This is a genomic window from Streptomyces sp. F001 (assembly GCF_004187715.1).
GTDB classification, from domain to species: domain Bacteria; phylum Actinomycetota; class Actinomycetes; order Streptomycetales; family Streptomycetaceae; genus Streptomyces; species Streptomyces flavusporus.
On sequence record NZ_QZWF01000001.1, the window covers coordinates 797712 to 911377 of the forward strand.

Genomic DNA, 113666 nt, shown 5'->3' on the forward strand with positions numbered 1-113666 from the left:
GGGCGGAGGCGGTGGGAACGACACGGACGTCATGACCGGACTCCGTGAGTCTGCGCAGCAGCTCACAGGCCTTGTACGCGGCGATGCCGCCGCTGACCCCCAGAACGACCTTCGGCTTGTCCACCGTCTCTCTCCCCGGACTCGGCAACGTACGACTCCCGTACGACTCCACCCTGCATCATCACGGGGGACGACCCCGCACCCCCGAGCAGACCACAGGCCCGGCAGTCGCGCTGCCGGGCCTGTGGATAAGACTGCTGCGAGCAGAAAATACTACTGCGCCGGGCCCTCGACGGCCTCGGAGGTCAGCAGCCCCGCGTTGATCTCGCGCAGGGCGATCGAGAGCGGCTTCTCGTGGACGTGGGTGTCGACGAGCGGACCGACGTACTCGAGGAGGCCCTCGCCGAGCTGCGAGTAGTACGCGTTGATCTGGCGGGCCCGCTTGGCCGCGTAGATCACGAGGCTGTACTTCGAGTCGGTGGCCTCGAGGAGCTCGTCGATCGGCGGGTTGATGATGCCCTCGGGCGCGGAGATGGAAGAGGACACGCTCTACCTTCCGATGGATGGGAAAGAATCAGTCAGGGTGATCAGTCAGTCACGATCACACGACGTCCATCAAGGCTAGCAGCTCGCGCGCCACGTCCTCGACGGAGGTGTTGACCAGGGTCACGTCGAACTCCGGCTCGGCCGCCAGCTCGACCTTCGCGGCCCGAAGCCGGCGCTCGATCACCTCGGGCGGCTCGGTGCCCCGGCCGGTCAGTCTGCGCACCAGCTCCTCCCAGGAGGGCGGGGCCAGGAACACCAGCTGGGCCTCGGGCATGGACTCACGAACCTGACGGGCGCCCTGGAGGTCGATCTCCAGCAGGACGGGCTCGCCCGCCTCCAGCCGCTCCAGTACGGCCGCACGCGGCGTGCCGTAGCGGTTGCCGGCGAACTCGGCCCACTCCAGCAGCTCGCCGTTGGCGATCAGCTTGTCCATCTCCTCGTCGGTGACGAAGAAGTAGTGGACTCCATGCCGTTCGCCGGGGCGGGGCTTGCGGGTCGTCGCCGAGACCGAGAGCCAGACCTCGGGGTGTTCCTTGCGCAGATGGGCGACGACCGTGCTCTTGCCGACCCCGGAGGGTCCGGAGAGCACGGTCAGCCGCGGACGTTCGCTCATGCAGCGATTATTCCAGCAATCCGGGAGTGCCCGGGACCAGTCCCGGTGTCCCGGAGGAAGTCAGGAACCGGTGCTGCCGAACTCACGCTCGAGGGAGGCGATCTGGTTGGAACCGAGACCGCGCACGCGGCGGCTCTCGGAGATACCGAGTCGCTCCATGATCTGCTTGGCGCGGACCTTGCCCACGCCCGGCAGGGACTCGAGCAGGGCGGAGACCTTCATCTTGCCGATGACGTCGTTCTCCTGGCCCTGCTTGATGACCTCGTGAAGGGAGGCGCCGGAGTGCTTGAGTCGATTCTTGACCTCGGCCCGCTCCCGGCGAGCCGCGGCGGCCTTTTCGAGCGCGGCTGCGCGCTGTTCGGGGGTAAGGGGCGGAAGAGCCACGCCTACGTCACCTCGGATGTCGAACTGTCGGATACGGACCGGTGAGGAACCTAGTCGCCCCACACCTGGGGAGCCACGAGCAACACGCTTGCCCGTTCACTCTCGTCGGAGACTAGCGGTCAAGTCCGCCAGAGTCAGCGAGAACAGCGGAAAAGTCCTGGTCAGCCTCTGTCAGGACAGGATATTTCAGACATACTGCCCTGGATTTGAGGATGTATCCAGCCTCAGACCGGCTCGGAGACGCCGGTCGGAGGGCTCAGGCCGCCGTCACCGCGGCCCGGATCTCCTCCGCGAAGCGGTCCGCGGCTGCACGCAACGCCCCGACGTCGGGTCCGTGCCGCAGCACACCCCGGCTGACGTTGGGCACGACGTTGCGCACCGCGGCCCCGAAGACCCGGGGAAGATCGGCCGGAGTGGCGCCCTGAGCCCCGATGCCCGGGGCGAGCAGCGGACCGTTGATGTCGAGGTCGTACGACGAGAGGTCGCCCAGGGTGGCGCCGACGACCGCGCCGAAGGAGCCCAGGGGCTCCTCCCCTGCGTTCTCGGCAGCCAGGTGGGCCAGCATCGTCGCGCCGACCGTGCGGCCGTCGGCGCGGACGGCGTGCTGGACCTCGCCGCCCTCGGGGTTGGAGGTCAGCGCCAGCACGAACAGCCCGGTACCGCTCTCGCGTGCCAGCTCGACGGCCGGCTCGAGCGACCCGTAGCCGAGGTACGGAGAGACGGTCAGCGCGTCCGAGAACAGCGGGGCGTCCTTGTGCAGGAAGGACTCGGCGTACGCGGCCATGGTGGAGCCGATGTCGCCGCGCTTGGCGTCCATGACGACCAGCGCACCGGCCGCCCGCGCCTCCTCGACCGCCTTCTCCAGGACGGCCACGCCGCGCGATCCGAAGCGCTCGAAGAACGCGCTCTGCGGCTTGAGGACGGCGACCCGGTCGGCCATGGCCTCGACGACCGTGCGGCTGAACCGCTCCAGGCCGGCGATGTCGTCATTGAGGCCCCACTCGGCGAGCAGGGACGCGTGCGGGTCGATGCCGACGCACAGCGGACCCCGCTCGTCCATGGCGCGGCGCAGCCGGGCTCCGAAGGGTTCGAGAGGAGTCATCCCGTCTTCCTTACGTCGGCGCCGACCGCGTCGGCGAGGGTGGCGTACGGGCTCGTACGGAGGCGGGCGGCGAGGCCCTTGTGGATCGCGCGGGCCCAGAACGGGCCCACGTAGATGAAGGCGCTGTATCCCTGCACCAGCGTCGCGCCGGCCAGAATGCGCTGCCAGGCGTCCTCGGCGCTCTCGATGCCGCCCACGCCGACGAGCGTGATGCGGTCGCCCACGCGTGCGTACAGACGGCGCAGCACTTGAAGGGAGCGGGCCTTCAGGGGGGCGCCGGAGAGGCCGCCGACCTCCTTGACCAGGGATGGTTCGGATTTCAAACCGAGTTCGTCGCGCGCGATGGTGGTGTTCGTGGCGATGATCCCGTCGAGGCCGAGCTCGACGGCGAGGTCGGCGACGGCGTCGATGTCCTCATCCGCCAGGTCGGGCGCGATCTTCACCAGCAACGGAACGCGGCGGTCGGTCACGCGGCGGTCGGCGGCCTCGCGGACCGCGCTGAGCAGCGGGCGCAAGTGGTCCACTGCCTGGAGGTTGCGCAGCCCCGGCGTGTTCGGCGAGGAGACGTTCACGACCAGATAGTCGGCGTAGGGCGCGAGTCGCTCGGCGGACTTCACGTAGTCTCCGACGGCCTCGGCCTCCGGAACGACCTTGGTCTTGCCGATGTTGACGCCCACGACCGTCTTGAAAACGGGCGTACGCGAGGCGAGGCGGGCGGCGACGGTCAGGGAGCCGTCGTTGTTGAAGCCCATGCGGTTGATCAGGGCGCGGTCCGGCACCAGCCGGAACAGCCGCTTCCTGGGGTTGCCGGGCTGCGACTCCCCTGTCACCGTGCCGATCTCGACATGGTCGAAGCCGAGCATCGCCATGCCGTCGATCGCGACGGCGTTCTTGTCGAACCCGGCCGCGAGCCCGAAGGGGCCGTGCATGCGCAGGCCGAGGGCTTCCGTGCGCAGCTCCTTGTAGCGGGGCGCCAGCACGGCCGCGGCGAAGGTCCGCAGCACGGGGATGCGGACGGCGAGGCGGATCCACCGGAAGGCAAGGTGGTGAGCCTGCTCGGGATCCATCCGTCGGAAGACCAGACGGAAGAACAACTTGTACATCACTCAGTGTCCTCACGAAGAGGGGGACACCGTTTCCGGTGTCCCCCTCGGGCTGCTAGTCGCGGGCCGCGGTCAGGAGTTCCGCGTGTTCCTGGAGCGAACGGACGCCCACATCACCGTGGTTGAGGGCATCGATGCCCTGGACGGCGGCGGCGAGCGCCTGAACCGTCGTCAGGCACGGCACTGAACGCGCCACGGCTGCCGTACGGATGTCGTAGCCGTCGAGGCGGCCGCCGGTGCCGTACGGGGTGTTGACGATGAGGTCGACCTCGCCGTCGTGGATGAGCTGGACGATGGTCCGCTCGCCGTTCGGGCCGGTGCCCTCGGACTGCTTGCGCACGATGGTGGCGTGGATGCCATTGCGCTTGAGGACCTCGGCCGTGCCGGACGTGGCGAGCAACTCGAAGCCGTGGGCGACCAGTTCACGCGCCGGGAAGATCATCGACCGCTTGTCGCGGTTGGCGACCGAGATGAAGGCGCGGCCCTTGGTGGGCAGCGGGCCGTAGGCGCCGGCCTGCGACTTGGCGTACGCCGTGCCGAAGACGGAGTCGATGCCCATGACCTCACCGGTGGACCGCATCTCCGGGCCGAGGACGGTGTCGACGCCGCGTCCGTGGATGTCGCGGAAGCGCGACCACGGCATCACGGCCTCCTTGACGGAGATCGGCGCATCGAGCGGGAGCTCGCCGCCGTCGCTGTTCGCCGGGAGGAGTCCCTCTGCCCGCAGCTGGGCGATGGTCGCGCCCAGTGAGATCCGGGCGGCAGCCTTCGCCAGCGGCACGGCGGTCGCCTTCGAGGTGAAGGGGACCGTACGGGACGCGCGGGGGTTGGCCTCCAGCACGTAGAGGATGTCGCCCGCCAGCGCGAACTGGATGTTGATCAGGCCGCGCACGCCGACACCGCGCGCGATGGCCTCCGTGGAGGCCCGCAGGCGCTTGATGTCGAAGCCGCCCAGCGTGATCGGCGGCAGCGCGCACGCCGAGTCGCCGGAGTGGATGCCGGCCTCCTCGATGTGCTCCATGACGCCGCCGAGGTAGAGCTCCTCGCCGTCGTAGAGGGCGTCGACGTCGATCTCGATCGCGTCGTCGAGGAACCGGTCGACCAGGACCGGCCGGGAGGGGCTGATCTCGGTCGACTCGGCGATGTACGACTCCAGCCGCGCCTCGTCGTACACGATCTCCATGCCGCGCCCGCCGAGGACGTACGACGGCCGAACCAGGACCGGGTAGCCGATCTCGTCGGCGATGGCCTTGGCCTCGGCGAAGGTGGTGGCCGTGCCGTGCTTCGGGGCCGGGAGGCCGGCCTCCTTGAGCACCTGGCCGAAGGCGCCGCGGTCCTCGGCGGCATGGATGGCCTCGGGGGGCGTACCGACGATCGGCACGCCGTTGTCCTTCAGCGCCTGTGCCAGACCCAGCGGCGTCTGACCTCCGAGCTGGACCACGACTCCGGCGATCGGGCCGGCCTGCGCCTCGGCGTGGACGATCTCCAGGACGTCTTCCAGCGTCAGCGGCTCGAAGTACAGGCGGTCGGAGGTGTCGTAGTCCGTCGAGACCGTCTCCGGGTTGCAGTTGACCATCACGGTCTCGTACCCGGCGTCGGACAGCGCGAAGGAGGCGTGGACGCAGGAGTAGTCGAACTCGATGCCCTGGCCGATCCGGTTGGGACCCGAGCCCAGGATGATGACGGCCGGCTTCTCGCGAGAAGCCACCTCGGTCTCCTCGTCGTACGAGGAGTAGAAGTACGGCGTCTTGGCGGCGAACTCGGCGGCGCAGGTGTCGACCGTCTTGTACACCGGCCGGATACCGAGCGCGTGCCGCACCTCGCGCACGACGTCCTCGCGCAGGCCGCGGATCTCGCCGATCTGCTGGTCGGAGAAGCCGTGCCGCTTGGCCTCGGCCAGCAGGTCGGGGGTCAGCTCGGGGGCCTCGGCGATCTCGTCGGCGATCTCCTTGATGAGGAAGAGCTGGTCGACGAACCACGGGTCGATCTTCGTGGCCTCGAAGACCTCCTCGGGCGTGGCGCCCGCGCGGATGGCCTGCATGACCGCGTTGATCCGGCCGTCGGTGGGCCGTACGGCCGCACGCAGGAGCTCGTCCTTGTCCCCGGGCTCGCCCACGAACGTGAACTGGCTGCCCTTCTTCTCCAGCGAGCGCAGCGCCTTCTGGAACGCCTCGGTGAAGTTGCGGCCGATGGCCATGGCCTCGCCGACCGACTTCATGGTGGTGGTCAGCGTGGAGTCGGCCTGCGGGAACTTCTCGAAGGCGAAGCGGGGCGCCTTGACGACCACGTAGTCGAGGGTCGGCTCGAAGGAGGCCGGGGTCTCCTGCGTGATGTCGTTCGGAATCTCGTCGAGGGTGTACCCCACGGCCAGCTTCGCGGCGATCTTGGCGATCGGAAAACCGGTCGCCTTGGAGGCGAGCGCCGACGACCGCGACACGCGCGGGTTCATCTCGATGACGATGACACGGCCGTCGTCCGGGTTCACCGCGAACTGGATGTTGCAGCCGCCGGTGTCGACACCGACCTCGCGGATGACGGCGATGCCGATGTCCCGCAGGATCTGGTACTCGCGGTCGGTCAGCGTCATCGCCGGCGCGACGGTGATCGAGTCGCCGGTGTGCACGCCCATCGGGTCGAAGTTCTCGATGGAGCAGACGACCACGACGTTGTCGTGCTTGTCGCGCATCAGCTCCAGCTCGTACTCCTTCCAGCCGAGGATGGACTCCTCCAGGAGCACCTCGGTGGTGGGCGAGAGCGTGAGGCCCTGACCGGCGATGCGGCGCAGTTCCTCCTCGTCGTGCGCGAAGCCGGAGCCGGCGCCGCCCATGGTGAAGGACGGGCGGACGACGACCGGGTAGCCGCCGAGCTGCTCGACACCCCCCAGAACGTCGTCCATCGAGTGGCAGATCACGGACCGGGCGCTCTCACCATGGCCGATCTTGCGGTGCACGGCGTCGACGACCAGCTTGAACTGATCGCGGTCCTCACCCTTGTGGATCGCCTCGACGTTGGCGCCGATCAGCTCGACGCCGTACTTCTCCAGGGTTCCGTTCTCGTGCAGCGAGATGGCGGTGTTCAGCGCCGTCTGACCGCCCAGCGTCGGCAGCAGGGCGTCCGGCCGCTCCTTGGCGATGATCTTCTCGACGAACTCCGGGGTGATCGGCTCGACGTACGTCGCGTCGGCGATCTCCGGGTCGGTCATGATCGTCGCCGGGTTGGAGTTGACGAGGATGACCCTGAGGCCCTCGGACTTCAGGACGCGGCACGCCTGGGTGCCGGAGTAGTCGAACTCGGCGGCCTGGCCGATGACGATCGGGCCGGAGCCGATGACCAGGACGGACTGGATATCGGTGCGCTTAGGCACGCTGGCCCTCCATCAGGGAAACGAAGCGGTCGAACAGATAGGCGGCGTCGTGCGGGCCGGCTGCCGCTTCGGGGTGGTACTGGACGCTGAAGGCCGGGCGGTCGAGGAGCTGGAGACCTTCCACCACGTTGTCGTTGAGGCAGACGTGGGAGACCTCGGCGCGGCCGTAGGGGGTGTCGGACACCTTGTCGAGCGGGGCGTCGACGGCGAAGCCGTGGTTGTGCGCGGTGACCTCGACCTTGCCGGTCGTCCGGTCCTGCACCGGCTGGTTGATGCCGCGGTGGCCGTACTTCAGCTTGTAGGTGCCGAAGCCGAGCGCGCGACCCAGAATCTGGTTGCCGAAGCAGATGCCGAACAGCGGGGTTCCGCGCTCCAGGACCGCCTGCATCACGGAGACCGGGTGGTCGGCGGTGGCCGGGTCGCCCGGCCCGTTGGAGAAGAACACACCGTCCGGGTTCACGGCGTACACGTCGTCGGCGGTCGCCGTGGCGGGCAGCACGTGCACCTCGATGCCGCGCTCGGCCATGCGGTGCGGGGTCATGCCCTTGATGCCGAGGTCGACGGCGGCGACGGTGAATCGCTTCTCCCCGACGGCCGGGACGACGTACGGCTCGGTGGTGGCGACCTCGGCGGAGAGGTTCGCGCCCTTCATCTCGGGGGCCTGGCGCACCTCGGCGAGCATGGTGCCCTCGTCGGGCAGCGCGTTGCCGGAGAAGATGCCGACGCGCATGGCGCCGCGCTCACGCAGGTGCCGGGTCAACGCGCGCGTGTCGATGCCGGAGATGCCGACGACACCCTGGGCCCGCAGCTCCTCGTCCAGCGACCGCCGGGAGCGCCAGTTGGACGGTACGCGCGCGGGGTCCCGTACGACATAACCGGAGACCCAGATCCGCTTCGACTCCGGGTCCTCGTCGTTGACACCGGTGTTGCCGACGTGCGGGGCGGTCATCACGACGACCTGACGGTGGTACGACGGATCGGTCAGCGTCTCCTGGTAGCCGGTCATGCCGGTGGAGAACACGGCCTCGCCGAAGGTCACCCCCACGGCCCCGTAGGCACGGCCGCGGAAGATCCGGCCGTCCTCCAGGACGAGTACGGCAGGAACCTTCGCGGTTCCCCTGGTGGAGGTCGTCATCGTTCGGCGCCTTCCGTGGTGGTTGCTTTGATCATGGAGTTAATGACGTCGACCCATTCGTTGTGCTCGGCCGCGTGGTCGGAGCGGAAGCCGGAGTCGATCAGCCGGTCGCCGTGCGCCCAGGTCACCACCAGCAGACCGCCCTCGGTGAGGACCTTGCCGGCGATGCCCTTGTCGAGCCGCGCTTCGCGCAGGGCCGCCACGGGGACGAAGAAGTCGGTGGCCCCGGGGCGTACGACGTCCAGTCCCGCGTCGGTCAGCGTGAGCTCGACCCGGCTGCGGGTGCCCAGGCCGTGCGCCACGATGCGGTCCAGCCACTGACCGGCGGTGGTGGAGCCGTGGTAGCGGCCGCTGAGGCTCAGTTTCGCCTGGCCGGGGTCGTCCGGCGCGGTGGGGAGCTCCGGCAGGTCGCCCTGGAGGGTGCCGCGCCACTTCCAGCCCTCGCGCATCAGCCAGTAGACCAGCGCGACGAACAGGGCGAGGCCCACCACCCAGCCGAGGCGGGCGGCCCAGTCGGTCACTTCCGCCGATTCCTTCTCGGCGGCCAGCAGGATTACAGGTGTCACGTGAGCTTCCCGTCGACGAGCGTGGCCTTGCCCCGGAGCCACGTGTGCGTGACACGGCCCGGCAGCTCACGCCCCTCGTAGGGGGTGTTGCGGCTGCGCGAGGCGAAGCCCGCGGGGTCCACCAACCCACGGTATGCCGTGTCGACGAGGGTGAGGTTGGCGGGCTCACCTGCCGAGACGGGACGTCCGTGGCCCGTGGCCTGCCCGATCCGCGCCGGCGTGAAGGACATGCGGTCCGCGACGCCGGCCCAGTTGAGCAGCCCGGTGTCGACCATCGTCTCCTGGACCACTGACAATGCGGTCTCCAGGCCGACCATCCCCATGGCGGCGGCGGCCCACTCGCAGTCCTTGTCCTCGTGCGGGTGCGGGGCGTGGTCGGTGGCGACGATGTCGATCGTGCCGTCGGCGAGCGCCTCGCGCAGCGCCAGCACGTCGCGCTCGGTGCGCAGCGGCGGGTTCACCTTGTAGACCGGGTTGTACGTCCGGACCAGCTCGTCGGTGAGGAGCAGGTGGTGCGGGGTGACCTCGGCGGTCACGTCGATGCCGCGGGACTTGGCCCAGCGGACGATCTCGACCGAGCCTGCCGTCGACAGGTGGCAGATGTGGACGCGCGAGCCGACGTGGTCCGCGAGCAGCACGTCGCGGGCGATGATCGACTCCTCGGCGACGGCCGGCCATCCGCCCAGCCCCAGCTCCGCGGAGACCACGCCCTCGTTCATCTCGGCGCCCTCGGTCAGCCGCGGCTCCTGCGCGTGCTGGGCGACGACGCCGCCGAAGGCCTTCACGTACTCCAGCGCCCGGCGCATGATCACGGCGTCGTGCACACACTTGCCGTCGTCGGAGAAGACGGTGACACCGGCCGCGGACTCGTGCATGGCGCCCAGCTCGGCGAGCTTGCTGCCCTCCAGGCCGACGGTGACGGCCCCGATCGGCTGGACGTCGCAGTAGCCGTGCTGCTGTCCGAGCCGCCAGACCTGCTCGACGACACCGGCCGTGTCGGCCACCGGGAAGGTGTTGGCCATGGCGAACACAGCGGTGTAACCGCCACTCGCAGCCGCCCGCGTACCCGTCAGCACGGTCTCGGAGTCCTCGCGGCCGGGCTCGCGCAGATGGGTGTGCAGGTCGACGAGGCCGGGGAGCAGCACCTTGCCGTCGGCCTCGACGACCTCTGCGCCGTCGGCGCTCAGACCGGTACCCACCTCGGCGATGGTGTCGCCGTCGATCAGGACGTCCTGCGGCTCGCCACCGAGCACCTTCGCACCGCGGATCAGGATCTTGCTCATCTTTCTCACTTCTCCTCGGTACGGGTGTTGGTGACGGCGGGCTCGTTGCCGCCGAGCAGCAGGTACAGAACGGCCATCCGGATGGAGACTCCGTTGGCGACCTGCTCGATGGCGGTGCAGCGCCCGGAGTCGGCGACCTCGGCGGTGATCTCCATGCCGCGGACCATCGGTCCGGGGTGCATCACGATGGCGTGCTCGGGCATCCGCGCCATGCGGTCGCCGTCGAGGCCGTAGCGCCGCGAGTACTCCCGCTCGGTCGGGAAGTACGCGGCGTGCATGCGCTCGCGCTGCACGCGCAGCATCATCACCGCGTCGGACTTGGGCAGCGCGGCGTCGAGGTCGTAGGAGACCTCGCAGGGCCAGGAAGCGACGCCGACCGGCAACAGGGTCGGCGGGGCGACGAGGGTGACCTCGGCGCCGAGGGTGTGCAGCAGGTCGACGTTGGAGCGGGCGACCCGGCTGTGCAGGACGTCGCCGACGATGGTGACGCGGCGGCCGGCGAGGTCCTGACCGAGCCCGGCGTCCCGGCCGACGAGCCGGCGGCGCATGGTGAAGGCGTCGAGCAGGGCCTGGGTGGGGTGCTGGTGGGTGCCGTCGCCGGCGTTGATGACAGCGGCGTCGATCCAGCCGGAATTGGCCAGCCGGTACGGGGCTCCGGAGGCGCCGTGCCGAATGACGACGGCGTCGACGCCCATGGCTTCCAGGGTCTGGGCGGTGTCCTTGAGGGACTCGCCCTTGGACACGCTCGACCCCTTGGCGGAGAAGTTGATGACGTCCGCGGACAGCCGCTTCTCGGCGGCCTCGAAGGAGATCCGGGTCCGGGTGGAGTCCTCGAAGAAGAGGTTCACCACGGTGCGGCCGCGCAGGGTCGGCAGCTTCTTGATCGGCCGGTCGGCGACCCGGGACATCTCCTCGGCGGTGTCGAGGATCAGGACGGCGTCGTCGCGGGTGAGGTCGGCGGCCGAGATGAGATGGCGCTGCATCTTTCAGGCTCCGTAAGGCAGTTCATTCGGGAGATTTCGGGCGGGCAGGAGTACGCGGCGGCGTAGGACGGTGGGCGTACGCCCCCGCTTGCTAGTGCTGCGCGCCCTGGGCGGTCTGCTTCACACCGAGCAGCACGGTGTCGCGACCGTCCTCCTCGGCGAGCTGGACCTTGACCGTCTCCCGCAGCGACGTGGGGAGGTTCTTGCCGACGTAGTCGGCGCGGATGGGCAGTTCACGGTGGCCACGGTCGACCAGGACCGCGAGCTGCACGGCACGCGGGCGCCCGATGTCGTTCAGGGCGTCGAGGGCGGCGCGGATGGTGCGACCGGAGAAGAGGACGTCGTCGACCAGGACGACGAGCTTGCCGTCGATGCCGTCACCGGGAATGTCGGTGCGGGCCAGCGCACGCGGCGGGTGCATGCGCAGGTCGTCGCGGTACATCGTGATGTCCAGCGAACCGCACGGGACTTTGCGCTCGGCGATCTGTTCGAGCTTGGCGGCGAGCCGCTGGGCGAGGAAGACGCCTCGGGTCGGAATGCCGAGGAGCACCACGTCGTCGGCGCCCTTGGCGCGCTCGACGATCTCGTGGGCGATGCGGGTCAGTACCCGCGCGATGTCGGGCCCCTCGAGCACGGGCCGCGCATCGGATGCTTGCGTGTCCATACGAAACGGACCTCCTTCTCCGCCTCACGGGACGGACCTTAAAGGACGTCGGGATTGCGCCATCCACGGTAGCAGGCCGGGACGACCGGCCTGGTCACCCCCCTGACCGCCGAGGTTCACCCGCTCGGCGCAGTCGACCGCCGATACCACGGAAGAGTCGCTGCGGACCATTCGGCTTGACGCAGAAGAGTAACGCTGCGTAACCTCACAGTGAGTTACCAGCCGCGCGGCATGGAAAACAGCCGGCCGCGTCGACACAGTGTCCGGGGAGCTATATGTCCAGCGAATACGCCAAACAGCTCGGGGCCAAGCTCCGGGCCATCCGCACCCAGCAGGGCCTTTCCCTCCACGGTGTCGAGGAGAAGTCCCAGGGCCGCTGGAAGGCGGTCGTGGTCGGTTCGTACGAGCGCGGCGACCGCGCCGTCACCGTGCAGCGCCTTGCCGAGCTGGCGGACTTCTACGGCGTACCCGTGCAGGAACTCCTTCCGGGCACCACCCCCGGCGGCGCCGCCGAGCCGCCGCCGAAGCTGGTCCTGGACCTGGAGCGGCTGGCCACGGTGCCGGCCGAGAAGGCGGGCCCCCTGCAGCGGTACGCGGCAACGATCCAGTCGCAGCGCGGCGACTACAACGGCAAGGTGCTCTCCATCCGCCAGGACGACCTGCGCACACTCGCCGTCATCTACGACCAGTCGCCCTCGGTCCTCACCGAGCAGCTGATCAGCTGGGGCGTACTGGATGCGGACGCGCGTCGTGCGGTGTCCCACGAGGAGGGCTGAGCGCTCCGCGGGTTCAGCAGAAACGTGCCGCCGGGGTGGCCGGAACTTCATGGTTCCGGCCACCCCGGCGGCGTTCTGAGCGCTTCGGGGGCCTTCTGAGCACCCGAGGGACACGAAAAACGCCTCAGGGCCGCAGCGCGCGAGCTGCGGCCCTGAGGCGTTCAGGTGACTCAGTCCCCGGCGTCCTCGGCGGTGCGACGCAGCGAGGGCTTGAGGTCCTTCAGCCGGCCGAGCAGTCCGTTGACGAACGAGGGCGACTCGTCCGTCGAGAACTCCTTCGCCAGCTGCACCATCTCGTCCAGCACGACGGCGTCCGGGGTCTCGTCGACCCAGATCAGCTCGTACGCGCCCAGGCGCAGGATGTTGCGGTCGACGACCGGCATCCGGTCGAGCGTCCAGCCGACCGAGTACTGCGCGATGAGCTCGTCGATCCGCTTCGCGCGCTGCGCGTAGCCCTCGACCAGTTGCATCGTGTACTCGCTCACCGGCGGCTGCCGGGTGTCGGTCCGGGAGAGCCGGATCCAGTCCGCGAGGACCGTCAGGACGTCGGCGCCGCGCTGGTCACCCTCGAAGAGGATCTGAAAGGCACGCTTGCGGGCCGTGTTGCGGGCAGCCACGGTTAGCTGGTCACCCGGCCGAGGTAGTCGCTGCTGCGGGTGTCGACCTTGATCTTCTCACCGGTGGTGATGAAGAGCGGGACCTGGATCTGGTGGCCGGTCTCCAGGATGGCGGGCTTGGTGCCGCCGGTGGAGCGGTCGCCCTGGACGCCCGGCTCGGTCTCCTGGACGGTCAGCTCGACGGCGGCCGGGAGCTCGACGAAGAGCACCTCGCCCTCGTGCTGCGCGACGGTGGCCATGAAGCCCTCGATCAGGAAGTTCGCGGCGTCGCCGACGGCCTTCCGGTCGACCATGAGCTGGTCGTAGGTCTCCATGTCCATGAAGACGAAGTACTCGCCGTCCATGTACGAGAACTGCATGTCGCGCTTGTCGACGGTGGCCGTCTCGACCTTGACGCCGGCGTTGAAGGTCTTGTCGACGACCTTGCCGGAGAGCACGTTCTTGAGCTTGGTGCGCACGAAGGCCGGGCCCTTGCCGGGCTTGACGTGCTGGAACTCGACGACGGACCAGAGCTGGCCGCCTTCGAGCTTGAGCACCATGCCGTTCTTGAGGTCGTTCGTGGAAGCCACGGTTGCGGAATCTCCTGGACTGACGTGGACGACCCCGGGGCAGGCGCCGCGGTGGTGTGCCGCTAGAGCGCGAGCAGCTCCTTGGTCGTGATGGTGAGTAGCTCGGGTCCGCCGTCCGCCTCGGGGCGTACGACGAGCGTGTCATCGATCCGGACGCCGCCCCGGCCCGGGAGGTGGACCCCCGGTTCGACGGTGACCGGCACGCAAGCGTCCAGTTTACCCATGGCCGAGGGGGCCAGCTGAGGGTCCTCGTCGATTTCGAGTCCGACGCCATGGCCGGTGAGGGGCGGGAGGCCTTCTGCGTACCCCGCGGAATCCAGCACCTGGCGTGCGGCACGGTCGACATCGCGGTAGGCGGAGCCGGGCGCCAGCATCTCCCGGCCGGCGCGCTGGGCTGCGAAGACCAGGTCGTACAGCTCGATCTGCCAATCGGCGGGCGAGGTGCCGATGACGAAGGTACGGCCGATCTCGCAGCGGTAGCCGCGGTACGTCGCGCCCAGGCATACGGAGAGGAAATCGCCCTCCTCGACGCGGCGGTCGGTGGGGCGGTGACCGCGACGGCCGGAGTTGGGGCCGGTGGCGACGGAGGTCGGGAAGGCGGGGCCGTCGGCGCCGTGGTCGACGAGACGGCGCTCCAGTTCCAGGGCGAGGTGGCGTTCGGTGCGGCCCACGAGGATGGATTCCAGAAGCTCGCCGAGGGCCTGGTCGGCGATTTCGGCACCGATGCGCAGGCAGGAGATCTCCTCCTCGTCCTTGACGACCCTGAGCTGCTCGACCGCGCCGCCGAGATCGGCGAGGCGCAGTCGGGGGGCGACCGAGCGGATGGCACGGTGCCGGGCGACGGTGAGGTGGTGTTCCTCGACGGCGAGGGAGTCGGCGCCCTGGGATGCGGCGAGGCCGGCGGCCGCGACGGCGGGATCGCCGGCGGGGCCGGGGCCTGGCAGGGTGTGAACGGGCAGGGCCTCGTCGGGGCGGCCTTCCGTCGGTTTCTCGTCCGGGGGGCCGGTGCAGACCAGCAGGTCCTCGCGCTTGCCGATCAGCAGGGCAGCACGCTGGGGTGCCGCTCCGGCGAGGTAGCGGACGTTGGCGGGACGGGAGATCAGCGCCGCTGCGCTGCCGGCCGCGTTGCAGCGCTCCCGTAGCCGGGTTCGGCGGGCCGCGTACACCTCTGACATGAGCCGAGCGTACGAGGGGTGAGCGGTGATCGCCGGTCGGGAGGGCCGAGTGGGGGTGTCTCCGACGGTTGAGCGGCGGGCGCCTTGTGCCGGTGGGTGGGTCGGGGTCGTGGTGGTGCGGCGAGCCCGCGGGGTTGCGCGGCTGCCTCCGCCGGCGGGGCCAGACGCCTGGGGATGCGTCGTGGGCCGGGGTCGTGGTGGTGCGGCGAGCCCCCGCGGGTTGCGCGGCTGCCTCCGCCGGCGGGGCCAGACGCCTGGGGATGCGTCGTGGGCCGGGGTCGTGGTGGTGCGGCGAGCCCCCCCGCGGGTTGCGCCCCTCTGCCTGCTGCCACAGTGGGCCGGTACTGGGACCAGCTAAGCGGCGGGCTGCGCCGCACCCCACGACCCGCTCATGTGCGTCGGCGGCTGCGGGTGGGGATGGGGGTGGGGATGGGGTGGGGGTGGGGGTGGCGGGGCCCGTCAGCCTCGGGCGCCGCGGGCCGTGCGGGGTTTCTGGTTTTGCTACCACTGCGGTGGGCTTGCGATCGAGCGGGCCAGGACCTCGTCCAGGACGCGGGCCGTGCCGGGTACGTCGAGTTGGGAGTTGTCGATGATCGGGAGGCCCGAGCCGTACCAGCCCGCCATGCGGCCGTGGATGCGGGCGACCTCCTCGTCGGTGAGGCGGCGGTTGCCGGTGCGTTCGGCGTTGCGTTCCAGGACTATGTCGAGGCCGGGAAGGAGGACCACAGGGAGCAGGCCGGGGCCCACGTGCCGTTTCCAGCCGCCGAGGCCCACCACTGGGCGGTCCGGGAAGACGGCGTCGTCGAGGATGCAGGAGATGCCGTTGGCCAGGAAGTTGCGCGCGGCGAATCCGCAGGTGCGGCGGGCGAGGCGGTACTGCGCCTCGGAGTGGTCGTTCCATCCGGACTGCGGGTCCGCGAAGCCCGAGCGGACCCATTCGCGTACGTCGTCCAGGCTGATGTGGGCCGTGGGGACCCGGCGGTGGTCCGCCCAGAACTTGGCCACGCTGGTCTTGCCGGCGCCGGCGGGGCCGATGAGCAGCACCGCGAGTGTTGTGGTGCCGGGGTCGGGAGCGGTCGCGGCGGGCGGCGTGCTGGGCATGGCGACGGGGCCGCCGGGCGGTAGCGGCACATGGCCGGTGGTGTCGGGCGCCGTCGGAGCGGCTTGCGCAGCCATGGGGTGCGAGGCGGGCGGGACCGGGGCCGAGGGGCGCCGGTGAAGCCGGGGCCGGGCGGTGGGGCACGGGGACGGGTCCCTGCGGCCCGGGTGCGGAACCCTGGTGGTGCGGACCTGGGTGTTGTGCGGCCGGCGACCAGCCGGTGGCCGGTCCGTGCCCCGGCTGGTGGGGCGGCGGCAGCGGAGACCCCACTGCGTGCTGCATCCGGTGCCACTCCGTCTCGTACAGGCAATTGACGCTGACAGCGAGGCGGACCCCGCTCCCTACCGAACGGTACCGTCCCCGGCCGCCGATTGGTGAACGGCCGGGGACGGCCCGAAGTGCCCGGTGTGGAGAGGCCGAACGGGCGGAAGGGGCCTCTGGGACTTACTGGCCCACTTCGCCGTAGGCGGCGAGGAGCACGGCCGGGTCGGGTCCTTCCAGAACGGTGGGCTTGGCCAGGCCGTCCAGGACGATGAAGCGCAGCAGGTCCCCGCGGGACTTCTTGTCGACCTTCATGTTCTGCAGCAGCTTGGGCCACTGGTCGTAGCGGTAGTGCAGCGGCAGGCCGACCGATTCGAGGATCGTGCGGTGCCGGTCGGCGGTGGCGTCGTCCAACCGGCCCGCGAGACGGCCGAGTTCGGCGGCGAAGTGCATGCCGACGGCGACCGCGGCGCCGTGCCGCCACTTGTAGCGCTCGTTCTTCTCGATGGCGTGGCCGAGGGTGTGACCGTAGTTGAGGATCTCCCGCAGGCCCGATTCCTTCAGGTCGGAGGAGACGACCTCGGCCTTGACCCGGATGGACCGCTCGATGAGCTCGGCGGTGTGCGGGCCGGCCGGGGTGCGGGCGGCCTGCGGGTCGGCCTCGATGAGCTCGAGGATCGTCGGGTCGGCGATGAAGCCGGCCTTGATGATCTCGGCGAGCCCGGAGACGTAGTCGTTGACCGGGAGGGAGTCCAGCGCCGCCAGGTCGCACAGCACGCCGACGGGCGGATGGAAGGCGCCGACCAGGTTCTTGCCCTCGGCGGTGTTGATGCCGGTCTTGCCGCCCACCGCCGCGTCGACCATGGCCAGGACGGTGGTGGGGATCGCGATCCAGCGGACGCCGCGCAGCCAGGTCGCGGCGACGAAACCGGCGAGGTCGGTGGTCGCACCGCCGCCGACGCCCACGACGACGTCCGTGCGGGTGAAGCCGGACTGGCCGAGCGCCTTCCAGCAGTAGGCGGCAACCTCGGCGGTCTTGGCCTCCTCGGCGTTGGGCACCTGGATGGCGACCGCCTCGTAGCCCTGCTCGGCCAGATCGGCGCGCAGTGCCTCGCCGGTCTCGGCGAGCGCCTCGGGGTGGATGACGGCGACCCGCTTGGCCTTGTCGCCGACCAACCCGCCGAGCTCACCGAGCAGCTGACGGCCAACCAGGACCTCGTACGGCTCGCTGCCCGCGGTGCCGCCGACCTGGATCCTTGTCACCTGGCTTGCCATCATGTCCTCCGGCCGGGGGTCCGGGGGTTGTCCCCCGGAAAATGCAGTCAACTCCAGTGCGTCCAGAGCAGCTTGGGTGACCTCTTCGGGCGTACGGCCATCAGTGGCGACCACGGCCGTGGCGACCTCCTCGTACAGGTGCCGGCGGGCCTCCATCAGCTCGCGCCACTGCTTGCGCGGGTTGACGGCGAGAAGGGGGCGGGCCGCGTTCAGGCCGGTCCGCTTGACCGCTTCCTCGACGTCCATGGAGAGGTAGACGACCCGCTGCCCGGCGAGCACCGCGCGCGTGTCCGCGTCGAGGATCGCGCCGCCGCCCAGCGCCAGGACGCCGTCGTGCTCGGTCAGCGCCCGGTGCACCGCCTGCTTCTCGAGCGCCCGGAACGCGGGCTCGCCCTCGTCGACGAAGATCTCGGCGATGGACCGGCCCTGCTCGGCGACGATGTCGTCGTCGGTGTCCCGGTAGCCGACGCCCAGCCGCTCGGCCAGCAACTGCCCGACCGTGGACTTGCCCACCCCCATCGGACCGACCAGCACCACCTGCGGAGCGCTCATCGGATCGCCAGGTTGTCGAGGTACGACTGCACGTTGCGGCGGGTCTCGGCCACGCTGTCGCCGCCGAACTTCTCCGCCACGGCGTCCGCGAGGACCAGCGCGACCATCGCCTCCGCGACGATCCCGGCTGCCGGAACCGCCGATACGTCAGAGCGCTGGTGGTGGGCTTTCGCCGCCTCACCCGTGGTCACGTCCACGGTCTGCAGGGCGCGCGGCACGGTCGCGATCGGCTTCATCGCGGCCCGCACGCGCAGCAGCTCACCGGTGGACAGACCGCCCTCGGTGCCGCCGGAGCGACCGGAGACGCGCCTGATGCCCTCGGGCGTGTTGACGATCTCGTCGTGCGCCTTCGACCCGGGCACCCGGGCAAGCTCGAAGCCGTCGCCGACCTCGACGCCCTTGATCGCCTGAATGCCCATCAGGGCGGCGGCCAGCCGGGAGTCCAGCCGACGGTCCCAGTGCACGTGCGAACCGAGGCCCACGGGCACGCCGTACGCCAGCACCTCCACGACACCGCCGAGCGTGTCGCCGTCCTTGTGGGCCTGGTCGATCTCCGCGACCATCGCCTTCGACGCGTCCGCGTCCAGGCAGCGCACGGGGTCCGCGTCGAGCTTCTCGACGTCCGCCGGGGTCGGGTACACGCCGTACGGGGCCTTGGCCGCCGCCAGCTCCACGACATGGCTGACGATCTCGATGCCGGCGGTCTCCTTCAGGTACGACCGCGCCACCGCGCCGAGCGCCACCCGGGCCGCCGTCTCCCGCGCAGAGGCCCGCTCCAGCACCGGACGTGCCTCGTCGAAGCCGTACTTCTGCATGCCCGCGAGGTCGGCGTGACCGGGCCGGGGCCGGGTCAGCGGCGCGTTACGGGCGAGGTCGGCCAGCACCTCGGGGTCGACCGGATCGGCCGCCATGACCTGTTCCCACTTCGGCCACTCGGTGTTGCCGACCATGATCGCGACCGGCGAGCCCAGGGTGAGACCGTGCCGGACACCGCCGAGGAAGGTGACCTCGTCCCGCTCGAACTTCATCCGCGCACCGCGCCCATAGCCGAGCCGCCGGCGCGCCAGGTGGTCCGCCACCATCTCCGTGGTGATCGGCACGCCGGCGGGAAGGCCCTCCAGCGTCGCGACGAGTGCGGGACCGTGGGACTCCCCCGCGGTCAGCCAGCGCAACCTGCTCAACGGTGCTCCTCAGTGCTCGCGCCCCGGTACTGCCCTGCGTACGCGCGTCCTCGCGTACGGCGATGGCGCGACCGGGGTGCGCGGCCCTGGCCCGCCACCTCCGATCCTCCCACGTCCGAGGCCCTGCCCCGCCGCCGGTCCATCAGACGGACGGGACCCGGCAGGACGACGATCAGGAGGGGCCGTTCTCCGGACGCTGCTGCGGGGCGTAGGCGCCGAGGTAGTCGGCGCCGCTGGGCTGCTGCGGAGCCGTCTGCTGAGGCGCGTACTGCCCCAGATAGTCCGCTCCGCGCCCCTGCCCGTCCTGTGCCGCCAGCACCGGCTGTGCCATGCGCAGCGCGCGGCGTGCGGCGATCTTGTTCCTCAGCTTGAGGATCCAGGTCGCCAGGACGGCAACAATGATCAGTACGAGCACGGTGTTCTGCACCCAGTCGGGCAGGAACCACAGCAGGCTCTCGAAGATCTGGCTCTTGGCAGACGCCAGCGACACGCCTGTGGACATCGAACGCTTTCCCCTCCCCGGCCCGCCCCCTGCGGAACCGGGGGGATCCTATCGAGCGTCGAGCGCGTGTTCGCCCGCTTTTCGCATGGCCTCCAGCGCCGGTACGCGCCCCGTCATCTGCTCGACCTGGAGCACCGCCTGGTGCACCAGCAGGTCGAGACCGCTGACGACGGCTCCGCCGAACATGGACCAGCGGGCCGCGAGTTCGGTGGGCCACGGCTCGTAGAGCACGTCGAAGAGGGTGGCGGGCCGCTCGGGCACAGCGGCGGCCAGGGCGTCCGTCGCACCGGTCGGCGTCGTCGCGATCACCAGCGGAGCGCGCAGCGCCTTGGCCGCGTCCGCCCAGTCCGCCGTCCGCACCTCGACGTCGAGCCGCTCGCCCCACTGCCGCATCTCGGCGGCGCGGGCGGCGCTGCGGACGTACACCACGACCTCGCCGGTGCAGATCCGGGCGAGCGCGGCCAGCGCGGAGGAGGCGGTGGCGCCCGCGCCGAGGATCGCCGCCGAGTCGACCTGCTCGATGCCGTGCTCGCGCAACGCGGCGATCATGCCGGGGATGTCGGTGTTGTCGCCGACGCGGCGGCCGTCCTCGGTGAAGACGACCGTGTTGACCGCCTCGACCGAGGCCGCGGTGGCGCTGATCTCGTCGAGCAGCGGGATCACGGCCCGCTTCAGCGGCATGGTCAGCGACAGCCCGGCCCACTCGGGACCGAGCGTGCCCAAGAAGCCCGGCAACGCCGCCTCGTCGATCTCGAAGCGGTCGTACCTCCACCCCTCCAAGCCCAGTTGCGCGTACGCGGCACGGTGCAGCACCGGGGAGAGGGAGTGGGCGATCGGAGAGCCGAGCACGGCGGCCCTTCGAGGTGCCGGCATCAGTCGTTCCTCGACGCGTTGAACTTGTCGACCAGCCTCTGGTGTTCCTCGATCGTCTTGGCGAACTCGGTCTTGTTCATGCCGTCCGTGGCGACGAAGTACATCCAGCCGTCGTCCGTCGGGTTCAGCGCGGCCTTCAGTGCCTCGTCGCCCGGGTTGCCGATCGGACCGGGTGGCAGGCCCTTGTTGGTGTAGGTGTTGTACGGGTCCGGGTTGCTGTTGATCTCCGACTCGGAGATGTCGATCTTGCTCTGGCCCTTGAGGTAGTTGAAGGTCGAGTCGAACTGGAGCAGTTGGTTCGTCTCGGTGTTGGTCGACTCGAGGCGGTTGTAGACGACCTCGGCCATCTTGCGGAAGTCGTCCGTCGTCTTGCCCTCGGCCTGGACGAGGCTGGCGACCGTGATGACCTGCAGCGGATTCTCCAGGTCGAGCGCCTTGGCCTTCGCGTCGAGCTCGTACTGGCCGTACTGCTCGTTGGCCCGCGTGACCATCTCCTTCAGCACCGCCTCCGGCTTCATGCCCTTGGCCGCGGCATAGGTGCCCGGGTAGAGGAAGCCCTCCAACGGGTCCTTGATGTCACCGTTGTTGTTCGCCCAGCTCGGCAGACCGAGGCTCTTGTACTTCTTCCCGGCGACGTCCTTGGTGGTGCCCGACTCCAGACCGAGCTTCTCGTCGATCCTTTCGTAGACCCACACATTGCGCTGGCCCGGGGGGACCACCACGTTGTTCTGGCTCTTCGGGTCGAGCATCATCTCGACGGCGCTCGCCGCGGACATCTGCTTGTTCAGCAGATAGGCGCCCGCCTGGATCGACTCCCCGTCAGGGTTCTGCGACTGTGCGGCGACGAACGCGTCCACGCTCTTGATGACGCCCGCCTCCTTGAGCCGGCGGCCGATCTCGGCTCCGCTGGCGCCCTTGGGGACTTCGACGGTCACCTGCTCGTCGGTGCCGTCCCCCGCGTAGTCCGGGGCGGCGCCGAAACGATCCTGGTAGTACTGGTAGCCGAAGTAGGAGACACCGGCCAGGCCGCCGCCGAAGACCAGGACGACCACCAGGCAGGCGCATCCGCTGCGGCTCTTCTTGCTCTTGCCGCCCCGTCCCCGCCGGTCGCGGCCACCCCGGTCCCCCGGCTCGTCGCCGTCGTCATCGTCCCCGCCCGCGAAGAAGGCGTGCTCGCCCTGGTCGGGGCCGGGATCCCAGTCGGTCCTCGGCTCCGGTTCGGCGCGCCGCCGGGCGGGCGGCTCCGGCGGCGGGTACGCGTCCGGGGTGCCGTAGAAGTCCGGTTGCTGTGCGCCGTAGGGGGCCGCCTGCTGGGCGTACGGGTCGGCCGGGTCCGGGGTGTAGGGGACCTGCTGGTGCGTGCCGGTGGCCCAGCCGCCGGTGTCGTACTGCTGGTGCGGGTCGTACGACTGCTGCCCCTGGCCGGGGTACTGATGCTGCCCCTGGCCGGGGTACTGATGCTGCCCCTGGCCGGGGTACTGATGCTGCTCCTGGCCGGGGTACTGATGCTGCGCCTGACCGGGGTACTGATGCTGCTCCTGGCCGGGGTACTGATGCTGCGCCTGACCGGGGTACTGATGCTGCTCCTGACCGTATGCGGCCTGCCGGCCGTCGCCCCAGTCGCCGTACTGCTGCTGCGGCTGCTCTGGATGGTGCTGCGGCTGGCCGTCGTAGGGGGACTGCTGACCCTGGTGGGCCTGCTGTCCTCCCCATCCGTCGTCCCCGTACAACGGGTCCTCCGGATGCCACGGTTCGGAGCCTTGGCCCCGGCCATACTCAGTCATCGATCCCCTAGAGCCGCGAGGCGGCGGTCGCGTGGCTTCCGGCTCGGCTCCCGTCCCGCCTCTTGCTGTGCGGAGGCTGTTCGAACACCACCGCATCGCGCGGAACGTTACCGTATCGCGATCAGATGACCACTTCGACGCCCTCGCCCGGGGCTTTACCTGACACCCGTTCGGATTCCAACGCCTGCTGCAGGATGATGACAGCGGCCGCCTGGTCGATGACCGAGCGGCCCTTCTTGGACTTCACGCCCGAGGCGCGCAGTCCCTGGCTCGCCGTCACCGTCGTCATCCGCTCGTCGACCAGCCGGACCGGGACCGGTGCGATGCCCTGCGCGAGTTCCTGGGCGAAGCCGCGGACCTTGGCCGCGGCCGGGCCCTCGCCCCCCTTGAGGGAGCGCGGCAGCCCGACGACGACCTCGATCGGCTCGTACTCCTCGACGAGCTGCTTCAACCGGCGGTGCGCTGCGGGGATGTCCCGTCCCGGGACCGTCTCCACCGGGGTGGCGAGGATCCCGTCGGGGTCGCACGAGGCGACCCCGATGCGGGCGTCCCCGACGTCGATCGCGAGTCGACGTCCTCTGCGCATCACTTGGCCGTTTCCGCCACGAGCCGCTCGACGGCGTCGACGGCCTCGCCGATCGCGGCCGGGTTCTGTCCGCCGCCCTGGGCGACGTCCGGCTTGCCGCCGCCGCCACCGCCGAGGGTCTTGGCGGCCGTACGGACCAGGTCGCCGGCCTTCAGGCCGCGCTCGCGGGCGGCCTCGTTGGTGGCGATCACGGTCAGCGGCTTGCCGTTGACCGTGGTGAACAGGGCGACCACGGCGGCCCGGCCGCCCTGGATGCGGCCTCGTACGTCGAGGACCAGCTTGCGCAGGTCGTCGGCGGTGGTGTCGTCCGGGACCTGGCCGGTGACCAGGGCGACGCCGCGCACGTCCTTGGCGGACTCGGCGAGGCCGGCGGCGGCCTGGAGCACCTTCTCGGCGCGGAACTTTTCGATCTCCTTCTCGGCGTCCTTCAGCTTGCCGAGCATGGCGGAGACCTTCTCCGGCAGGTCCTCCGGGCGACCCTTGAGCAGCTCGGTGAGCTGGTTGACGACCGTGTGCTCGCGGGCGAGGAAGGTGTAGGCGTCCACGCCGACCAGGGCCTCGATCCGGCGGACACCGGAGCCGATGGACGACTCGCCGAGCAGCTTCACCAGGCCCAGCTGGGCGGTGTTGTGCACATGCGTGCCGCCGCACAGCTCCTTGGAGAAGTCGCCGATGGTCACGACGCGCACGCGCTCGCCGTACTTCTCGCCGAACTCGGCGATGGCTCCCTGCTTACGGGCCTCGTCGATGCCCATGATGTCGGCGCGCACGTCGAGGTCGCGGGCGAGCACCTCGTTGATCTTCTGCTCGACGTCGGTCATCACGGCCGTCGGTACGGCGGACGGCGAGCCGAAGTCGAAGCGGAAGCGGCCGGGCTGGTTCTCGGAGCCGGCCTGGGCGGCTGTCGGGCCGAGGGCGTCGCGCAGAGCCTGGTGAGTGAGGTGCGTGGCCGAGTGGGCGCGGGCGATGGCCTTGCGGCGGCGGGAGTCGATCGAGGCGTGAGCCTTGGCACCGACGGTCACCTCGCCGACCTGGACGACGCCCTTGTGGACGTACACACCCGGGACCGGCTTCTGGCAGTCGCGGACCTCGATCACGGCGCCGGTGTCGACCTTGATCCGGCCGGTGTCGCCGATCTGGCCGCCGCCCTCGGCGTAGAAGGGGGTGCGATCGAGGACGATCTCGACCTCGTCGCCCTCGGTGGCGGCAGGGGAGGAGACGCCGTCGACGAGGATGCCGACGATGGTGGACTCGCCCTCGGTGTCGGTGTAGCCGATGAACTCGGTCTCGCCGGCGCTGTCGGCGATCTCGCGGTAGGCGCCGACGTCGGCGTGGCCGGTCTTCTTGGCCTGGGCGTCGGCCTTGGCCTTCTCCCGCTGCTCCTTCATCAGGCGGCGGAAGCCGTCCTCGTCCACGGTCAGGCCCTGCTCGGCGGCCATCTCCAGGGTGAGGTCGATCGGGAAGCCCCACGTGTCGTGAAGCAGGAAGGCCTTGTCGCCGGGCAGGACGGTGGAGCCGGCGGCCTTGGTGTCGGTGATGGCCGTGTCGAGGATGTTGGTGCCGGCCTTCAGCGTCTTGAGGAAGGCGTTCTCCTCGGCGAGGGCCACCTTCTCGATGCGCTCGCGGTCGGTGATGAGCTCGGGGTACTGCTGGCCCATCATGCCGATGACGACGTCGATCAGGTCTTTGACGACCGGGCCGGTGGCACCGAGCAGGCGCATGTTGCGGATGGCGCGGCGCATGATGCGGCGCAGGACGTAGCCGCGGCCCTCGTTGCCGGGCGTGACACCGTCGCCGATGAGCATCACGGACGTGCGCATGTGGTCGGTGACCACGCGCAGGGAGACGTCCGAGTCGTGGGCGTCACCGTAGCGCACGCCGGTCAGCTCGGTGGCCTTGTTGATGACGGCCATCGAGGTGTCGATCTCGTACATGTTCTGCACGCCCTGCAGAATCATGGCGAGCCGCTCCATGCCGAGGCCGGTGTCGATGTTCTTGCTCGGCAGCTCGCCGAGGATCTCGAAGTCCTCCTTGCCGGTGCCCTCGCCACGCTCGTACTGCATGAAGACGAGGTTCCAGATCTCCACGTACCGCTCGTCGTTGACGGCGGGACCGCCCTCGACGCCGAACTCGGGGCCGCGGTCGTAGTTGATCTCGGAGCACGGGCCGCAGGGGCCGGGGACGCCCATGGACCAGTAGTTGTCCTTCTTGCCGAGGCGCTGGATGCGCTCGGCGGGCACGCCGACGACGTCGCGCCAGATGCGCTCGGCCTCGTCGTCCTCGAGGTAGACGGTGATCCACAGACGCTCGGGGTCGAGTCCGTAACCGCCCTTGTCCTGGGGCGTGGTGAGCAGCTCCCAGGCGTACTTGATGGCGCCTTCCTTGAAGTAGTCGCCGAAGGAGAAGTTGCCGCACATCTGGAAGAACGTGCCGTGCCGCGTGGTCTTGCCGACCTCTTCGATGTCGGGTGTGCGCACGCACTTCTGCACGCTCGTGGCACGGGCGTAGGGAGGCTTGACCTCGCCCAGGAAGTAGGGCTTGAAGGGCACCATGCCGGCCGGGACGAGGAGCAGAGTCGGGTCGTCCGCGATGAGCGACGCCGAAGGGACGACGGTGTGCCCGCGCTCCTCGAAGAAGCTCAGCCAGCGGCGGCGGATCTCAGCCGACTCCATCAGTGGTCCTCATTCCGGTTGTACGAGTACGTCGTGCTGTCGATGACGTACGTCTTCGGCTTGTTGCGGTTCTCGATGGCGGCATACCGCCGCGGCGTGGGGAGTTCGGGGTCCTCGTGGATGCCGAGCGCCTCCCCCAGCTCGGCCTCCCGCTGGGCCATGTTGTCGCGGACGTCGAGGGCGAAGCCCACCGCGCGGTCCTTGAGCCGGTGGCCCGCGTCGATCGCCTTGTTCGCGGCCGTGGCGGCGAGGCTCTCGGGGGTCAGCTGCTTCAGCTTGCGGTTGACCTTGGTGGTGGCCCACACGCCGGCGGCGACACCCGTGGTGAACCAGAACGTACGGCGGAACATCGCTAGGTCTCAGTCCTTCTTCCGCTTCGCCCGCCGCGCGGCCGGGACGGTCCGGCCCACGATCACGGTACGCCTGGACGTCCTGGCGGGCACGTCCTCCTTGCGGCCGCCGAGGGCCCGGCGTACGCCGTAGCCGAAGGCGGCGACCTTGACCAGGGGCCCGCCGAACGTGGAGGCGACGGTCGTCGAGAGCGCGGACGCGTTCGACGTGACCTCCTGGACGTCCGAGGCGATCGCGTCGACCCGCTCGATCTGGGTCTGTGCGGAGCGCACCGCCGCGGAGGCGTCGGCCAGCAGCGGGACGGCCTGGTCGGTCACGTCCGCCACGAGCTTGGTGGTCGCCCTGAGCGTCTGGGCCAGCCTCGCGAGTGCCACCGCGAGGAAGGAGACCAGGATCGCCCAGAAGACGGCCACCAGGATCCCGGCCACCTCTCCACCGGACACTGCGCACCCGCTCCCTGAAACGTGCCTGAACATCGAAAAAGTCGTGCACCGAGCCTATCGCGCCGAGGCTGGGACTCCGTACCGGATTACGACCCGGCGGCGCGCGGGCGCCGCGCATGCGGAAGCCCGCCGCCCCGCCCGCCCGGAAGGGCGGGGAGACGACGGGCTGAGGTACTGCGGGCCGGCTGGGATCAGCGGGCGTAGTACTCGACGACGAGCTGCTCGTCGCAGATCACCGGGATCTCCTTGCGGTTCGGCTCGCGGTCCAGGCGGAACGCCAGGGCCTTGAGGTTCACCTGGAGGTAGCGCGGGGTCTCGCCGTCGGGGGCGAAGCCACCCTCACGGGCGATGGAGAAGAGGGTCTTCTCGCGGCTGCGCTCGCGGACCATCACGACGTCGTCGGGACGGACGCGGAACGACGGCTTGTCGACCTTCTGGCCGTTGACCTCGATGTGGCCGTGAACGACCATCTGACGGGCCTGGTAGATCGTGCGGGCGATGCCCGAACGCAGGACCAGCGCGTCGAGACGACGCTCGAGCTCGATGATCAGGGCCTCACCGGTCTTGCCCTGAACCTTGGAGGCACGCTCGTAGGCGCGGACGAGCTGGCGCTCGGACACGTCGTACTGCGCACGCAGACGCTGCTTCTCCAGCAGACGGACCTTGTAGTCCGAGTTCTGCTTGCGGCCACGGCCGTGCTCACCCGGCGGGTAGGGACGGGCCTCGAAGTACTTGACGGCCTTCGGGGTCAGCGCGATACCGAGGGCACGCGACTTCTTGACCTTGGGGCGGGACTGGTTCGCCATGAACCAAACACCTCGTGTTTCTTATGCGAATACGGCTTCACCAGGGTTAGGGGAGGTCGCATCCGCAGCCGGGGAAACCCGCCTGGTCCGCTGACGGACCTGCCGGGCAGCCGTTCCCCTGGTCTGGGCACATACGTGCAGCACGCGAGTGGCCCACCGACCGCTCCCGGAACTTCGGGTGGTGGTGGGCTGCCCGCGACACCGTTCGCCGGTGCGCGACGCTCCTGGAGATCCCTGCCCGGGGGCCGGGTTCTCCGGCTGGATGTCCCGTTCTGGTGGTGCCGGCTCCTCTTTCGAGGTGCTGAGCACGGGACGCAGCGCTTCGAGCAAGTCTACAGGCTGCTCAGGGCCGCCTGCGACCGAGGTGTTTCCTGGTCCACTCCACGGCGTCCGCGTAGCGTGCCTCGGCGCCGTGCCGGGTCGGTGTGTAGTACTCCCGGTCCTTCAGGGCGTCCGGGGCGTACTGCTGGCCGGCGATGCCCTCGGGCAGGTCGTGCGGATACACGTACCCCTGGGCGTGGCCCAGCCCGGCGGCGCCCTTGTAGTGCCCGTCGCGCAGGTGCGGCGGGACGGGGCCGGCCAGTCCCTTGCGTACGTCGTCCAGGGCGGCGCCGATCGCGGTCGTCGCGGCGTTGGACTTGGGGGCCAGGGCGAGGGCGATGGTGGCGTGGCTGAGGGTGAGGGCGGCCTCGGGGAAGCCGATCATGGCGACGGCCTGGGCGGCGGCGACCGCGATCGGCAGAGCGTTCGGATCGGCGAGGCCGATGTCCTCGCTGGCGGAGATCATCAGGCGGCGGGCGATGAAGCGGGGGTCCTCGCCGGCCTCGATCATGCGGGCCAGGTAGTGCAGGGCCGCGTCGACGTCGGAGCCGCGGATCGACTTGATCAGGGCGCTGGCCACGTCGTAGTGCTGGTCGCCGTCGCGGTCGTACTTCACGGCGGCGCGGTCGACGGTCTCCTCCAGCGTCCGGAGCCCGATGTCCGTCTCGCCCTTGTCGAGCGCGGCCCCGGCGGCGGCCTCCAGGGCGGTCAGGGCGCGGCGGGCGTCGCCGCCGGCGATCCGCAGCAGGTGGGCCTCGGTGTCCTCGGGGAGCGTGACGGCGCCGTCGAGACCGCGGTCGTCGGTGAGGGCGCGGCGGATCAGACCGCGCACGTCGTCGTCCGTGAGGGGCTCGAGGGTCAGCAGCAGGGAGCGGGAGAGGAGAGGCGAGATCACCGAGAAGTACGGGTTCTCCGTGGTGGCGGCGATCAGCGTGACCCAGCGGTTCTCGACGGCCGGGAGGAGGGAGTCCTGCTGGGCCTTGCTGAAGCGGTGGATCTCGTCGAGGAAGAGGACGGTCTCCTTGCCGAAGCCGCCGGTGGCGCGGCGGGCGCCGTCGATGACCGCGCGGACCTCCTTGACCCCGGCGGTGATCGCGGACAGCTCCACGAAGCGCTTGTTGGTGGCCTTGGAGACGACGTAGGCGAGAGTCGTCTTGCCGGTGCCGGGCGGGCCCCACAGGATCACCGAGGACGGACCCGCCGGTCCCCCGGCGCCCTCGCCGACCAGTCGACGCAGGGGCGAGCCGGGCTTCAGCAGGTGCTGCTGGCCCACGACCTCGTCGAGGGTGCGCGGGCGCATCCGCACCGCCAGGGGACTTGCGGTCGGGTCCTTCTCCTGGCGTTCTTCTGCGGCGGCGGTGAACAGGTCGGGTTCCACGCTGAAACCCTAATTCACCCCACTGACAACGCCCTCGGGGCCCGGGCTCAGGCCCAGAGCTGGCTGCCCCAGCGGGTGAGGATCAGCATGACGATGACGCCGACGTGCGTGACCGGCAGCACCCAGGTGAACTCGGCGAAGAATCGCTTGAGGCCGGCGGGGGCCGGCAGGAAGTCGTTCCGGACGTTGAACGACGTCACGTACCAGAACATGACGATCGTGGCGACCCAGGCCAGCGAGCACCACAGGCACAGCGCATTGATCCGGTACAGCGACTGGAACATCAGCCAGGTGCAGAAGGCGACGCCGAAGAGCGTGCCGGCGTTGAAGGTGAGCCAGTACCAGCGCGGGAAGCGGGCCCGGGCGAGCAGGCTCATGCCGACGCAGATCACGATGCCGTAGGTGACGAGGCCGAGCATCGGGTTGGGGAACCCGAAGACGGAGGCCTGGTCGCTCTCCATGACGCTGCCGCAGGAGACGATGGGGTTGAGGCTGCAGCTCGGCGTGAACGTCTCGCCCTCGGCCTTGGCTTCGAGGATCTTGAACTTGTCGAGCGTGATGACCCACGCGGCCAGCAGCCCCGCAGCTCCCGTGATCACCAGCAGCAGGGCGAAGGCCCGGCCACCACCGACCGTCCGCGGCTCGGCGGCTGCACTCTGCGGTTCGGGCTCGGTGGAGACGTCCCTGACTGTCGTCTTGCTCATCACGCCGATTCCGTCACTCGAGGGGATCTGCTTCCAGCATGGGCCATTGTGCCGCACGCGCCCGTGTGTCCACCGTTTGCTGCGCATAAGGACGTCGGCCTGCCGTTCGGTTCCGGACATGCGCGAGGGCGCCGGATGCCTGGGAAGACAGCCGACGCCCTCAGGAACGGCAATCAGCCGAGCCGTGCCTCCAGTTCCGCCACGATCTCGTTGACGCCCACCGGCGTCTGCTCGCCGGACTGCATGTCCTTGAGCTGGACGACGCCCTCGGCGAGGTCGCGTTCACCGGCGACGATCGTGTAGCGGGCACCGCTGCGGTTGGCGTTCTTCATGGCGCCCTTGAGGCCCTTGGCGCCGTAGGAGAAGTCGGCGGCGATGCCGACCTTGCGCAGCTCGGTGACCTTGGCGAACAGCACCCGGCGGGCCTCCTCGCCGAGCGGCACCGCAAACACGCTGGTACTGGCGGGGAGTTCGAGTTCGACGCCCTCGGCCTCCAGGGCGAGCACCGTGCGGTCGACGCCGAGCGCCCAGCCGACGGACGGCAGGGCGGGGCCGCCGATCATCTCCGACAGGCCGTCGTAGCGGCCGCCGCCGCCCACCGCGGACTGGGAGCCGAGGCCGTCGTGGACGAATTCGAAGGTCGTGCGGGTGTAGTAGTCCAGGCCGCGCACCAACTTCGGGTCGTCCTCGAAGGCGACGCCCGCGGCGCCGAGCAGCTCGCGCACCTCCTCGTGGTAGGCCTTGCAGGCGTCGCAGAGGTAGTCACGCAGCAGCGGGGCATCCCCGAGCTGCTTCTGGACCGACTCGCGCTTGTCGTCCAGGACGCGGAGCGGGTTGATCTCGGCGCGGCGGCGCGTGTCCTCGTCGATGTCCAGGCCGCGCAGGAAGTCCTGCAGCGCGGCCCGGTACACCGGGCGGCACTCCTTGTCGCCCAGGCTGTTGAGCAGGATCCGGAAGTTGCTCAGTCCCAGCGAGCGGTACGCCTGGTCGGCCAGGATGATCAGCTCGGCGTCCAGCGCCGGGTCCTCGGCACCGATCGCCTCGGCGCCGACCTGCGAGAAGTGCCTGTAACGGCCCTTCTGGGGGCGCTCGTAGCGGTAGTAGGAGCCCGAGTACCAGAGCTTGACCGGGAGGTTGCCCACCTTGTGCAGGTTGGCCTCCAGGGCCGCGCGCAGGACCGAGGCCGTGCCCTCGGGGCGCAGGGCGAGCTTGTCGCCGCCCTTGGTCTCGAAGGCGTACATCTCCTTGGTCACGATGTCGGTGGACTCGCCCACGCCGCGTGCGAACAGCTCGACGCTCTCGAAGCCGGGTGTCTCGATGTACCCGTAGCCGGAGTTGCGCAGCGGCGCGGCGATCGCCTCGCGGACGGCCAGGTACTTGGCGCTGTCCGGCGGGATCAGGTCGTACGTGCCCTTGGGGGCCTTGAAGGTGCTCACGGAAGGTCTCGTCACATTCCTCGTCGGGGAGCTTCCTGGGCTCCCAGGCCGGCGGCCACCTGCCGCAGATACGGGTTGGTGGCGCGCTCCTGGCCGATGGTCGTCTGGGGGCCGTGGCCGGACAGCACCACGGTCGAGTCGTCGAGCGGCAGGCACACGCGGGCCAGCGAGTCGAGCATCTCGGCCATGTCACCGCCGGGCAGGTCGGTGCGTCCGATGGAGCCGGCGAAGAGCAGATCCCCGGAGAAGAAGACCGACGGGATGTCGGCGGTCTCGGGCATCCGGAAGGTCACCGACCCCTTGGTATGGCCCGGCGCGTGTGCGACGGAGAGCTCCAGCCCGGCCAGTTCCAGCCGGACGCCGTCGGCGAGCTCCTTGACGTCGTCGGGCTCCCCCACGGTCAGCTCGCCCATCAGCGGCATCCCGATGGACCGGCCGAGGGCCTTCTCGGGGTCGCTCATCATGTAGCGGTCCTCGGGGTGGATCCAGGCCGGTACGTCGTGCGCGCCGCAGACCGGGACGACCGAGGCCACGTGGTCGAGGTGGCCGTGGGTGAGGACGACGGCGACGGGCTTGAGCCGATGCTTCCTGATCGCTTCCTCGACACCTTCGGCGGCCTGGTGGCCGGGGTCGATGATCACGCACTCCTCACCGGCGGCGGGGGCGACGAGATAACAGTTCGTCCCCCAGGCCCCGGCGGGGAACCCGGCAATGAGCACGATCGTCCTTCGTTTGGGTCGGTACGGGCGGACTTGGCGGCGGCTGCGCCTGACGTCAGAGCCTACCGGCGCTGCCGATTCCTCAGCGAACCCATATACGGTACGGGGCACACGCAGGCGGTCGGCTCACAGCACGCGCACGTACCGGTCGACGTTCGAGACGCATGAGGAGTAAACCCGGTGGTCAGCCAGGAACAGCGGCGGCGTCAGCTCGCCCGGGAGAAGTTCTTGCGGCAGCAGCAGCGGCGCACCGACGCCCGGCGCAAGGCGCGTATGCGCAACGCCGCGATCGCGTCGGCGCTCGGCGTGGTCCTGATCGGCAGCCTCGCGCTGTATACGACCGACGCCCTCAAGGAGGACGAGAAGACCAACGCGGGCTCTGAGGTCACCGAGAGCTCCTCGCCGGCCAGCCCGCTGCCGGACCCGTGCGAGAAGCCTGCCGCGGGCAAGGTCAAGTCGGAGACCTGGAAGAAGGAGCCGGCGATGACCATCGACAAGTCGGCCGGGTACACGATGAAGCTCGCGACGACGTGCGGTGACATAGACATCGACCTGAAGACCTCGGCGGCCCCGCACACCGTCAACTCGTTCAACTTCCTCGCCGGCAAGGGCTACTTCGACCACACGAAGTGCCACCGCCTGACCACCAACGGCATCTACGTGCTCCAGTGCGGCGACCCGACGGGCAGCGGCAGCGGCGGTCCCGGCTACACGATTCCGGACGAGAATCTGAAGGACAAGAGCCTCAAGGGCAACGTGTACCCGGCGGGCACGGTGGCGATGGCGAACACGGGGCAGGCGGACTCCGGCGGCAGCCAGTTCTTCCTCGTGTACCAGGACAGTCAGCTGCCCCCCAGCTACACACCGTTCGGTACCGTTTCCAAGTCGGGCATGACCGTGCTGAAGAAGATCGCCGCCGCAGGTGAGAGCACGGGCGCCGGTGACGGGGCGCCGAACGCAACGGTCGTGATCAACAAGACAACCGTCACGAAATCCTGACCGCCAACTGCGGAATTTCGGTCGCGCGGGATGCGGACAGGCAACCCGCCGGTCGCCTATGTTGGCCGTGACGAAACTGTGGACGATGCCCGGGGGCTCGAGGCCCTGCGCAGGCATCATGTGGAGGAGGCGCTGTGAGCAGCGACCCGTGGGGCCGCGTCGACGAGACGGGGACCGTGTACGTGCGTACGGCCGACGGCGAGAAGGTCGTCGGTTCCTGGCAGGCAGGCTCCCCTGAGGAAGCGCTGGCCTACTTCGAGCGCAAGTACGAGGGCCTGGTTGTCGAGATCGGCCTCCTCGAGAAGCGAGTGCAGACGACCGACCTGTCGGCGAAGGACGCCAAGGCCGCGATCGACCATCTGCGCGAGCAGGTCGACGCGCACCACGCGGTCGGTGATCTGGATGCGCTGCGGGCCCGGCTGGACAAGCTGGTCCAGACCGTCGAGGCTCGGCGCGAGCAGCGCAAGGCGCAGCGGGCGCGGCAGGCGGACGAGGCGCGGCACGCCAAGGAGTCTCTGGTCGCCGAGGCCGAGGAACTGGCGCAGTCGGACCAGTGGCGGGCGGCCGGCGAGCGGCTGCGGGCTCTGGTGGACACCTGGAAGGGGCTGCCACGGCTGGACCGCAAGTCGGACGACGAGCTGTGGCACCGCTTCTCGCACGCCCGGTCGGCGTTCTCCAAGCGCCGCAAGGCGCACTTCGCGCAGCTGGACGCGCAGCGCGAGGAGGCCCGCAGGGCCAAGGAGCGGCTGGTCGCCGAGGCCGAGGCCCTTTCGGGGTCGACCGACTGGGGTCCGACGGCCGCGCGCTACCGCGAACTGATGTCCGAGTGGAAGGCGGCGGGCCGCGCCCAGCGCGAGCACGAGGACGACCTGTGGAACCGCTTCCGCGGCGCCCAGGACGTCTTCTTCGCCGCCCGCAGCTCGGTCTTCGCCGAGCGTGACGCGGAGCAGGCGGAGAACCTCAAGCTCAAGGAGGAGCTGGCCGGTGAGGCCGAGAAGATCCTCCCGGTCACGGATCTGAAGGCGGCGCGGGCCGCGTTCCGCTCGATCAACGAGCGCTGGGAGGCCATCGGCCATGTGCCGCGGGATGCCCGGCCGAAGGTCGAGGGCCGGATGCACTCCGTCGAGCGGGCCATCCAGGAGGCCGAGGAAGCCGAGTGGCGCCGCACCAACCCGGAGGCACGCGCGCGTGCCGAGGGTCTGACGGGCCAGCTCCAGGCCGCGGTGGACAAGCTGAAGACGCAGATCGAGCAGGCGCGCGCCCAGGGCAACAACGCCAGGGCCGACAAGCTCGAGCGGGAGCTGGAGGGCCGCCAGGCCCTGCTGGACCAGGCGCTGAAGGGCCTCCAGGAGTTCGGCGGCTGACCGACGCCCGGCAGGCACGACAGGGGCTCCCGTACGCGGTACGGGAGCCCCTGTCGTTTGTCTCGTGCGGCCCTACGACCTGCTGCGCGCCGACGTCACCCGGTACACGTCGTAGACGCCCTCCACTCCCCGGACCGCCTTCAGGACATGGCCGAGATGTTTCGGGTCGCCCATCTCGAAGGTGAAGCGGGAGGTGGCGACGCGGTCGCGGGAGGTCTGGACGGCCGCGGAGAGGATGTTGACGTGCTGGTCGGACAGGACCCGGGTGACGTCCGACAGGAGCCGGGAGCGGTCCAGGGCCTCGACCTGGATGGCGACCAGGAAGACCGACGACTGAGTGGGCGCCCACTCGACGTCGAGGATGCGCTCGGGTTCGCGGGACAGTGACTCCACGTTCACACAGTCGCTGCGGTGAACCGATACACCACTACCGCGCGTGACGAAGCCGATGATGGGGTCGCCGGGGACGGGCGTACAACAGCGGGCCAGCTTGACCCACACGTCGTCGACGCCCTTGACGACGACGCCCGGATCGGCGCTGGTGCGGCGTTTGCGGCCGCGTCCGCGCGCGGGCGGCACGCTCTCGTCGATCTCCTCGGTGGCGGCCTCCTCGCCGCCGAACGCCTGGACGAGCTTCTGGACGACGTTCTGCGCGGAGACATGGCCCTCACCGATCGCCGCGTACAGCGCGGAGATGTCGGGGTAGCGCATCTCGTGGGCGAGCGTGACGAGGGAGTCGCCGGTGAGGATCCGCTGGATCGGCAGGTTCTGCTTGCGCATCGCACGGACGATGGCGTCCTTGCCCTGCTCGATCGCCTCGTCGCGGCGCTCCTTGGAGAACCACGCCCGGATCTTGTTGCGGGCACGCGGGGACTTCACGAAGCCGAGCCAGTCCCGGGAGGGGCCCGCACCGGCCGCCTTGGAGGTGAAGACCTCCACCAGGTCGCCGTTGTCCAGGGTGGACTCCAGCGGGACGAGCCGCCCGTTGACCCGCGCCCCTATGGTGCGGTGGCCGACCTCCGTGTGGACCGCGTACGCGAAGTCGACCGGAGTCGCGCCGGCCGGGAGCGCTATGACGTCGCCCTTCGGAGTGAAGACGAAGACCTCGTTGCGGGAGAGGTCGAAGCGCAGCGACTCGAGGAACTCGCTGGGGTCCTCGGTCTCCTTCTGCCAGTCGAGGAGCTGCCGCAGCCACGCCATGTCGTTGATGGCGTCCTTGTCCTTGCCCGACGCCTTGGGCACGTCGGTGCGCACCTTGGAGGCACCGGCCACGGCCTCCTGCTTGTACTTCCAGTGCGCGGCGATGCCGTACTCGGCGCGGCGGTGCATGTCGAACGTGCGGATCTGGAGTTCGACCGGCTTGCCGTTGGGGCCGATGACCGTCGTGTGCAGCGACTGGTACATGTTGAACTTGGGCATCGCGATGTAGTCCTTGAACCGGCCGGGGACCGGGTTCCATCGCGCGTGCACCGTGCCGAGGGCCGCGTAGCAGTCGCGGACGGTGTCCACGAGGACGCGGATGCCCACCAGGTCGTAGATCTCCGCGAAGTCGCGTCCGCGGACGATCATCTTCTGGTAGACGCTGTAGTAGTGCTTCGGGCGGCCGGTGACGGTCGCCTTGATGCGGGCGGCGCGCAGGTCCTGCTGGACCTCGTCGGTCACTATCGCGAGGTACTCGTCGCGCTTGGGCGCCCGCTCGGCCACCAGACGCACGATCTCGTCGTACATCTTGGGGTAGAGGATCGCGAAGGCGAGGTCCTCCAGCTCCCACTTGATGGTGTTCATGCCCAGGCGGTGGGCGAGCGGCGCGTAGATCTCGAGCGTCTCGCGCGCCTTCTTCTCCTGCTTCTCGCGCTTGAGGTAGCGCATGGTGCGCATGTTGTGCAGGCGGTCGGCGAGCTTGATGACCAGAACGCGCGGGTCCTTGGCCATGGCGACGACCATCTTGCGCACGGTCTCGGCCTGCGCGGCCTCACCGAACTTGACCTTGTCCAGCTTGGTGACGCCGTCGACGAGCAGGGCGACCACGTCGCCGAAGTCGCGGCGCAGATCGTCCAGGCCGTACTCGGTGTCCTCGACCGTGTCGTGCAGCAGGCCGGCCATCAGGGTGGCCGGATCCATGCCCAGCTCGGCGAGGATGGTGGTGACGGCGAGGGGGTGCGTGATGTACGGGTCGCCGCTCTTGCGCTTCTGGCCGCGGTGCCAGCGTTCGGCGACCTGGTAGGCCTTCTCGATCTGCCGGAGCGTCGACGTCTCGATCTTGGGGTCGTTGCTGCGCACTATCCGCAGCAGCGGCTCCAGCACCGGGTTGTACGGGTTGGCGCGCTGGACGCCGAGGCGGGCGAGGCGGGCGCGGACGCGGTTGGAGGAGCCGGAGCGCGGGGTCTGCGGCGTCGCGGCGGGGCGGATCGGGGGCGTGGGCGCGGGGCGCTCGGCAGGGGCAGGCTTGGGGCGCGAGGACTCTGCCGCCTTGGCGACGGGCGCGGACTGGGCGTGCTCCACCGACCCGCGGGTGTCGTTCTTCGTGTGCGGCGCGGGTTTGGCCGCGGGCTCCGAGGCGCGCTCGGGCTTGGCGGCGGTCAGGTGCTGGGCCTCGTCTGGCAAGAGGGCTCCTCGTGCGCGATCCGGGTCCCCCGGTCAGGCTCCGGAGACCCCATGGTAGCGATCCTGAGCTCCAGGATCGCCCTCAGACCGATCTGAGGACCATGTACCCCGGTAACACCAGAGGCGGGCACCGGATTCCTCCGGGCCCGCCTCAGCGGTGTCATACGGGTGGCGTGCGCCTTTCGCCTGCCTTGCCGCGCAGGGTGTGCCGGGCCGACGTCCTGAACGCCGGCTCAGACGGTGAGGAGCGACTCCAGGGGTGCCCCGTCGAGGGCCGGTTCCAGGCGGGCGCGGCCGTTCAGGAACGCCAGTTCCATCAGGACGGCGACGCCCGCGACCTGGGCACCGGCCCGGCGGATGAGCTCGAGGGAGGCCTCGGCGGTGCCGCCGGTGGCGAGGACGTCGTCGACGACCAGGACACGGTCGCCTCCGGTCAGGTCCTCGGCGTGCACCTCGATCTCCGCGGAGCCGTACTCCAGGTCGTACGCCTGGCGGAGGGTGGCTCCGGGGAGCTTGCCCGCCTTGCGTACGGGGATGAAGCCGACGCCGGCCCGGACGGCGACCGGGGCGCCGAGGATGAAGCCACGGGCCTCCAGGCCGACGATCTTGGTGGCGCCGGTGCGCCCGGCGATCTCGGCCAGCGCGTCGGTGAGCGCGGTGAATGCCGCCGGGTCCGCCAGGAGGGGGGTGATGTCCTTGAACATCACGCCCGGCTCCGGGTAGTCGGACACGTCGCGGATGCGGCTGAGCAGCAGCTCCTTGATGCCGGTCATCGGCGCTTCCCCGAGGGTCGGCCGCGGCCCCGGTTGCGGGAGGCGGGCTGGTTGCGCGGGCCGACGACGGCCGGGGCTGCGTCCTCGGGCCCGTCGGCGAACGACTCGTCGGCGGTCTCGGCCTCCAGCGGCTCGCCCTTCTCCCGCTTGGCGAGGACACGCTTCTTCAGGGCCTTCATCTGCGGCTCGCGCTCCTTGAGGTCGGCGACGAGCGGCGTGGCGATGAAGATCGAGGAGTACGCACCGGCCGCGAGACCGACGAACAGCGACAGCGAGATGTCGTTGAGCATGCCGGCGCCGAGGACACCGCCGCCGATGAACAGCAGGCCCCCCACCGGCAGCAGCGCCACCACCGTGGTGTTGATCGAGCGGACCAGGGTGCTGTTGATGGAGCGGTTGGCGATGTCGCTGTATGTCCAGCGGGTCTGCTTGGTGATGTCCTTCGTCTGCTCCTTGAGGCTGTCGAAGACGACGACCGTGTCGTAGAGCGAGTAACCGAGGATCGTCAGCAGACCGATCACCGTGCCCGGTGTGACCTCGAAGCCGACGAGGGCGTAGATGCCGACCGTGATGGTGATGTCGTGGATCAGGGCGACGAACGCGGCGAGCGCCATGCGCCACTCGAAGGCGATCGCCAGATAGATCACCACGAGGATCAGGAAGATCCCGAGGCCCTGCCAGGCCTTGTTGGCGATCTGGTCACCCCAACTGGGGCCGACCAGTTCGGCGTTGATCTTCTCCGAGTCGACCTTCAGGTCCTCGGCGAGCGTTTCCTTGATCTGGTCCGACCTGTCGGTGTCGATACCGGCGATCTGGATCCGCAGGCTGCCGTTGCCGAGCCCCTGGACGATGGCGTCGTGACCGGACGCCTCCTCCGCGTACTCCTCGGCCTGGGAGACCGAGACGGACGTCTTGGGTGTGGTGAAGACGGCACCGCCCTGGAACTCGATGCCCATGTTCAGGCCGCGCACCGCCAGGCCGACGATGGCCGTGATGGTGATCAGGATCGAGATGCCGTACCAGATCTTGCGGTTGCCGACGAAGTCGTAACTGACCTCGCCTCGGTGCAGTCGGGCGCCGAGGTTGCCGAGCTTCGACATCTCACGCCTCCTTCGTTTCGACGGGGGCGGCGGGACGACGGGTGCGGCGCAGCGGCGGCCGGGCACCGAGTCGCTTCGGGTCGAGACCGGACCACGGGTGGCCGCTGGCGAAGAACTTCCTGCGGGCCATGAGCGTCAGCAGCGGCTTGGTGAAGAGGAAGACCACCACGACGTCCAGCAGGGTGGTCAGGCCGAGCGTGAACGCGAAGCCCTGGACCTTGCCGACGGTGACGATGAAGAGCACCGCGGCGGCGAGGAACGACACGAAGTCGGAGACCAGGATGGTGCGCCGGGCGCGCGGCCAGGCCCGCTCGACCGCGGGGCGCAGCGAGCGGCCCTCACGGATCTCGTCCCGGACCCGTTCGAAGTACACGATGAACGAGTCCGCCGTGATGCCGATCGCGACGATCGCACCGCAGACCGCCGGCAGGTTCAGCGCGAAGCCGATGGCCGGGCCGAGCAGCGACATGATCACGTACGTGAGGGCGGCGGAGACCAGCAGGGAGAGGATCGCGATGAACGACAGGCCGCGGTAGTAGACCAGCAGATACAGCACGACGAGGGCGAGACCGATGGCGCCCGCGATGAGACCGGCCTGGAGCTGCTCGCCGCCGAGCGCCGCGGTCACCGTGGTGACGCTGTCCTCCTTGAAGGTCAGCGGCAGGGCGCCGTACGACAGGATGTTGCCGAGGCTCTCGGCCTCCTGCTGGGTGAAGGTGCCGGAGATCTCGGCGTTGCCGCCGGTGATGGACTGGCTGACGTACGGGCTGGAGACGACCTCGCCGTCCAGGACGATGCCGAACTGGTTCTGCGGGGACTGGTTCTGCGCGAGCTTGCCGGTGATGTCGGCGAACTTCTTGGCGCCCGCGGAGGTGAAGTCCATCTGGACCTTCCAGCCGGCGCCGCTCTGGGTGTCGTAGACGGCCTGGGCCTTGTCGACCTCGGTACCGTCCACGCCGGCCGGGCCGAGCAGGTACTTGTACCAGACGCCCTGGTTCTCACCGCAGCCGACGGTCGACTCCTCGGGCTTGGCGCCGTCGCCGGCCGTGGCGCGGGTCGCCGCCTTGCTGCAGTCGAGGGCCGCGTACTGGGCCTGGAGCTTGCTGTCGTCGGTGGTGCCGCCGCTCGCCGACGGGGAGGCGCTGGGCGAGGCGGACCCCGAGGGGGTGGCGGAGGGAGTGGGGTCGGCCTTCAGTGCGTCGGTGACGGCGCGGCCCTGCGTGGTGGCGGACGCCGAGGGGGTCGCGCTCGCCTTCTCGGAGCCGGAGGCCGACGGGCTCGCCGAACCGCTGGGGGAGGCGCTGGGCGAAGGCGACGTCGCGGGGCCGCCGGTTGCCTCGGTGGCGAGGACGGGACGGAAGTAGAGCTTGGCGGTGGTGCCGACCTGCTGCCGGGCTTCCTCCGAGTTGGTGCCCTTGGGGATGTTGACGATGATGTTGCGATCGCCCTGCGTCTGGACCTCGGCCTCCGAGACACCGAGACCATTGACACGGCGGTTCATGATGTCGACCGCGGTGTCCATGTTCTTCTTGTTGATCGCGGACTCGTTGCCGTCCTCGGGGACAGCCCGGAGCGTGATGCTCGTACCACCGGCCAGGTCGATACCGAGACGCGGAGTGGTGTGCCCGGAGACGAACATGCCCCCGGTGAGCGCCACGATGGCGATCAGGATCAGGGCCAGCGAGCGCCCCGGCTTGCTCTGGGCGCTCGCGCTCCGGCCCTTTTTAGGTGCTGCCACCTTCTCGTACTCCCTCTCGGGCCGCCGCACGCCGGGTCAGCGGGCGAGCGGCCATGACATGGTGTCGGGATCCCGTGCGAGATGCGCATGTCCGGGGTGCGCGAGCCCGGCCCGCGCCCTCCGGGACATGACTACTTCTCGCCGTCGGTCTTCTTCGGCTCGTCGTCCGTCTTCGCGGTGTCGCCCAGGGTGGCGTCGGAGGGCTCCTCGTCCGCGTCCTTCTTGCCGAGGTCCACGGACTTGTCGGCGGAGGCGGCGGCGTCGGCGGACTCGTCGGTCTCGGTGAGGGAGGAGGCGTCGTCCGGGACGGAGTCCGCGTCGGACTTCAGGTCGTGCTCGATGCCGTGGACGATGCGGTTGTACTCGTCGTCGGAGAGCACGGCACCGATCGAGTTCTTCGCAAAGAGGAGCTCGACGCCCGGGCCGGCGTCGAGGAGGACCGTGTCCTCGTTGACCTCCTTGACCGTTGCGTACATGCCCCCGATGGTGCGGACGCCGGAACCGGGCTGCATCTGATTCCGCATGTCGACGGCCTGCTGCTGCTTCTTCTTGGCCGAGCGGGTCATCAGGATCATGGCCCCGATGAGCACGATGAACGGGAGGAGGGTCACGAGGCTATTCACGGGACGAATTTTCCTTCGCACGACCGCGCAGGTGGGCGGCCTGATGGATGGGGGTATGTCTGCCGCCGGGGAAGGCGGCATCGGCGGAGTCTAAGCGAGTCCGCGCGCATGGAACAACGCTCAGCATGGCACCCGGGTTCCTGGTCCGGCCAATGCCCTCGCCGTCACGCCCCGAACAGGTCCTGTTGTCCGTTTCCCCCGGCTCCCGTGCGGGGCGGGGTGAGGCCGAGATGCGCCCATGCCGCGGGGGTGGCGACGCGGCCGCGGGGGGTGCGGGCCAGCAGGCCCTCCCGTACGAGGAAGGGCTCGGCGACCTCCTCGACGGTCTCGCGCTCCTCCCCCACCGCGACGGCGAGCGTGGACAGGCCGACCGGTCCGCCGCCGAACAGCTTGAGCAGGGCTTCGAGCACGCCACGGTCGAGGCGGTCGAGTCCGCGGGCGTCGACCTCGTACACCTTCAGCGCCGCGGCCGCGATCTCGCGCGTGATGATCCCGTCGGCCTTTACCTGCGCATAGTCCCGTACGCGGCGCAGCAGGCGGTTGGCGATACGGGGGGTCCCGCGGGAGCGCCCGGCGATCTCGGCGGCACCGTCGGCCTCGATCTCGACGTCCAGCAGGCTCGCTGAGCGGTGGATGACGCGCTCCAGTTCGGCCGGCTCGTAGAACTCCATGTGCGCGGTGAAGCCGAAGCGGTCGCGCAGCGGGGGCGGCAGCAGGCCTGCGCGGGTGGTGGCGCCGACCAGGGTGAACGGCGGCAGCTCGAGCGGGATCGCGGTGGCTCCGGGGCCCTTGCCGACGATGACGTCGACACGGAAGTCCTCCATCGCCATGTAGAGCATCTCCTCGGCGGGCCTCGACATGCGGTGGATCTCGTCGAGGAAGAGGACCTCGCCCTCCTGCAGGGAGGAGAGGATCGCCGCGAGGTCACCGGCGTGCTGGATGGCGGGGCCGGAGGTGATGCGGATCGGGGCACCCATCTCGGCCGCGATGATCATCGAGAGGGTGGTCTTGCCGAGGCCGGGAGCGCCGGAGAGCAGCACATGGTCGGCGGTGGCGCCACGCGCGCGTGCGGCGCGCAGAACCAGGTCGAGCTGCTCGCGGACCTTCTCCTGGCCGATGTACTCGTCCAGGTCCTTGGGTCGCAGTGCAGCCTCGACGGCCTGGTCCTCACGGTCGGCGACAGAGCCCACCAGCCGCTCGGCGGCGGGGGTGTCGGTCGTGTCGTCCCAGTTCACTGAAATTCTCCTGCGGTGGGCGGTTTCCGGCTTCTCGGGGGCGATTTCAGGACGCTTCTGTCCCGTGCCCTGCGCGGCGCCCTCGTCAGCGGGCTCTGTTGAGCGTCTGCAGGGCGGCCTTCAGCAGCCGGCCGATCTGGGGGGTGCCGTCGGCGGCCTCGGCCTGCGGGGCGACCGCGGCGACCGCCTCGTCGGCCTCGCGGGTGGCGTAGCCCAGGCCGATCAGGGCGGCGTGCAGCTGGTCGCGCCAGCCGCTGGTGACCGGGGTGCCGGCCGCGGGGGCGCCGATCGGCTCGCCCAGACGGTCCTTGAGCTCCAGCAGCAGCTTCTGGGCGCCCTTCTTCCCGATGCCGGGGACGGCGATGAGGGCCTTCTCGTCGCCGGTCGCGACCGCGCGGCGCAGGGCGTCCGGGGTGTGCACGGCGAGCATCGACTGCGCCAGCCGGGGGCCGACGCCGCTCGCGGTCTGCAGCAGCTCGAAGACCTGGCGCTCGTCGTCGTCCGCGAAGCCGTACAGCGTCAGGGAGTCCTCCCGTACGACCAGGGAGGTGGCGAGCTTGGCGGGTTGGCCGATGCGGAGCGTCGACAGCGTGTTGGGCGCGCACTGGACGGCCATGCCGACACCGCCGACCTCGACCACCGCGGCGTCGGGAGCGAGGGCGGCGACCGTGCCGCTGACGAAGGCGATCATGCCGTACGGCCTTTCGGTGCTGTTGCTTGTGCGGTGTGCAGGGCGACGGCCTGTTGGAGCCGGTTCTGCGCGGGGGCGCGCCAGATGTGGCAGATGGCGAGCGCAAGGGCGTCGGCGGCGTCGGCGGGTCTGGGCGGCGCGTCCAGCCGCAGCAGGCGGGTGACCATGGTGCCCACCTGGGCCTTGTCGGCACGGCCGGAGCCGGTGACGGCGGCCTTGACCTCGCTGGGGGTGTGCAGGGCGACGGGGATGCCGCGGCGGGCGGCGCAGAGCATGGCGACGGCGCTGGCCTGGGCCGTGCCCATCACCGTGCGCACATTGTGCTGGCTGAACACCCGCTCCACGGCGACGAATTCGGGCCGGTGCTCGTCGAGCCACTGCTCGATGCCCTGCTCGATGGCGACCAGGCGGTGCCCGAGGTCGGCGTCGACGGGCGTACGGACGACGCCGACGCCGAGCATGGTGAGCGGGCGGCCCGCGACTCCCTCGACGACGCCAATGCCGCACCGCGTCAGACCCGGGTCAACGCCGAGTACTCGCACCGCACCTCTCCCTCTGTTAATTAGCAAAACGTAACTATCCTATGGCAGAGTGTCACGCACACGTCCGGCGCCCAGGCGACGTCGGGCACCCTCCTCGGTGAGGTCGTGAGACCTGACCGACCAGCGTCCGGAGGGACGTGCCACGCGGGCTGGCAGCTCCTGCTGTTCAGCACCAGGGCACGAAGACGATTGGTTCATTCCCCCTGAGCAACGCTCGGGTTCACTAAGCCAATCAGAGACGCTATCCGCTGCCACTGACAACAGCAGCGACGGGCCGGTGGGACGTATCCCACCGGCCCGCCAAAAGTTGCGGCACACGCGGCAGCGTTACGCGCCGACCTTCTCCATGATGTCGTCGCTGACGTCGAAGTTGGCGAAGACGTTCTGCACGTCGTCGCTGTCCTCGAGCGCGTCGATCAGCTTGAAGATCTTCTTGGCGCCCTCCTCGTCCAGCTCGACCTGGACGGACGGCACGAAGCTGGACTCGGCGGAGTCGTAGTCGATCCCGGCGTCCTGGAGGGCGGTGCGGACCGCGACCAGGTCGGTGGCCTCGCTGATGACCTCGAAGGACTCGCCGAGGTCGTTGACCTCCTCGGCGCCCGCGTCCAGGACGGCACCGAGGACGTCGTCCTCGGTCAGCTCGCCCTTGGGGACGATGACGACGCCCTTGCGGCTGAACATGTACGACACGGAGCCCGGGTCGGCCATGTTGCCGCCGTTGCGGGTCATGGCGACGCGGACGTCGGAGGCGGCGCGGTTGCGGTTGTCGGTGAGGCACTCGATGAGCACCGCGACGCCGTTCGGGCCGTAGCCCTCGTACATGATCGTCTCGTAGTCGGCACCGCCAGCCTCGAGACCGCCGCCGCGCTTGATCGCGGAGTCGATGTTCTTGTTCGGAACCGACTGCTTCTTGGCCTTCTGGACGGCGTCGTAGAGCGTCGGGTTGCCGTCGAGGTCGACGCCGCCCATGCGCGCCGCGACCTCGATGTTCTTGATCAGCTTCGCGAAGAGCTTGCCGCGCTTGGCATCGATCACGGCCTTCTTGTGCTTCGTCGTGGCCCATTTAGAGTGGCCGGACATCTGCCTGTCTCCTTCGCGTAACCCATCTCTGCAACGACGCCAGAGATCCTACAAGGACTCCGCTGTCCGGTTCGCGCGCACCATGTCCACGAAGAGGCTGTGTACACGGTGGTCGCCGGTCAGTTCCGGGTGGAACGACGTGGCCAGCGCGTTGCCCTGACGGACCGCGACGATGTGGCCGTCGTGCTCAGCGAGCACCTCGGCCTCGGCGCCGACGGACTCGACCCAGGGGGCGCGGATGAAGACGCCCTCCACAGGATCGCCCGCGATGCCCTTCACGTCGACCGCTGCCTCGAAGGACTCGTTCTGCCGCCCGAAGGCGTTACGGCGCACGATCATGTCGATGCCGCCGATCGTCTCCTGACCCGAGCGCGGATCGAGGATCTTGTCGGCGAGCATGATCATGCCCGCACAGGTGCCGTAGACGGGCATGCCGTCCCGCACGCGCGCGCGGAGGGGCTCCAGCACGCCGAACAGGACGGCCAGCTTGGAGATGGTGGTGGACTCGCCGCCGGGGATGACGAGGCCGTCGACCTCGGCGAGCTCTTCGGGGCGCCGCACCGGCCTGGCCACGGCGTCGGCCGCGGCCAGGGCGATGAGGTGCTCCCGTACGTCGCCCTGGAGGGCCAGGACGCCGATGACGGGGGTGTGGCTCATGGGTGGGGTGCCTTACCAGCCGCGGTTGGCGTAGCGCTCGGTCTCGGGGAGGGTGTCGCAGTTGATGCCGACCATGGCCTCGCCGAGGTTGCGGGACGCGTCGGCGATGATCTTCGGGTCGTCGTAGAAGGTGGTGGCCTTCACGATGGCGGCGGCACGCTTGGCCGGGTCGCCGGACTTGAAGATGCCGGAGCCGACGAAGACGCCCTCGGCGCCCAGCTGGCGCATCAGGGCGGCGTCGGCGGGGGTGGCGACACCACCGGCGGAGAACAGCACGACCGGGAGCTTGCCGAGCTCAGCGACCTCCTTGACCAGCTCGTACGGGGCGCGCAGCTCCTTGGCGGCGGCGTACAGCTCATGGTTGTCGTAGCCGCGCAGGCGGGCGATCTCGTTCTTGATCTGCCGCAGGTGGCGCACGGCCTCGACGACGTTGCCGGTGCCGGCCTCGCCCTTGGAGCGGATCATGGCCGCACCCTCGGCGATGCGGCGCAGGGCCTCACCGAGGTTGGTGGCGCCGCAGACGAAGGGGGTGGTGAAGGCCCACTTGTCGGAGTGGTTGACCTCGTCGGCCGGGGTGAGGACCTCGGACTCGTCGATGTAGTCCACGCCGAGGGACTGCAGGACCTGCGCCTCGACGAAGTGGCCGATGCGGGACTTGGCCATGACGGGGATCGAGACGGCGTCGATGATGCCCTCGATCATGTCCGGGTCGGACATACGGGCCACGCCGCCGTCCTTGCGGATGTCGGCGGGTACGCGCTCCAGGGCCATGACGGCGACGGCGCCCGCGTCCTCGGCGATCTTCGCCTGCTCCGGCGTGACGACGTCCATGATGACGCCACCCTTGAGCTGCTCGGCCATGCCGCGCTTCACGCGGGCGGTGCCGGTCGCAGTGTTCTCGTCGGGCTGGGCGGAGTTGGGGAGCGTGGTGGACACGGGTGACCTCACTCGATGGAAAGAGGGTTTCTTGCTGGACCGAGGAAACGTGACGGATGCAGGCCACAGCAAGGGCCAATGAGGAGGCGGTGGATCGTTTTCCGGTACGTCGGGCTAGGTGGCCCGGTCCGCCAGGGCCGTCGGCGGCTCGTCGTCCATCTCGAATGCCATGGGGAAGGGGGCGTGGCCCGCGAGACGGAACAGGCGGACCTTGCGGTGGCGGCGCAGGGCGCGGGCCGCGCGTACGGCGTCGTTGTGGAAGCGGCGGGCCATCGGCACCCGGCGGACCGCTTCCGTGAGCTCGCGGGCCGCTGCCTCGCCGCCGGGCGCCGCACGGACCGCCTCGACCTGCTGCGGGTCCGCGAACACGGCCCGCAGGGCCTGGCTCAGCTCGCTCTCGGCGACCTCCCGCTGGTCCTCCTCGGCCTGCCGTGCGGCGTGCGCTGCCTCGTAGAGCACGATCGACGCCGCCGGGTCCAGCACTCCGGACGTGGCCAGTTCCTGTGCCACCGAGGCGCGGCGCAGCAGCTGCGCGTCGAGCGCGGCACGGGCCGCGTCGATACGGGCGTGCAGCCGGTCGAGCCGGCCCGCCGTCCAGCTCAGGTAGAGGCCGATCGCGATGAGGGCGACGAGGATCCAGATGAGGGTTGCGGTCACGGGCGGCAAGGCTACCGGGGCGCTCCGCCGGGTGAGCCGGCGCACTTGCAGGCCTCAGACGCCGGCCGGGCCGGCCTTCCCGCAGTCAGTCCCGTGCCAACCCCAGCCGTGCCCGCAACCCCGTGGTGCGCTCGTCGGCCGCCACCGCCGCGGCGCCGTCCGTGACCGTCTCGTAGACCGACAGGATGTCCGCGCCGACCGTCGACCAGTCGAACCGGCGGACGTGGGCGCTGCCGCGCTTGCGCAGTTCGGCACGGCGTGCCGGGTCACCGAGCAGCCGCACCGCCGCCGCGGCGAGCGCGTCCGCGTCCTCGTTGGCGAACAGTTCCCCCGCCGCGCCCTGGTCGAGGACCTGCGCGAAGGCGTCCAGGTCGGACGCCAGGACCGGCGCGCCCGCCGACATCGCCTCGACCAGGATGATCCCGAAGCTCTCGCCGCCGGTGTTGGGCGCCACGTACAGGTCGATGCTGCGCAGGAAGCGGGCCTTGTCCGCGTCGCTCACCATGCCGAGGAACTCGACGCGCGAGCGGAGCTCCGAAGGCAGCGATGCCACCGCCTCCTCCTCGTCCCCGCGGCCCGCGACCAGCAGCCGGGTCTGCGGGCGCTCGGCGAGGATCCTGGGCAGCGCCCGCATCAGGACCGGCAGGCCCTTGCGGGGCTCGTCGATGCGCCCTATGAAGCCGATCGTGCCGCCCTCCCCTTCCGACTGCCAGTCGGGGTTCGGCTCGGCCTCGGCGAAGAAGTCGACGTCGACGCCGTTGGGGATGACGACCGCGTCCCCGCCGAGGTGCTCCACCAGCGTGCGGCGGGCGTACTCGCTGACCGCGATCCGCGCGCTGATCTTCTCCAGTGCCGCCTGGAGGATCGAGTACGCGGCGATCATCGCGCGCGAGCGGGGGTTGGAGGTGTGGAACGTGGCGACGATCGGGCCCTGTGCCGCCCAGCAGGCCAGCAGGCCCAGGGACGGCGACGCCGGTTCATGGATGTGGATCACGTCGAACGCGCCGTCGTGCAGCCAGCGTCGTACCCGGGCCGCCGACAGGAAGCCGAAGTTCAGCCGGGCCACCGAGCCGTTGTACGGCACCGGGACCGCTCGGCCGGCCGAGACGACGTACGGCGGGAGCGGGGTGTCGTCGTCGGCGGGGGCGAGGACGGACACCTCGTGCCCGAGGCGGATGAAGTACTCGGCGAGATCGCGGATGTGGAACTGGACGCCGCCCGGCACGTCCCAGGAGTACGGGCAGACGATGCCGATCCTCACGACGGCCCCTTCGCGGGGTCGAGGTCTTCGAGCCACAAGCGCTGCAGCATGTGCCAGTCCTCCGGATGGTCGGCGATCCCCGAGGCGAAGGCGTCTGCCAGCGCCTGTGTCATCACAGACGTCTTCTCGGCCCGGGTACCTGTCTCGGGTACCTCGATCGGGGGATGCAGGCGGCCCTGCATGAGGGGCGAGTCGTCGTACCAGAGCGTCACCGGCAGCAGCAGCGCGCCCGTCTGCTGGGCCAGCAGGGCCGGTCCGGCCGGCATGCGGGCCGTGTCGCCGAAGAACTTCACCTCGACGCCGGAGGCGGACAGGTCGCGGTCGGCGACCAGGCAGACCAGGCCGCCGTCGCGCAGCCGCCGGGCCAGGGTGCCGAACGCGGTGCCGCCGCTGTGCGGCAGGACCTCCATGCCGAGGCCCTCGCGGTAGGCGACGAAACGGTCGTACAGGGTCTCCGGCTTGAGGCGTTCGGCGACCGTGGTGAAGGGGGTTTCCAGCTTCGTGGTGACCCAGGCGCCCGCGAGGTCCCAGTTGGCCATGTGCGGCAGGGCGAGCACGACGCCATTGCCGGCGGCGAGGCCGTCGGTCAGGTGGTGCAGGTCCTTCGGGTCGAAACCGCTCTTGACGCGCTCGGCACTCCAGGCCGGGAGCCGGAAGGACTCCATCCAGTACCGCAGGTACGAGCGCATGCCCGCGCGGGAGAGCTCGGCAAGGCGCTCAGGGGTCGCGTCGAGCACCACGCGCGCGTAGTTGCTCTCCAGCCGCCGTACGCCCTTGCCGCGCTGCTTCCAGGCCAGGTCGGCCACGGTGTTGCCGAGCCGTACCGCGACCGGCTCGGGGAGCTTCTTGACCGTGCCCCAGCCGAGGCCGTACAGCGCGTCCGTCAGCCGCTCCTGAGCGCTCATTTCGCCGCCTCCCTCCCCTGAGAGGCATTCTCCGTGCTTTCCTGCCCGGCCGCCGCTGCCTCCGCCTCCGCGGACTCCCGGCGGACCGTGACGACCCGCTGGATCAGGGTGACCAGGCTGCCGACGGCAACGATCCACAGGGCGATGGGCAGCAGTACGTCGATGCCGGGCACGCCGAACTTGTGCATGCCCGCAAGTCCGGCGGCGACCAGGGAGATCACCAGCCGCTCGGCGCGCTCCACGAGACCGTTGACCGCGACCGGCAGGCCGATCGACTCGCCACGGGCCTTGGTGTACGACACCACCTGCCCGCTGGCCAGGCAGAAGATCGACACCGCGCACAGCGCGAGATCGTCGCCGCCGCCCGCGTACCAGAGGGCGAAGCCGCCGAAGATCGCGCCGTCGGCGACCCGGTCCAGGGTGGAGTCCAGGAAGGCTCCCCAACGGCTGCTGCGGCCCAGCTGGCGGGCCATGTTGCCGTCGACGAGGTCCGAGAACACGAACAGCGTGATCACGACCGTGCCCCAGAAGAACTCGCCCTGGGGGTAGAAGACCAGCGCGCCCGCCATCACGCCGGCCGTGCCGATCAGCGTGACCGTGTCCGGGCTCACGCCCCGGCGGATGAGAAACGCGGCGAACGGTGTGAGGACACGCGTGAAGAATGCACGCGCGTACTTGTTCAGCATGGCCTTCCCGAGGGTCGGTGTCGCCGCGCGGCCCCTGCTGGCCACCGGCTGGCCCATCGTAGCCACGCGCGCGCGTGGGCGACGGCCGGGCACCCGTACCCCGTGAGGGGATCCGGCGTACGGGACGCAACCGCCGGCGGGCGACGCGTTCCGGTCCTTCGTATGGACGCACCGTGACGAGAGTGGAAAGCTCGAAGAACGCGGGCGTCGCCGGAGCCGCCCCGCACGGGTCCCGCGTGTCCGCGCCCACAGTGACCTCACCGTGCACGGGAGGCAAGGCCATGGGCGACAAGGCGAATGCACACCCCGGAGCCGCCGGCAGGGCAGTGGCGGCCGACCATCCCGCGTCCGTACGGAATGTGGTGCTGGTCGGCCACTCCGGTTCGGGCAAGACGACTCTGGTGGAGGCTCTCGCGCTGACCGCGGGAGCGGTGAACCGGGCGGGCCGCGTGGAGGACGGCGGCACCGTTTCCGACTACGACGAGATCGAGCACCGGCAGCAGCGCTCGGTGCAGCTCTCCCTGGTGCCGGTCGAACAGGACGGCATCAAGGTCAACCTTCTCGACACCCCCGGATACGCCGACTTCGTCGGAGAACTGCGGGCCGGTCTGCGAGCGGCGGACGCGGCCCTTTTCGTCGTCTCGGCGTCGGACGGCGTGGACGGCTCGACCCGCATGGTGTGGGAGGAGTGCGCGGCCGTCGGCATGCCGCGGGCCATCGTCGTCACGCATCTGGAGGCCGCGCGGGCGGACTTCGAGGAGATGACACGGATCTGCGCCGAGGCCTTCGGCGGGGACGACCCCGACGCGGTACTGCCGCTATATCTGCCGCTGCACGGCCCGCAGGGGCCGGACGGGCACGCGCCCGTGACCGGCCTGATCGGGCTGCTGTCGCAGAAGCTCTTCGACTACGCGTCCGGGGAGCGCAAGGAGTCCGATCCGGACGAGGACCAGCTGCCGCTGATCGAGGAGGCACGCAACCGGCTGATCGAGGGGATCATCGCCGAGAGCGAGGACGAGACCCTCATGGACCGGTATCTCGGCGGTGAGCAGATCGACGTCAAGACACTGGTGGAGGACCTGGAACGGGCCGTCGCGCGCGGGACGTTCTTCCCCGTCCTGGCCGCCGCTCCCGCGGCCGAGGGCGCCCGGCAGGGGCTCGGCACGGTCGAGCTGCTGGAGCTGATCACACGGGGGTTCCCGACCCCGCTGGAGCACCCGACGCCCGGCGTCACCACGGTGGACGGCAAGCCACGTGAGCTGAAGCCCTGCGATCCGGACGGTCCGCTGGTCGCGGAGGTCGTGCGGACCTCGTCCGACCCCTACGTCGGCCGGGTCTCCCTCGTGCGGGTCTTCTCCGGAACGCTGCGGCCGGACGAGACCGTGCACGTCTCCGGGCACGGACTGACCGACCGGGGCCACGAGGACCACGACGTCGACGAACGCATCGGCGCCGTGTCCACTCCGTTCGGCAAACAGCAGCGCCCGGTGTCGCACTGCGTCGCGGGCGACCTCGCGTGCGTGGCGAAACTGAGCCGCGCCGAGACCGGCGACACCTTGTCCGCCAAGGACGACCCGCTCCTCATGGAGCCCTGGGACATGCCGGATCCGCTGTTGCCGCTCGCCATCCAGGCGCACAGCAAGCCGGACGAGGACAAGCTCTCGCAGGGGCTCGCCCGGCTGGTCGCCGAGGACCCGACGATGCGGCTCGAACAGAACCAGGACACCCATCAGGTGGTGCTGTGGTGCCTGGGCGAGGCGCACGCGGACGTCGCGCTGGAGCGGCTGCGCAGCCGGTACGGCGTCCAGGTCGACGTCGTACCGCACAAGGTCTCCCTGCGGGAGACGTTCGCGACCAGGTCGGCCGGGCGCGGGCGGCATGTCAAGCAGTCCGGCGGGCACGGGCAGTACGCCATCTGCGAGATCGAGGTGGAGCCGCTGCCGGGCGGCTCGGGCATCGAGTTCGTGGACAAGGTCGTCGGGGGCGCGGTGCCGCGCCAGTTCATCCCGTCCGTCGAGAAGGGCGTACGCGCCCAGGCCGCCAAGGGGGTCGCCGCGGGCAATCCGCTCGTCGACGTCCGGGTCACGCTGCTCGACGGCAAGGCGCACTCCGTGGACTCCTCCGACGCCGCCTTCCAGACGGCTGGCGCGCTCGCACTGCGGGAGGCCGCGGCCGACGCGAAGATCCATCTCCTGGAGCCGGTGGCCGAGGTGAGCGTCCTGGTCGGCGACGAGTACGTGGGCGCCGTGATGAGCGACCTGTCCGGGCGGCGCGGCCGTGTGCTGGGCACGGAGCAGACGGCCGGCGGTCGCACCCTCGTCCGGGCCGAGGTGCCCGAGATCGAGATCGGGCGGTACGCGGTCGATCTGCGCTCGCTGTCGCACGGCACCGCACGCTTCAACCGGCGATACGCCCGGCACGACCCCATGCCGGCTCAAGTCGCCGAGCGGCTACGGAAACAGGAGCAGGAGGCGTCCTAGGAAGCGCGGAACAGACGGGGGGCGGCGCGTAGTTGGTACGGGGGCGCGCGCAAGTGGCTTGCGCTGCAGCCTCCGAGCGGACTGCGCGGTGCGCTGTCCCGTGCGCCGGCGGGCGGCTTCGGCCGTCCGCCGCCGAATGTCCGTACCTGCGGATACGCTGATGACCTGATCAACAGGTGTGCAGAGCACGGAAGTCGGGAAGGCCGCAGGAGCGACAGTGGCGGCGATCGGGGGCGGGAATGACCGTTGACAGCGGTTACGCGGACATCTTCGGGCCGCAGGTACCGCGCACGGGCGACGAGGGGCAGACTGCGACGTTCGCGCTGGCCTCTGCGGCGTACCGGGACAACGAGGTCGAGGAGATACTCAAGGCCAACAACGAGTGGCACGAATCGACCGTGAAACCGGGCCAGAAGTGGGCGAAGATCTTCCGGCCCAATCTCGGTGAGGCGTTCTCCCGCGCGGTGGTCGACCGGATGCTCGGCTCCGGCCGCAAGCCGCTGATCCAGTCCTTCGGCACCGAACCCCAGGTGGTCGTCGAGCACTGTCTCGCCGCGAACCGCATCCGCCGGCAGCGCGACAACCTGCTCACAGTCGTCATGGTGCTGTGCGGGCTGCTCTTCCTGCCCGGCCTCCTGGTGTGGCTGATGGTGTTCACGATCCGCTCCACCATCGCCAAGCGCGAGGACAAGCGGGCCTCGACGCTCGCGACCACGCTGCTCGTCGCGGTGGGCGCGCTCGCCGTGATCTTCCTGGTCCAGATGCCCTTCACGGGATTCTGGGCCTGGTACGCGCGCGCGTCGGTCGTGCTGCCGGTGATCGGCTGGTTCTGGGCCCGGCAGATCTGCGAGCGCACGGCGAAGGACCTGCGGGAGCGCTGGGACAGCCTGCTCTCGGGCAGCAGCGTCGGCGCGAAGGTGCCCGAGGCGGTGCCGAGCAGCCCCGGGGAGACCGCGGCCGAACAGTTGCGTCAGTCCCTGGCCCGGCTCAGCGCCGAGCAGCAGTCCAACTCCGTCTTCTACGCCGGGCCCAAGGGCATACTCGGCATGGGCACGCGCTGGGGCAGCTGGCAGCTCGCCGAGGATCTGGCACCGGCCGATCCCGACCGGGAGATCCATCCCTTCCGCAGCTGGGACGTCATACGGTCGATCCACGACCAGCTGCGCATGATGGAGCGCGGTCCGCTGAACACGGGCGGTTTCCCGAAGCCGTCGATACGGCACTGGGTCGTCACGCCGATCGGGGAGAACGCGAAGGAGGTGTCCCGGCCGGAGGGCACCGATGTGGACGCCTACCAGGTCAAGTCGCACGCCATACAGGACATCTGCAACAAGCAGCAGTTCGGCAGCGGTGACCGGCACTACCTGGGCGTGCAGTGGACGCTGTGGGAGGGGCAGCTGGTGATCACCATGCTGATCACGGTGACCGTGCTGTACGAGACGCTGCGCATCGAGGTCACCGGGCATGCGCTGGGACCCGTGCACGGCCTGTTCACCTCGAAGCCGGCGGCCAAGGAGAAGTCGGTACAGAAGTCGCTCAAGCGGTGGGAGACGCGGACGGTGAAGCTTCCGCTGGTCGACACCGACGAGGTGGTACGGCTGGCGGCCCGGGCACCTCTGACCTGGTATCCCCCGCTGCTGAACTGGCTCGGCGGCACCCTCACCCTGCCGGAGCCGTTCGGCCTGCGGCACGCCTGGGCCGACAAGCCCTGGCGCCACCGCTTCATGGCCGACGACGCGCTGCGGGCGGCCACACCGGTGCTGCGGGTGGTGCACTCGGCGGCGATCCGGGTCCTCGAGGAGAACGGCGTGGACACGGAGAAGTTCGGCACCCGGTCGGCGTTCCTCAGCACAGCGATCCAGGACCCGACACCGAAGAAGGCGGACCTTTACGACGCGTAGCCGCCTCGTCACGTCAGGCCGCGGGCAGTCGTACCTCCCCCAGTGCCTTAAGGGCCTGGGGGACCTCCATGGGCGGCACGGGTGGGCGCAGGCGGCACCCCGTCAGCGCCGGGCTGCGCGACGCCCCCGCCACCCCCACGCCAGGTGGATGAAAACCCGCGGCTCACGCGACCGGCCAGGCCTCCGCCAACATCTTGCGCGTATCGGCCAGCAGCTGCGGCAGCACCCGCGTATGCCCCACCACCGGCATGAAGTTGGTGTCCCCACCCCAGCGCGGCACGATGTGCTGGTGGAGATGCGCGGCGATCCCGGCCCCGGCCACGGTCCCCTGATTCATCCCGATGTTGAACCCCTGCGCCCCGGACGCGGCCCGCAACGCCGTCATCGCCTGCTTCGTCAGCGCGGCCAGCTCAACGGTCTCGGGCCCGGTCAGGTCCGTGTAGTCGGCGACATGCCGATAGGGCACGACCATGAGGTGGCCGCCGTTGTACGGGTACAGGTTCAGCACGGCGTACACCTGCTCACCGCGTCGGACGATCAGCCCGTCCTCGTCGGACTTGGCCGGGATGGAGCAGAAGGGGCAGCCGTCGTCGGCCCCCGGACCGGTGGGCTTGTTCTCGCCCTGGATGTACGCCATCCGGTGGGGCGTCCACAGGCGCTGGAACGCGTCCTGCGTCCCCACTCCGATCTGCTGCTCCGGCTCACTCGTCATGCTGTGCAGCATATGGCTTCGCTCGTTCGCGGCGTGTCGCCGGGGGCGCCGCGAAACGGCCCGGGGCCAAGCTGGGCCGATGGACGACGACAGCCGCACGGCCCGCTGGGAGCGGCGGGCGGAGATCCCGCTCACGGCTGCCTCCCTGCTCTTTCTCGTCTCGTACGGGACTCGGGTCCTGGGCGAAGGGTTGCCCGAGGAGGTGCGAGATCTGTGTCTGGCAGTGACGTACGCGTCCTGGGCACTTTTCGTCGTCGACTACGCGGTGCGCTGGCGGTTCAGCGGTGAGGGGCTGCACTTCGTCCACCGGCACTGGCTGGACTCGCTGGTGGTGCTCCTCCCCCTGCTGCGGCCGGTGCGCATCGTACGGGTCCATGACGCCGTGCAGGACCGCCGGCAGGCGGCACCCCGGCTGCCCGTCCAGGCGAGGGTGATGATGTACGCGGGCCTGTCGTCCGTGCTGCTGGGCCTCACTGCGGCCCTGTCCGTGTACCACGTCGAGCACACCGCTCCTGGCGCGACGATCCGTACGTTCGGCGACGCGCTGTGGTGGGCGGCCTCCACACTGGCGACCGTCGGCTACGGCGACGTCGTCCCGGTGACCCTGCTGGGCCGGCTCGTCGCGGTGGGCCTGATGGGCTGCGGCCTGGCCCTGCTGGGCGCGGTCGTGGGGTCGTTCTCGTCCTGGCTGATGCAGCGCTTCGCACGGGCCGGGGACGACGGAGGGCCCCCGGGGAGCTGAAATCCCGGAGGCCCTCGGCCGCGTCCGCGTCAGACCTGCACCCGCTCCTCGACGACCTTGCCGATCTTCGCGACGGCCTCGTCGAACGGGATGCCGTTCTCCTGCGAGCCGTCGCGGTAGCGGAAGGAGACGGCGTTGTTGGCCATGTCCTCGTCACCCGCGATGACCATGAACGGCACCTTCTGCTTCTGGGCGTTGCGGATCTTCTTCTGCATCCGGTCGGAGGAGGAGTCCACCTCGACCCGCAGGCCCTTCTTGCGCGCGGCCGTGGCGAACTTCTCCAGGTACTCGACGTGCGCGTCGCCGATCGGGATGCCGATCGCCTGGACGGGGGCGAGCCAGGCCGGGAAGGCGCCCGCATAGTGCTCCAGGAGCACCGCGAAGAACCGCTCGATGGAACCGAACAGCGCGCGGTGGATCATGACCGGGCGCTGCTTGGAGCCGTCCGCGGCCGTGTACTCCAGGTCGAAGCGCTCGGGCAGGTTGAAGTCGAGCTGGATGGTCGACATCTGCCAGGTGCGGCCGATGGCGTCCTTGGTCTGGACGGAGATCTTGGGGCCGTAGAAGGCGGCACCGCCCGGGTCCGGGACCAGCGGCAGACCCTGCTTCTCGGCGACCTGGCGGAGGGTCTCCGTCGCCTCCTCCCAGGCCTCGTCCGAGCCGACGAACTTCTCCGGGTCCTTGGTGGACAGCTCCAGGTAGAAGTCGGTCAGACCGTAGTCCCGCAGCAGGCCGAGGACGAAGGTGAGCGTCTTGTCCAGTTCCTCGGACATCTGCTCACGTGTGCAGTAGATGTGCGCGTCGTCCTGGGTGAAGCCGCGGGCGCGGGTCAGGCCGTGCACGACGCCCGACTTCTCGTACCGGTACACGGTCCCGAACTCGAAGAGGCGCAACGGCAGTTCGCGGTAGGAACGGCCGCGTGCGTCGAAGATCAGGTTGTGCATCGGGCAGTTCATGGGCTTGAGGTAGTAGTCCACGCCCTCGTCGAGCTGCATGGGCGGGTACATGCCCTCGGCGTACCAGTCCAGGTGGCCCGAGGTCTCGAAGAGCTTCCCCTTGGTGGCGTGCGGGGTGTAGACGAACTCGTAGCCCTCTTCCTCGTGGCGGCGCCGCGAGTAGTCCTCCATCACGCGGCGGATGATGCCGCCCTTGGGGTGGAAGACGGCGAGGCCGGAGCCGATCTGCTCCGGGATGGAGAACAGGTCGAGCTCGGAGCCGAGCTTGCGGTGGTCGCGCTTCTCGGCCTCGGCGAGGAACTCCAGGTACGCCTTCAGCTCGTCCTTCGACGGCCAGGCGGTGCCGTAGATGCGCTGGAGCATCGGGTTCTTCTCGCTGCCGCGCCAGTAGGCGGCCGCGTTGCGCATCAGCTTGAACGCCGGGATGAGGCGGGTGGAGGGCAGGTGGGGACCGCGGCAGAGGTCCTTCCAGCACAGCTCGCCGGTCTTGGCGTCCAGGTTGTCGTAGATCGTCAGCTCGCCGGCGCCGACCTCGACGTCGGCGCCGTCCTCGGAGGACGCGGAGCCCTTGAGGCCGATCAGTTCCAGCTTGTACGGCTCGTTCGCCAGCTCCTCGCGCGCGGCCTCATCGGTGACGACCCGGCGCGAGAAACGCTGGCCGCGCTTCTGGATCTCCTGCATCTTCTTCTCGATGGCCTTGAGATCCTCGGGCGTGAACGGCTTCTCGACGTCGAAGTCGTAGTAGAAACCGTCCTTGACCGGCGGGCCGATGCCCAGCTTGGCCTCGGGGAAGAGCTCCTGCACGGCCTGCGCCATGACGTGCGCGGTGGAGTGGCGCAGGATGTTCAGGCCGTCCTCGGAGGAGATCTCCACCGGCTCGACCTTGTCACCCTCTGCCAGCGCATACGCCAGGTCCTTGAGCTCGCCGCCCACGCGCGCGGCGATGATCGAGCGCTCGCCGGCGAAGAGCTCGGCGGCCGTAGTGCCCGTCGTCACCGTGCGCTCTTCCCGCTCGGAATCGCGTTGGATGATCACACGGACGTCTGACACCGGTCTCTCCTGACTGAAGATGGATGCGGCGCCATACCGAGAGCGCGCGCAATAAGGGATCGTACCGACCCCGGACCACCCCAGGCGAAATCAGTCCCCGCTGCACGCCTCCTCGAAGAAGTCGAGATTCTCCTGCAGCGACTTCATCAGCCGGTCCCGCTCCGCCTCGTCCACCTGCACGGGTACGACGCCACAGGCGCCGGTCAGCCGGCGGAAGCCGCCCCTGCTCTCCAGCCGCCCGTGCACCCGCACCGGCAGTCCGACGAGGTGGGCCTGACCGGCGATCCGGTAGTCCTCCTCGTCCAGCGTCAGCCGGACGTGCGGGATCTCGGCCCCGGCGAGCACCCGCAGCCGTACGGTGCCCTCGCCGCGCCGCTCCGACCTGCGCATCCGGACCACCTCGCCCGTGATCCGCACCGGCACGGACGGCTCCTCGCGCAGATAGCGGGTCCCGGCCTCGCGCAGCACGGGCAGGTCGCCCGGCGAGAACTCGACCGCCTCGTCGGGGGCGGCGGCGCCCTCGGGGACTCCGGCGCCCGGCGCCCACTCGACGGCGACCCGGGCGCCCTCCGTCCCGCGGACGAGGGTGATGAGGGCCTCGGTGAGCTCGCGGCTGACACCGGCCTCGACGGCGCCGTCGAAGGCGTCCATGCCACCGGTGGCCCGCTGGTAGTCGATGGCCTCGCGGACGGCGTAGAGCGCCTGGTGGAGACGTACGGCGAGCGGGCGCCCCGGGGCGACGGGCACGAACGCGGTGAGGCGGCGGCCGCCGGTCGCGGCGCCGACCAGGACGCTCTGCAGCATCGAGGCGGCGGCGCGCTTGTGCCGGGCACCGTAGTAGCCGGCACGCGCGCGTGTGGCGAGGGCACCGGCGAGCAGCATCTGACGGGCAGCGGCGCGCAGCTGTTCCTCGACGGTCCAGGACGCGGCTCCGGCCGGCCCGCTCGGCACGTCCCGCCACCAGCGGATCTCGTCGCTGGGCACGGTGAGCCCGACCAGCACCTCGCGCGCCGACGGCGTCGCGCTGCGGGAGAGCGCGACGAGCGCCTCGGCGAGCAGGTCCTCGCTGTCGGGGAAGGCGCGGCTCTCCGGCACGAGCAGGCTGGTGCCGTTGCCGCCGGGCCCCGGCGGCGTCCAGCGGCCGTAGCGTCCGACGGCGCCGCCCCGGCGCTGCCAGCCGTGCCGGTGCAGCAGCGCGCCGAGCACGGCGGGGTCGACCTGGCCGGGCTCCGGCGGCGGCTCGTTCCACGGGGCCTGGGGATGCGGCCGGACCGGCCTCGATGGCTCGTCGAGCGGGCGGTGCGTCACGGTCTGCCTCCCGTCCCGACCCGCGTCATGATCTCGCACAGCGCCCGGTCGTCGAAGATGCGTGAGGTCGGTATGCGGACGTTGGTCCGGTGCCGGCCGGTGATGGCGTGCCCGGCGAGGTTGACCCAGTAGCAGCAGTGTCTCAGGTCGAGCCGGTCATGGCTGGCGCGCAGCCACTCGTCCTGCGACCGCGGGACGAGCATCACGACCAGGATCTTGTGCACCGAGACCGGAGTGCGGGCGAGTTTCGCCAGGTGGTCGTTGTCGAGCGTGAAGGAGAAGAAACGCCCGGGCGGGTTCGGTGCGATCTGGTACGTGGCCTTGAGCTGCACCTTGATGGTGACCTCGTCGTCGACCGTGTGCCCGGGCGCGCTGTGGCTGACGTGCCAGTCGATGCCGTTGTCCGGGAAAGGCTGGGAGAGCGAGCAGCCGGCGGCGGCCGCGACGGCGTGCAGATAACCCACCTGCAGTGTCTCCATGCAGGCGGTGGTGGCGAGTGAACCGCGATGGGGGCCCGTGCGTTCGGGCAGCAGCCCGCCCCGCTCGGGCTGCGCTATCGCCATGACCAACAGCCTTCCAAGCAAAGTGATGTCCCCGCGAGGGCCCGCTGAACTGCGCGGACCCGTACTTCTGTTGTCTCCTCCCGGCGTACGGCGCAAACGGTCCGGGTATCACCAAACGGGCAGAAGACGGGGCGTCAGCTGCCATGGGTGAACGAGGAGTTGTGTACGTATGACGTGCTGGTACGAGGGCCCTCTGGCGGCATTCGACACGGAGACAACGGGCGTGGACGTCGAGACCGACCGGATCGTGTCGGCCGCCCTCGTCGTCCAGGACGCCCCTGGCACGCGGCCTCGGGTGAGCCACTGGCTGGTGAACCCGGGCGTACCCGTACCCGCCGAGGCGACGGCGGTGCACGGGCTGACGGAGGATCACCTGGCGCGCAACGGCCGCTGGCCGGCGCCGGTGATGCAGGAGATAGCCACCGAGCTGGCCGAACAGGCATCGGCCGGGCGACCGTTGGTGGTGATGAACGCACCGTTCGACCTGACGCTCCTCGACCGTGAGCTGCGTCGGCACCGGGCCTCGTCGCTGGGCCACTGGTTCGAGTCGGTGCCCCTGCTCGTCCTCGACCCCCGGGTCCTGGACAAGCACCTGGACCGCTACCGCAAGGGCCGTCGCACCCTGACCGATCTGTGTGCGCACTACGGCGTCGCCTTGGACGGCGCGCACGACGCGGCCGCGGACGCGCTGGCCGCGCTGGAGGTCGTACGGGCCATAGGCCGCCGTTTTCCGTCACGGCTGGAACGCCTCACCCCCGCCGAGCTGCATCCCCTGCAGGCGGTGTGGCATGCGGCACAGGCACGCGGCCTGCAGGCGTGGTTCGCCCGCAGCGGCAGCGAGGAGGCGGTGGACCCGGCGTGGCCGCTGCGCCCGGACCTGCCGGCGGCGGCGTGAGCCCTGCCGTTCCGGCCGACATCAACGCCGGCCGCGGGGGGTGTGGGTGGCGAAGCCCCCACTACGCGCGGCGAAGCCGCGCAGAACACGACGAGAGCGACGCGGCCCGCGCTGTCTGCGGACACACGTCGCTCTCGCGATCGTGGGCGATACTGGGTTCGAACCAGTGACCTCTTCGGTGTGAACGAAGCGCTCTCCCACTGAGCTAATCGCCCGGGAACGCACTGAACAATACAGGTGTCCGCGGGTCTGGTTCAAACCGCTTCGAGGTACGCCAGCAGGCCACGCCGTCCGGCCCGCATCATCAGCCGGTGGTTGGCACGGAACACCGGCCGGCCCGGTACGGCGAACCGCCTGAGCAGTGGCTTGGTCACGTCGACCACCTGGTCGTAGCGGACGAGACACCCACCGTCGGCCGGTGTGACCGTCCAGCGCGCCCAGCCCTCGATGTCGCCGGACATCGCGCCCTCCAGCACCCCGGCTGCCGGGTCGCGGCGCACTTCTCGGGCCGTGAAGGTCATGTCGTACGGCAGGAGCGACCGGATCCGGATCACGCCCGTGGTGTCGTCGACCCGCCGGACCTCGCACACCTGACGCCACCAGCGGGGGTAGCCCTCCGGCCGCACCAGCACGCCGTACACGGTGGCGGGCGGGGCCGGCAGGGCCCACAGACTGCGGAAGCGGTAGTGGGTCCAGTCCATGCGCAGAGTGTGCCCATACCGGGGCATTCCCCCACCGCATCTGAGTACCTTCTGAGTACGCGTACTCATGGCGCACCGCGTGACGTGGAGCACACTCCAGAGCGAGCGCCGCCGCCCGTGCGGCGGCGCTCTTCTCACGGTTTCCTACGAGGGCATCTTGTCGCCGACCAGTGCCAGGTTCTGGATCGCCGCCAGCCCGTACAGCGCGGTGGCGTTGGTGGACACCCAGGCCGCCTCGCTGCCCGGGACCAGGGCGGTCGGGCCCTCGATCTTCTTCGTGGACCAGTCGGTGGACTCCTTGTAGTCCCAGGTGTCCCGGCTGTTGTAGAACTGCTGCCACGCGCGGGCTGCCAGCGTGTCGTCGCCGGACTGGACGGCGGCGTAGGCGTCCTGGCGTGAGTGGCCCTGGAAGAGCAGCAGGGACCCGAAGTCGGAGCCGTAACGGGCCTTCTGCTCCGCCTTGGTGGCGTTGAAGTAGCGGCAGTAGTCGAGCCACGCCTCCTTGAACTTCGGCATGTCGATCTGGTCGATCAGCTCGGCGCACAGCTCGACCAGGCCGAACATCGCGGAGAGGTGCGAGACCCCGACCACGGGCTTGTCGGCGATGGCGAACTTGCCGGTGTCCAGGTCGTACAGCGCAGTGCCCTGGACGAAGCCGTTGGGCTGGGCGGCGATGGTCTCCATGGTGGACAGGACCCGCGCCTTGGCCTTCTCCCACTTGGGGCCGCGCCGCTCCCACTCGGTGAGCCAGGCGGAGACGAGGCCGCTCCAGTCGGTACCGAAGCCGATGGACAGGGCGTTGCGGTCGGGGGTGTACGGCTCGGTGCGGATCTTGCGGATGGGGTCGAGGACGAGGAAGGTCTCGTCGGAGTCGACGTTGGCGTGCATGAGGTCACCGACGCGCTCGTCGGCGGTGAGGAAGTAGTAGTAGCGCCGGTAGGTGGTGTTGGCAATGCGCTGCTGCTTGGCGCTGTCGGCGTAGTGCTGGACGCCGTGGCGGGTGCCGAGGCCCGCCCACTTGCCGATGTGGTAGACGTCGACCTCGCCGGTGTGCCGGGTCATCGCCTCGGCGAAGCGGAAGATGTCGGCGCGGCCCGAGCGCATGTACGCGAACCAGAGCCACAGGTCGGGCGAGAGCTCGGAGTTGTCCCAGGCGTAGCCGCCTACGTCGTAGCACCACTGGTGGCGGCTGGGGTCGTAGCTGTGCATGATGTCGCCGTAGTCCCAGAAGCCGTACCAACGGCGCATCTCCACCTGGTCCTTGTAGTAGGTGAAGAGGAAGTCGAGGTGGTCCTCGATCTTCGCCTTGGCGGCGGTGGAGCGGTCCGGTTCGGAGAACAGCTTGCCGAAGACGCCGGCCTTGATGAGCTGCTGGGGCGGGGCGGCGAGCTGCGGCGGGGTACGGACGGCCTCCACCTGCTTGGCCATCTGCTCGGCGTCGGGCGTGGACTCGTGGGCCCAGAAGAGGAGTTCGCTGGTGCGGGCGATGCCGTAGGGGGTGCCGAAGCCCGGTTCGTAGTCCTCGTAGGTGATGTTGAGGCCTTCGAGCTGCTCGGGGTAGGTGTCCTGGCCCATGCCGTCGTGGTAGAAGCGCAGGTCCATGGGCTGCGCCTCGGGCGACCAGAGCCAGAGGGTGACCTCGGCCTCGTCGGTGTGGGCGTCGCGGATGTCGAGCTGGGCGGGGAACTTCTCCCAGAAGTCGCGCAGCCCGAAGGCGAACCCGCCGCTCGCGCCGCCGACGTAACCGAATCCGCTGGCCCTCCGGCCGCCGCCCGCGGGGATCCAGCCGTACCCCTTCTTGGTGCGCTTGCGGACGGCGAAGCCGTCGGCGGACAGCTGCGAGAGGGTGTAGTCGCCCCACTCGGGGATGTACTGGAGGCGGGTGGTGACCCGCTGGTCCCACGTCGACGGGTCCGGCAGCTTCCTGCCCTCGAACTGGGCCGTCCGCACCGCCGCCCCCGGGTCGCGGCGCAGCCCGGTGATGCCCTTGACGGCCTCACGCAGCAGGCCGGTGCCCTCACCGCCGATGCGGATGTGCCGGTCGTAGGCCGCGTCGCGCATCGGCACGGTGAAGCGGACGCCGATGCCGCGGATGAAGTCGCCGCTCGCCTTGCCGGGCTCCTGGGTGCCGTCGTAGGTGATGGTGTGCACCATGCGGAAGGAGTCGGCGCCGGCGTAGAAGTAGAGCCGGATGGAGAACGGCAGCCAACTGCGGTCGCCCTTGCGGTGCTTGCCGTCGATACGGACGACCGCGCGGACCGGGCCCTCCTGCTCGACGGCGACCTCGGAGATGGCGCTCTCGAAGCGCTCGTACTTCACCGTGCCCTGGTCGCCGTCCTCGACTTCCGGCTGGCGCAGCAGCACGAGCCGCCCGTTCGTGGCGATCTCGGTGGAGCCGCGAGTGACCGACTTGACGAGGGTGGAGCCCGACTTGCCGATCTTTGCGGTGATGACACCAGTCGATATGTCGATGGTGCCGCCGCTCTTGTCGACGGTGACCTTCTTCTCGGGGGCGGCGGACTCCCCGGCCGTCAGCGTGAGCTTGCCGGAGCCCGAACTCACCGCGTGCGCGGTCCACTTGAGGGAGCCGTCGGGCCAGTGGGCGAGCGGCCACGACTGCACGGCGACCGCCTTGCCGTCCTCGTCCGTGAGCGCGAAGGTCTGGTCCTCCTGACAGGCGCCCTTCGGCCAGGGCACGCCGACCGTGGAGCCGGGAGCGGCGCCGAGACCGCCGTCCTCCAGCCAGTTCAGTGTGACCGGGTCCGCATCGGCGGGCGCGGATCTGGGCGCGGCCTGTGCGGTCGATCCGAGCGCCCAGCTGAACTGCGCGGCGGCGCCGGCGACGGCGGCCGTCTTGAGGAGGGACCTACGGGGGATGGGGGACATGGCCTTTCCTTTCCGTGCGAGTGCAGGGTGGTCAGGGGCATGACAGAGAGAGGTACGACGCCCCGGGGGCGCCGACCTGGTGCACCACCGGGGTCAGCGGTGCCGGTACCGCTCCTCCACGGCGACCGCCGCCGCCGCGACGGCCCCGAGGACGGGGACCGCCAGCGGCGCGACGAACAGGGCGGAACAGGCGACGACCGCCAGTCCGCCGACGAGCAGGAAGGACCCGGCCGGGTCCAGGACCGTCCGACGCCCGGCGTCCGCCAGCAGCGCCCGCCACCGGGCGCCCGGCGTCCACACCGCCGCCGCACGCAGCCCTGCGACGGTGAGCCCGATCAGCGCGAACAGGCCGACCGCCCCGACGAACGGCCCGCCGGGAATGCCGGCGCGCGCGGCCTGGACGTCCACCCAGACCGCGGCCACCGCCGCCCACCCGGCGAGCCCGACGATCCACCCGCCGCGCACGGCCGCCCGGAAGTCCACGACGAACTCCCGCCAGCCGCCGCCCTCGTGGGCCGTACTACGCCGCAGATGCCGTGCGCCGGCGGCGAAGGCCGCGGGGTAGGTGACGCCCCCGAGACAGGCCACGGCGATCCACACGCCGGTGAGCAGGCACTCGGCGAAGACCGCAAAGCGCTCGCCGAACACGGACTCCTTGCGCGGGGAGCGGGCCTTCACGCGTGCTTGCGCCATGGTGACCGCCTCAGCCCTTCAGTCCGGAGGTCGCCATACCGTCGATGAGGTAGCGCTGGAAGGCCATGAAGAAGGCGATGACCGGTATCAGCGCCACCAACGACATCGCGATCATGCTGCCGTAGTTGGAGATGCCCTCCTGGTCGCGGAACATCATCAGGCCGAGCGAAACGGTGTACTTCTCCGGGGTGTTGAGGTAGATCAACGGTCCCATGAAGTCGTTCCACGCGTTGATGAAGGTGAAGATCGCGCTGGTGATGATCGCGGGCCGGCTCAGCGGCAGCACGATCGACCAGTAGGTGCGCAGATGCCCGCAGCCGTCGAGCTTGGCAGCCTCGTCGAGTTCCTTGGGGAGCCCGCGCATGAACTGCACCATCAGGAACACGAAGAAGGCTTCCGTGGCCAGGAACTTGCCCGCGACGAGCGGCACCAGGGTGTCGGTGAGCTCAAGGTTGCGGAAGAGCACGTACTGCGGGATGAGCAGCACGTGGTACGGCAGCAGCAGCGTGCCGATCATCAGCGTGAAGAGCAGGTTCCTCCCGGCGAACCGGATCTTGGCGAAGGCGTACGCGGTCAGCGAGCTGGACAGCACCACACCGACCACGGCCAGGACCGCGTACATCAGCGAGTTGGTGAAGAAGCTGGTAATGGGGATGCCGGAGATGCCGTCGGCGAGCCCGGAGAAGTTCGCCCAGACCGGTTCGGTGGGCAACAGGTCGAGGCTGGCGATGATGTCCTTGCTCGGCTTGAACGAGGCACCGACCACCCAGATCACGGGATACAGGACGACCGCGAGCACGACGAGCGCGCCCACGTGCCAGGCGATCGATCCGACGCGCCGCCGCTCGTTCGCGGTGCGCAGGGCAGGGCTGGTGGCACTGGTCACTTGGCGGCCTCCTCGTAGTGCACCCACTTCTTCTGCGACCAGAACAGGACCGCCGTGACGAGCGCCACCGCGATCACCAGCGTCCAGGCCATCGCGGAGGCGAAGCCCATCTGGGCCTCCTTGAAGCCCTTCTGGTAGAGGTAACAGGTGTAGACGAGCGTGGCGTCGGCGGGCCCGCACCGGGTGTCGGAGACGACGTACGCGGAGCCGAACACCTGGAACGCGTGGATGGACTCCAGCAGCACGTTGAAGAACAGCACCGGGGAGATCATCGGCAGCGTGATGTTCCAGAACCGCCGCAGCGGACCGGCCCCGTCCACCTCGGCGGCCTCGTACAGCTCCTGCGGGACCTGCTTGAGGCCGGCCAGGAAGATGACCATCGGCGCGCCGAACTGCCAGATGCTCAGCGCCACCAGGGCGTAGATGACGTAGTCCGGGTTGCCGATCCAGCCGCCCACATCGAGACCGAAGATCTTCTGCGTACGGTCCACGATCGCGTCGTCCGAGAACAGCGCCCGCCACACGAAACCGACGGAGACGCTGGCGCCGATGAGCGAGGGCATGTAGAACGCGGCCCGGTACAGGCCCTGTCCACGCCGCTTCTGCGCGAGCAGCAGCGCCACTCCGAGCGCGAGCAGCAGCTTCAGCGGTGTGGCCACGACGACGTACTTCAGCGTGACCTCGACCGACTTCTGCCAGCGCGGGTCCTGGAACATCGTCGTGAAGTTGTCCAGCCCCACCCACTGGGGCGGCGTGAACAGGTTGTAGCTGGTGAACGCGTAGTACAGCGACGCGATCATCGGCCCCGCCGTGAGCAGCAGGAAGCCCGCGATCCACGGCGACATGAAGAGATAGCCGGCGAGGTTCTCGCGGCGCCGCCCGCCCCGCCCGGCGGCAGGAGCGGCGGGCCGCTTCTTCGCCGGGCGCGGGGGCGCTTCCTTGACGAGCGTCATGGTGGTACGTCCCCTCAGCCCGCGAACGCGGCCTTGGCCTCGCTGAACAGCGCCTTCGCGGCGTCGGCCGGCTTGGTCTTGCCCTGGGCGACCTCGCCGCCGAGGCGCAGGAACGCCGCCTCGATGACGTCCGTACCGGACGGGTGCGGGGTGATCTTCCCGAGGACACCGGCCGCGGCGACTTCCTCCTCGTACGCCTTGACGCCCTTGTTGTTGTCGTCGGTGGGCGTGAACGCCTCGTACTGCTCGGTCGTGGCGAGGATGCCGCGGTCGTAGCCCATGATCTTGCCGACCTCGGGGTCATGGACCATGAAGTCGATGAACTGGGCGACTTCCTTGGGGTGCTTGGTCCCGGAGAAGGCGCTGAGCATCAGCGAACCGAGGTACTGGCCGGTGTCCTTGCCGTCCGTGGTGGGGATCGGCGCGAGCCCGTAGTCGGACTCGCCCTCGCCCTCGTAGCGGATGGAGAAGTTGTCCCAGGTGAACTCGGACGCGGCGAGCCCCGCGGAGAGCGCGGACTTGGGCTTGACCTGCTCGACCTTCTTCGGGTCGGCGACGAGCCCGGACCGCACGCGCTTGTAGCCGTCCTCCCACCACTGCGTCAGATCGTCCTCGGTGAAGCCGAGATCGGAGTCGGTGAAGAAGGCCTTGCCGTTCTGACGCAGGTAGAGGTCGTAGAGGTACATGATGCTGAAGTAGCCGGTGTCACCGGCGATCTTCAGCTTGTCCTGGATCGTCTGCAGCGCGTCGAAGTACTCGTCCCAGGTCCAGCCGAACTTCGCCTCCACGCCCGCCTTCTTGAAGGCCTTGAGGTCGATGACGAGCGCCATGGTGTTGGCGCCGACGGGTATGCCGATCTGCTTGCCGTCGACCTGACCGTTCGCCAGAACGCCGTTGCGGAAGTTCTCCAGGCTCAGATTCCCGGCGTCCGCCTGCGCCTTGAGGTCCATCAGAACGCCGCGCTTGTCGTACTTGCGCAGAAAGCCGACCGCATTCTGGAAGACGTCCGGCGGATTCCCGCCGGAGGCCTGGGTCTGGAACTTCTCCCAGAAAGCCTCGTAGTCGGTGAATTCCGGCTTGATCTTGATCTTCGGGTACTTCTTCTCGAAGAGCGCGATCGTCTTCTTGATGGCGATGGTGCGCGGCTCGCCACCCCACCACGCGTAACGGAGCGTCACCGTTCCGTCTCCGGAACCACTGTCGCCACCGCACGCGGTCGTGGCACCCAGCCCGAGCGTGGCTGCCGAGGCCCCGGCCACCTTCAGGATCGTACGCCTCTCAACATTCCTGCTGGTTCCCATGGTTGGGCCCCCTCCCCGCAGCGTCATTGCCGACTGCATGAATCGTTTCAAGTAAGCGCTTGCTGGCACAAGCTACGAGGGGCCTCGGAGTGCGTCAATGATTCGGACAGGATTTTCTTGCGGAGCGGCTCCGTGATCCGACGCGATTCGGGGGCCGGGGGCGGAGGCGTGGGGTGACACCGCAGGTGAGACGGGTGCGGTCGGCTGGTCGGACGGTGGGCGGGGTGCCGTACGGGTGTGGCGTTCGGCTGAAAGACGTCGAAGGGGTGGGCGTCGGCAGGACGGTCGGCGAGGCGGGCGCGGATGGTGAACCGATCCGCGACGAAGCGGATCTTGGACCCGCTCAGGTGCGGTGAGGTGCTGCCCGCAGACACTGATCGATGCGGGCCCGGAGCGGGTGCGTCGGCCACGCGGCGAGGTCCGGCCCGCAGACGATGATCACTGCCGGGCTCGGAGCGGACACCGCCGTCGGCACGAACAACGGCGGCCCACCTGCACTCTCGCAGGTGGGCCGCCGTCTTCGGATGGTGGGCGATACTGGGTTCGAACCAGTGACCTCTTCGGTGTGAACGAAGCGCTCTCCCACTGAGCTAATCGCCCGGGCGCAGGAAGAACATTACCCCATGTCAGGCGGTGCCTGTGACCGGCGTCGGCCGGCACCTGAGCCCCAGGGCCTGCCCGGCGGATCATGCCGCAGACGCGGGGCTCGGCACGCCCATCTGCGCCGATGAGTCACCGCCGGTTTCCTGCGACCTGATCCGCCGGACAGGCCCTGCCCGCGGAGCAGCGGATCACTGGTTCTCGATCTTCCACGGCATCATGAGGCCGAACTTCCAGAGGTAGACACCGGCGAGGACACCGATGATCACGCAGCCGATCGTCGTCAGGATGATGTTGCGTCGCCGCACCCTGGGATCGAGGGCGCGCTGGGCCGCCTCGGTGACCTTGCGCTTGGTCCAGCGCAGGACCAGCTGGGCCCAGACGAACTCGGTCGCCCAGATCGCCATGCCGCCGAAGATGATCACCCAGCCCGGTCCGGGCAGCGGCAGCAGGATGATGCCGCCGACCACGACCGCCAGGCCCACGAGGAAGACGCCGACCTGCCAGCTCACATGGAGCAGTCGGCGCCCCTTGATGAATTCCGGCGCCCTCGAGCCGAGCCCCCGCTCGTGCTGCACCTCGTCCCGCTTCGTCTCGTCCGCCGCCACGGCCGCCTCGCCAGGCTCGCTACTCCCCGTGTTCATACGGCCAAACCCTACCCGACCGAATCCGATCACCGGAATGGACGCACCCGACGAACGGGTTCTCGGCCGGAAGAGTTACGTAAAGACACGCAAAACACTCAGAGGGGTTTACAACGGCACCGTAGGTGGCATGTCGATTTCGCCGACGTGCGAATCCCCGAGCGCACACTGAGCGAAAGGCCCTGGCGCTTATGAACACCACGGTCAGCTGCGAGCTGCACCTGCGCCTCGTTGTGTCGAGCGAGTCCTCCCTGCCTGTCCCCGCAGGCCTGCGGTACGACACGGCCGACCCCTACGCCGTGCACGCCACCTTCCACACCGGAGCCGAGGAAACCGTCGAGTGGGTGTTCGCCCGCGACCTCCTCGCCGAAGGGCTTCACCGGCCCACCGGCACCGGCGACGTCCGCGTCTGGCCGTCGCGCAGTCACGGTCAGGGCGTCGTGTGCATCGCCCTGAGCTCCCCGGAGGGGGAGGCGTTGCTCGAGGCCCCGGCGCGGGCCCTGGAGTCGTTCCTGAAGCGGACCGACGCCGCCGTGCCACCCGGCACCGAGCACCGGCACTTCGATCTCGATCAGGAGCTCTCGCACATTCTGGCGGAAAGCTAGGCGAGGCCTCACAGAGCTGCCCGACGCCGTCCAACTCGGGGAGACGGCTCGGGCCAGGACAACCGCATACGGCACACACCGACGTCGCCACCGTGCACCTCCGCGGGGCGGCGCCGGTGCGCGTATTTCGCCCCCGCCCCGCCTTCCGGGAACCGCGCTGCCGCCGGCCGGCGTTCTACCGGCAGGCGCAGGCTGGTGCGGGGCGCAGGCAGTGGGGCGCCGTTCCGCGAGCCACTACCATCGGCCAGCATCGGCGGGCGCCTGCCCGACCCCCAGGCCAGGGAGCGAAACGTGCTGATCACCCACGACACCCGGTGCGCGCTCGACACCGTGGTCGATCTGGTGAACACCGCACCGGAGGACGACACGACGCCGGACGGGCTGCCGGATGTCGCGGCTCTCGCGGATTTTGTACGAAAGCACGAGATCAGCGACGTCGGGGTGCTCTCGGAGTTCGACCTCTCGGCAGTCCGCAAGATCCGGAGCCGGTTCGCCGGGATCTTCGCGGCGGCGGACGCCCGGACCGCGGCCGGAATGATCAACGATCTGGTCGCCGCCGCCGGCACCACGCCCCGGCTCACGGACCACGACGGCTACGACTGGCACGTGCACTACTTCGCGCCCGGCGCCTCCGTGGCCGATCACCTCGCGGCCGACTGCGGCATGGCGCTCGCCTTCTTCGTGGTCGCCGGGGAACAGGAACGGCTGCGGCGCTGCGAGGCCCCCGACTGCCGACGCGCCTTCGTCGATCTCTCCCGCAACCGTTCGCGCCGCTACTGCGACAGCCGCACCTGCGGAAACCGCCTGCATGTAGCCGCGTACCGGGCTCGACGCAAGGAGGCGACGGGCTGACGACGCCCGGCGGGACGGGCGGCGGTCGGCGGAAGCGGGACACCGGTGCCGACGCGGTGCCCGGCGGGTGGCGCCGGGGACCGCGCGTACGGCTCAGAGCAGCAGCAGATCGTGCAGCGCAGCCATGAGCAGCAGACACCCGATCACCGCAAGGAAGATCATCAGCGGTGGCTGGGAAAGGGCGAAAAGGCACCCGCGCGGCTCGTCCTGAGGTGGCGCGGCGTCGCTCTGTGTCGTGTCCAGCATCTCGCGGGCGATGATGGCGCAGCAGACACCCCCTACGCGATCAACACGCTCGGAAGATACGGGAGTTCGCCGAATTCCATGATCTTGTGCACGATCGGTGTCTCAGGCCGTCCGGCTTACGACCGCACGCGATCTCTGGTTCGTTTCAGTCATCGGGCCGACGTCATATGCCGTGCTTCTTCAGGATGGCCTCGATATCGCTGAAGTCGTCCGCGGAATCGGCCCGGGGCCCCGGCTGGGGCCTGGCCGTCGCAGAGGAGGCCGGACCCAGCGAAGGCGCGGAGGCGTGCGGGGCCAGGGCGTCGGACTGGGCCGCCTTGGCTGCCTTGCGCTCCTTGCGGGTGCCGCCCCGGCGCCGCTCCACCGCGCGTGTGCCGGCGAACAGCAGCCAGGCGCCGCCGAGCACGCCGAAGCCGGCCCAGGCCGTGGGGCTGAAGGCGGTGTCGGCGGCCCACTGAACGACCCCGGTCATCACCAGACCGAGGGGGACGAGTGAGTAGGCGGCGATACGGACGGCCGTGAGGAAGCGCTTGCGGTACGCCGTCACCGCCGCGATGCCCAGGCCGGCCGCGGCAACGGCGGAACAGACGGTCTCGGCAATCATCCGGTCCTCCATGCGGGCTCGGTCGGGCAGGGGGCGCTTCGCCCCTTCCATCCTGCACCCCCCGCGCCCTCGCAGGCCACGCTCCGACCGGACATCAGGGACATCTCCGGGTCAGCTCCTCCGCAGGTGCCGGTTCGGACGTATGGCCGCACGCGTTCCGGCAACCGCGGCCCGACCAGTCCGAGGTCCCGGTTGGGCCGGTCGAACCACGGCTGGGAGACTGGGGTTCATGAACGACTCCTCCCCGACCCGCCCCGCGCCCGTCCTCGACATCTGGTGCGAACTCCAGTGCCCGGACTGCCGTAGTGCCCTGGACGACATCCGCGCGCTGCGCGCCCGCTACGGCGACCGGCTCGAGCTGCGGCTGCGGCACTTCCCGCTGGAGAAGCACAAGCACGCCTTCGCCGCCGCGCAGGCCGCCGAGGAGGCCGTGGAGCAGGGGCAGGGGTGGCCGTATGTCGAGGCCGTGCTGGCTCGGGTGGAGGAGCTGGACCGTAGGGGGGAACCCTTCCTGGTCGAGGTGGCCGGTGAACTCGGCCTGGACGCCGAGGAGTTCGACACCGCCCTCGTCGACGGCCGGCACATCCTGATCGTGGACGCGGACCAGGCCGAGGGCAAGGCGATCGGCGTGACCGGCACCCCGACGTATGTCATCGGAGGGGAGCGTCTCGACGGCGGCAAGAGCCAGGAGGGGTTGCGCGAGCGCATCGAGGAGATCGCGGACCGGCTGCTGGCCGAGCGGGATTGAACCCGGAGCGGGGCTCAGAGCAGGTTCTTGTACAGGAAGTACCTCACCGGCACATAGCCCAGTGACTCGTAGAGCCGCTCGGCCGGAGTGTTGCCCGCGAAGACGTTGAGGCGCAGGACTTCCTTCCCGGCGTCCACCGCCTGCCTCTCGGCCAGCAGCATCAGTGAGCGGCCGTGGCCCTGGCCCCGGAAGCGCTCGTCGGCCTCGACGTCGTAGACGTACGCCATGTCCTCGGTCAGCGCGAGCCACAGGGTGCCGACCCTGGTGCCCTCGTGCTCCAGGACACTGAGCAGCATGTTCTCGGTCGCGACGCCGTGCGGGAGCAGATGGGCGTGGTCCCGTTCCGCCTTGGTCCATGCCTCGTCCTCGGCCACCCCGCGGTCGATCCAGCTCTGCGCGTAGTGGGCCTTGTTGTAGGCGAGCCACGGCCCGTACTCCGCGGGCGTCATGGGCCTGCCCCGGCTGCCCGCGGGAAGTTCGGGCGCCATGGCGCCGAGGGCCTTCTCCATGCCGCGGTTGCGTTCGACGTAGCCGAGCGCTGCGACGAACCGCAGCGCGGTGGCGTCGGCGGGCACCGTGATCTCGATCCGGCTGCAGCCCCAGCCGCGCGCCACCTCCTCGGCGGCCAGCGCGGCCACGGTGCCCCGGCCGCGTCCGCGGTCCGCCTCCTCGATGCGCAGGTCGCGGATCTGGGCGACCCTGGGCCCGAAGAGGGCGTGTGTCGCGAGGTGTATCGCGCCGACGGGGCGGCCGTTCACGCACACGTGGTAGTGGCGGGACAGCGCCCCGTCGGCTGCGCGCTGAAGCGGCTCGATCGGCCGCAGGGTGGTGGTCATCAGGGGTGTTCTACCCGCCGCGGCGATCCGCGTCAGCCGAATTTCCGCGGCGTCTGCCGTCAGGGATCGAGGTCGTTCCCGGACCGCTCGTCGAAGACCCGCATGGCCTTGGCGGTCACCGGGCCCGGGGCGCCCGGCAGTTCCCGCTCGTCGACGCGGTGGACGGCCTGGATGTCGCGCAGCGTGGAGGTCAGGAAGACCTCGTCCGCCCGCTCCAGGACGTCCAGCGGGAGGTCCGTCTCCTTGGCGCCGGTCCACTCGACGGTCAACGCGCGCGTGATGCCGGCGAGGCAGCCGGAGGCGAGGGGCGGGGTGTGGATCTCGCCGTCGAGGACGACGAAGACGTTGGAGCCGGTGCCCTCGCAGAGCTGTCCGACCGTGTTGGCGAACAGCGCCTCCGACGCGCCCTGTTGGTGGGCGCGGGCCAGGGCGACGACGTTCTCGGCGTACGAGGTCGTCTTCAGGCCGGTGAGCACGCCGCGCTCGTTGCGGGTCCAGGGGACCGAGATCACGGCGGTGGAATCGGGGCGGCGCGGGGTCTCGCCGAGGGCGACGACCAGGGTCGGGCCGTGCTCGCCGCGGTCGGAGCCGAGCGGGCCGTGGCCGCCGGTGTACGTGATGCGCAGCCGGCCGAGCGGCATGGGGTTGGCCTCGAGGACGGCGGCGCAGCCACGGCGGACCTCGTCGAGGTCCGGGTCGGGCAGGCCGAGGCCACGGGCCGAGCGGGTCAGCCGGTCGAGGTGCCGGGTGAGCGCGAACGGCCTGCCGTCCACCGCCTTCACGGTCTCGAAGATGCCGTCGCCCACGGTCAGCCCGTGGTCGAAGACGGAGACGCGGGCGGATTCGATGTCCTGCAGCCCGCCGTCGAGCCAAAGCTTCACTGGTCGCTTCCTCGCAAGTCGGTACCGGGGGCGTCGGACCGGCCGGGGATCCAGGGGGTGCCCCCCGGGCCGGCACAGCACGTCGTCAGTCCCTCTCCACTCACCTCGTACGCCCCCGACGCTACCGCGAGCAGCCTGGCCGCCTTCAGTTCGGTCTCCCGCCACTCCCCCTCGGGGTCCGACCCCCAGGTGATACCCGCGCCCGTGCCGAAGCGCAGCACGCCCTCCGCCCGGTCGATCCAGAAAGTGCGGATGCCGACGGCCAGCTCGCCCACTCCCCGGTCGGCGTCCACCCAGCCGATGCCGCCGCAGTACGGCCCCCGGGGTGCCGTCTCCAGCGCGTCGATGATCCGCAGGGCGCTCGACTTGGGGGCACCGGTGACCGAGCCGGGCGGGAAGGCGGCGTCGAACAGTTCCGGCCAGCCCGCGTCGGCACGCAGTTCGCCGCGGACGGTGGAGACGAGGTGCACCAGTCCCGGGTGCTTCTCCACGGCGCACAGGTCGGGGACGGTCACGGTGCCGGTGGCGCAGACGCGCCCGATGTCGTTGCGGACCAGGTCCACGATCATCACGTTCTCGGCGTAGTCCTTCGCCAGGAGGTCCGCCTCGGTGCGGCCGGTGCCCTTGATCGGCCCGGACTCGACGGTGCGGCCGGCGCGGCGCAGGAAGAGCTCCGGGGACGCGGTGGCCGTCTCGACGCCGTGCTCCGGCAGCCGGATCGTTCCTGCGTACGGTGCCGGGTTGCCGCGGGCCAGCAGTGCGGTGAGGGCTTCCACGTCGGCGTCCGGTGCGATCGGCGCGGAGAGCACCCGGCAGAGGTTCGCCTGATAGACCTCGCCGGCCGCGATGTGCTCACGGATGCGGCGCACGCCCGCCATGTACGCGGCACGGTCGAGTGACGACGTCCAGTCACCGACGTCCGGTCCTCGCCACCGCCCCGGCACCGGGGCGGGTACCGGCTCCTGTCGTACCTCCGCGAAACGCGCGCAGGTCAGACGGCCCTCGAAGTCCGCGACAACGGCCCAGAAACCGGCGGAGTCCAGGGCCGAGGGGTCGCTGGTGACATCGAGGAGGCCGGTGGCGACACGGTCGCCGAAGCGGGCGAGAGGAGGGAGGTCGAGCACGTTGCCGAGTCTATGGCGGGTGTCCCGCAGGTGGCCCGGGCGTGTCCTTCCCGGTGGTCCGACCGCGTCCGTGACCAGGTGCAGGGCAGCACGCTGCACAAACGCGTTTTTGTACTGGCCCCGGAATCCGCTAGAGTTCAACACGTCGCCGGGACGCGCAAGCCGACCGAAACGACAGGCGGACGTAGCTCAGTTGGTAGAGCGCAACCTTGCCAAGGTTGAGGTCGCGAGTTCGAGCCTCGTCGTCCGCTCGAAGGAAGTGGGGATCCTCCCGGTCCCCTACACTCCTGGTGGAGTGGCCGAGAGGCGAGGCAACGGCCTGCAAAGCCGTCTACACGGGTTCAAATCCCGTCTCCACCTCCAAGGACGATTAGCTCAGCGGGAGAGCGCTTCCCTGACACGGAAGAGGTCACTGGTTCAATCCCAGTATCGTCCACTGGTCCGCAAGGACCTCGATCCGCAAGGATCCCCGCGCGATTAGCTCAGCGGGAGAGCGCTTCCCTGACACGGAAGAGGTCACTGGTTCAATCCCAGTATCGCGCACGCAGTGCCCGTGATCGGCTCCTCGGAGTGACGTGGAGTGATCATGGTCCCGAGGACGATTAGCTCAGCGGGAGAGCGCTTCCCTGACACGGAAGAGGTCACTGGTTCAATCCCAGTATCGTCCACACGCCCCGGAACCCCCGGCCGTCTCGTACGGCCGGGGGTTCCGTCGTGAGCACGTAGTGTCGGGCTCAGCTGGAGAACAGCATGCGACCGAAGCTCTTGTGGCGGCGGCTGTCGTGGTGGCCCCCGTGGTGGCCGCCGTGCGGAGCACCCCAGGCGGGGGCGGACGGGGCAGGGTAGGACTGCGCGGCGGGCGGGGGCGGCGGGCCCGGTTGGGACCACTGGGACTCGAGGCGGGTCAGGGCCTCCAGCTCGCCGTAGTCCAGGAAGATCCCGCGGCAGTTTGCGCACTGCTCTATCTGGACGCCGTTGCGGTTGTACGTGTGCATCGGCGCGTGGCACTTCGGACACTGCATGCTCGGCTCAACTCCTCGCCGTTCGGTCCTGCTTCGCGTATCGCCAGAACAGACTCTGTCCGGCTGCGGTCGGTTGCACCCTACTTCGCGTCGTTCCGGGGCAACTGGGCGGGGAGGGAGCCATTCGGGCACAGGCGTCGACGAGGGACTGTTCCACCTCGTCCAAGGGGCGGTCCGCAACGACGGCCTTGGCGATGGCGAGGGCGGCGGTCTGCACGGTGAGCGCGCGGGCGGGGACGTCCAGGGCGGGCCAGGGGTCGCCGGTCGTCGGGACAGCGGGGCCGTCGGCCACACGGTAGGCGGTCAGGAAGCGGGTCCACTCGTCGGGCGTGAGCAGCCCGCAGGCGTACCAGGCGGCCGGGCGGGCCAGGTCCCAGGCCGCGGGGCCCACGCCTAGGTCGTCGATGTCGATCAGCAGCCAGGGCCCGGCGGGTACGGGGTGGCGGACGAGCTGGCCGAGGTGGAGGTCGCCGTGGCAGAGAGTGCTGGTGTCCGCAGGGGGGCCTCGGCGCGGGCCCAGGCGGGAGGGCTGCCCAGGCGCGCAGGACCAGGGGTGCCGCGGGGTGCGGGCGGCCGGCGGAGCGGAGACGGGCGATGGCGCGGGCCGCCTTGGCCGGGCCGCGCATGGGTGGGAGGGGGACGGGGGGTGGGGTGCGGTGGAGGCGGGCGAGGAGGGTGGCGGCGGCCTCCCAGGGGGCCTGGTCCGGGGCGTCGGGGTCGACGGGGGTGCCGTACGGCCAGAAGGTGACGAGGCGGCCGTGCAGGGTGACCGGCGTCGGGCTGAGCGGGGACAGCAGGACGTCGGGATGCGGGTCGCCGTGGTGAGGCGGGGGGTGAGTCCGACGGGGTCGGTGCCCGGGGCGTGGGCCTTGGCGACGGTGGCTGCGTGCCGGACGACTGTGGCGTCGGGGCGGTCGGCGAGGGTGACGGTGGCTCCGCAGGCGCAGGTGTCGGCGTGCGGATGGGCTGCGTGTCTGGCCCGGGCGGTCAGCTCGAAAAGCAGCGGGGTTGTCACGGGTCTCCCTCGGCGTGGGACGGTTTTAGCGAGGGTACGGCCGTGAGGCTCGGCGGGTGCGGGGCGTTGGGGCTGCGGGGGGTCGCGCAGCCCGGCGCCGTGAAGCCGCCCAGGCGCAAAGCAATGCCGGCGCAGCTCCCCAGCTGCGCCGGCATTTTGCCGTCCGCCGCACCCCCGTCCCCACGGGGTTATGGGTGGATGTCCCCGCCCGGACCGCTCTTCCGGGCCTGGGGTCGCCGCTCAGCGCCCCAGCATCACGCCCACGGACGACGCCTGTGTGGCCACTGTCTCCCAGCCGTCGAAGACGACGAGGAGCAGGACCGCCAGGGGAAGGGCCATTGCCGTTGCCACCAGGGGGTGGCGGCGGCCCGTACGGCGAGGGCGGAACGCGGCGTACGCCTTGCGCCCCTGCGTGCGGATCGCCGTCCGCGGTGCCGTGAAGGCCATGGTCCCTCTCCTGACCGTTCTCAGTTGTCGTTGGCAGCGGCGGGTGTCTGACCTCGGGGGACGAGTGCTGCACCCGCCGCTTGACCTCAAATCTAGGGGCGCGGCGGGTGCGGGGCGTCATGCCCTCGTACCGATTGGCGGGCCTCCCGGAGGATGAGCGGTCACCTGGGGAGTACTCCCCTGGGTGGAGACGCGGTCCTAGGTCTCCGGGTCTTCCCGGAGGGGACGTCCGATGTGTCCGGGCTTTTCCGAGCTGTCCTCACGCGGTACCGGCTGCTCGACCAGGGCCAGGACCCGGTTCGCCATGAAGCGGGCCGTACGGATCACAGACCCGTTTCGGGTGACTTCGCTCACTTCCACGACGCCCCAGCGTACCGCCGTCTCCACCCTGCGGCCCGCCCTGCTCGCCACCACCTCGTACGTACGTGTCGTGTCCCCGGCGTCCACGACTATCTCGACTCGGTCACCCTTCACGGGTCCAATCCCCCTTCTACGACGGGTGGTTGGATGCGGAAGGAGGACGAAGCCGCCCTGCCCGCACGCTCCTTGACCACCCCTCAAGTCTCCCACCCGGCACTGACAATCCGTCGGGCCGAGAGGGCGCGGCCTCTGCGCGCACACGGCCACGGAAACGTAAGCTGTGCCACGTCACACGGACCGGGCAGCGGGGATGAAAATGGCGATGATGCGCCTGAGGCGCGAGGACCCGCGCGTCGTCGGCTCGTTCAGGCTGCACAGACGGCTCGGCGCGGGCGGGATGGGCGTTGTCTACCTGGGCTCCGACAAGAAGGGGCAGCGGGTCGCACTGAAGGTGATCCGGCCGGACCTGGCGGAGGATCAGGAGTTCCGGTCACGGTTCGCGCGCGAGGTCTCCGCCGCCCGGCGGATCCGGGGCGGGTGCACGGCGCGGCTGGTGGCGGCGGATCTGGAGGCGGACCGGCCGTGGTTCGCCACGCAGTACGTACCGGGGCCCTCCCTGCACGACAAGGTCGCCGACGAGGGGCCGCTGCGCGCGGCGGACGTCGCCGCGGTCGGGGCCGCTCTTTCGGAGGGGCTCGTCGCCGTGCACGAGGCCGGTGTGGTGCATCGCGATCTGAAGCCCTCCAACATCCTGCTCTCCCCCAAGGGCCCGCGGATCATCGACTTCGGTATCGCCTGGGCCACGGGGGCCTCCACGCTCACGCACGTCGGCACGGCCGTGGGCTCGCCCGGTTTCCTCGCCCCCGAGCAGGTCCGCGGCGCGGCGGTCACTCCGGCCACGGACGTGTTCTCGCTGGGTGCCACGCTCGCCTACGCGTCGACCGGAGACTCGCCCTTCGGGCACGGCAGTTCCGAGGTGATGCTGTACCGCGTGGTCCACGAGGAGGCCCAACTGCACGGCGTTCCCGACGCGCTGGCCCCGCTCGTACGGGCCTGTCTGGCGAAGGACCCCGAGGAGCGGCCCAGCACGCTCGAACTGTCGCTGCGGCTGAAGGAGATCGCGGCTCGTGAGGCGCAGGGCCTTCTGGACGGACGGCCGCCCGCGCCGCGCTCCGGTGAGGCGGACCGGCCCACCGGCCGGCTTGCCGACACCTACCCCGACCGCCCGCTGCGCCGTCCGCCAGGGCAGGCGGGCGCGCCCGGGATTTCCACGACCCGGGGTCCGGGCGCGCCCCGGGGTTCGGCGCCGGTGCGGGGCGGAGCTCCCGCGCGCGGCACGTCGCCGCGGGGCGGGGGTGCGCCGTCGGCCCGGTCCGGGGCGGGGCTCACGCCGGCGTCGAGGAACACGCCCGCTTCCCGCAGTACGACCCGGTCCGGCGGCGGGAACCGGCCCGTGCCGCGCGGTACCGCAGGGCGTCCGGGGCCCCGGAACACCGGCGCCGGGCGGCGGCCGGCCAATCCGCGGCTGCTGCGTCAGCGGCTGTTCGTGTTCGTCGTGGTGACGCTGCTCGTTGCGCTCGGCATCGGCGTGGTGCAGGGCTGCCAGGGGCCGGCCCGGGGGCTCGGCGGCGAACGCGAGCGGCAGGAGCGCGTCCAGCCGGACCACCGGCCGCTGGACGAGGACGCGTTGATGTCCGAGCGGTTCGAGTCGACGATCGAGCAGTCCGCGCCCGAGTAGGGCCTACGTCCGGGGGCGTCGGCCCGAGGAGGGCCTACTCCTGGGGGCGGCCGGTCGCCACCGCGTAGAAGGCGACCGCGGCCGCCGCGCCCACGTTGAGGGAGTCGACGCCGTGGGACATCGGGATGCGGACCCATTCGTCGGCGGCGACCAGGGCCTGGGTCGACAGGCCGTCGCCCTCGGCGCCGAGCATCAGCGCGACCCGGTCCATCCGGTGCGGGGCCGCCTCGTCGAGGCTTCTCGCCTTCTCGTCGGGGGTGAGGGCGAGGAGCGTGAAACCGGCCTCGCGGACCGACTCCAGGCCCTTGGGCCAGGTGTCCAGGCGGGCGTACGGCACGGAGAAGACCGCGCCCATCGAGACCTTGACGCTGCGACGGTAGAGGGGGTCCGCGCAGTCCGGGGAGAGCAGGACCGCGTCCATGCCGAGGGCGGCGGCCGAGCGGAAGATCGCGCCGATGTTGGTGTGGTCGTTGACCGACTCCATGATCACGACCCGGCGGGCGGTCTGGAGGAGTTCGGCGGCCGTGGGCAGCGGCTTGCGCTGCATGGAGGCGAGCGCGCCGCGGTGCACGTGGTAGCCGGTGACCTGTTCGGCGAGCTCCGGGCTGACCGCGTAGACGGGGGCGGGGAGCTCGTCGATGACGTCGCGCATGACGTCGACCCACTTGGCGGAGAGCAGCATCGAGCGCATCTCGTAGCCGGAGTCCTTCGCCCGGCGGATGACCTTCTCGCCCTCGGCGATGAACAGGCCCTCGGCGGGTTCTCGCTTGCGGCGCAGTTCCACGTCGGTCAGGCCTGTGTAGTCGTGCAGGCGCGGGTCGTCGGGGTCCTCGACGGTGATGAGATCGGCCACAGGGTGATACTGCCTTGTCCTGGGTGTGGTGCCAACGGCTCGGGACGAGTTGTGTTACCCGCGGTTACGCGGAGGGATGCGGGCCCACGTTCACGACCGCGCCGACGACGATGACGGCCGGCGGCTTCACCTCCTGCGTACGCACCGCCTCGGCGACCGTCGCGAGGGTCGCGTCGACGCGGCGCTGGGCGGCCGTCGTGCCCTCCTGGACGAGGGCGACCGGGGTGTCGGCCGGCTTGCCGTACGCGACCAGGGTCTCGGCGATCTTCCCGATCTTGTCGACGCCCATGAGGATCACCAGCGTGCCGGTCAGTTTGGCGAGGGACGGCCAGTCGACGAGGGAGCGCTCGTCGTCGGGGGCCACATGGCCGCTGACCACCGTGAACTCATGGGCCACGCCGCGGTGGGTGACCGGGATTCCGGCCGCGCCCGGGACCGAGATCGAGCTGGAGATGCCGGGGACGACCGTGCACGGGATGCCCGCCTCGGCCAGTGCCTGGGCCTCCTCCATGCCGCGACCGAAGACGAACGGGTCGCCGCCCTTGAGCCGTACGACCGACTTGCCCTGCTTGGCATGCTCGATCAGCGCGTTGTTGATGGCCTCCTGGGCCATGAAACGGCCGTACGGGATCTTCGCCGCATCGATCACCTCGACGTGCGGCGGGAGTTCGGCGAGCAGGTCGCGAGGGCCGAGGCGGTCGGCGATGACCACATCGGCCTCGGCGAGCAGGCGCCGGCCGCGGACCGTGATCAGGTCCGGGTCGCCGGGGCCGCCACCGACGAGGGCGACGCCCGGGGTGCGGGTGCGGTGGTGGGGGGCGACGAGGGTGCCGTCGCGCAGGCCCTCGACGACCGCGTCGCGGATGGCGGCGGTGTGGCGGGGGTCGCGGGACTTGGTGTCGGTGGTGAGGACCGCGATGGTGACGCCCTCGCTGTGGCCCGTCGCCGGGGTCCAGGCCGTGGCCGCGTCGGCGTCGTCGGAGCGGACGCACCAGACGCGGTGCCGTTCCGCTTCGGCGGAGGCCTGGGTGTTCGCCGTGTGGTCGCTGGTGGCGATGAGGGCGTACCAGGCGTCGGCGAGGTCGCCGTCCTGGTATCGGCGCTTCGCCCAGGTGATCTCGCCCGATTCCGCCATCGCTTCGACCGAGGGGGTCGCTTCCGGGGACACGAGGAGGATGTCCGCGCCTGCCGCGATGAGGGCCGGGAGGCGGCGCTGGGCGACCTGGCCGCCGCCGAGGACGACCACTTTGCGGCCGGTGAGGCGGAGGCCTACGGGGTAGGCGGGGTGTTCGGCCATGAGGGTGCGGCTCCTCTTTACGGCGATGCGGGGCCCTGACGTGCGGATTTTACGGTGCGGGTGGGGAAGGCGGCGCAGGTGTCCGGTGGCTGAGCATCGTTGCCGGGTGCGGGTGCGTGGGTCCGTGCCCACCCTCCCCACTCTCGGCTTCGCTCGAGCGGGGCACCCTCATCACCCTGCGGAACGACTGCCCACGGACCCACGGCGTTGCCCACCGGACCCACGGCGTTGCCCACGGACCCTGTGCGAACCCCCACGGCCGCTGTACGAACCGGCGCTGCCCACGGAACTCCGTACGAACCGGCGTCCGCCTCGCGTCGGCTCAGGGGCCGCTACTTCTCGGTGACCCCCGCTGAATCGAACGTCGCCACCTCATGCATTGCTCTCGCCGTGCTCTGGACCATCGGGAGGGCCAGTAGGGCGCCCGTGCCCTCACCCAGGCGGAGGTCGAGGTCGACCAGGGGGCGCAGGCCGAGCTTGTTGAGGGCCGCCACGTGGCCGGGCTCGGCGCTGCGGTGGCCTGCGATGCAGGCGGCGAGGACCTCGGGGGCGATCGCGCGGGCGACCAGGGCCGCGGCACCGGCGCTGACGCCGTCCAGGATCACCGGCGTACGAAGGGACGCTCCGCCGAGGAGGAGGCCGACCATGGCGGCGTGTTCGAGGCCGCCGATCGCGGCGAGGACGCCGATCGGGTCGGCCGGGTCGGGCTGGTGGAGCTCGATGGCGCGGCGCACGACCTCCGTCTTGCGCGCGAGGGTCTCGTCGTTGATGCCGGTGCCACGGCCGGTCACTTCCGCCGGGTCGGTGTCCGTGAACACCGAGATCAGGGCCGCCGAGGCCGTTGTGTTGGCGATCCCCATCTCGCCGGTGAGCAGGGCCTTGTTGCCGGCCGACACCAGGTCGCGGGCGGTCTCGATACCCACCTCGATGGCTTGCCTGGCCTCCTCGCGGGTCATCGCCGGGCCGGTGGTCATGTCGGCCGTGCCCGGGCGGACCTTGCGGGGCAGCAGGCCCGGGGTGGCCGGAAGCTCCGCGGCGACGCCCACGTCGACGATGCAGACCTCTGCACCCACCTGGCTGGCGAAGGCGTTGCAGACCGCTCCCCCGCCGAGGAAGTTGGCCACCATCTGCGCGGTGACCTCCTGCGGCCAGGGGGTGACGCCCTGGGCGTGCACACCGTGGTCGCCGGCGAAGATCGCGACGGCCGCGGGCTCCGGGATCGGCGGCGGGCACTGGCGGGACAGCCCGGACAGCTGCGCGGAGATGATCTCCAGCATGCCGAGCGCACCGGCCGGCTTGGTCATCCGCTTCTGCCGCTCCCACGCCTCGCCGAGCGCCTTGGCGTCCAGCGGGCGGATCTGCGCGACGGTCTCGCCGAGCAGGTCGTGCGGTTCCTCGCCGGGCAGGGCGCGGCGGCCGTACGTCTCCTCGTGCACGACCCACGACAGCGGGCGGCGCTTGGACCAGCCCGCCTGCATCAGCTCCGGCTCGTCCGGGAACTCGTCGACGTACCCCACGCACAGGTAGGCGACGACCTCCAGGTGCTCGGGCAGACCGAGAGCGCGTACCATCTCACGCTCGTCGAAGAAGCTGACCCAGCCGACGCCGAGGCCCTCGGCGCGGGCAGCGAGCCAGAGGTTCTCGACCGCGAGCGCGGAGGAGTACGGCGCCATCTGCGGCTGGGTGTGCCGGCCCAGGGTGTGGCGACCGCCGCGGGTCGGGTCCGCGGTGACGACGATGTTCACCGGGGTGTCGAGGATCGCCTCGATCTTCAGTTCCTTGAACTGCTTCGCCCGCCCCTTCGGCAGCGACTTGGCGTACGCGTCGCGCTGACGCATGGCCAGGTCGAGCATCGCGCGCCGGGTCTCGGCGGAGCGGATGACCACGAAGTCCCAGGGCTGCGAATGGCCCACGGAGGGTGCGGTGTGGGCGGCCTCCAGGACGCGGAGGAGCACCTCGTGCGGGATGGGGTCGCTGCGGAAGCCGTTGCGGATGTCACGGCGCTCGCGCATGACCTTCAGTACGGCCTCGCGCTCGGCGTCGTCGTAGGGGGGCGCGGCCGGGCCGGTGGACTGCCGCGCTTCTGCCACTTCGGCCGTGCCCTCTTCCTGGTCGGCGACCCGGGTGTCCAGGTCCTCCGCGTGCTGTACGAGTTCCGCGAGTTCGGGGGCCGGCTCCGTGTCGGCCTCGCGGGGGGCCGGGACGGTGGCCACGGGTTCGGGACTCGCCGGGATCTCGGCCCCCTGCTCCTGCGTGGGGAGGACGACAGGGTGCGGCGGGGTGGGAGCCAGGTGCGGGGTGGTCGGCAGCGAGCCCTCCACCGGGATGAACCGGCCCACGGGCTGGTCCGGCTGAGGCTCCGGCGGGAGACCGGCCGCGGCCACGTCCTGCGGCTGCGCCTCCGCGGGCTGCTGGGCCGGGGCGGGGGTCGCCTCCGGGGCAGGCGTGGCTGCGGCCGCGTCCGCCGTGGGCTCGGGCTGCGGAACGGGGCGCTCCGCTGCAAGCTGGTCGGCGGTGTGGTCCGTGACGGGGGCGGAGGGGTCTGTGGCGGAGGGACCGGTCACGTCGTGAGCCTCCCCGGCCGGGGCACCCGGCTGCGCGTCCTGCACGGGTGGCGTGGCCTCGGCCGTCTGCAGGGCCTGTTGCTGATCGGCGTCGGGGGTTGGGGGGACGACGGTTCGGTGGAGGTGGCCGCAACGGGAGCGGGGGGAGCGTCCGTGGGCTGGGGCTGCGCGGCGTCCGTGACGGCGGGGGCGCCGGGGCCGTGTCCGAGAGCTGCGCGGGCGCGGGGGCCTCGGGTGCGCTGTCGGCTACGGCGGAGGCGGGGCCTGCGGCGCATCGGGGCGGCCTGTTCGGGCTCGGCGGCCTGCGGCGCGGCCGATGCAGCCTGCTCGGGCCCGGGAGCCTGCGGCGCGGTCGATGCAGCCTGCTCGGGCCCAGAGGCCTGCAGCACGTCCGATGCAGCCTGCTCGGGCCCGGAGACCTGCGGCACGTCCGATGCAGCCTGCTCGGGCCCAGAGGCCTGCAGCACGTCCGATGCAGCCTGCTCGGGCCCAGAGGCCTGCAGCACGTCGGGGGCGGCGGTCGCAGGAGCCTGCGCCAAATCGGAGGCATCCGTGGCAGCAGCCTGGGCCGAATCAGGGGCAGCCGTCGCAGCAGCCTGCGCCGCTTCGGGCGTGCCGGTTTCCGGCGCGGACTCGGGCGCCGCGGTCTCCGGCATCTGCGCGACCTCGGATGCGGCCATCGCCTGCTCAGGAGTCCCGTCGGGTGCGGGAGCGGCTTCTACGACCTGGGGGGGTTCAAGGGCGCTGGTTCCGGCATCCGGGAACTGTCCGGAGCCGGCGCCCGCCGTCTCGGCAGCCGCGACGGCCTGTCCGGCATCCGGTGACTGCGCGGCCCCGGCACCATGTCCAGCACCCGTGGGCTGCCCATGTCCGGCACCCGTGGCCGGCAGGGAGCCGTCCCCGTGCCCAGCACCCGCGCCGTGCACAGAACCCTCCCCATGCCCAGCACCCGAGGCCCCCACGCCCCCGGCACCTGGCCGACGAGCCCGTCAGCCTGAGCCACGGCCGCCTGGTCGGAGCCCGCGGCAGACGCGGTCCCGGAAGGCTCTCCGCCCCCGACTCCGACACGCCGCCCAGCGCCTCCCCCGCGCCCGCGGGCGACGTCCCCTCAGCCGCCGGCCACGTCTGCGAGGCGTACGCCTCGTTGTGACCGAAGGCCCCCACGGCCTCCGTCGCGAGTCGGGTCACCGCGGCCTGTGCGGCGCCCACCGGCTCGGTCTGGTGAGGTGTGGCGGGGACAACCGTTTCCGCAGGCGTCGCCTCCTCGCCGACCGGCGTCTGGGCATGGGCCTGGCCGCCCCACGGCACCGCGCCCTGCGGGGGCATCTCGCGCACGCGAGGGACGTCGAGGTACTCGGGGCCGGAGGTCGGCGGGCTCGGCTGGCGCGCCGGCACACCCGCGGGGCCGCGGTCGGCGAGGGAGCGGACCGGGCTCGCGGAGGCGTCGGGGATCGGCGGGCCGAGGTGCAGCGGACGCCGGTGGGTCGACGGCGCGGCCGGTGTCGACGGCGGGGTGGGGTCGGGCAGCCGGACCCCGCCGAGGTCGACCGCACCGCTGTCGCGGCCGGACATCTCGTGCGCGTCGGGTTCGTGGAGGGCCTCGACGACCGGCTCGGGCGGGGGTGGAGCCACTTCGTTGCCCCAGGCGCCCTGGGCGCCGGGGAGGAGCAGGTCTTCGTCTTCCGCGGGCGTCTCGGAGAGGTAGGTGTACGCGCTGGGCGCGGGGACGCCCGGCTGCTCCACCATGCCTGCGTTCTCCGGCAGCCCCTCGCCCGGGACCTGGCCGGTGTCAGTCATGCGTACCCCTCGCCCATCGGTTGATGCTCCTACGACCAGCTCACCCGGAACGGCGCACCGACCGCCCCGTAGTGAAGAACGAGCGTGCGTGCCCAGCGGCACGAACGACCCGCCGGAAAAGGCGACAAAGCCATTCAGTGGCATTGTCGCGGTCGTCCCTCCGCCACGTCAGCCTGATCCGCGACGGCCCGCTGTGGACTGCGCCACGTTGCGCGTCCTCCGGTTCTGCCGTACCACACCCCACCCAAAACGGGTGTGTTTTCCGGACATTGACCGACGAAGCGTCGGGCGTCCGAGTGCGGTACAACGATCGGCCAGCCTACCGCGCGCGGTACGACAACCGGATCACGGGGACGGAACCGGCATCAGGACGTGCGATCGGGCAGCACACCGCTGAGCAGGAACGCGACGCTCCGTTCCTTCTCCGTCCAGGCCCTGGTGTCGAGTTCGACGGACTGCAGGAGTGCGCACTCCACCTCGTAGCCGTGCTCGGTCAGATCGCGGCCGACGAGTTCGGCCTCGTCCCGGGTGGAGGCATGGCTGACGATGCGCTGCGGGCGGCGGTCGGCGACCGCCAAGACCACGGCCGCTCCCCCGCCGCCGACCCGGACGACGTCCGGTTCGGGCAGGTTCTCCAGGACGTGCGGGGCGGTGCCGTGGACGATCTGGGGCTGGACGCCGAAGCGGCGTGCGGCGGCCTCGGTGCGGGCGCAGGCGCCGGGGTCCCGGTCGACGGCGATGACGGCGGCGCCGGCCCGGGCGGCCTCGGTGGCGAAAGCGCCGCTGCCGCAGCCGATGTCCCAGACCAGGTCGCCGACGCGGGGTCCGAGGCGGGCGAGTTGGGCCGCGCGCAGCGTTTCGGTCTCGCCCTCGCCGAGCCGTCCCTCGTACGCCTCGGCGGGCAGGGTCCAGCCACGGGGGCCCGCGCCCGGGCCGCGGCCGGCGATCCAGCCGTCGCCCGCGCCGACCGGGCCGGCCGGGCCGCCGATGACGATGACGACGTTGGGGTCGCGCCAGGTGTGGTCGGCGGCCTTGTCGGACGTGACGACGGTGACCTGCTCGCGCCCGGTACCGAGTTCCTCGCAGATGACGAAGGTGCGGTGGATTCCGTCCAGGAGCAGGCCGAGTTCGGCGGGGCCCGCGCCGGGTGAGGTGAGAACCGCGACCTTGGTGTGGGCCCGGCATACATTCACCGCACGTCGCAGGGTGCGGCGGTGTGCGACGACCACCTGCGCGTCGTCCCAGGGCATTCCGGCGCGGGCGAAAGCAGCGGCGACCGAGGAGACGGCCGGGACGACTTCGACCTCCAGGCCGAACTCGGGCGCCCTCAGGGTGCGTACGACACCGAAGAAGCCGGGGTCGCCGTCGGCGAGCACGACCGCGGTGCCGCGGTGTGCGGCGATACGGCGGGCAGCGAGGGCGACGCTGCCGAGGCGGATGCGCTCGGCGGTGCGGGGCACCTCGGTGAGCGCAAGGTGGTGGGCGGCACCGGCCACCAGGGTGGCGGCGCCCAGGGCGGCGCGTGCCGCGGCGGTCAGCGGAGAGCCGTCCCAGCCGATCACCGTGACCCGGTCGGCCATCGTCGTCAGTCTCCAGGGTGTTTGCGCAGGTCGTCGGGTGTGGCCCGCGGGCAGGCGGGCTCCGTGAGCGTACCTGGTGGTCGCGGGGCGCGCCGGGGCGCGGTCGCCCGTGGCATCAGTTCCAGTCCGAGTACGACGTGAAACCCCCGGTGTCGGCCAGCTGCTCGGCCGCGCCCTCCAGGTCCTCGGGCAGCAGGCTCCACACGATGTAGTCGGTGCGCACCTCGGTCCAGGTGTCGTCGGCGGTGCGGGCGCGCGCTATGCAGGCGCCGCGCAGGACGCCCTCGCTGATGCAGCCGATCTTCTGGGCCACCTGCTGCGAGGCGGTGTTGTCGGCGGCGGTGCGCAGTTCGATGCGTTCGAACTTCTGGTCCCCGAGGAGCCATTGCGCGGTGGCGAGCGCGGCCTCGGAGGCGTAGCCCTCGCCGCGCGCCCAGGGGGCGACGATGTAGGACATCTCGGTGGAACGCACATGCCAGTCGGTGCGGGCGAGCCGGATGACGCCGACCAGGCGCTGGGTGAGGAACTCGGTGACGGCGAGGGCGAGGCCGCGGCCGGTGCTGCGCTCGGTGGGCGCGTACTCGGTGATCCAGGTGTGTGCGTCGTCCTCGGTGAAGGGCTGGCCCACGTCGGTCCAGGCGATGACCTGCTCGTCGTTCATCATCTCGGCCAGGGCGGGGATGTCGTCCTCGTCGAAGGGGCGCAGCACCAACCGCTCCGTGCTGATGGAGATGTTGGGGAAGGTGCTCGTCATGACGCCGCTCCGTAGCCTTCGAACCGTCAGGGCCTGCTGAACTGCCCAGCATGCAGCATGAAAGCACCGAACCGCACCACGGGGTCCCCTCCCGGTGAGGGAGGGGACCCCGTGCGGCGCGGGACCGTCAGAAGGAGGCGATCACGGAGCCGTCGTACTCGTTCTCGATGAACTTCTTGACCTCGGCGGAGGTGAGGAGTTCGGCGAGCTTCTTCACGCGCGGGTCGTCCTCGTCGCCCTCCTTGACGGCGAGGAAGTTGCCGTAGGGGTTGTCCTCGGCGGACTCCAGGACGAGGGCGTCGTCGGCGGGCTCGAGGTCGGCCTCGATGGCGTAGTTGCCGTTGACGACCGCGGCGTCCACGTCGTCGAGGGAGCGCGGGGTCTGGGCCGCCTCCAGCTCCTTGAACTCGAGGTTCTTCGGGTTCTTGGTGATGTCCGCGGGGGTCGCTTCGTTGCCCACGCCGTCCTTGAGGGTGATCAGGCCGTTGTCGGCGAGCAGCTTCAGCGCCCGCGCCTCGTTGACCGTGTCGTTCGGAACGGCGATGGTGGCACCGCTCTTCAGGTCGTCGGCGCTCTTGGTCTTGTGGGAGTAGAGGCCGAGCGGCTCCAGGTGGACCGTGACGACGGGCACGATGTGGGTGCCGTTCTTCTTGTTGAAGTCGTCGAGGTACGGCTGGTTCTGGAAGTAGTTGGCGCCGACCGAGCCGTCCTCCGTCGCCGTGTTCGGCGTGACGTAGTCGGTGAACTCCTTGACCTCCAGGTCGAGGCCCGCGTCCTTCGCCAGGTTGTCCTTGACGAAGGTGAGGATCTCGGCGTGCGGGGTGGGGCTCGCGGCGACGACCAGGGGGCCGTCGGCGTCGGCGGAGCCGGAGCCGCTGTCGGAGGAGCCGCATGCGGTGAGCCCGAAGGTGAGGGCTCCGACAGCGAGGGCGGCGGTGGTGATCTTGGCGGTGTTACGCACGAAAAGTGCCTTTCCTTATGGGTGGAGCGACCCCTTGGAGCAAGGGGTGTCGGCGCGGAGCGCCGTCGTTGAGGGGTGGTGGTCGGGCGACGGGTGGGCGTACGGGGGGGTCTTGGATGCTCAGGCGACCTTGCCGACGTCGGCTGCGGCCGGCTCCTTCGCCTTCAGCAGGCGGAGCTTGGGGCCGGGGCCGGAGCGGGCGCCGCGGCGGTGCAGGGAGCGGGCCGCGTAGTCGCCTGCGAACTGGATGAGCGCGATCACGACGGCGAGAAGCGCCACGGTGATCCACATCAGGCCGGTCTCGAAGCGCTGGTAGCCGTAGCGGACGGCGAGGTCGCCGAGGCCGCCGCCACCGACGGTGCCGGCCATGGCCGAGTAACCGATGAGGGCGATGACCGTGGTCGTCGTGCTGGCGATCAGCGAGGGCAGCGCCTGAGGGACCAGGACCTTGCGGACGATCGTCCAGGTGTTGCCGCCCATCGACTGGACGGCCTCGACGAGCCCGTGGTCCACCTCGCGGACGGCCGTCTCGACCAGGCGGGCGAAGAACGGGATGCCGCCGATGGCGAGCGGCACGATGGCGGCCTCGCTGCCGATGGTGGTGCCGGTGACCCAGCGGGTGAAGCTCATCAGCGCGACCATGAGGATGATGAACGGCAACGAGCGGCCGATGTTCACGATCTGCCCGATGACCTTGTTCGCCACGGTGTTCTGCAGCAGGCCGCCCTTGTCGGTGAGGACGAGCAGGACACCGATGGGCAGTCCGAGGACGACCGCGATCAGGGTGGACCAGCCGACCATGATCAGGGTCTCGGTACACGCCTGCTCCAGCAGGGGCTGCATCTCGGACCAGGTCACTTGGCACCTTCCTTCACCAGTACGGGCTCGTCGCCCAGGACGTCGATCTGCAGGCCCTGTTCGCGAAGGAAACCGATCGGGACGACGTTGTCCTCGTAGCGGCCGGGCAGTTCGATGCGCATCCGGCCGACCTGGAGGCCGCCGACGGTGTCGATGGCGGCGCCGAGGATCGATATGTCGATGTTGTAGGTGCGCGACAGCTGGGAGATGACGGGCTGGGTGGCGGCCTCTCCGTGGAAGGTGACGTCGAGGACGGTGCGGTCGTCGGCGGAGGCCTCACCGCCCACCGGGAAGAGCGCGGAGGCCAGCTCCGAACCGGGGGTGGCGAGCAGCTCGCTGACGGTGCCGGACTCGACGATGCGGCCCTTGTCCATCAGGGCGGCCGAGTCGCAGATGCTCTTGACGACGTCCATCTCGTGGGTGATGAGCAGGACGGTCAGACCGAGCTGCTGGTTGAGGTCGCGCAGCAGCTTCAGGATCGAGCGGGTCGTCTCCGGGTCGAGGGCGCTGGTGGCCTCGTCGGACAGCAGCACCTTGGGGTCGCCGGCCAGGGCGCGGGCGATGCCGACCCGCTGCTTCTGGCCGCCGGAGAGCTGGGCCGGGTAGGCCTTGGCCTTGTCCGCCAGGCCCACCAGGTCGAGCAGCTCAAGTGCCTTGCGGGAGCGCTCCTTGCCCGAGGTGCCGAGGATTTCGAGCGGCAGCTCGACGTTGTCCTGCACGGTCCGGGTGGACAACAGGTTGAAGTGCTGGAAGACCATGCCGATCCGGCTGCGCGCCCGCCGGAGTTCCTTGCCGGCGCGGGGTCCGCGGCCGGCGAGCGCGGTGAGGTCCTGGCCCGCAACGGTGACCGTGCCGGAGGTGGGGCGCTCGAGGAGGTTGATGCAGCGGATGAGCGAGGACTTGCCGGCGCCGGACTGGCCGATGACGCCGTACACCTCGCCTTCGCGGACGTGCAGGTCGACGCCGTCGAGGGCGGTGACCTCGCGGCCGCGTGAGCGGTAGACCTTGGTCAGGCCCGAGATGGTGATCACGTGGTTTCCGTCACTGTCGAGTACGCGGGCGTGGGTGTGCCCCGGTACGGAGGTAAGAGGTGCGCGATGGGGGTGCCCCCACGCCGTTCAGGCAGTGGAGGAGGCTGGGTCACGTACGGACAGGGGCGTACGGACATGCCACGGCGGCTCGCTTCGGGGCGCGAGGCTCAGGGGGTGCAGGGGCCCTCTAGAAGGCGCACATTCGACACATACAGCGAGCACCGGGCGTCATGGTCGCCTCGGTCGCAGGGATGCGGCTGCTCGTCGTGGTCATGCGATCAGTAAAGCAGACGTATGAACGCATCCGAGAACCGCTGTCCGCATGCCGGACAGCGGTGGACAGTCGTCAGTCCCGGACGGAGATCTCCACGCCCGCGGCGGTGACCAGCGCGGACAGGGCCGAGAGGTCCTTCACCACCAGGTCGGCGGTCAGCTCATGGGCCTGGTGGGTTGTGGCCAAGGCCACGGTGGTCATCCCGGCGGCGCGGCCGGCCTGGAGTCCGGCGGGGGCGTCCTCGAAGACGACGCAGCGGGCCGGGTCGACGCCGAGTTCACGGGCGGCGAGCAGGTAGGGCTCGGGGTCGGGCTTGCCGCGGGTGACATCGTCGGCGGCGATCAGGGTCTTGGGGAGGACGCCGACGGCGTCGAGACGGGCCTCGGCCAGCCGGCGGGTGGCGGAGGTGACGACGGCCCAGCGGTCGGCGGGGAGGGAGTCGAGGAAGGCCTTGGTACCCGGCAGCAGGCGCACGCCTCCGTTGGATACGTCCTCCACCTCCAGCTTCTCGATCCGCGCGACGGCCTCCGGCACGACATCGGCGGGCAGCAGGTCGGCGGCTATCTCGGCGGCGGTACGCCCGTGCAGTTCGATCTGCGCGAAGTGCTCGGCCGTGAGGCCGTATTCCCCGGCCCACCGGGTCCAGCAGCGGTTCACGGAGTCGAGGGAGGAGACGAGGGTGCCGTCATTGTCGAACAGGAGTGCTTCAGCGCGGATCTTCATGGCCCCGACCCTACGGGGCACCGCGGGGGTGGCAGCATCAGGCCTTTTGGCCCGTAATAGGGTCGCTGCATGCTTGATGCCCTGACGCTGGCGACCGGTGTCGCCGCGCTACTGCTCGCCGCGTGGTGCGGTTGGGCCGCGTACCGTGATCAGCCGACGAAGGACTGGCACTTCATCGGGATGGCCGTGGTGTCGGTGCTGGCGCTGGTCCAGCTGGTCGTCGGGGTCGTGCAGTTGGCACGGGGCGAGAAGCCGGAGCAGGGGACGACGATCTTCGTGGCGTACCTGCTGGGGGCGTTCGCGTGCATCCCGGCCGCAGGGTTCATGTCGCTGGCGGAGCGGACGCGGTGGGGGTCGGTGACGGTGGCCGCCGGCGGTGTGGTGCTGGCCGTCCTGGAGGTGCGGCTCTATGACATCTGGGGAGGCTGAGGTGGCCACGACGACCAGGACACGGCTGATCAGTGGGCCCGGCGTGCTGCTCGTGTGGTTGTACGGCGTGATGGTCGTGGGGGCGGTGTCGCGATCCGGGTACCAGATCGCGACCGAGTTCGACCGGGCACCGCTTGCCTATTCGCTGTCGGCGGTTGCGGGAGTCGTGTACGGGTTCATCACGTACTCGCTGGTGCGGGGCGGGGAGACGGCTCGTCGGGCGGCGGTGGTGTGCTGCGCCGCCGAGCTGGTGGGTGTGCTGGTCGTCGGTACGTGGACGCTGGTGGAGCCGTCGGCCTTCCCCGATGCGACCGTGTGGTCCGACTTCGGCATGGGGTATCTGTTCATTCCGGTTCTGTTGCCGGTTTCCGCGTTGTACTGGCTGCGGAAGTCGCGTCGCGAGCTGCGGGGTTGATCGCCATTGGCGGGTGCGGGTTGTCTGTGGCTTGTCGCGCAGTTCCCCGCGCCCCTTGGCGGCGTTGGCCCTGACGTTCGTCAAGCAGTGGTCGCGTACGTCCCGGCCTTCTTCTCCAGGACGATCATCGGTACCCCGTCCGTGCCCTCCGACGTACCCACCGTCTCGTAGCCGACCCGACGGTACAGGCGCAGGTTGCTCTCGCTGCGGTGGCCGGTGTGGAGGCGGAACTTCTTGGCGCCGCGTTCCTCCGCGAGTGCCGCCTCGGCCGCGCGCAGCAGCCTCGCGCCGATGCCGTGGCCCTGCATGCGGGGGTGGACGCACAGGCGGCTGATGGAGGCGGCGCCGTCCTCGGTCACCGCGCCGCGTACGGAGCCGATCACCTCGTCGCCGAGGCGGGCCACGAACACGCAGTCGGTGGCGACCTCCTGGCGGACGGAGTCGAGGGTCTGGACGAGCGGGTCGATGCGGTAGTTGCCGTACAGCGCGGCCTCGCTCTGGAAGCACAGGTACTGCAGCTTGAAGATCTGCTCGGCGTCCTGGTCGGTCGCCTCGGAGATGATCACGCTCATGCCCATGTGTGCACGCCTCCCGCTCACCTGTTGCCTGTCGTCCCCCACTCCTATCCCCGCACTTCGCGAGCCGCAACCTCCGCTGCAAGCAATCGCCGTAGACATCCCAGACATCTGGAACGTTCCGGCCCCAGGCTGCCCTGTGAGATACCCAACTCCCCCGCGATTTCCCGGTATGTGAGGTCCTTCGGCGACAGAAGGGCTTCGAGGAGCGTGGGGCAGCGGCCCGGCAGCCGGCGCACCGCGTCGCGCAGGGCGCGGCGGCGGGCGGCGGCGAGGGCGAGCTGTTCGGGGCCACGGTCGCCGTCGTCGACGGGTTCACTGTCGTACGGTCGCTCGAGTCTGGTGGTACGGCGGGTGCGGCGGGCCTCCGAGCGGACGGCCCTGCGCAGCCAGCGCTCGGGGTCGTGGGGCGGACCGTCGGCGTCGAGGCGCTCCAGCAGGCGCAGCCAGACCGCCTGTTCCAGGTCGCCGGGTTCGGTGCCGGCGGCCGGCGCCTCGGCGGAGGCTTCCGCGGCGAGCAGCGGGCGCAGTGTGGTGAGCAGGTCGTGCGTCATATGCGGCACGACGCGGCCGCCCGGCGGCGGGTTGCCCCGGGCGGCCGACTGTCACTCCGAACGGTGGCCGGGGGCTCAGCCGTTGACGAAGTCCTCGCGGGCCAGCAGGCCGGTGTCGGGGTGGTCGGTGAAGATGCCGTCGATGCCGGTCGCGAAGTACGCCCGGTAGGCGCCGAAGACATCGCCGTAGGCGTCCGCGTCGGTGCCCTTGCGGAAGTCGGCCGGCAGGAAGGGGTTCTCGTTGCGCAGGGTCCAGGGGTGCAGGACCAGGCCGACCTTGTGCGCGTCGGTGACGAGGGTGGTCGGCTCGGTGAGCTTGCCGGCGGCGTCCTTCGGGATGACGAGGTCGAGGGTGGGGCCGATGCCCTGCGCGTAGGAGGCGATCTCCCTGAGGCCGGCCGGCTTGATCAGGTCGGCGACCGTGCGGGGGTCACCGGTCTCGACGAAGTCCCAGGGGCGGGTGCTCGCGCCGGACAGCAGGACGACGAGCGGGTTGTCGACCAGCTTGTTGAGGCGCTGGATGCTGGTGGGCTCGAAGGACTGGAGGATGACCGGCGAGTTCCACTTGTTGCGCCCGTACTTGCGCAGCACCTTGGCGACCCGCTCCTCCAGGCCGAGGCCCAGCTTGCGGAAGTAGGTGGGGTGCTTGAGCTCGGGGTAGATCCAGACCTGCTTGCCGCGCTTGCGGGTCTGCTCCTCCTGCCACTGGAGCACCTCTTCGAAGGTGGGGATCTCCCAGCGGCCGTTGTACAGGGTGTTGTGCGGCCGGTTGGCCGGGATGCGCTCGGTCGCGCGCAGCGTCTTCAGCTCGGCGAGCGTGAAGTCCTCGGTGAACCAGCCGGTGGTGGAGACGCCGTCCAGCACCTTGGTGGTCCTGCGGTCGGCGAACTCGGGGTGGTCGGCGACGTCGGTGGTGCCGCCGATCTCCGGTTCGTGCCGGCAGACGAGGTGACCGTCCTTGGTGGGCACCAGGTCGCCGGCCTCGACGATGTCGGCGCCCATGTCGAGGGCCAGCTGGTACGAGCCGAGGGTGTGCTCGGGGCGGTAGCCGCTGGCGCCGCGGTGGGCGACGATCGTCGGCACGGGCAGGGACTTCATTCCGCGGCCTCCATGTCGCGCATCGGCTCTCGCCGTGCCGGACAGACCGAGGACCGCTCCGCTCGCGCCGAGCACGGCCGCGCCGAGGAGCGCCCGCCGTCCGGTGCTGGGGGCGTTCTCCTGCGCCTGCTCGTTCGACTCCTGCGGTCCCATCAGCGGCCTCCCTGCCGTCGACTCGTCGGTGCGCGCCGATCGTAGGGGGGTGGACGTGTCTGTCGGGAGGCCTCGGTTCGAACACGTGGATGACGCTGGATGTCGTATGAGGTACGTATTCCAGCCGCCTCATGACGGCCCGTCGGCATCGGCATCGGCCGCCGGGGTAGCCGGGCGTTAGGCCTCCCGCGCGATGTCCGTCACATCGTCGCGTACGGGTTACGCGCCGCCTCCGACGCGCCACCGCAGGTAAACGTACGTCAACAGTGCGTAAGGCCTCGGTGAACCCGATGTCCCCGATGTGCGCGACCCGTGCCGCCGCGAGTATCGTCCTCACCTGCACAGACATAGACCGAATCCCTTGACATCCCTAGGCACCACCAGACACCCGTTGGCATCCCCTTGACACCGGAGGGTCCGTTGTCCCGCTTCGCGCTCATCAAGGCAGTGCTCGGTCCGATCATGCGCCTGATGTTCCGCCCCCGGGTGGAGGGCGTGGAGCACATCCCCGGCGACGGTCCGGTCATCCTGGCCGGCAACCACCTCACGTTCATCGACTCGATGATCCTGCCGCTGGTCTGCCACCGCCAGGTGTTCTTCATCGGCAAGGACGAGTACGTCACCGGCAAGGGCTTCAAGGGCCGGCTGATGGCGTGGTTCTTCACCGGCGTCGGCATGATCCCGGTCGACCGGGACGGCGGCAAGGGCGGTGTCGCGGCGCTGATGACCGGCCGCCGGGTGCTGGAGGAGGGCAAGGTCTTCGGCATCTACCCGGAGGGCACGAGGTCTCCCGACGGGCGGCTGTACCGAGGGCGCACCGGCATCGCGCGGCTCACCCTGATGACCGGGGCGCCGGTCGTCCCGTTCGCCATGATCGGCACCGACAAGATCCAGCCGGGTGGCGCGGGCATGCCCCGGCCGAGCCGGGTGACGGTGCGGTTCGGTGAGGCGATGGAGTTCTCGCGGTACGAGGGGATGGACCGGGACCGGTACGTCCTGCGGGCCGTCACCGACTCCGTCATGGCCGAGGTGATGCGGCTGTCCGGGCAGGAGTACGTGGACATGTACGCCACGAAGGCCAAAGAGGCGGCGTAACTCCTCGACGCGAGGCTTCAGACGGCGGGCTGCTCTTCGGGCGGCCCGCCGTTCGTATGCTCCGCGCCCGGCGCCGGCAACCACAGCACGAACGTCGAGCCCTCCCCCACCTTCGAGAACAACCGCACCTGACCCCCGTGCGACTCCACGATCTGCCGCACGATCGCCAGTCCCAGCCCCGCGTGCCGGTCCCGATGCCCTCCGTTGCCCCTCGCTCGCCAGAAGCAGTCGAAGACGCGGGTCTGGTCGTCGGCGAGGATGCCGGGGCCCTCGTCCTGTACGGCCGTCCAGAGCCAGGATCCGGAGCGACCCGCGGCGACCGTGATCACCGTGCCGGGCACACCTCGCCGGCCGCGGCGCCCAGGTCGGTGTCGGCGAGGGCGGGAGCGTTGCGGCGGCCGTGGTCACTGCCCGCGCTGCGCAAGGAGTTCAACCGCATCAAGACCGCCGACCCCAGGTTCGCCGAGTGGTGGCAGGAGAACTCCAAGGAGGCATACAGCACCGGCCTGGCGAACGCGGCCGCCGCGTTCGACAACTATGCCAAGTCCAAACAGGGCAAGCGCAAGGGGCGGCGGGTGGGCATGCCCCGCCGCAAGACGAAGCACAAGGCCCGCCTCGCTTGCCGGTTCACCACCGGCATCATCCGCGTCGAGCCGGACGGGCGGCACGTGACCCTGCCCCGGCTGAGCACGATCCGGACCCACGAATCCGCCCACACACTCCTGGCCCGCCTCCAGGCCGGGACCGCGCGCATCCTGTCCGCGACGATCCGGCACGAACGCGGCCGCTGGTTCGTCTCCTTCCAGGCCGAGGTCGAGCGGGAGATCACCCGTGTCACCCGCCCGGACGCGACGGTCGGGGTCGACCTCGGCGTGAAGCACCTGGCGGTGATGGCCGACAGCACGGGCGAGATCCGCTACGAGTCCAACCCCAAGCACCTGGACGGCTCCCTCAAGCTACTAAGGTTCCATTCCCGTCGTGTCTCACGGCGGCAGGGCCCGGACAAGCGCACCGGGCAGAAACCGTCGAAGCGGTGGGAGAAGGCCGACGCCCAGCGCAACCGGGTGCACCACCGGGTGGCAAACCTGCGCACGGACGCCCTGCACAAGCTCACCACCGCCGTACGCGGCGAGTACGGCACCGTGGTGGTCGAGGATCTCAACGTCGCCGGAATGCTCAAGAACCGGCGCCTGGCGCGCAAGATCGCCGATGCCGGGTTCGGGGAGATCCGCCGCCAGCTCACCTACAAAGGCCGACGCAACGCCTGCCGCACCGTCGTGGCGGACCGCTGGTATCCCTCCTCCAAGACCTGCTCGGGCTGCGGCGCGGTGAAAGCCAAGCTGCCGCTGCACGTCCGGATCTTCCACTGCGACGCGTGCGGCCTGGTCATGGACCGGGACGAAAACTCGGCACGCAACCTGGCCGCCCTCGCGGCGGCCGCAACCACTGGTACCGGAGTGGCCGGAGACCAGGGCGCCACCACGGCGCCGAAGCCTCGTGGAGCCGACCGTAAGACCCGCACCAGCCGCCGCAGCCGCAAGGCCAAGGCGGCGCGGGCAGGTGGCGCAACCCTGCCGCAGCCGCGGCAGACGGAAGCGAGAGACCGTCGTCAAGCCGAAGCGCTCACGCTTTGGTGATGTCACGGACCTTCACTTCCGAAAGGTTGGGAATGCCGAGAATTGCCGAGACTCTCAGCAACGGTTCTGGGTGGCGAGGACCAGGAACGGCGCGCGGTACCGCCGATGGAGACCTGGTGCTCGCCCATGACCTCCAGGAGCGCGGACTGCACCTTGGCGGGGGCGCGGTTGATCTCGTCGGCGAAGACGACGTTGGCGATCACCGGGCCCGGTTCGATGTCGAACGCCGCCTGGGAGGGGCGCTAGATGCGGGTGCCGGTGATGTCAGACGGGACGAGGTCCGGGGTGAACTGCAGCCGGGCGAACCGGCCGCCGGCGACATGAGCGAGGGTCTTCGCGGCGAGCGTCTTGGCTACGCCCGGTACGCCCTCCAGGAGGCAGTGGCCTCTGGCCAGGACCGCGGTGAACATGCGTTCCGCCATGCGGTCCTGGCCGACTATGACTCGCTTGACTTCGAAGAGGGCCTCTTCGAGGAGTTTGCCCTCGGGGGCTGCGGTGGTCATGGGGCCAAGATCATCAGGTGAGGGCGAAAAGGCGCTTAAAGCCGACGGTGGGGGTGGCTTATACCGGTTGGCGAGTGCGGGTTGTCGGTGGCTTGTCGCGCAGTTCCCCGCGCCCCTTAGGCGGCGTTGTCCAGCCGTTGGCCGCGAAGGAGGAACCACGCTGCCAGCGCCGCGGCGAGCAGTACGACCGCCCCGGCTCCCGCCGCCAGGGCAAGGCCGTCGACGAACGAACCGCGGGCCGCATCCAGCATCACCCCGGACGCCTGCGCGGGCATCCCCGCCGCCGCCTCCACCGCTCCGCCCAGCGACTCATGCGCGTCGGACGGGGTGCCCGCCGGAGCGGTGAAACCCTGGTACACGCCTGTCACGATCGAACCCAGTACGGCGATTCCGAGGGCAGCGCCCAGTTCGTACGCCGTCTCGGAGACCGCCGACGCCGCGCCCGCCTGTTCCCTCGGCACGCTGGAGAGGATCACGTCGGCGGTCACGGTGAAGGAGAAGCCGGCGCCGATGCCTACGACCAGCAGCGCGGCGCCGAGCAGTGGGTAGCCGGTGGACTGGTCGATCACCGTCAGCGCTGCCAGTGCGAGGCCGACCGCCGCGAGCCCGCCGGAGACCACGGCCCGTACCGAGAAACGCCGGGCCGCCCGCCCGGCGACCAGACCGGCCGCCACCGCGCCGATCGCGGCGGGCAGTTCGGCCAGGCCCGCCTCGAACGGCCGCCTGCCCTGCACGAGTTGCAGGTACTGGGAGAGGAAGAACACCAGGCCGGACATGCCGAGGACGGTCAGCAGATCGGCCAGCACCGCACCGCTGAAGCCGCGATTGCCAAACAGCCGCATGTCCAGCAGTGGGGTGGGCAGGGTCAGCTGGCGCCGGACGAACCAGTAGAGGGCAGCCGCACCCACGAGGCCCGCGGCGAGCGCCGCCCACCCGAAGCCGTGCGCGGCGGCCTCCTTGACGGCGTACACGATGCCGACCATGCCGAGCAGCGACAGCACGACGCTGTACAGGTCCCACGGGCCGGGGTCGGGATTGCGCGACTCCGGGAGCAGCTTGATACCCACCACGACCAGCACCGCCATCACAGGCAGGTTGATCAGGAAGACCGATCCCCACCAGAAGTGCTCCAGCAGGAAACCACCGACGATGGGGCCGACCGCCGTACCGGCGGAGGCAGTGGCGCCCCAGATGCCGATGGCGAGGCTGCGCTCGCGCGGGTCGTGGAAGAGGTTGCGGATCAGGGCGAGCGTGGACGGCATCAGCGTGGCACCGGCGACACCGAGCAGCGCCCGGGCCAGGATCATCATCTCCGGCGTCGTCGCATAGGCGTTGAGCACGGACACCGCGCCGAACGCCGTCGCGCCGACAAGCAGGATCCGCTTGCGGCCGATGCGGTCGCCGAGGCTGCCCATGGAGACGAGCAGACCGGCGATGACGAACGAGTAGACGTCGCCGATCCACAGCAGCTGGGTGCCGGAGGGCCGCAGGTCCTCGCTGATGTACGGGGTCGCGAGGCCGAGGACGGTGGCGTCGACGGCCACCAGCAGCACGGCGAGCACGAGGACGGACAGCGCGAGCCAGCGGCCCGGGCGCTTCACCGCCTCGGTCGCGGTCGCCGGCTGCAGGGTGCTGGTCATGATTCCTCTCTCCGCAGTGCGCCGCCGAGCAGCAGCTCGACGATCATGGTCTGGAAGTCCTTGGCTGCGACCTTGCCGTCATGGACGGACCAGGCCCCGGCGGCGATCAGGCCGTAGAGGGCCTCGGTGAGCCAGGCGGGGGTCAGGTCGATACGGAACTCTCTGCTGTCCTGACCACGCCGGAACAGGGCCGAGACCCGGGCGTCGAGCCGGGCCCAGCCCTCGTTCTGCTCCTCACCCTCGAACAGCTGGTTCTCGCTGTAGAGGAAGGAGAGGAGTCCGGCCGCGGGCTCGATCTCGCGCACCAGTCGCCGTACGGCGTCGCTCGCGCTGCCCTCGTCCAGGCGGGCCGCGTCCAGCGCGGCCTCGCACTCCGCGAGGCAGAGCGACTCCAGCGCCCGGACCAGCGCGTCGCGCCCGGCGAAGTGGCGGTGCAGCGTGGCCCGGCTGATTCCGGCGGCCTTGGCGACCTCGTCCATGGTCGCGGTGGATTTGCGGGTCAGCAGGGCTGCGGCGCTGCGGAGTACGTGGTCTCGGTCGACGGCCATGAGACAACCATAGCCCACATGAGACATCCTTGTCGCATTGCGGGCATGCATGTCTCACAACTGCCCTCCGGTGCAGAGCGCCAGGAAAGCCGGCCTGGAGGGGGGTGGAGTTTTCCGTGCTCGAATGCGGGGCCGCCTAGTGCGGGGTGGCGTCGCGGGTGTGAAGCTGGTGGTGCAGGTGAAGCTGCTACCGACGCCCGTGCAGGCGGCGGCACTTGAGGCGACCCTGCACGCCTGCAACGAGGCGGCCACGTGGGTCAGTTGCATGGCCTTCGAAAACGATGTGAAGAAGAACTTCGCGCTGCGCAGGCTCACCTACGACGAAGTGAAGGCGCGGTGGAACCTGGGGGCCCAGGCCGCCCAGCACGTCGTGAAGAAGACCTGCGACGCCTACGCGACGCTGAAGGCGAACCTGAAGGCCGGGAACCTCGGGAAACCCGGCTCGAAGCGGTACCGCAGGGCCACCGAGAAGCCGGTCGCCTTCCGGCCGGAGGGCGCGCAGCCCTACGACGACCGGATGCTGTCCTGGCAGATCGCCGAACGCCGGGTCTCCATCTGGACCGTGCAGGGCCGGGTCAAGGACGTGGTGTTCACCGCCACCCCCGAGCAGCTGGCCACCCTGGCCCTGTACCGCCGGGGCGAGTCCGACCTGGTATGCCGGGACGGCATGTGGTTCCTCCTGGCCACCTGCGAGGTACCCGAAGCAACGCTGAACACGGAACCGGTGGACTTCCTCGGCCTCGACCTGGGCTGGGCGTCGTGAACACCGCCACCACCAGTGATGGCGAGATCATGGCCGGACGCGGGCTCAACCGCATCCGGGTGCGGGAGCGGACGCTGCGTACCAAGCTGCAGAAGAAGAACACCCCGTCCGCCAAGCGCCGGCTGAAGAGACGCAGGCGCAAGGAGTCGCGGCGGGCGCGGGACATCAACCACAAGATCGCGAAACATGTGGTGGCCGAGGCAGAACGCACCGGTCGCGGGATCGCCCTGGAGGACCTGACGGGCATCCGCGAGCGGGTACGGCTTCGCAAGCCCCAACGGGCCACCCACTCCAGCTGGTCGTTCGCGCAGCTGGGGGCGTTCATCGCGTACAAGGCCCGCCGGGCCGGGGTACCGGTGGTGCACGTCGATCCGGCGTACACCTCGCGCACCTGCGCCGAGTGCGGCCATATCGACCGGGCGAACCGGGTCTCGCAGGCCTGGTTCGCGTGCCGGTCCTGCGGATTCGTTGATCACGCGGACCGATGGGGGCACCTCCCGCTCGAGCGAAGCCGAGAGTGGGGGAGGCTCCCGCAACATCCGCGCGAGAGCGTGGGAGTTGTGGCGAAGCGGGGCGCAGTCAATCGCCCCTGCCCCACCACCACGTCAGCGTGGCGGTGGGACTGGACGCAAACGCAGCGTCACCGCCAGTGACGCCCGTCGTGCAAGCCCATCGCTCAGCGATGGGTAGTTGACGTCAGTAACGAGTGATCGCCGTGCCGCCGCTCACCGTCCCCACGGCGATGTGCGGCCGCTGCGCCTGCTCGGCCCACTGGAGGATCCGCCGCATGGCGTCCGCCGGCACGGACACACAACCGGCCGTCGGCCCGCGCCCGTTGACATGCAGGAAAATCCCGGCGCCGCGCCCGCGCACCGGCTTGCGGTAGTTGAACCCGATGACGAGGGCATGCGCGTACCGGCTCCCGTACGACACCAGGTGCTCGGCCTCGGTGGCCCGGCAGTCGGCAGGGCGGGGCTCGGTCCACCGGTTGTAGGACCGGGACCGGACGTCCTGGCACCACCAGGAGTTCTGCCGTACGGGACGGTACTTGTACGCCGTCCCGCGCGGCGCCGCCTCGATGCCGAAGGCGTACGGCAGGTCGTACAGCCCGGTCGGCGTCGTGTTCGTACCCTGCTTCCGCGAGGCGCCCTCGGCAAGCCCGTTCGCCCCGAAGCGGGCCGGCGTGGAACCGGCCTCCACCCAGCGACCGTCCCGCCGGTCCCACCAGGTGAGCGTGCCCGTCGTCGAGCCGGTCCGCGGGGCCACGGCGGTGATCAGCTGGCTGCCGCCGCCGGTGTCGGCCATCCGGTCGGGCAGCGGGGTGGTTCCTGCCGGAGCGACGGCGAGCAGGGCGGCGGAGGTGAGGACGGACAGGACGGCTGTGACACCGGAGCGCATGCCTGTGAAGCTAACGGGCCGCAGGGACAGCGGCAGTTCGGAAGAGCCATTCGGGCGGGCGGACGTCCGAAGTGATTACGCCGGGCGGACGGGCGGCAGGGGCAGCGGCAGGCCGGGCAGCCCGTCCAGGCTCCTGGCGATGTGGTCCTTCTTGGCGAAGTACTCGCTGAGCGAGGTGTCGTCCTCGCGCGCGAAGCGCTGGGCGTGCAGGTCGCGGTCCCCGTCGTACGACATGTGGGGGACCGCGAAACCGCAGGAGTCCCGGACGAGTTCGGCCGTCACGACGACGATCGCCCGCAGCCCGTGCGGGCTCGGGTCGACGTCCGGAAAGCGGGCGAGCAACTCCCCGAACCGCGGGTCGTCGCGGAACACCGGCTCCCCGCGGCCGTGCACCCGGACGATGTTCGGCGGCCCCTGGAAGGCACACCACATGAGGGTGATCCGGCCGTTCTCGCGCAGATGGGCGACGGTCTCGGCGTTGGAGCCGGCGAAGTCGAGGTAGGCCACGGTGTGTTCGTCCAGCACCGCGAAGGAGCCCTTCAGGCCCTTGGGGGAGAGGTTGACCGTGCCGTCCCCGGACAGCGGGGCGGTCGCGGTGAAGAAGAGGGGCTGCTCCTCGATGAACGTACGGAGCCGGCCGTCTATGCGCTCATATGTCTTTCCCATGGCCGGTGATTATCGCGCAAAATCGTTCACCTGCCTAAGGAGTTGTCGGCGAGTCCTGTGGTGGCCGCCCCGGCCGGCGCTCCAACGGGGCGGCCACAGTACCTGTCACGTCACTCGGTGAGCGTGCAGGTGGCCAGGGCGTCGAGGCCCTGGGGCTTTTCGGCGGTGCGGCCGATGGAGATGGCGATGCGGTCGATGGCGGCGGTGCGCTTGGAGGCGAGCGGGCCGAGGATGGCGTTCTGGACGAAGTTGGGTCCGCCCTGCCCGACGGTTTCGTTCAGGCGCTTGTTGGCCTCGTCGATCTGCGTGGTGAGCAGCGCGAGGTTGCGGTCGACCTCGGCCTGCGCGGAGGCCGGGATCGCCGGCAGCTGGGAGGCGACGTCGGGGCAGGAGATGGCGCCGGCGGCCGTGTTGCCGCCCGCCGCGTCGCCCGCGTCCTCGGCGCCGCCCGCCTCCTCCGTGGCCGGGGCCTCCGGCTCCGCGGTGGCGGTGTCCTCCTCGCCCGCCTCCGCATCCTCGCCGGCCCCGGCGCCCTCGCCCGCCCCGGCGCCTGCGCCGGCGTCGAGCGTGCAGGTCGCGAACGCCTCAAGGCCCTCGGGCTTCTCGGCGGCGCGGCCGATGGCGGTCTCGATGCGGTTCAGCGTCGCGATGCGCTTGTCCTCGAGCGGACCGAGGATGGCGTTCTGCACGAAGTTGGGTCCGCCCTGCCCGACGGTTTCGTTCAGGCGCTTGTTGGCCTCGTCGATCTGCGTGGTGAGCAGCGCGAGGTTGCGGTCGACCTCGGCCTGCGCGGAGGCCGGGATCGCCGGCAGCTGGGACGCCACTTCGGGGCAGCTGATGGTGCCGGCCGCCGCCTTCGTCGTCGCCTGTGCGCCGTTCTCGGGCGTCTCTCCGGCCAAGGCGGAGCCGGCGATCAGCGCCCCGGACAACACCACCGCTGACACGCCGCCGATCATCGCGACGCGGCGCTGGTTGTACTTCGGAAGGGCCCTGGACATGCGGAAGCCTCACTTGGGTCGGGGGTGTGGTGAAAGAACCGGCGCCGGTGTTCGGTGGGAAGTACGGGAAAGCGGTTTCGGATGTTCACCCGCCGACGAGATTTCCGGTCCCGCAGGCACCGCATTGACGAATCATGCAGTCTCCTGCATACTCATGCATGTCAGCGAATGCAGTGTGAGGAGAAACCCGTGACCGAGCGCGTCGTACTCGCCTACTCGGGCGGCCTGGACACCTCTGTCGCCATCGGCTGGATCGCCGAGGAGACGGGCGCCGAGGTCATCGCCGTTGCCGTGGACGTCGGCCAGGGCGGCGAGGACCTGGACGTCATCCGCAAGCGCGCGCTCGCCTGCGGCGCCGTCGAGGCCGAGGTCGCCGACGCCAAGGACGAGTTCGCCGAGGAGTACTGCCTCCCGGCGATCAAGGCCAACGCCCTCTACATGGACCGCTACCCGCTGGTCTCCGCCCTCTCCCGGCCGACGATCGTCAAGCACCTCGTCGCCGCCGCCAAGAAGCACGGCGCCACCACGGTCGCCCACGGCTGCACCGGCAAGGGCAACGACCAGGTCCGCTTCGAGGCCGGCATCGTCGCCCTCGCCCCCGACCTGAAGTGCATCGCCCCGGTCCGCGACTACGCGATGACCCGCGACAAGGCCATCGCCTTCTGCGAGGAGAAGAACCTCCCGATCGCGACCACCAAGAAGTCCCCGTACTCCATCGACCAGAACGTCTTCGGCCGCGCCGTCGAGACCGGCTTCCTCGAGGACATCTGGAACGCGCCGATCGAGGACATCTACGAGTACACCCAGAACCCGGCGACGCCGCGCGACGAGGACGAGGTGATCATCACCTTCAAGGAGGGCGTCCCGGTCGCCATCGACGGCAAGCCCGTCACCGTCCTGCAGGCCATCCAGCAGCTCAACGAGCGCGCCGGCGCCCAGGGCATCGGCCGGATCGACATGGTCGAGGACCGGCTGGTGGGCATCAAGTCCCGCGAGGTGTACGAGGCCCCGGGCGCGATCGCGCTGATCACCGCCCACCAGGAGCTGGAGAACGTCACCGTCGAGCGCGAACTCGCCCGCTACAAGCGGCAGGTCGAGCAGCGCTGGGGCGAACTGGTCTACGACGGCCTGTGGTTCTCCCCGCTCAAGCGCGCCCTGGACGGCTTCATCAACGAGGCCAACCAGCACGTCTCCGGCGACGTCCGGATGACCCTGCACGGAGGCCGCGCCGTCGTCACCGGCCGGCGCTCGCAGGAGTCGCTGTACGACTTCAACCTCGCGACCTACGACACGGGCGACACCTTCGACCAGTCCGCGGCCAAGGGCTTCATCGACATCTACAGCCTGTCGTCGAAGATCGCGGCCAAGCGCGACCTGGCGTGAGGCTCGTACGTACTGGCCTGACAGCCGCCTCCTCACCTGCAAGGGTGGGGAGGCGGTCGCACATTCACGATTCTCCGAGGAGCAGAGCAAGTGAGCAGCAACAGCGGTGACGTACGGCTCTGGGGCGGGCGTTTCGCCGACGGTCCCGCCGAGGCCCTGGCGAAGCTGTCCGCGTCCGTCCACTTCGACTGGCGGCTCGCGCCCTACGACATCGCCGGTTCGCGTGCGCACGCGCGCGTGCTGCACACGGCGGGGCTGCTCACCGAGGACGAGCTCACCCGTATGATCGCCGGGCTCGACCGGCTCGAGGCGGACGTGGCGTCCGGCGAGTTCACCGGCACCATCGCCGACGAGGACGTCCACACCGCTCTGGAGCGCGGCCTGCTGGAGCGCCTCGGCCCCGATCTGGGCGGCAAGCTGCGCGCGGGACGGTCGAGGAACGACCAGGTGGCGACCCTCTTCCGGATGTACCTGCGCGACCACGCCCGCGTGATCGGCGGGCTGATCGCCGACCTCCAGGACGCCCTGATCGGCCTCGCCGAGGCGCACCCCGACGTCGCGATGCCCGGCCGCACGCACCTCCAGCACGCCCAGCCGGTGCTCTTCGCCCACCACGTCCTCGCGCATGTGCAGTCCCTGTCCCGGGACGCGGAACGCCTGCGCCAGTGGGACGAACGGACGGCGGTCTCCCCGTACGGCTCGGGCGCGCTGGCCGGTTCCTCTCTCGGCCTCGATCCCGAGGCCGTCGCCCGCGACCTCGGCTTCGAGCACGGCAGCGCCGGCAACTCCATCGACGGCACGGCTTCCCGTGACTTCGTCGCCGAGTTCGCCTTCATCACCGCGATGATCGGAGTGAACCTCTCCCGGATCGCCGAGGAGGTCATCATCTGGAACACGAAGGAGTTCTCCTTCGTGACCCTGCACGACGCCTTCTCCACCGGCTCGTCGATCATGCCGCAGAAGAAGAACCCGGACATCGCCGAGCTGGCGCGCGGCAAGTCCGGCCGTCTGATCGGCAACCTGACGGGCCTGATGGCGACCCTGAAGGCGCTCCCGCTCGCGTACAACCGCGACCTCCAGGAGGACAAGGAGCCGGTCTTTGACTCCATCGACCAGCTGGAGGTCCTGCTCCCCGCCTTCACCGGGATGATGGCCACCCTCACCGTCCACCGCGAGCGCATGGAGGAGCTGGCCCCGGCCGGGTTCTCGCTCGCCACGGACATCGCCGAGTGGCTGGTCAAGCAGGGCGTGCCCTTCAGGGTCGCGCACGAGGTCGCCGGCGAGTGCGTGAAGGTCGCCGAGGCCGAGGGCAAGGAGCTGGACGAGCTGACCGACGAACAGTTCGCGAAGATCTCCGCGCACCTGACCCCCGAGGTCCGCTCCGTCCTCAACGTGCCGGGCGCCCTCGCCTCCCGCAGCGGCCGCGGCGGTACGGCACCCAGTGCCGTCGCCGTCCAGCTGGCCGAGGTCAAGGCGGACGTGACCGCGCAGCACGCGTGGGCGAACGCCCGTAAGTGACACGGGAGCATCGCGGGTTACGTTGGTCGCACGCCGTATGGAGCGACTGAACGGAGCCCGCGATGCCCTTCGCCCGACTGGCCTCGGCAACGACTCCCACCTGCCACATCGGCCTGGGCCTCGCCGCCGTCGGCCGCCCCGGTTACATCAACCTCGGCCGCGAGCAGGACCTCCCCGCCGACCGCAGTGTCGAGGCCCTGCGCGAGCGGACGCACGAGCTCCTGGACGCCGCCTACGCCCAGGGCGTCCGCTACTTCGACGTCGCCCGTTCCTACGGCCGCTCCGAGGAGTTCCTCGCCGGCTGGCTGAACGCCCACCCCGAGATCGACGACATCGTCGTCGGCAGCAAGTGGGGCTACACCTACACCGCCGGGTGGACCACCGACGCCGAACAACACGAGGTCAAGGACCACAGCGTCGCCACCTTCGAGCGGCAGCGCGCCGAGAGCGCCGAGCTGCTCGGCGACCGCCTCGACCTCTACCAGATCCACTCGGTGACCCCGGACAGCCCGGCCCTCACCGACAAGTACCTGCACGCCAGGCTGGCCGAGGCCGCCGCCGAGGGCCTCACCATCGGCTTCTCCACCAGCGGGCCCGCGCAGGCCGACGCGATCAGGGCGGCGCTGGAAGTGACGGTCGACGGCGAATCCCTCTTCCGTACCGTGCAGTCGACGTACAACGCCCTCGAGACGTCCGCCGCCTCCGCCCTCGCCGAGGCCCACGACGCCGGCCTCACGGTGATCGTCAAGGAGGCCATGGCCAATGGCCGGCTCGCTGAGCCGTATGCGCCGGACGCGCTGAAGGCCGTAGCAGAAGAGACCTCGCTCGGCTGCGACGCCGTCGCTCTCGCCCTGATCCTGCGCCGGCCCTGGGCCGGCGTCGTCCTCTCCGGCGCGGCGACCGTCACCCAGCTCGCCTCCAACCTGCACGCCGCCGCCGTCGACCTGGACGACGACCAGCTGACCCGTCTTGCCGCGCTCGTCGAGGAGCCGCAGACGTACTGGGAGCGGCGCGGACAGCTGCCCTGGCACTGAGCCCGACCTGTACACCGCGGTGCTCCGCACCGCTCACCTCAGGATCCGTTTCCTGCCGGACGTAAACGCCCCGGGATCCCTCGCAAGGATCCCGCTGAACACACGTCCACTGCCGCACGTATCTCTGGGCCAAGGGACTACGACACACCCGTTGCCCCCGTCCCCGGAGGAACAGTGACCACCACGCTCGCAGGCGGCCGTGCCGCCCGGCGTCAGACGATGCGCCGTATCCGCCCGCGCCGCTCCCCCGCCGTCCCGCTGCTGCTCGCCCTGTGGGCGGGCGCGGCCGGGGTGCTGTGGCTGTGGTGGGACAACACTCCGTCCATCGCCGACCGGACCGGTCAGATCCTGGCCGCGGGCCGGATCACCGGTCTGCTCGCCGGATATCTCATGGCGCTCGTGGTCCTGCAGATGGCCCGGGTGCCCGCCCTGGAACGGCGGGTGGGCTCCGACCGGGTCGCCCGCTGGCATGCGATGACCGGCCGCTACACCCTCTGCCTGGTCCTCGCCCATATCTTCCTGATCATGTGGGGCTACGCCCTGCAGGCCGGCAAGGGGCTCGGCGACATCGTCCAGCAGACGGTCGACTCCGTCACCCAGCTGCCGGACATGGGCAAGGCCGCCATCGGCACCGGACTGCTGCTGCTGATCGGCCTGGTCTCGATCGGCGGGATCCGCCGCAGGATGCCGTACGACACCTGGTACCACGTGCACCTGATGACGTACGCGGCGGTGTTCCTGACGTTCTGGCACCAGATCAGCACCGGCAACGAGTTCGCCGTCGAACCCCTCGCCAAGACCTTCTGGTACGGGCTCTACGGGTCGGTCACCGCGCTCGTGATCTGGTACCGGATCCTCACCCCGATCCGGCTCAACCTGAAGCACCGGATGCGGGTCGAGGCCGTGATCGAGGAGACACCCGGGATCGTGTCGGTGCTGATCGGCGGGCGGAAGCTGCACCGGATGGGTGCGGAGGCCGGGCAGTTCTTCCGCTGGCGGTTCATGGCGCCGGGCATGCGGTTCAGCTCCCACCCGTACTCGCTGTCGGCGGCGCCCCGCCCCGACATGCTGCGGATCACCGTGAAGGCGATCGGCGACCACAGCACCCGGCTGCGCGAGCTGCGGCCCGGTACCCGGGTGTGGGCCGAGGGACCGTACGGCGCACTGACCGCGTCCCGGCGCAGCCGCGGCAAGGTGCTGCTGGTGGCCGGCGGTGTCGGCATCACCCCGATGCGGGCGCTGTTCGAGACGCTGCCCGGCGCGGCCGGCGACCTCACCCTGCTGTACCGGGCCAACAGCACCCAGGACCTGGCCCTGTGGAACGAGCTGGCCGCCATCGCCGACGAGCGGGGCGCCCGGCTGATGTACGCGGTCAACAGCCCGGACGGGGCACGCCCGGACATCTCCGCGGAGTCCCTGCAGCGGAAGATCCCGGACATCGACCGGCATGACGTTTTTCTGTGCGGGCCGCCCGGCTTCGCGCAGTCCGTGTACGAAGCACTGCGCGGCGCGGGGGTTCCCGCCCGCCGTATCCATCACGAGTCGTTCGAGATGTGAGCGACGGGTCATCAGGAGACCGGCAACCATGAAGAAGAGCCATCCCGTTCGGCGTGCCGTGCTCGCCACCGCCGCCACCGTGTCCGGCATCGTGCTGCTGCTGACGCTGAAGCCGGCGTCCGACCCCGGCTCCGCGTCCGCGGCGGGCGGTGCGGCACCGCCCGCCGCGGCGGCGGGACAGTCACCCCAGGGCGGCGCCCAGGCCGCCGGCAGCGGCACGGTCACCGGCGAGGTCGCCCAGACCCAGTACGGGCCGGTGCAGGTACGGCTGACCGTGAGCAACGGGAAGATCACCCAGGCCGAGGCGGTGCAGGCACCCAGCGGCGGCCGCAGCACCCAGATCACCGCAGACGCCGTACCCCAGCTCAACCAGGCCACCGTCACCGCAGGCAGCGCCGAGATCGACGCGGTGTCCGGAGCCACCTACACCAGCACCGGCTACAAGCAGTCCCTCCAGTCCGCCCTGGACCAGGTCCAGGCGGGAGGCGGCGGGGCTGCCGACCAGGGCTCGGGCAGCGCCCAGGCCCGTACGGTGACCGGCGAGGTCGCCCAGACCCAGTACGGGCCGGTCCAGGTCCGGGTCACCGTCAGCGGCGGGAAGGTCACCCAGGCCGAGGCGGTGCAGGCACCCAGCGGTGGCCGCAGCAGCCAGATCACCGCAGACGCCGTGCCCCAGCTCAACCAGGCGGCCGTGGCCGCAGGCAGCGCCGACATCGACGCCGTGTCCGGAGCCACGTACACCAGCACCGGTTACCAGCAGTCCCTGCAGTCGGCCCTGGACCAGGCCGGTGGCTGAGCCGGTGACCGAACCCGCACAGGCTCCCGCCGCGGTACGCCGGGCGGAGGAGACGATGGGGACCGTCTTCTCCTTCGACGTCCGCGGCGGGGATCCCGGCACGGTCCGGGCGGCCCTCGACGAGGCGATCGCCGGACTCCACCGGGTCGACGAGGTGTTCAGCACCTACCGCGAGGACAGTCAGGTCTCACGGCTGGCCCGCGGCGCGGTGACCGTCGAGGAGTGCGATCCCGACGTCGCCGAGGTGCTGGAGCTCGGCGCCGAGGCGGAGCGGATCAGCGAGGGCTGGTTCAGCATGTCGTACGAGGGACGGCTCGATCCGACCGGGATCGTCAAGGGCTGGGCCGTCGAGCGGGCGGCCCGGCGGCTGGCGGCGGCCGGGGTGAGCGGGGTGAGCGTCAACGGCGGCGGTGACGTCCAGCTGCTCGGCGCACCCGGCACGCAGCGGCCCTGGCGGGTCGGCGTCTCGGACCCGCTGCGGCCGGGCGGGCTGGCGGCGGTGATCTCCGCCGCCGGACTGGACGAGCTCGCCGTGGCCACGTCCGGCACCGCCGAACGCGGCGCCCACATCGTCGACCCGCGGACGGGGAAGTCCGCGGTGACGGACCTCGTCGCCGTGACCGTGGTGGCGCCCCGGCTGACCTGGGCGGACTGCTGGGCCACGGCGGCCTTCGCGATGGGCTCGCGGGAGGGGCTGGCGTGGCTGGAGTCGCTGCCGGACGTGGAGGCCCTGCTGATCACGGCGGGCGACGAGGTGCGGTGTACTGGGGGTTGGCGGCGCGGCTGGGTTGACCGGCGCTGTTGCTGAGGGGCGGGTGGTCGCGCAGGCCGGTGCTGACGGGGCGCCGCCCGCAGCTGGGCGCGGAGCTGGTCACCTGCGGGAGTGGTCCGGCGTTCAGGGGCGCGGGGCTGTGTCTGATATGCGGCTCCTCCCCCACTCTCGGCTTCGCTCGAGCGGGGGGACCCCCACCGTGGGCGCGACCAGCCCCCACTCACCCGCACCCGGTAATCCACCGCCCCACTACCTCAGTGGCCGTTCTGGGCCAGCCGCAGCAGGTGCTCGGCGAGTGCCTGCCCGCCGTCCGGCTGCCGGCTGATCAGCAGCAGGGTGTCGTCACCGGCGATCGTGCCCAGGATGTCGTGCAGTTCGGCCTGGTCGATGGCCGAGGCCAGGAACTGCGCGGCGCCGGGCGGGGTGCGCAGGACCACGAGGTTGGCGGAGGCCTCCGCGGAGATCAGCAGCTCCTGCGACAGCCGCCGCATCCGCTCCTCCTTCGCCGACTCCCCCAGCGGCGCCCGCGGGGTGCGGAAACCGCCCTCGCTGGGCACCGCGTAGATCAGGTCGCCGTCGGTGTTGCGGATCTTCACCGCGTTCAGCTCGTCCAGGTCCCGGGAGAGCGTCGCCTGGGTGACGGTCAGCCCGTCGTCGGCGAGAAGCTTCGCCAACTGGCTCTGGGAGCGCACCGGTTGCCGGTTGAGGATGTCCACGATCCGGCGGTGGCGTGCGGTGCGGGTCTGCGGCACGGCAGGCCCTGCGTGCCCGTGGTCCTGCGCGTGGCTCATCGTCGTCTCATTCTCCGGCTCGTCCGTCCCCGTGGCTTGCGTCGAGGATGCCGGGCAACGCCTGGAGAAGCGCCGCCACTTCGTCGTCGCCGAGGTTCAGCGGCGGCATGAGCCGTACGACATCGGGGGCGGGCGCGTTGACCAGGAATCCGGCGTCCTGAGCCGCCTGCTGCACCTGCGGTGCGAGCGGCTTGGTGAGCACCATACCCAGGAGCAGGCCCGCACCCCGGACATGGCCGACCAGCGGGTGGCCCAGGGACTCGATTCCGTCCCGCAGTTTCTCGCTCTGCCGCTTGACGTTCTCCAGCAGGCCCTCGTTCGCGATGGCGTCGAGGACGGCGAGTCCGGCGGCGCAGGCGACCGGGTTGCCGCCGAAGGTCGTGCCGTGGTGACCGGGCTGCAGCAGTTCGGCGGCCCGGCCGAAGGCGACGGTGGCGCCGAGCGGCAGCCCGCCGCCGAGCCCCTTGGCGAGCGTGACGACATCGGGCAGGACGCCCTCGTGGGCCTGGTACTCGAACCAGTGGCCGGTGCGGCCGATGCCGGTCTGCACCTCGTCCAGGACCAGCAGCGATCCGGTGGCGGCCGTGATCGCGCGGGCCGCCTTCAGATAGCCGGCGGGCGGGACGACGACACCGTTCTCGCCCTGGACCGGCTCGATGACGACCAGTGCCGTCTCCTCGGTGACCGCGGCGGCCAGCGCCTGCGCGTCGCCGTACGGGACGTGGGTGACGTCACCGGGCAGCGGCAGGAACGGCTCCTGCTTGGCGGGCTGGCCGGTGAGCGCGAGGGCGCCCATGGTGCGGCCGTGGAAGCCGCCCTGGGTGGCGACCATGTGGGTACGCCCGGTCAGCCGGCCGATCTTGAAGGCGCCCTCGTTGGCCTCGGCCCCGGAGTTGCAGAAGTAGACCTTGCCGTCCCGGCCGAAGAGCTCCAGGAGCCGCTCGGCGAGCGCGACGGGCGGTTCGGCGACGAACAGGTTGGAGACGTGGCCGAGCGAGGCGATCTGGCGGCTCACCGCCTCGACGACCCCGGGGTGGGCGTGGCCGAGGGCGTTGACCGCGATGCCGCCGACGTAGTCGACGTACTCCTTGCCGTCGGCGTCCCACAGCTTCGCGCCCTCGCCGCGGACGAGGGGCAGTCGCGGGGTGCCGTAGTTGTTCATGAGCGCGCCCTGCCAGCGCGCGGTCAGTTCCTGGTTGGCGCTCATTCGGCATCCCCCTCTTGCTCG

General features: G+C 70.4%; 104 protein-coding genes, 7 tRNA genes and 5 pseudogenes (2 of these 116 cut by a window edge). 27 read left to right on the plus strand and 89 right to left on the minus strand.

Annotation, left to right across the window (positions count from 1 at the left end; translation table 11 throughout):
* From coaBC to pyrR, 12 genes are all read right to left on the minus strand, one after another.
* On the minus strand, positions 1 to 124 hold the 5' portion of the coding sequence (coaBC, locus tag StrepF001_RS03650) for a bifunctional phosphopantothenoylcysteine decarboxylase/phosphopantothenate--cysteine ligase CoaBC (RefSeq protein WP_129796808.1). 1082 nt of this gene lie to the left of the window's left edge; the window shows 124 of its 1206 coding nt (coding positions 1-124); its start codon is at positions 122 to 124; its stop codon lies beyond the left edge, outside the window.
* Between the two features lie 149 nt (positions 125 to 273).
* Entirely contained in the window at positions 274 to 546 is a 273-nt protein-coding gene (gene rpoZ, locus StrepF001_RS03655) for a DNA-directed RNA polymerase subunit omega (RefSeq protein ID WP_003988945.1), read from the minus strand.
* A 55-nt stretch (positions 547 to 601) separates the two neighbouring features.
* Positions 602 to 1159 (minus strand): guanylate kinase, encoded by a 558-nt coding sequence (gene gmk, locus StrepF001_RS03660; protein WP_129796809.1) that lies wholly within the window; start codon positions 1157 to 1159, stop codon positions 602 to 604.
* Between the two features lie 60 nt (positions 1160 to 1219).
* Positions 1220 to 1543: an integration host factor gene (locus StrepF001_RS03665; protein WP_003977346.1), complete on the minus strand. Its 324-nt coding sequence runs from the start codon at positions 1541 to 1543 to the stop codon at positions 1220 to 1222.
* 256 nt (positions 1544 to 1799) lie between these two features.
* Positions 1800 to 2645, minus strand: a complete 846-nt coding sequence (pyrF, locus tag StrepF001_RS03670) for an orotidine-5'-phosphate decarboxylase (RefSeq protein ID WP_129796810.1) — start codon at positions 2643 to 2645, stop codon at positions 1800 to 1802.
* A complete protein-coding gene (locus StrepF001_RS03675; RefSeq protein ID WP_129796811.1) occupies positions 2642 to 3748 on the minus strand; it encodes a quinone-dependent dihydroorotate dehydrogenase in 1107 nt (368 codons plus the stop codon). The genes pyrF and StrepF001_RS03675 overlap by 4 nt, the downstream gene beginning before the upstream one ends.
* A 55-nt stretch (positions 3749 to 3803) precedes the next feature.
* Entirely contained in the window at positions 3804 to 7112 is a 3309-nt protein-coding gene (gene carB, locus StrepF001_RS03680; protein WP_129796812.1) for a carbamoyl-phosphate synthase large subunit, read from the minus strand.
* Positions 7105 to 8247: a glutamine-hydrolyzing carbamoyl-phosphate synthase small subunit gene (gene carA, locus StrepF001_RS03685; RefSeq protein ID WP_129796813.1), complete on the minus strand. Its 1143-nt coding sequence runs from the start codon at positions 8245 to 8247 to the stop codon at positions 7105 to 7107. Before carA ends, carB begins: the two co-directional genes overlap by 8 nt.
* On the minus strand, positions 8244 to 8813 hold the full coding sequence (locus tag StrepF001_RS03690) for a hypothetical protein (RefSeq protein ID WP_129796814.1): 570 nt from the start codon (positions 8811 to 8813) through the stop codon (positions 8244 to 8246). The genes carA and StrepF001_RS03690 overlap by 4 nt, the downstream gene beginning before the upstream one ends.
* Positions 8810 to 10096: a dihydroorotase gene (locus StrepF001_RS03695; protein ID WP_129796815.1), complete on the minus strand. Its 1287-nt coding sequence runs from the start codon at positions 10094 to 10096 to the stop codon at positions 8810 to 8812. Before StrepF001_RS03695 ends, StrepF001_RS03690 begins: the two co-directional genes overlap by 4 nt.
* A gap of 5 nt (positions 10097 to 10101) precedes the next feature.
* Positions 10102 to 11079, minus strand: a complete 978-nt coding sequence (locus tag StrepF001_RS03700; protein WP_129796816.1) for an aspartate carbamoyltransferase catalytic subunit — start codon at positions 11077 to 11079, stop codon at positions 10102 to 10104.
* A 91-nt stretch (positions 11080 to 11170) separates the two neighbouring features.
* Positions 11171 to 11743, minus strand: a complete 573-nt coding sequence (pyrR, locus tag StrepF001_RS03705) for a bifunctional pyr operon transcriptional regulator/uracil phosphoribosyltransferase PyrR (RefSeq protein ID WP_129796817.1) — start codon at positions 11741 to 11743, stop codon at positions 11171 to 11173.
* Positions 11744 to 12018: 275 nt separating this feature from the next.
* Here pyrR and bldD point away from each other — a divergent pair, with 275 nt between their 5' ends.
* On the plus strand, positions 12019 to 12519 hold the full coding sequence (gene bldD, locus StrepF001_RS03710; protein WP_129796818.1) for a transcriptional regulator BldD: 501 nt from the start codon (positions 12019 to 12021) through the stop codon (positions 12517 to 12519).
* Between the two features lie 170 nt (positions 12520 to 12689).
* Here the strand turns inward: bldD and nusB are convergent, their stop codons facing one another.
* The 18 genes and pseudogenes from nusB to StrepF001_RS03800 all read right to left on the minus strand — a co-directional run bounded on the left by nusB (position 12690) and on the right by StrepF001_RS03800 (position 31823).
* Positions 12690 to 13136, minus strand: coding sequence for a transcription antitermination factor NusB (nusB, locus tag StrepF001_RS03715; RefSeq protein WP_129796819.1), 447 nt, complete (start codon positions 13134 to 13136; stop codon positions 12690 to 12692).
* A 2-nt stretch (positions 13137 to 13138) separates the two neighbouring features.
* On the minus strand, positions 13139 to 13705 hold the full coding sequence (efp, locus tag StrepF001_RS03720; RefSeq protein ID WP_129796820.1) for an elongation factor P: 567 nt from the start codon (positions 13703 to 13705) through the stop codon (positions 13139 to 13141).
* A gap of 62 nt (positions 13706 to 13767) precedes the next feature.
* Entirely contained in the window at positions 13768 to 14880 is a 1113-nt protein-coding gene (locus StrepF001_RS03725; RefSeq protein WP_129796821.1) for an aminopeptidase P family protein, read from the minus strand.
* Positions 14881 to 15381: 501 nt separating this feature from the next.
* Positions 15382 to 16261, minus strand: a pseudogene (locus tag StrepF001_RS03730) (Pro-rich N-terminal domain-containing protein).
* 162 nt (positions 16262 to 16423) lie between these two features.
* Entirely contained in the window at positions 16424 to 18067 is a 1644-nt protein-coding gene (aroB, locus tag StrepF001_RS03735; RefSeq protein WP_129796822.1) for a 3-dehydroquinate synthase, read from the minus strand.
* The gene (gene aroC, locus StrepF001_RS03740; protein WP_129796823.1) at positions 18064 to 19248 is read right to left on the minus strand and encodes a chorismate synthase; all 1185 of its coding nucleotides are present in this window, start codon (positions 19246 to 19248) and stop codon (positions 18064 to 18066) included. The genes aroB and aroC overlap by 4 nt, the downstream gene beginning before the upstream one ends.
* Before the next feature lie 172 nt (positions 19249 to 19420).
* The gene (locus tag StrepF001_RS03745) at positions 19421 to 19750 is read right to left on the minus strand and encodes a hypothetical protein (RefSeq protein ID WP_129796824.1); all 330 of its coding nucleotides are present in this window, start codon (positions 19748 to 19750) and stop codon (positions 19421 to 19423) included.
* A 48-nt stretch (positions 19751 to 19798) separates the two neighbouring features.
* Entirely contained in the window at positions 19799 to 20623 is an 825-nt protein-coding gene (locus StrepF001_RS03750) for a shikimate dehydrogenase (protein WP_129796825.1), read from the minus strand.
* Positions 20623 to 22407: an endolytic transglycosylase MltG gene (gene mltG, locus StrepF001_RS03755; protein ID WP_129796826.1), complete on the minus strand. Its 1785-nt coding sequence runs from the start codon at positions 22405 to 22407 to the stop codon at positions 20623 to 20625. Before mltG ends, StrepF001_RS03750 begins: the two co-directional genes overlap by 1 nt.
* 121 nt (positions 22408 to 22528) lie before the next feature.
* Entirely contained in the window at positions 22529 to 22993 is a 465-nt protein-coding gene (gene ruvX, locus StrepF001_RS03760) for a Holliday junction resolvase RuvX (RefSeq protein ID WP_129796827.1), read from the minus strand.
* Complete coding sequence (alaS, locus tag StrepF001_RS03765; protein WP_129796828.1) at positions 22993 to 25665, minus strand: alanine--tRNA ligase; 2673 nt, start codon at positions 25663 to 25665, stop codon at positions 22993 to 22995. Before alaS ends, ruvX begins: the two co-directional genes overlap by 1 nt.
* Positions 25665 to 26015, minus strand: a complete 351-nt coding sequence (locus StrepF001_RS03770) for a hypothetical protein (RefSeq protein WP_129796829.1) — start codon at positions 26013 to 26015, stop codon at positions 25665 to 25667. The genes alaS and StrepF001_RS03770 overlap by 1 nt, the downstream gene beginning before the upstream one ends.
* Positions 26016 to 26024: 9 nt before the next feature.
* Positions 26025 to 26459 (minus strand): DUF948 domain-containing protein, encoded by a 435-nt coding sequence (locus StrepF001_RS03775; protein ID WP_165396151.1) that lies wholly within the window; start codon positions 26457 to 26459, stop codon positions 26025 to 26027.
* Between the two features lie 191 nt (positions 26460 to 26650).
* Entirely contained in the window at positions 26651 to 27265 is a 615-nt protein-coding gene (rpsD, locus tag StrepF001_RS03780) for a 30S ribosomal protein S4 (protein ID WP_129796831.1), read from the minus strand.
* Between the two features lie 343 nt (positions 27266 to 27608).
* Positions 27609 to 28964 (minus strand): replication-associated recombination protein A, encoded by a 1356-nt coding sequence (locus tag StrepF001_RS03785; RefSeq protein ID WP_129796832.1) that lies wholly within the window; start codon positions 28962 to 28964, stop codon positions 27609 to 27611.
* 47 nt (positions 28965 to 29011) lie between these two features.
* Positions 29012 to 29668, minus strand: a complete 657-nt coding sequence (locus StrepF001_RS03790) for a vitamin K epoxide reductase family protein (protein WP_165396152.1) — start codon at positions 29666 to 29668, stop codon at positions 29012 to 29014.
* Positions 29669 to 29841: 173 nt separating this feature from the next.
* A complete protein-coding gene (gene hisS, locus StrepF001_RS03795; protein ID WP_129796834.1) occupies positions 29842 to 31104 on the minus strand; it encodes a histidine--tRNA ligase in 1263 nt (420 codons plus the stop codon).
* Positions 31105 to 31115: 11 nt separating this feature from the next.
* A complete protein-coding gene (locus StrepF001_RS03800) occupies positions 31116 to 31823 on the minus strand; it encodes an MBL fold metallo-hydrolase (protein ID WP_129796835.1) in 708 nt (235 codons plus the stop codon).
* 180 nt (positions 31824 to 32003) lie between these two features.
* Between StrepF001_RS03800 and StrepF001_RS03805 the strand changes: the two genes are divergently transcribed.
* Together StrepF001_RS03805 and StrepF001_RS03810 are read left to right on the plus strand one after the other, a co-directional pair.
* Entirely contained in the window at positions 32004 to 32822 is an 819-nt protein-coding gene (locus StrepF001_RS03805) for a peptidylprolyl isomerase (protein ID WP_129796836.1), read from the plus strand.
* 134 nt (positions 32823 to 32956) lie between these two features.
* Positions 32957 to 34186 carry a DUF349 domain-containing protein gene (locus tag StrepF001_RS03810; RefSeq protein WP_129796837.1) on the plus strand — a complete coding sequence of 410 codons (1230 nt, stop codon included), beginning with the start codon at positions 32957 to 32959 and terminating at the stop codon, positions 34184 to 34186.
* Positions 34187 to 34258: 72 nt separating this feature from the next.
* Here StrepF001_RS03810 and StrepF001_RS03815 read toward each other — a convergent pair whose 3' ends face one another.
* From StrepF001_RS03815 to pgsA, 15 genes are all read right to left on the minus strand, one after another.
* Positions 34259 to 36790, minus strand: coding sequence for a bifunctional (p)ppGpp synthetase/guanosine-3',5'-bis(diphosphate) 3'-pyrophosphohydrolase (locus StrepF001_RS03815; protein WP_129796838.1), 2532 nt, complete (start codon positions 36788 to 36790; stop codon positions 34259 to 34261).
* Between the two features lie 233 nt (positions 36791 to 37023).
* Complete coding sequence (locus tag StrepF001_RS03820; RefSeq protein WP_129796839.1) at positions 37024 to 37563, minus strand: adenine phosphoribosyltransferase; 540 nt, start codon at positions 37561 to 37563, stop codon at positions 37024 to 37026.
* Positions 37560 to 38663, minus strand: coding sequence for a protein translocase subunit SecF (gene secF, locus StrepF001_RS03825; RefSeq protein ID WP_129796840.1), 1104 nt, complete (start codon positions 38661 to 38663; stop codon positions 37560 to 37562). Before secF ends, StrepF001_RS03820 begins: the two co-directional genes overlap by 4 nt.
* A gap of 1 nt (position 38664) precedes the next feature.
* On the minus strand, positions 38665 to 40401 hold the full coding sequence (secD, locus tag StrepF001_RS03830) for a protein translocase subunit SecD (RefSeq protein ID WP_129796841.1): 1737 nt from the start codon (positions 40399 to 40401) through the stop codon (positions 38665 to 38667).
* A 131-nt stretch (positions 40402 to 40532) separates the two neighbouring features.
* Positions 40533 to 41024, minus strand: a complete 492-nt coding sequence (gene yajC, locus StrepF001_RS03835) for a preprotein translocase subunit YajC (RefSeq protein WP_276322796.1) — start codon at positions 41022 to 41024, stop codon at positions 40533 to 40535.
* A gap of 164 nt (positions 41025 to 41188) precedes the next feature.
* Positions 41189 to 42259 carry a Holliday junction branch migration DNA helicase RuvB gene (gene ruvB, locus StrepF001_RS03840; protein ID WP_129796843.1) on the minus strand — a complete coding sequence of 357 codons (1071 nt, stop codon included), beginning with the start codon at positions 42257 to 42259 and terminating at the stop codon, positions 41189 to 41191.
* A gap of 85 nt (positions 42260 to 42344) precedes the next feature.
* The gene (gene ruvA / locus StrepF001_RS03845; RefSeq protein WP_129796844.1) at positions 42345 to 42950 is read right to left on the minus strand and encodes a Holliday junction branch migration protein RuvA; all 606 of its coding nucleotides are present in this window, start codon (positions 42948 to 42950) and stop codon (positions 42345 to 42347) included.
* The gene (gene ruvC / locus StrepF001_RS03850; protein WP_129796845.1) at positions 42947 to 43492 is read right to left on the minus strand and encodes a crossover junction endodeoxyribonuclease RuvC; all 546 of its coding nucleotides are present in this window, start codon (positions 43490 to 43492) and stop codon (positions 42947 to 42949) included. The genes ruvA and ruvC overlap by 4 nt, the downstream gene beginning before the upstream one ends.
* Positions 43493 to 43819: 327 nt before the next feature.
* Positions 43820 to 44572, minus strand: a complete 753-nt coding sequence (locus StrepF001_RS03855) for a YebC/PmpR family DNA-binding transcriptional regulator (protein WP_129796846.1) — start codon at positions 44570 to 44572, stop codon at positions 43820 to 43822.
* Between the two features lie 48 nt (positions 44573 to 44620).
* Positions 44621 to 45229 carry a pyridoxal 5'-phosphate synthase glutaminase subunit PdxT gene (gene pdxT / locus StrepF001_RS03860; protein ID WP_129796847.1) on the minus strand — a complete coding sequence of 203 codons (609 nt, stop codon included), beginning with the start codon at positions 45227 to 45229 and terminating at the stop codon, positions 44621 to 44623.
* A 12-nt stretch (positions 45230 to 45241) separates the two neighbouring features.
* Positions 45242 to 46165, minus strand: coding sequence for a pyridoxal 5'-phosphate synthase lyase subunit PdxS (gene pdxS, locus StrepF001_RS03865; RefSeq protein WP_129796848.1), 924 nt, complete (start codon positions 46163 to 46165; stop codon positions 45242 to 45244).
* 114 nt (positions 46166 to 46279) lie between these two features.
* Complete coding sequence (locus tag StrepF001_RS03870; RefSeq protein WP_129796849.1) at positions 46280 to 46822, minus strand: hypothetical protein; 543 nt, start codon at positions 46820 to 46822, stop codon at positions 46280 to 46282.
* 85 nt (positions 46823 to 46907) lie between these two features.
* Positions 46908 to 48083, minus strand: a complete 1176-nt coding sequence (locus StrepF001_RS03875) for a glycosyltransferase family 4 protein (RefSeq protein WP_129796850.1) — start codon at positions 48081 to 48083, stop codon at positions 46908 to 46910.
* On the minus strand, positions 48080 to 48988 hold the full coding sequence (locus StrepF001_RS03880) for a phosphatidylinositol mannoside acyltransferase (protein WP_129796851.1): 909 nt from the start codon (positions 48986 to 48988) through the stop codon (positions 48080 to 48082). The genes StrepF001_RS03875 and StrepF001_RS03880 overlap by 4 nt, the downstream gene beginning before the upstream one ends.
* Positions 48985 to 49731 carry a phosphatidylinositol phosphate synthase gene (gene pgsA / locus StrepF001_RS03885; protein WP_129797500.1) on the minus strand — a complete coding sequence of 249 codons (747 nt, stop codon included), beginning with the start codon at positions 49729 to 49731 and terminating at the stop codon, positions 48985 to 48987. Before pgsA ends, StrepF001_RS03880 begins: the two co-directional genes overlap by 4 nt.
* Positions 49732 to 49955: 224 nt before the next feature.
* On the opposite strand from pgsA, the gene StrepF001_RS03890 reads away from it, so the two are divergent.
* On the plus strand, positions 49956 to 52154 hold the full coding sequence (locus StrepF001_RS03890; protein WP_129797501.1) for an elongation factor G-like protein EF-G2: 2199 nt from the start codon (positions 49956 to 49958) through the stop codon (positions 52152 to 52154).
* Between the two features lie 239 nt (positions 52155 to 52393).
* Positions 52394 to 54055, plus strand: coding sequence for a hypothetical protein (locus tag StrepF001_RS03895; protein WP_129796852.1), 1662 nt, complete (start codon positions 52394 to 52396; stop codon positions 54053 to 54055).
* A 163-nt stretch (positions 54056 to 54218) separates the two neighbouring features.
* On the opposite strand, the gene StrepF001_RS03900 is transcribed toward StrepF001_RS03895, so the two are convergent.
* Positions 54219 to 54779, minus strand: coding sequence for an HIT domain-containing protein (locus tag StrepF001_RS03900; protein ID WP_129796853.1), 561 nt, complete (start codon positions 54777 to 54779; stop codon positions 54219 to 54221).
* A 67-nt stretch (positions 54780 to 54846) separates the two neighbouring features.
* On the opposite strand from StrepF001_RS03900, the gene StrepF001_RS03905 reads away from it, so the two are divergent.
* Positions 54847 to 55509 (plus strand): potassium channel family protein, encoded by a 663-nt coding sequence (locus tag StrepF001_RS03905; RefSeq protein ID WP_129796854.1) that lies wholly within the window; start codon positions 54847 to 54849, stop codon positions 55507 to 55509.
* A gap of 29 nt (positions 55510 to 55538) precedes the next feature.
* On the opposite strand, the gene thrS is transcribed toward StrepF001_RS03905, so the two are convergent.
* The 3 genes from thrS to StrepF001_RS03920 all read right to left on the minus strand — a co-directional run bounded on the left by thrS (position 55539) and on the right by StrepF001_RS03920 (position 59386).
* Entirely contained in the window at positions 55539 to 57515 is a 1977-nt protein-coding gene (thrS, locus tag StrepF001_RS03910; RefSeq protein ID WP_129796855.1) for a threonine--tRNA ligase, read from the minus strand.
* Between the two features lie 90 nt (positions 57516 to 57605).
* Positions 57606 to 58823 carry a hypothetical protein gene (locus tag StrepF001_RS03915; protein WP_129796856.1) on the minus strand — a complete coding sequence of 406 codons (1218 nt, stop codon included), beginning with the start codon at positions 58821 to 58823 and terminating at the stop codon, positions 57606 to 57608.
* A complete protein-coding gene (locus tag StrepF001_RS03920) occupies positions 58820 to 59386 on the minus strand; it encodes a DUF4365 domain-containing protein (protein WP_129796857.1) in 567 nt (188 codons plus the stop codon). Before StrepF001_RS03920 ends, StrepF001_RS03915 begins: the two co-directional genes overlap by 4 nt.
* 169 nt (positions 59387 to 59555) lie before the next feature.
* On the opposite strand from StrepF001_RS03920, the gene StrepF001_RS03925 reads away from it, so the two are divergent.
* On the plus strand, positions 59556 to 60281 hold the full coding sequence (locus StrepF001_RS03925; protein WP_129796858.1) for a 3'-5' exonuclease: 726 nt from the start codon (positions 59556 to 59558) through the stop codon (positions 60279 to 60281).
* A 143-nt stretch (positions 60282 to 60424) separates the two neighbouring features.
* Here the strand turns inward: StrepF001_RS03925 and StrepF001_RS03930 are convergent.
* The 9 genes from StrepF001_RS03930 to StrepF001_RS03970 all read right to left on the minus strand — a co-directional run bounded on the left by StrepF001_RS03930 (position 60425) and on the right by StrepF001_RS03970 (position 68945).
* Positions 60425 to 60496: transfer RNA gene (locus StrepF001_RS03930), tRNA-Val, on the minus strand.
* 39 nt (positions 60497 to 60535) lie between these two features.
* A complete protein-coding gene (locus StrepF001_RS03935; RefSeq protein ID WP_129796859.1) occupies positions 60536 to 60982 on the minus strand; it encodes an SRPBCC family protein in 447 nt (148 codons plus the stop codon).
* A gap of 144 nt (positions 60983 to 61126) precedes the next feature.
* Positions 61127 to 63868, minus strand: coding sequence for a Tat pathway signal sequence domain protein (locus StrepF001_RS03940; protein ID WP_129796860.1), 2742 nt, complete (start codon positions 63866 to 63868; stop codon positions 61127 to 61129).
* A gap of 93 nt (positions 63869 to 63961) precedes the next feature.
* Positions 63962 to 64561 (minus strand): hypothetical protein, encoded by a 600-nt coding sequence (locus StrepF001_RS03945; RefSeq protein ID WP_129796861.1) that lies wholly within the window; start codon positions 64559 to 64561, stop codon positions 63962 to 63964.
* Between the two features lie 10 nt (positions 64562 to 64571).
* A complete protein-coding gene (locus tag StrepF001_RS03950) occupies positions 64572 to 65447 on the minus strand; it encodes a carbohydrate ABC transporter permease (RefSeq protein ID WP_129796862.1) in 876 nt (291 codons plus the stop codon).
* A complete protein-coding gene (locus tag StrepF001_RS03955) occupies positions 65444 to 66400 on the minus strand; it encodes a sugar ABC transporter permease (protein ID WP_129796863.1) in 957 nt (318 codons plus the stop codon). Before StrepF001_RS03955 ends, StrepF001_RS03950 begins: the two co-directional genes overlap by 4 nt.
* 14 nt (positions 66401 to 66414) lie before the next feature.
* Complete coding sequence (locus StrepF001_RS03960; RefSeq protein WP_129796864.1) at positions 66415 to 67701, minus strand: extracellular solute-binding protein; 1287 nt, start codon at positions 67699 to 67701, stop codon at positions 66415 to 66417.
* 525 nt (positions 67702 to 68226) lie between these two features.
* Positions 68227 to 68301 (minus strand) — tRNA-Val (locus tag StrepF001_RS03965).
* Positions 68302 to 68492: 191 nt separating this feature from the next.
* Positions 68493 to 68945, minus strand: coding sequence for a TIGR02611 family protein (locus tag StrepF001_RS03970; RefSeq protein WP_129796865.1), 453 nt, complete (start codon positions 68943 to 68945; stop codon positions 68493 to 68495).
* Positions 68946 to 69136: 191 nt separating this feature from the next.
* Here StrepF001_RS03970 and StrepF001_RS03975 point away from each other — a divergent pair, with 191 nt between their 5' ends.
* The gene (locus StrepF001_RS03975; protein ID WP_004002642.1) at positions 69137 to 69550 is read left to right on the plus strand and encodes an SsgA family sporulation/cell division regulator; all 414 of its coding nucleotides are present in this window, start codon (positions 69137 to 69139) and stop codon (positions 69548 to 69550) included.
* A gap of 291 nt (positions 69551 to 69841) precedes the next feature.
* Positions 69842 to 70402, plus strand: coding sequence for a CGNR zinc finger domain-containing protein (locus StrepF001_RS03980; RefSeq protein WP_129796866.1), 561 nt, complete (start codon positions 69842 to 69844; stop codon positions 70400 to 70402).
* Between the two features lie 93 nt (positions 70403 to 70495).
* Here StrepF001_RS03980 and StrepF001_RS45435 read toward each other — a convergent pair whose 3' ends face one another.
* Entirely contained in the window at positions 70496 to 70648 is a 153-nt protein-coding gene (locus StrepF001_RS45435; protein ID WP_020138043.1) for a hypothetical protein, read from the minus strand.
* Between the two features lie 163 nt (positions 70649 to 70811).
* A complete protein-coding gene (locus StrepF001_RS03985; protein WP_129796867.1) occupies positions 70812 to 71252 on the minus strand; it encodes a hypothetical protein in 441 nt (146 codons plus the stop codon).
* 229 nt (positions 71253 to 71481) lie between these two features.
* Between StrepF001_RS03985 and StrepF001_RS03990 the strand changes: the two genes are divergently transcribed.
* Positions 71482 to 72000, plus strand: coding sequence for a DsbA family protein (locus tag StrepF001_RS03990; RefSeq protein WP_129796868.1), 519 nt, complete (start codon positions 71482 to 71484; stop codon positions 71998 to 72000).
* A 14-nt stretch (positions 72001 to 72014) separates the two neighbouring features.
* Here StrepF001_RS03990 and StrepF001_RS03995 read toward each other — a convergent pair whose 3' ends face one another.
* From StrepF001_RS03995 to StrepF001_RS04005, 3 genes are read right to left on the minus strand one after another with little or no spacing between them, the layout of a single operon-like run.
* Positions 72015 to 72836, minus strand: coding sequence for a GNAT family N-acetyltransferase (locus StrepF001_RS03995; protein WP_129796869.1), 822 nt, complete (start codon positions 72834 to 72836; stop codon positions 72015 to 72017).
* A 59-nt stretch (positions 72837 to 72895) separates the two neighbouring features.
* Complete coding sequence (locus StrepF001_RS04000) at positions 72896 to 73717, minus strand: aminodeoxychorismate lyase (RefSeq protein WP_129796870.1); 822 nt, start codon at positions 73715 to 73717, stop codon at positions 72896 to 72898.
* Positions 73714 to 74841 (minus strand): chorismate-binding protein, encoded by a 1128-nt coding sequence (locus StrepF001_RS04005; RefSeq protein WP_129796871.1) that lies wholly within the window; start codon positions 74839 to 74841, stop codon positions 73714 to 73716. Before StrepF001_RS04005 ends, StrepF001_RS04000 begins: the two co-directional genes overlap by 4 nt.
* 178 nt (positions 74842 to 75019) lie before the next feature.
* Between StrepF001_RS04005 and StrepF001_RS04010 the strand changes: the two genes are divergently transcribed.
* The 5 genes from StrepF001_RS04010 (at position 75020) to StrepF001_RS04030 (ending at position 75509) form a co-directional block, all read left to right on the plus strand.
* A tRNA-Gly gene (locus StrepF001_RS04010) sits at positions 75020 to 75092 on the plus strand.
* A 38-nt stretch (positions 75093 to 75130) separates the two neighbouring features.
* Positions 75131 to 75204, plus strand: a tRNA-Cys gene (locus StrepF001_RS04015).
* Between the two features lies 1 nt (position 75205).
* Positions 75206 to 75277, plus strand: a tRNA-Val gene (locus tag StrepF001_RS04020).
* A gap of 35 nt (positions 75278 to 75312) precedes the next feature.
* Positions 75313 to 75384 (plus strand) — tRNA-Val (locus StrepF001_RS04025).
* Positions 75385 to 75437: 53 nt separating this feature from the next.
* Positions 75438 to 75509: transfer RNA gene (locus StrepF001_RS04030), tRNA-Val, on the plus strand.
* 66 nt (positions 75510 to 75575) lie between these two features.
* Here the strand turns inward: StrepF001_RS04030 and StrepF001_RS04035 are convergent.
* From StrepF001_RS04035 to StrepF001_RS04050, 4 genes and pseudogenes are all read right to left on the minus strand, one after another.
* The gene (locus tag StrepF001_RS04035) at positions 75576 to 75863 is read right to left on the minus strand and encodes a zf-TFIIB domain-containing protein (protein ID WP_129796872.1); all 288 of its coding nucleotides are present in this window, start codon (positions 75861 to 75863) and stop codon (positions 75576 to 75578) included.
* 7 nt (positions 75864 to 75870) lie between these two features.
* Positions 75871 to 76878 (minus strand): annotated as a pseudogene (locus StrepF001_RS04040) (aminoglycoside phosphotransferase family protein).
* A 240-nt stretch (positions 76879 to 77118) separates the two neighbouring features.
* Positions 77119 to 77325 (minus strand): hypothetical protein, encoded by a 207-nt coding sequence (locus StrepF001_RS04045; RefSeq protein ID WP_129796873.1) that lies wholly within the window; start codon positions 77323 to 77325, stop codon positions 77119 to 77121.
* Positions 77326 to 77523: 198 nt separating this feature from the next.
* Positions 77524 to 77799 carry a hypothetical protein gene (locus StrepF001_RS04050; RefSeq protein WP_129796874.1) on the minus strand — a complete coding sequence of 92 codons (276 nt, stop codon included), beginning with the start codon at positions 77797 to 77799 and terminating at the stop codon, positions 77524 to 77526.
* A 196-nt stretch (positions 77800 to 77995) separates the two neighbouring features.
* Here StrepF001_RS04050 and StrepF001_RS04055 point away from each other — a divergent pair, with 196 nt between their 5' ends.
* On the plus strand, positions 77996 to 79423 hold the full coding sequence (locus StrepF001_RS04055; protein ID WP_165396153.1) for a serine/threonine-protein kinase: 1428 nt from the start codon (positions 77996 to 77998) through the stop codon (positions 79421 to 79423).
* Positions 79424 to 79457: 34 nt separating this feature from the next.
* Here StrepF001_RS04055 and StrepF001_RS04060 read toward each other — a convergent pair whose 3' ends face one another.
* The 9 genes and pseudogenes from StrepF001_RS04060 to StrepF001_RS04105 form a co-directional block, all read right to left on the minus strand.
* On the minus strand, positions 79458 to 80276 hold the full coding sequence (locus StrepF001_RS04060; RefSeq protein ID WP_129796876.1) for an RNA methyltransferase: 819 nt from the start codon (positions 80274 to 80276) through the stop codon (positions 79458 to 79460).
* Positions 80277 to 80340: 64 nt separating this feature from the next.
* Complete coding sequence (cobA, locus tag StrepF001_RS04065; RefSeq protein ID WP_129796877.1) at positions 80341 to 81573, minus strand: uroporphyrinogen-III C-methyltransferase; 1233 nt, start codon at positions 81571 to 81573, stop codon at positions 80341 to 80343.
* A gap of 332 nt (positions 81574 to 81905) precedes the next feature.
* Positions 81906 to 85934 (minus strand): annotated as a pseudogene (gene cobT, locus StrepF001_RS47235) (nicotinate-nucleotide--dimethylbenzimidazole phosphoribosyltransferase).
* Positions 85935 to 86299: 365 nt separating this feature from the next.
* On the minus strand, positions 86300 to 87514 hold the full coding sequence (cbiE, locus tag StrepF001_RS04080; protein WP_129796878.1) for a precorrin-6y C5,15-methyltransferase (decarboxylating) subunit CbiE: 1215 nt from the start codon (positions 87512 to 87514) through the stop codon (positions 86300 to 86302).
* Positions 87515 to 87629: 115 nt separating this feature from the next.
* Positions 87630 to 88268 carry a GNAT family N-acetyltransferase gene (locus StrepF001_RS04085; protein ID WP_129796879.1) on the minus strand — a complete coding sequence of 213 codons (639 nt, stop codon included), beginning with the start codon at positions 88266 to 88268 and terminating at the stop codon, positions 87630 to 87632.
* A 127-nt stretch (positions 88269 to 88395) separates the two neighbouring features.
* Positions 88396 to 89229: a MetQ/NlpA family ABC transporter substrate-binding protein gene (locus StrepF001_RS04090; RefSeq protein WP_129796880.1), complete on the minus strand. Its 834-nt coding sequence runs from the start codon at positions 89227 to 89229 to the stop codon at positions 88396 to 88398.
* Positions 89230 to 89349: 120 nt separating this feature from the next.
* Complete coding sequence (locus StrepF001_RS04095) at positions 89350 to 90087, minus strand: methionine ABC transporter permease (RefSeq protein WP_165396154.1); 738 nt, start codon at positions 90085 to 90087, stop codon at positions 89350 to 89352.
* Positions 90084 to 91118: an ATP-binding cassette domain-containing protein gene (locus tag StrepF001_RS04100; protein WP_129796881.1), complete on the minus strand. Its 1035-nt coding sequence runs from the start codon at positions 91116 to 91118 to the stop codon at positions 90084 to 90086. The genes StrepF001_RS04095 and StrepF001_RS04100 overlap by 4 nt, the downstream gene beginning before the upstream one ends.
* A gap of 346 nt (positions 91119 to 91464) precedes the next feature.
* Positions 91465 to 92115 carry an HAD family hydrolase gene (locus StrepF001_RS04105; protein ID WP_129796882.1) on the minus strand — a complete coding sequence of 217 codons (651 nt, stop codon included), beginning with the start codon at positions 92113 to 92115 and terminating at the stop codon, positions 91465 to 91467.
* A 69-nt stretch (positions 92116 to 92184) separates the two neighbouring features.
* On the opposite strand from StrepF001_RS04105, the gene StrepF001_RS04110 reads away from it, so the two are divergent.
* Positions 92185 to 92544, plus strand: coding sequence for a hypothetical protein (locus StrepF001_RS04110; protein ID WP_129796883.1), 360 nt, complete (start codon positions 92185 to 92187; stop codon positions 92542 to 92544).
* Positions 92525 to 92959 carry a hypothetical protein gene (locus StrepF001_RS04115; protein WP_129796884.1) on the plus strand — a complete coding sequence of 145 codons (435 nt, stop codon included), beginning with the start codon at positions 92525 to 92527 and terminating at the stop codon, positions 92957 to 92959. The genes StrepF001_RS04110 and StrepF001_RS04115 overlap by 20 nt, the downstream gene beginning before the upstream one ends.
* A gap of 80 nt (positions 92960 to 93039) precedes the next feature.
* On the opposite strand, the gene StrepF001_RS04120 is transcribed toward StrepF001_RS04115, so the two are convergent.
* The 3 genes from StrepF001_RS04120 to StrepF001_RS04130 form a co-directional block, all read right to left on the minus strand.
* Positions 93040 to 93537: a GNAT family N-acetyltransferase gene (locus tag StrepF001_RS04120; RefSeq protein WP_129796885.1), complete on the minus strand. Its 498-nt coding sequence runs from the start codon at positions 93535 to 93537 to the stop codon at positions 93040 to 93042.
* Positions 93538 to 93581: 44 nt separating this feature from the next.
* A complete protein-coding gene (locus StrepF001_RS04125; RefSeq protein WP_129796886.1) occupies positions 93582 to 94088 on the minus strand; it encodes a sigma-70 family RNA polymerase sigma factor in 507 nt (168 codons plus the stop codon).
* A 75-nt stretch (positions 94089 to 94163) separates the two neighbouring features.
* Entirely contained in the window at positions 94164 to 95339 is a 1176-nt protein-coding gene (locus tag StrepF001_RS04130; protein ID WP_129796887.1) for a glycerophosphodiester phosphodiesterase, read from the minus strand.
* 420 nt (positions 95340 to 95759) lie between these two features.
* On the opposite strand from StrepF001_RS04130, the gene StrepF001_RS04135 reads away from it, so the two are divergent.
* Positions 95760 to 96434 carry a lysophospholipid acyltransferase family protein gene (locus tag StrepF001_RS04135; RefSeq protein WP_129796888.1) on the plus strand — a complete coding sequence of 225 codons (675 nt, stop codon included), beginning with the start codon at positions 95760 to 95762 and terminating at the stop codon, positions 96432 to 96434.
* Positions 96435 to 96451: 17 nt separating this feature from the next.
* Here StrepF001_RS04135 and StrepF001_RS04140 read toward each other — a convergent pair whose 3' ends face one another.
* A complete protein-coding gene (locus StrepF001_RS04140; RefSeq protein WP_240797276.1) occupies positions 96452 to 96763 on the minus strand; it encodes an ATP-binding protein in 312 nt (103 codons plus the stop codon).
* A 60-nt stretch (positions 96764 to 96823) separates the two neighbouring features.
* Here StrepF001_RS04140 and tnpB point away from each other — a divergent pair, with 60 nt between their 5' ends.
* The gene (gene tnpB / locus StrepF001_RS04145) at positions 96824 to 98071 is read left to right on the plus strand and encodes an IS607 family element RNA-guided endonuclease TnpB (RefSeq protein WP_240797277.1); all 1248 of its coding nucleotides are present in this window, start codon (positions 96824 to 96826) and stop codon (positions 98069 to 98071) included.
* Between the two features lie 2 nt (positions 98072 to 98073).
* Here the strand turns inward: tnpB and StrepF001_RS04150 are convergent.
* The 3 genes and pseudogenes from StrepF001_RS04150 to StrepF001_RS04160 form a co-directional block, all read right to left on the minus strand.
* A pseudogene (locus tag StrepF001_RS04150) lies at positions 98074 to 98574 on the minus strand (AAA family ATPase).
* 116 nt (positions 98575 to 98690) lie between these two features.
* Entirely contained in the window at positions 98691 to 100214 is a 1524-nt protein-coding gene (locus StrepF001_RS04155; protein ID WP_129796890.1) for an MFS transporter, read from the minus strand.
* On the minus strand, positions 100211 to 100762 hold the full coding sequence (locus StrepF001_RS04160) for a TetR/AcrR family transcriptional regulator (RefSeq protein WP_240797278.1): 552 nt from the start codon (positions 100760 to 100762) through the stop codon (positions 100211 to 100213). The genes StrepF001_RS04155 and StrepF001_RS04160 overlap by 4 nt, the downstream gene beginning before the upstream one ends.
* Positions 100763 to 100922: 160 nt before the next feature.
* Between StrepF001_RS04160 and StrepF001_RS04165 the strand changes: the two are divergent.
* A pseudogene (locus tag StrepF001_RS04165) lies at positions 100923 to 102215 on the plus strand (transposase).
* Between the two features lie 6 nt (positions 102216 to 102221).
* On the opposite strand, the gene StrepF001_RS04170 reads toward StrepF001_RS04165, so the two are convergent.
* The 3 genes from StrepF001_RS04170 to StrepF001_RS04180 form a co-directional block, all read right to left on the minus strand.
* On the minus strand, positions 102222 to 102923 hold the full coding sequence (locus StrepF001_RS04170) for a L,D-transpeptidase family protein (protein ID WP_129796892.1): 702 nt from the start codon (positions 102921 to 102923) through the stop codon (positions 102222 to 102224).
* 75 nt (positions 102924 to 102998) lie between these two features.
* Entirely contained in the window at positions 102999 to 103589 is a 591-nt protein-coding gene (locus tag StrepF001_RS04175) for a pyridoxamine 5'-phosphate oxidase family protein (protein WP_129796893.1), read from the minus strand.
* Between the two features lie 110 nt (positions 103590 to 103699).
* Positions 103700 to 104587: a hypothetical protein gene (locus tag StrepF001_RS04180; RefSeq protein WP_129796894.1), complete on the minus strand. Its 888-nt coding sequence runs from the start codon at positions 104585 to 104587 to the stop codon at positions 103700 to 103702.
* A 189-nt stretch (positions 104588 to 104776) separates the two neighbouring features.
* Here StrepF001_RS04180 and StrepF001_RS04185 point away from each other — a divergent pair, with 189 nt between their 5' ends.
* The 6 genes from StrepF001_RS04185 (at position 104777) to StrepF001_RS04210 (ending at position 111683) form a co-directional block, all read left to right on the plus strand.
* Positions 104777 to 105970 carry an argininosuccinate synthase gene (locus tag StrepF001_RS04185; RefSeq protein WP_129796895.1) on the plus strand — a complete coding sequence of 398 codons (1194 nt, stop codon included), beginning with the start codon at positions 104777 to 104779 and terminating at the stop codon, positions 105968 to 105970.
* Between the two features lie 90 nt (positions 105971 to 106060).
* A complete protein-coding gene (argH, locus tag StrepF001_RS04190; protein ID WP_129796896.1) occupies positions 106061 to 107488 on the plus strand; it encodes an argininosuccinate lyase in 1428 nt (475 codons plus the stop codon).
* Between the two features lie 62 nt (positions 107489 to 107550).
* The gene (locus StrepF001_RS04195) at positions 107551 to 108522 is read left to right on the plus strand and encodes an aldo/keto reductase (RefSeq protein ID WP_129796897.1); all 972 of its coding nucleotides are present in this window, start codon (positions 107551 to 107553) and stop codon (positions 108520 to 108522) included.
* A 174-nt stretch (positions 108523 to 108696) separates the two neighbouring features.
* Positions 108697 to 110079 carry a ferredoxin reductase family protein gene (locus StrepF001_RS04200; protein WP_165396156.1) on the plus strand — a complete coding sequence of 461 codons (1383 nt, stop codon included), beginning with the start codon at positions 108697 to 108699 and terminating at the stop codon, positions 110077 to 110079.
* A gap of 28 nt (positions 110080 to 110107) precedes the next feature.
* Positions 110108 to 110875, plus strand: a complete 768-nt coding sequence (locus StrepF001_RS04205; protein ID WP_129796898.1) for an FMN-binding protein — start codon at positions 110108 to 110110, stop codon at positions 110873 to 110875.
* The gene (locus tag StrepF001_RS04210) at positions 110868 to 111683 is read left to right on the plus strand and encodes an FAD:protein FMN transferase (RefSeq protein ID WP_129796899.1); all 816 of its coding nucleotides are present in this window, start codon (positions 110868 to 110870) and stop codon (positions 111681 to 111683) included. The genes StrepF001_RS04205 and StrepF001_RS04210 overlap by 8 nt, the downstream gene beginning before the upstream one ends.
* A gap of 218 nt (positions 111684 to 111901) precedes the next feature.
* Here the strand turns inward: StrepF001_RS04210 and StrepF001_RS04215 are convergent, their stop codons facing one another.
* The 3 genes in view from StrepF001_RS04215 to argB are tightly spaced (at most 7 nt apart) and all read right to left on the minus strand, a layout consistent with a single transcriptional unit that may run on beyond the window.
* Complete coding sequence (locus StrepF001_RS04215; protein WP_129796900.1) at positions 111902 to 112438, minus strand: arginine repressor; 537 nt, start codon at positions 112436 to 112438, stop codon at positions 111902 to 111904.
* A gap of 7 nt (positions 112439 to 112445) precedes the next feature.
* Entirely contained in the window at positions 112446 to 113645 is a 1200-nt protein-coding gene (locus StrepF001_RS04220) for an acetylornithine transaminase (protein ID WP_129796901.1), read from the minus strand.
* Positions 113642 to 113666 carry the end of an acetylglutamate kinase gene (gene argB / locus StrepF001_RS04225; protein ID WP_129796902.1) on the minus strand. Its footprint extends 884 nt past the window's final position, so only the last 25 of its 909 coding nucleotides appear in the window; its start codon lies beyond the right edge, outside the window — the gene reads right to left on this strand; it ends in the stop codon at positions 113642 to 113644. The genes StrepF001_RS04220 and argB overlap by 4 nt, the downstream gene beginning before the upstream one ends.

Bases quoted from the DNA above. Each gene is read 5' to 3' on its own strand.
- gmk (WP_129796809.1), bottom strand. From the start codon at position 1,159: ATGAGCGAACGTCCGCGGCTGACCGTGCTCTCCGGACCCTCCGGGGTC.
- pyrF (WP_129796810.1), bottom strand. From the start codon at position 2,645: ATGACTCCTCTCGAACCCTTCGGAGCCCGGCTGCGCCGCGCCATGGAC.
- StrepF001_RS03675 (WP_129796811.1), bottom strand. From the start codon at position 3,748: ATGTACAAGTTGTTCTTCCGTCTGGTCTTCCGACGGATGGATCCCGAG.
- carA (WP_129796813.1), bottom strand. From the start codon at position 8,247: ATGACGACCTCCACCAGGGGAACCGCGAAGGTTCCTGCCGTACTCGTC.
- StrepF001_RS03695 (WP_129796815.1), bottom strand. From the start codon at position 10,096: ATGAGCAAGATCCTGATCCGCGGTGCGAAGGTGCTCGGTGGCGAGCCG.
- StrepF001_RS03700 (WP_129796816.1), bottom strand. From the start codon at position 11,079: ATGCAGCGCCATCTCATCTCGGCCGCCGACCTCACCCGCGACGACGCC.
- pyrR (WP_129796817.1), bottom strand. From the start codon at position 11,743: ATGGACACGCAAGCATCCGATGCGCGGCCCGTGCTCGAGGGGCCCGAC.
- bldD (WP_129796818.1), top strand. From the start codon at position 12,019: ATGTCCAGCGAATACGCCAAACAGCTCGGGGCCAAGCTCCGGGCCATC.
- StrepF001_RS03725 (WP_129796821.1), bottom strand. From the start codon at position 14,880: ATGTCAGAGGTGTACGCGGCCCGCCGAACCCGGCTACGGGAGCGCTGC.
- aroB (WP_129796822.1), bottom strand. From the start codon at position 18,067: ATGAGCGCTCCGCAGGTGGTGCTGGTCGGTCCGATGGGGGTGGGCAAG.
- StrepF001_RS03745 (WP_129796824.1), bottom strand. From the start codon at position 19,750: ATGTCCACAGGCGTGTCGCTGGCGTCTGCCAAGAGCCAGATCTTCGAG.
- StrepF001_RS03750 (WP_129796825.1), bottom strand. From the start codon at position 20,623: ATGCCGGCACCTCGAAGGGCCGCCGTGCTCGGCTCTCCGATCGCCCAC.
- mltG (WP_129796826.1), bottom strand. From the start codon at position 22,407: ATGACTGAGTATGGCCGGGGCCAAGGCTCCGAACCGTGGCATCCGGAG.
- ruvX (WP_129796827.1), bottom strand. From the start codon at position 22,993: ATGCGCAGAGGACGTCGACTCGCGATCGACGTCGGGGACGCCCGCATC.
- alaS (WP_129796828.1), bottom strand. From the start codon at position 25,665: ATGGAGTCGGCTGAGATCCGCCGCCGCTGGCTGAGCTTCTTCGAGGAG.
- StrepF001_RS03770 (WP_129796829.1), bottom strand. From the start codon at position 26,015: ATGTTCCGCCGTACGTTCTGGTTCACCACGGGTGTCGCCGCCGGCGTG.
- rpsD (WP_129796831.1), bottom strand. From the start codon at position 27,265: ATGGCGAACCAGTCCCGCCCCAAGGTCAAGAAGTCGCGTGCCCTCGGT.
- StrepF001_RS03790 (WP_165396152.1), bottom strand. From the start codon at position 29,668: ATGAGCAAGACGACAGTCAGGGACGTCTCCACCGAGCCCGAACCGCAG.
- StrepF001_RS03820 (WP_129796839.1), bottom strand. From the start codon at position 37,563: ATGACCGGCATCAAGGAGCTGCTGCTCAGCCGCATCCGCGACGTGTCC.
- secF (WP_129796840.1), bottom strand. From the start codon at position 38,663: ATGTCGAAGCTCGGCAACCTCGGCGCCCGACTGCACCGAGGCGAGGTC.
- ruvA (WP_129796844.1), bottom strand. From the start codon at position 42,950: ATGATCGCCTTCGTCAGCGGCACGGTCGCCGCCCTCGCTCCCGACGCC.
- StrepF001_RS03855 (WP_129796846.1), bottom strand. From the start codon at position 44,572: ATGTCCGGCCACTCTAAATGGGCCACGACGAAGCACAAGAAGGCCGTG.
- pdxT (WP_129796847.1), bottom strand. From the start codon at position 45,229: ATGAGCCACACCCCCGTCATCGGCGTCCTGGCCCTCCAGGGCGACGTA.
- StrepF001_RS03880 (WP_129796851.1), bottom strand. From the start codon at position 48,988: ATGAGCGCTCAGGAGCGGCTGACGGACGCGCTGTACGGCCTCGGCTGG.
- pgsA (WP_129797500.1), bottom strand. From the start codon at position 49,731: ATGGGCCAGCCGGTGGCCAGCAGGGGCCGCGCGGCGACACCGACCCTC.
- StrepF001_RS03890 (WP_129797501.1), top strand. From the start codon at position 49,956: ATGGGCGACAAGGCGAATGCACACCCCGGAGCCGCCGGCAGGGCAGTG.
- StrepF001_RS03895 (WP_129796852.1), top strand. From the start codon at position 52,394: ATGACCGTTGACAGCGGTTACGCGGACATCTTCGGGCCGCAGGTACCG.
- StrepF001_RS03900 (WP_129796853.1), bottom strand. From the start codon at position 54,779: ATGCTGCACAGCATGACGAGTGAGCCGGAGCAGCAGATCGGAGTGGGG.
- StrepF001_RS03905 (WP_129796854.1), top strand. From the start codon at position 54,847: ATGGACGACGACAGCCGCACGGCCCGCTGGGAGCGGCGGGCGGAGATC.
- StrepF001_RS03920 (WP_129796857.1), bottom strand. From the start codon at position 59,386: ATGGCGATAGCGCAGCCCGAGCGGGGCGGGCTGCTGCCCGAACGCACG.
- StrepF001_RS03925 (WP_129796858.1), top strand. From the start codon at position 59,556: ATGACGTGCTGGTACGAGGGCCCTCTGGCGGCATTCGACACGGAGACA.
- StrepF001_RS03935 (WP_129796859.1), bottom strand. From the start codon at position 60,982: ATGGACTGGACCCACTACCGCTTCCGCAGTCTGTGGGCCCTGCCGGCC.
- StrepF001_RS03940 (WP_129796860.1), bottom strand. From the start codon at position 63,868: ATGTCCCCCATCCCCCGTAGGTCCCTCCTCAAGACGGCCGCCGTCGCC.
- StrepF001_RS03945 (WP_129796861.1), bottom strand. From the start codon at position 64,561: ATGGCGCAAGCACGCGTGAAGGCCCGCTCCCCGCGCAAGGAGTCCGTG.
- StrepF001_RS03955 (WP_129796863.1), bottom strand. From the start codon at position 66,400: ATGACGCTCGTCAAGGAAGCGCCCCCGCGCCCGGCGAAGAAGCGGCCC.
- StrepF001_RS03960 (WP_129796864.1), bottom strand. From the start codon at position 67,701: ATGGGAACCAGCAGGAATGTTGAGAGGCGTACGATCCTGAAGGTGGCC.
- StrepF001_RS03970 (WP_129796865.1), bottom strand. From the start codon at position 68,945: ATGAACACGGGGAGTAGCGAGCCTGGCGAGGCGGCCGTGGCGGCGGAC.
- StrepF001_RS03975 (WP_004002642.1), top strand. From the start codon at position 69,137: ATGAACACCACGGTCAGCTGCGAGCTGCACCTGCGCCTCGTTGTGTCG.
- StrepF001_RS45435 (WP_020138043.1), bottom strand. From the start codon at position 70,648: ATGCTGGACACGACACAGAGCGACGCCGCGCCACCTCAGGACGAGCCG.
- StrepF001_RS03985 (WP_129796867.1), bottom strand. From the start codon at position 71,252: ATGATTGCCGAGACCGTCTGTTCCGCCGTTGCCGCGGCCGGCCTGGGC.
- StrepF001_RS03990 (WP_129796868.1), top strand. From the start codon at position 71,482: ATGAACGACTCCTCCCCGACCCGCCCCGCGCCCGTCCTCGACATCTGG.
- StrepF001_RS03995 (WP_129796869.1), bottom strand. From the start codon at position 72,836: ATGACCACCACCCTGCGGCCGATCGAGCCGCTTCAGCGCGCAGCCGAC.
- StrepF001_RS04035 (WP_129796872.1), bottom strand. From the start codon at position 75,863: ATGCAGTGTCCGAAGTGCCACGCGCCGATGCACACGTACAACCGCAAC.
- StrepF001_RS04045 (WP_129796873.1), bottom strand. From the start codon at position 77,325: ATGGCCTTCACGGCACCGCGGACGGCGATCCGCACGCAGGGGCGCAAG.
- StrepF001_RS04055 (WP_165396153.1), top strand. From the start codon at position 77,996: ATGAAAATGGCGATGATGCGCCTGAGGCGCGAGGACCCGCGCGTCGTC.
- cobA (WP_129796877.1), bottom strand. From the start codon at position 81,573: ATGGCCGAACACCCCGCCTACCCCGTAGGCCTCCGCCTCACCGGCCGC.
- cbiE (WP_129796878.1), bottom strand. From the start codon at position 87,514: ATGGCCGACCGGGTCACGGTGATCGGCTGGGACGGCTCTCCGCTGACC.
- StrepF001_RS04085 (WP_129796879.1), bottom strand. From the start codon at position 88,268: ATGACGAGCACCTTCCCCAACATCTCCATCAGCACGGAGCGGTTGGTG.
- StrepF001_RS04105 (WP_129796882.1), bottom strand. From the start codon at position 92,115: ATGAAGATCCGCGCTGAAGCACTCCTGTTCGACAATGACGGCACCCTC.
- StrepF001_RS04110 (WP_129796883.1), top strand. From the start codon at position 92,185: ATGCTTGATGCCCTGACGCTGGCGACCGGTGTCGCCGCGCTACTGCTC.
- StrepF001_RS04115 (WP_129796884.1), top strand. From the start codon at position 92,525: ATGACATCTGGGGAGGCTGAGGTGGCCACGACGACCAGGACACGGCTG.
- StrepF001_RS04120 (WP_129796885.1), bottom strand. From the start codon at position 93,537: ATGGGCATGAGCGTGATCATCTCCGAGGCGACCGACCAGGACGCCGAG.
- StrepF001_RS04125 (WP_129796886.1), bottom strand. From the start codon at position 94,088: ATGACGCACGACCTGCTCACCACACTGCGCCCGCTGCTCGCCGCGGAA.
- StrepF001_RS04130 (WP_129796887.1), bottom strand. From the start codon at position 95,339: ATGGGACCGCAGGAGTCGAACGAGCAGGCGCAGGAGAACGCCCCCAGC.
- StrepF001_RS04155 (WP_129796890.1), bottom strand. From the start codon at position 100,214: ATGACCAGCACCCTGCAGCCGGCGACCGCGACCGAGGCGGTGAAGCGC.
- StrepF001_RS04160 (WP_240797278.1), bottom strand. From the start codon at position 100,762: ATGGCCGTCGACCGAGACCACGTACTCCGCAGCGCCGCAGCCCTGCTG.
- StrepF001_RS04170 (WP_129796892.1), bottom strand. From the start codon at position 102,923: ATGCGCTCCGGTGTCACAGCCGTCCTGTCCGTCCTCACCTCCGCCGCC.
- StrepF001_RS04175 (WP_129796893.1), bottom strand. From the start codon at position 103,589: ATGGGAAAGACATATGAGCGCATAGACGGCCGGCTCCGTACGTTCATC.
- StrepF001_RS04180 (WP_129796894.1), bottom strand. From the start codon at position 104,587: ATGTCCAGGGCCCTTCCGAAGTACAACCAGCGCCGCGTCGCGATGATC.
- StrepF001_RS04195 (WP_129796897.1), top strand. From the start codon at position 107,551: ATGCCCTTCGCCCGACTGGCCTCGGCAACGACTCCCACCTGCCACATC.
- StrepF001_RS04205 (WP_129796898.1), top strand. From the start codon at position 110,108: ATGAAGAAGAGCCATCCCGTTCGGCGTGCCGTGCTCGCCACCGCCGCC.
- StrepF001_RS04215 (WP_129796900.1), bottom strand. From the start codon at position 112,438: ATGAGCCACGCGCAGGACCACGGGCACGCAGGGCCTGCCGTGCCGCAG.
- StrepF001_RS04220 (WP_129796901.1), bottom strand. From the start codon at position 113,645: ATGAGCGCCAACCAGGAACTGACCGCGCGCTGGCAGGGCGCGCTCATG.